We start from the raw sequence: 115,343 nt of genomic DNA, 5'->3' as shown, positions 1-115,343 counted from the left end.
TCTGTTTCAATGCCATGTTTCATTTCCTCCTTACTTAAACTGTCCTTCGCCTACGGCGATTTCCCATTCACGGTTGCCCTGTGCCTTACCCCTCGCCCATGATGCAGGCTTTGTAACCCACGCAACTGAGCCTGTGAACTTCTCGTTTCCGAGCAGGTCGGCAATGTTCACACTGAATGTGCCTGTGCCGTCTTTCTTGTCCTTGTCGTACATCTTCTGCAGATACTTGTTTGTAGCAGATGCCTGTAACAGTGCCAGCTTAATCGTGTAGACATTGGAAGGGTCGATGCTTCGAGCAATCTCCCCATCTGCACCCACAACATAGGAAGTACCATCGCCCGCAGGCTCGATGCTGATGAATGAGTCATCCGCAAAGCCGGAAACGATGTGTCTGCCTAATGCACAGGTAACTTTCTTAGGATTGTAAGTAGTAACTTTACTCATTGTCATTTATCCTCCTTCCTTAGAATGTCAAGTTGCCGCTGATTTCTACTGCGTGGATTGCTCCTGCGAGTCGGGCAGACCACTTGCATCCTGTGAGTTTTCTTGACTTTCTTTCTGCCTCCGTGAGGTCGGATGCCTTTGGAACCGTGACTGTGTATCCATAGATAGGATTATCGTCATCGTCATACTCCGTAGGAGCGATGCCTCCGATGTCCTGTCCGTCCTTGAGAGTGGAATCCATAACTCCCTCAATCAGACCAATACCTCCGTCAGTAAATGGAACCTTGCGGTTGGTCTTGAGAGCATTGAATGTTCTAATCTGCAACTCATTCTTGAGCCAGTCTCTGAAACGGATAACATCAATCCACTCTCCTGCAAGGGTCATGCCACCCATTGCACAGTTGCATCCTGCATAGCGGAGGAATGTGTTGATATTCTCTGCTCCCAGTGCTTTCTTCTGCTCTGTTGACAACTTCGTAGGAACGATTGTTGCCAGTTCCTTGAGGTTCCATGTCTCAGTTCCCGGGTCGTATCCGAAACACTTAGCCATCCAAGCCAGTGCTGCATACTGGTTTTCAGCAGGCTGTTTTTCTGCTGCATAACCGTCTGCGAGTCCGGAGAAAATACCGAATGTACGGTAGAAACTGAAATTCTTTACCGGACAAGAGTCGATGTCTGTGTACTCAAATGCGTACAACTTCTCATTCGCCTCCGCCCAAGTCTTTGCAGCCTCAATATCCGTGCTGTCTCTGAACTCCGTGAGGTGGATGCCGTAGAATGATGCCTCGCTATTTGCTCTCGCAAGCGTAGTAGCGACATCTTCATAAGTGCTTTTCTCAGCAGTCTTTTCACGAACAACGATATACAGTTCATCCGGAGATGGATTCTGAGAAAAAGCAACCGTTGCAGCGATGTACGCAGGACTGTCGGTCTTGTAACCATAGTCAAGTAATTCATCAGCCTTTCTGATTGCTGTCGTGCCGGAGATTGTTGCTGTGCCTTTTGCAGCGGGTCCGGCTACCACCAAGAGGATACTGTCGAAACTCACGTCACTTGAACCCGGACTTGAAATCTCGACATCGCACTTGATGATGTCATCTAATGGATTGTTCTTCATTATGCTTTACCTCCTTCATAGGTTTCTTCTGAAATTTCTACTTCCTCGATGACACCCGATGTTGCATCTGCCATCTCAGCAGAGCCGCCTCCGGATGCGTTTGGAGCATCCATGCCACCAATTCCGTAACGACCATTTGCTTCTTGAGAAAAAGAAACCGTTGCCTCAGCCATTGCTCGGTAACGGTACTTACTGTCATTCTGCAAATTTGTCAAATCCCTCACAGGCGGTTCGAGGGATATATCCATGCCTTGTGCCGCCAGTCTGTCCACAATCTCCTCAGAGTCGAGGTAATTGAAGAAATCCTGCAAATCGCTTGCGGCTGTGTTGGCATAGTTTCCGGTAACATTCTCTGCCACCGTAACCGCCTTGCCTTTGGTGTACAGGTTTATCTCGAGCAATGTGCTACACGGATAAAACCTGTTTCCGTCATCATCTACCACCGGAAAGCGAGTTCTGTTGATGTTTCCAGTCTTGAGTGTCACATACGGCAAATCCGGTTTCGTATTTACCTGCTCCGCCCAAATGACCGTAGCGCCGTGGAAGAACTCAGCCGTAACATCGTAGATGGCCGACTCTACGCTCTCCATATTCATCATTCGCCCTCCTGTTTTGGACCATCCTCAGCATCCAAACACTGAACGAATGTTGCTGTCCAGTGTCTCAGAGGAGTGTTCTCACTCAGCCTGCTTGACAGGCACTCAAACCACTTCCCTTGAAAGTAAACACGGTCTGCTTTCTGCTTTTTATGCTCATCCTCAGCCAAAATCTCGTAATCACAGAATACTTTCAACTTCTGAACTGATTTTCTGCCGTCCTCTTCGGTCTTTATGGTGTCCTCTAAGGTCTGTATGTCCATAGGCAGCGTTAAATCTTCATAGGGTATAGAAGAATAGCCTCGAACATATTTAGGCTCTGAATAACGCCTCAGCGTGTAATTCTTCTTTAAGAAATTCATCAGTCTCCACTTCCTTTCTGCTTGATTTCGTAATTGACCGACTGTCTCATTCGTCCAGTATCAATCAATGGTTTGGATGAGCCTTTCTTCTTGACAGTCGATGCCGCATTTGGTGCGAAACTGCCGTCCGTAATCTTCTCTTGGATGAGGTCTTTCTGAAAAATCCCTATCTCCTTGAGGACCTGTTCGGCAGAAATTCCTCTCACGAGGTCTTTTTTCTTCTCCTGCAAGAAACTTTTAATCTTTGATGCGTTATCATCTACGCTCATACGCAAAAACGGACGAGCCGGAATATGCACAGTTCCGAGTTCATTCCATGCTGCAATGTCGCAGATGTCCGTGCCGTCCTCCTCAGTGGCTTTGCCATGCTGAAATCCAACACGCACTTCCTTTTCCGCCAGTTCCTTGAGCATTTTCTGAAACTTTCTGCCATCCGCTGTCACGGTATCGGTAATTCTCACACTCATTGAGCCTCTCCCGCTGATACAATCGGGATGATTGCATTTCTCCGGAGCGTAAGAAACTCCAAGCCATATACGGTAAGTGCATATTCCGCATCGACTTGGAGGTTCGTTTGCTGTCCGGTCGTATAACTGATTGAGGTTTCGCCCTCTGAATATGAGCCAACTCTGAGCGAGTCTGCGATAGTTCCTGTTCCGGTATCTCCGTATCCATTCATCTTCAACTTATGGGCGGTCAGATACGCCAGTGCCTTTTGGTATGACGCTCCGAACCGCTTCTCGCTGATTTGGTCTGAATACAGTTCTATGAACGACTTGACACCGTGCTGAGTAACTTTGCCGTCATCGTTGACGACATCTTCATCCGGCAGGCTGTCAAATTCCTTTGCAACCATTCGGAATATTTCTAAGGCATTCATAGAGCCACCTCCCAACTTATTTGCTGAGAGCAGCCTTTACCTTTTTGCGTACATCTGCGAGGTCCTTGCACTCTGCCGGGTTGATACCGAGTTCCTGTGCAAGAGCGGCTACCTCTTCATCGGATGCGTCCTTGAGACCGTCTAACTTTGCTTTCTTCTCAGCCGCAGCCTTAGCCTCTGCTTCCGCCTTTGCCTTATCTTCCTCGGCTTTCTTCTCAGCCGCAGCCTTTGTTGCGGCGGTAGACTTACCGGACAGGGATACTAACCCCATATTCTTGTACACTTCCAAGATAGGACTTGTCTCAAAAGCAATCGGCACTTCCTTGGTTTCCCCCGGAAGCACCGTTACCTCGCCAACTCCAATTACCTTTTCAGATAAGTTTGTCATCTTGATTGCCATTTCGCATTTCCTCCTTTTCTCAGACTACGCTCCGACTGCAATGAGTGCAGAGAGCGGATAATAGATGATGCAACCTGCGACACGCTCCTCGCAAGGAACGATTACCTCGAGGTTTCTGTTCTGTAACGGATACTGATAGAACGGCATCGGAATTTCGAGGCTGAACTTATCAGCAGAGTTCGTGTACAGGAACATAACGCCCTTGTTGTAAGGGTTGGTATCCTCTGCATCAGACTCTAACTCCGGTGCAGACGCAATATCCTTGAGGTACGGAGCATTCTCCTTGAGGAAGCGAAGCACTGTATATCCAGTGTTCGGAATCTGACGAGTGGAGATGTCGATGTAGACACTGTGCGGAAGCATAAGAGTGTCTGCGTGTTCTACACCCTTGGTAATCTTCGCCTGGTATGCAAACATACCATTGATGTCATCAAGGATTTGAGCCGCTGTCTTATGCTTAAAGTCTGTGTACTTCTGACCGCCAACTTCTACCTCGCTGAGGGTGTAAAGAGGAATATTGTTGTCGGTAGACAAAACTCCGACAAGGTTATTCTTCTTGTCTCCTGCAAATGCGATGATGTTGGTTGTGCGGTCTACTGCGTATCTTGCAGCCTCAGCACGGCGAGTATCAAGAGACTTGCCTGCCATACGGCTCGCTCTCATATCCTGTACGGAGTATCCGTAGGAAGCACCGAGAGACTTGACAAATGCAGTAGAAGGTGCGCCCTTAACATCTGCTCGAGGAAGGTCTGTTGCATAGTTGCTGATGATTGCAGCCATACCAGTTCTCTCGTATGAGTAGTATGTCATGGACTCGGCACCTTCCGGTACTTCGTGAGTGATAGGGAACTTATTCAGAGCAGTGAACTCCGGATAAATCTTGTCGTAGGACTTAGACTTGATGTAGTCCAACTCTCTCGCAAAGAAGATAGAAGCATCATCTGTGCTATCAAATCTGCAAAGTCTATCCTCCTTGAGTGCAGGCATCAGATTAGATGCCTTTAATGCCGCAAGGTCTGCGACATCGTAGCCAGTGGATGGCATTTCGGGATTGTAATTTTTGCTCATTCTTTCTTACCTCCTTAGATTAAAGTACGATGACAGCAATGCCGTCATCAGATGCGTTGCCGAATGTAGCACTGATGTCAAGGTACTCAACCTTGCCGCTATCACTCTTGCCGTTATCGGCTGCGTGCGTGAATGTTCCGGCTTCATCTCCCTCCGGAATGACATAAGCCTTTGCTCCATAGGTAGGAGTAGCCCCTGTGGCAAGTCTGCCCCAAATGTTGCCTTTCTTCATAACACTGAGGGATGCGTTCTTCTTGACAACAACCTTGCCTGCCATATCCTGCTCGGTGTTAGGCAGTGCGATTGTGATACCCTCAATCTGTGCGGCAGTTGTGCCAGTAACAGGAACCTTGATGCCATTACCTGCATCTGTTCCCACTGCCACGGCAAGACCGTACTTCATAACGCCATCTTCATTCTCATTCTTGCGGGTTACGACCTCATCGAATGCGATGTCGAACTTTCCGCCCGGTACACCCTTCGGGGTGCCATAATTGTAATTAAGCTGTGCTGCCATTACTCATTACCTCCTTCTCTTGCAATCATGTTCTTTCTTGAATTTGCTGCCATACTCTCGTTGGAGTCTGCTCTTCTCTTCGGGGTCTGTGCTGTCATCTGCTGTTTCTGATACGCAACTCCCTTGTGCTTGTTGGCTTCATTCACAGCAAGGTCATACATTGCATCAATGTAGGCATCTGACTTACCATCCATACGCATTGTAGGCAGGACCTTGGCGATAATCGCTTTCTTAGCCTGCTTGATGCTCATATCCTCGAGACCGTCCATGTTGAGTTTGTCTCCAACACGGCAGATGCTTAATCTCTGACGAACAATCTTGTCCGCAGAGTCTGCGTTCAAGGACTTGGACTCATCATCAGAACTGTCTTTGTTCTCTTCCTCGCCCTCTTCGTCACAGCCATCTTCCTTAGTCTCTTTCTCCTCGTCCTCACCATCGGCATTGCCTTTCATCTCAGCAAGAACTTTCTCGAGAGCAGCGAGGAGCATATCAATATCCTCATCCTGCTGTGCGATAACTCCCATAGCAGCGTTGGCATCTTCCGGGTCATCTTCGGCATCTCTTCTGTCTCTGCGGTCTTTAACCATCTGAGCGATGTCTGCCGGAGTGCTGCCCTTTTCCTCTTCTGCCGGAGTATCTTCTCCCTCGCCATCAGCAGCCTGTTCCTCCTCAGTTGCAGGAGCGGAGTTCTCTTCGGCTGCGTCTCCATCTGCCTCAGCGGCAGGTGTCTCTTTTTCCTCTTCGTCTGCGGATGCTCTCTGAGCCTTTCTCGCCTTGTAGGCTTCGATGGCTTTCTCGAGTTCTTCCGGAGACATTGCCCCACCGTCTGCACGGCGGGAATTTGTTGATTTTGCCATTGCTTTACCTCCTTTTAGTTCGGGTTCATCGGACCCATCAATGTTCAATCTTGCCTGTTCCCCTGCTCTCGCAGATGCAACAAGTGCAAGGTGGTTGATGACGATATTCGTCTGAATTGCGTCATACGGCTGACCGTTCCATACTCCCGGCTCCTCAACCAAATCAAGGTTGTATCCCAAGGACAACTCCTTGAGACCACACTTTTGCATAGAATCTGTATCGTGGATAATGATTTCCGCACGGACATCTTCTCCATCTTCGTAACCGTCTGAAAGTATGGTTCCTATCTGTTCCTTATCAACATTGTTCTTATCCACGACTCCTGCATCGTGAGTAATAATGATTGGCTTGCCACGATAGGTTTTCAATGAGTTCTCATCGAACACATACTTAGGTAATCGCAACTCCCTACGGATACTGCCATCGGGATTTGTATATTCAAATATTCCACAGGATGTCAGTATCGGGTGGTCTACCAAATACCCCTCATTCGTGAAATAAGTTGAATCGTTCTTATCGAGTCGGATGCTGTCTAATCTTCTGACTCTCCTCAGTTTTGGTGCATCTCTTGTTTCCATTGGTCTTATGTCCTCCTTTTCTCATGGCTTTCTCTTCTTTGGATACATGGGCGATAGCCATGTCTGCGGTTCTATCCGTGTATCCTTCCTTGTTACTCATCAGAGCCTCCGCTGTCTGCGGAGCCATCGGACATGAGTTCCGTAATGGCAAGAGTCAGACTCTGAATATGAGCAACTCCATCGAGTCTTATCATATCGAGAGTCTGAGCCGCTTTGTTGGAACCATCCGGCAGTGATGCCAATTTATCTGTGCATCCGATGACTGTATCTGCCTCGTCTTTCAGTGCAAGGCACAGGTTTCTGATTGCTTCATCCATGTTCTCTACCTCCAATCTACTTGATAGTGATATTCACGCTGTCATCCACCGGAAGGTTCAGCGTGTTCTTGTTGAATACAGGTCTGCCGATACATCGGCACTGGTAATCTTCTCCCGGGTGGCACGAGCGACCGTCTGAATTTGTAGGAGCAGAACTCCAACTGAACTTCTTGCCGTTCAAGGACCTGTGGCTTTCTCGGACACGCTCATCTCCACAGGTACACCATATATACTCCGTGATGCCTGCGTCCATTTGCTGATACCGTTGTATCTGTCCGTTGAGTTTGGCAGTTTGGTCTCGGGCAATCAGAGTGGCGTGTCGCTTGCTTATCCGGTACACTCTCTGAATATCCTTAACCATTCGGGTTGTGGTTCTGCCATTCGTGTAGCCGTCATAGACAATATCTTTCATCTTGTCGAGAGTATCTTCCGGAATAGTGGAGATGAGGTCTACATTCTGCTTAACCCATTCCAGTAACTGTTCCGAATAGAACTCCCCGAGGTAATAGTCCTCTCTGATGTCGATACCAAGAGTAGCTTTGATTGCTCGTTTCCACTCCTTGACGGTCAACTTCCTGTTGAGATGAGCCAATGACTCAAGCCTCCGCCTCAGACCAAATCCAACCGTCTTTTTCAACAGGTTTGATTTCATTCTCGTGAACAGTTCATTGACCTTTAACATTAAATCAGTGGCTGCATCCGCTCTCCGGTTGTCAGCCACCAATTCATCTCTGTTTGCTTTGTACGACTCCTTGAGTTCCGGAAGATTTTCTTCCAATTCTTCCTTGAGGAGCCGCATATATTCATTTGTCATTCGCATATACTCACGCTCTGCCGCTTCCGGTATCTGAGGCGTGTACTTGCTATACAGGCTGTCGTGTCCGTAGAACTTTCTTCCAACCTTTCGGATTGTCTGCTTTCTGATTACTTCCTCATCCACAAAATCGCCTCCTTACTGCCCGAGCAAATCCTCGAGCATCTTGAGTGACTCCTCGAATGGAGGAAACAGGAACTTGCCCTTCAACTCTTCCAATGACAACCATCTCTCATTCAACATTTCAACTCCGTCTGCTTCCGGAGTTCCTGTGAATTGGTCTGTGAAATATATCATAGAATCGCAATATGAGCCTGTTCTGCTTTTGTAAACTCCCAAAGGTAGAATGTTTAGGGGAACAATATTAAACTCCTCCTGTGCCTCTCTGAGTGCTGCCTCCTCGGGTGTCTCTCCGTCCTCGATATGACCTCCCGGTCCGCAGATACCTTCCGATGACCTGCGGCTTGCACATAGGATTTTGCCGTTCTTGATAACAAGGACTGCGGCTCCTCCATAATCTGTGCCATCTTCCGCTTCACTTTTGAACTGCAAATCGAAATCGTCATTCTCGGATGTTCCCGACATTTCTGTCGGGGAGAATGTATCTTCCGGCAGGTTGAGGTCATCTTCTGTGATGACTTCCTCGATGTCGAACTCTCCCTCAGTTGCAAGGGAGCTTCTAACCTCTGACGGGTCAAGCACACCGGAGTCGATGTAAACTTGTGCTGTCTGAGCCTTAGTCTGTTCGGTGGCTGCTTTCTTCTGAGCGATGTCTGCCTGTTCCGTGTCGGACAAGGACCACAGTGCAGCGAACTTCATCTTGTACTTAGGAATTTCTGGTATCTTTCCCTCAATCAATCCCTGTTTGAGGATGAGGTCGATTACTGTTCGGGCGTTGGCTTTCATGTTCTGCTTCTGAATATTCTCAACCATGTTGTAGTAGTTCTCGAGGTCGCTGTCTCCTGTGGCATTCATTCCTGCCGGGGAGCGACCGAACAATATGGTCTGTGGAATATTCGTTACTGCCGAAAGCATATTGCAGGTCGTATCAATGACATCCTTTACTCCCGACATCTGCAATGTCTTGAAGTCATAGTCCTCTCCCTCAGCGTCAATCGCCATTGAGTTGAGGATGCCTCGTGCCATATCAATAACCTGTAATCTTTGGAGAACTTTGTTTTCTCCATCTTCCGTACTGAGTAGGTTGGCAAGGTTCTTCATCTTGTAGATTGCCTGTACTGACCTTTCCAGTAACTTAGTGCCATTCGAGTGAGATGTGATGCACTCTCGCAACGCCCGCTTAATCTTGACATATTCCGGCATTCCCCAATATCTGTATATGGAATTGGTTGTCTGCTCCGGAAGTCTGCCGTTTCTGAATACCAAGCATCTTGAGTAATGCACCGTGAAATATCCATACATCGAATAGATGTGATAATACTCCGGCTGTCCGAATGGCTTGTCGCTGTGCATCGTGTCGAAAAAATGGAAGTTGTACATGGTCGTGTAATCTTCCTGTATGACCGCCCTTTCAAACACTCTCAGTTCTTCGATGGTCGTGACCTTATCCCAATTCAAGGGTTCCTCGAGTCCGCCTCCGTCATCGCATAACATAACAATGAGCGAACCTCCGTAGAGTCTCGCCCACTTCTCTGCCGTTGCAAATTTATCCTCGAAGTCCAAATCATCCAGTCGCTTATCGACATACTCGGTAATATCTTCATCTCCATAGTCGATGTCAAATCCATGCTTCACAGCCTCTTCGGATGGTCGGTCGATTATCTTAGTGAACAGACCGTTTCCCTCATACAATCGAATGAGTTCGAGGTCCGATACCACAGGTTCCTGCTCGTAGGTGTATGCAGTCGAGTTATCCTGTGCTGTGCCATACTTATTAAGCAGGTTCGTGTATCCGTCCTGCCGGAACTTGTCTTGAGTTCCTTCGATGATTGCCGCTCCTCGCCTCAACTTATTCATTTGGTCGAGTTTGGCTTTCTGCTGTTCATCCACTTGTCTGCTCTCCTTTCTGCAACAAAAAACAGCCTGTAAATTCAGACTGTGATTGTGCTTCATAATATCCTGTTTGGCTTTGTTGCCGCCCTGTGCTGCCTTTTTGCATCTTCCGATGGAGAATTTGTTATCCCTGCAAGCAGGCTTCGTTTCTGCCTTTATATGAGTGCCTCTCCTTACAGGAGTGCATCAATATCAAATGTGCTGTCGGTCAATTCATTGAAAGCATCTGAGGAAGCATCGACCATATCATCGTGCTTCGACTCCGGAAATGACTCCATCTGACTGAAATACTCTTCATTCCAAGGTGCTATCAGAACATCGACAAAACCATTCTGCCATTGTGCAGCGAATGGTGTGGCTCTCAGTTCCTTGCTTCCGGATACAGGCTGTGCCTTAACATCGAAGCCGGACAGACTGTTGAGATACTGCTTCGCAACAATCTTTCCTGCCGCTCCCGGGTCTTGAGGTATTCTGACCTTGTAGTTGTATCCGTATTTCTTTCGGTCGGACATGGAAGTCATCATAATGAGACTTTCCACATCCCCCGCCTTAATCTGACGGTTGATGACATCTGCAACAATGAACCTGCCGTTCTTCCTGCGTCCAATGAGAACTCCTGCGGTGTAGTCGGCATCGCCATTCTCATCTTCATCTGTGGCAGCTAAATCCCAAGCACGGCACCAATAAACCACATCGTCCGGTATCCTTTCGAGATAGCCGTCAATAGGAATTTGTGTCCTCTTGAAATATCTTCCTGCCTGTGCCTTAATCTTCCAGTTACCATAGAGCAGTCGTTCCATATCAACCTCTGTCATGGCTTTCAAGTTTGACAGGTACGATGGGTCGGACTGCATGAGGATTTTGTTATCTTCCAGTCGGCTCGCAATGAATGTGACTGACTTACATTCCTCCGGCTTGATTCCGTGTTTCTCCGCCAAGTCCTGCGGCGAGTCTCCCCAATAGATGACATCATTGAGGACGCACATATACCGGATGACTCCGCTTCGTTCTCGAATAGGGTATCCGGTATCTTGGTCTATCCACCATGATATGAAATCTGCCACCCAACTATCTGAGTCGGGGTTACAGGTGGCTCGCACATACGGCTTGATGCCGCAGGTGCTTCGGTTTCGGGATAGCATATACAGGAACTGATGCTTTGTGAAATGCGTCAACTCATCAAATGCAAGGTACGCAATTTCTGTACCCTGCCACGCCTGTAAATCTTCCTCTCTATCCAAATGAGCAAAGGTCAACTTCGCTCCTGCATTGAACTTCCAATGCAACTTCGGTGTCTTTCTCTGCTGTGCATCCGGCACTTGGGAGAATATCTTCGCACTTGCATCCCACAGACCACCCTCGGCGGTAATCTGTGTGAAATTCTTTCGGAAGATAACAGCACCAAAGTTCTTGACATCCTTGTGCCTTAGAGCCTCGAGTAACAATGCGTATGTCTTACCACCACCCGCCGCTCCACCGTAGATAACGATGTCTGCTGAGGATGCCATGAACATCGTCTGAGGACCTGCCTGCGGTCCGAGTACATTCTCTTTCGGTGCATCCCTGCCATTCTCCGGTATGAGTATGGTCGGGTACTGCATTTCAATGACATCAGGGTCATCCACTTCAACATAGCCAAACCTATTGAGTTCTCCTGTCAATTCCCCTAACACACGAATAGCCGAGGTATCTCCCTCGACCATCGCTTTCTGTATGAGTCTGACAACAACTGCGGCTTGGTATGTCATGTCATTTTCTTCCAAACCCATGCGAGCGAGCGTTTCTCTGACATTACCCATCTGCTCCGAAACTGTCGTTTCCATGATGCCTTTCGCCATCTCTCGCATCGTCTTTTTCTGCCTGCGAACCTCCGCAGATTTCAGACCGCCTTTTCTACCACGCTCCCTTGCTTCCTCTTTGGTTCGCACCGGAACTAAATTCTCAGTGCCGGGATGTTCAGATGCCACCTTTTCAGTAGATTTTTCTGCCTTTTTCTTAGCCACAACTCGCTCACCACCTTTCCTGCATACCAAAATGGAGCCGATATAGGAACTCGCTTCGCTCCTATTCGACTCCTTGGTACTTTCTTTGGCTATTCAGTTTGGGCGGCTCACGCCCCATACAGGCGACTTACTACCTCCTTACCTTCGGCTATCGCCTTGGGGATGTCTGTTCCTATCTGTCTGTAAAACTCCGGATGAACAATACACTCATACGCTCTGCTCATCTTGTCTCTCTCTTCCACTGTGATGTTTATTCTGAACCCTTTGGCAATTCTGAGTGCTTTCTTGAAGTCTCCCTCTCGAACTGCATCTCTGACTATATCTGATTTCTTTACCATAACAACCACCTCGTATTTGTTTTATTTGACGGTCGTACGATAACATAGCCTCCTGCCAAGTCAATAGATAAATCAGTATTTATCTTGAATTTTATCAACAGGGTTTCCTCTTCGGGTTTTACTGTATTCGAGCATCTCTTGATACTCTCCCTCGGTACACAAATTATGCAGGTGCTTATATTCGTATCGAGGTTGCCAACTTCCCTCATCGAAGAATGATACCTGTAATGGAGATAAAGCCTCCTGCTCCACTAAGTTCATTCCCCAATCGGTCTTTCCTGCTCTCTTCCCTTTAATGGTGTGAACATCGTAAACCCATTCCGGTACGATGTCATCGGGAAGTTCACAGGTTCTGATGTCGATGTACTCGTGGTCATCCCATCTTACAAGGAACTCTGCATCCATAATGTCATTTCCAATGGTGCTGCCGAATTTGCCGCATATCTGATACATGAGTACCATGATACCTTTGCAGATGTAAATTTCATCTCGCTTATCCAGTCCTTTGTTTTTATTCACATACCCATCGGACTGTTTCAATGAAACAATCTCCCTTGTAGGAATGCCTTTACATTCGTTTCGGGAGATTACATACAATGTTTTCCATGCGTAGGACAAATCTGTCTGCCTCAAATTATGGATGGCGTATCCTGCCAGTTCCATATCAAGTGTGCGTATTCCCTTTCTGAGGTATGCCGCCCACATCTCGCACTTGGTTTTCTTGTCATCGTCCGGATTGATAGCAAGTCCTTCATCGTGCGGAGTAGAAGTCATATCGAATATAGACATCTGTTCTCCCTCGAATGAGGACTCGGGAACTTCCCATTCCCCTACCTCTCCGCTGATGTTCTTAATCTCAAGAGCATCATCTGCTACGCTCTCGATTTCTTTCTTTGTCTGCCCTACAAACTCCTTTGGCAGTCTGCCCGGGTCCGTGACATAGGTTTGGAGGACGAAGTTGCAGGCGTAATAGCAAGCATCCCTGCTCTTCTTAGCATCACATAAGAGTGTAATCGCTTCCGATACATACTGAGTGTCTTTCTCATATCCTTTACGGTTACGATTTCTGACATCATCAGTATATCTCAGAGCAACAATCTCTTTTGCCAAGATGCCCCAACAGTCCTCACATGATACAGTCATTATTCTGTTCCACAGCATTGAGTGGTAGGAACCAAACAACTCCATCGCTGCATATCCTGCCCTCTCCTTATCTCCCCTGCGGATTGCTTTCTGTAAGAGAGATGCCATAGTGAACATATTGTGACCGCTTCTTGTTTCTAAATTGTAAGCCATAATAGACCTCCTTTTCCTTTAACTTTGGCGTATCGTAGCACAACCTCCTGTAAAGTCAAGGAAATATCAGTAAAAATAAGAGGTAGTTCCGTTTATTTACGGATGCTACCTCCTAACCCTTACATATATCTTATTGGTCTTTAACTGATAGTCGAAATACTTGCCCCACTTGTGCTTCATTAACTCAAAACTGGCTATTTGGTCGTTTCGGGTCTTTTGAGAATTTCCTCCGGAATTTACATCCGTTGCTCCGTGGGAACACAGGTACTTTGGCTTGAGGATAATTCTGTTCTTGAGTAGTTCCTGTAACACCGCATCTGTATCGCAGCAATATCCAATCTTTTCATCGAACCTTGCCTTGTACACTTTCTTATTGAACCATCTCAATCCTCCGGATGTACCTGCGAATGTGAACTCCTGTGCATAGTTCCACGGTGCAATGGATGCGTCCACCGCTCCGTATCCTATATCGAGGTCCACCATTAACTGAGCAATCCTCTCGAGTTCCGATGTGATGACCTCCGGGTCTGTAATCTTCTCATTGAAGTCGAGCCTGTATATGAGGTCGTTCATATCGTCATCTATCATGGCGATTGCATCTTCCTCCGAGTTATCTACAATCCAGTTGACTACCTTGACGATATTGTTTATCTCCTCGTCCGGTACTGCAATCAGATTTTCTTTCGGGATAACCTTGAGGTACTCGGTTTCTTCGGATTTTCTGACAACCACCTTGTAGTATTCCAACAACTTATGCGTGGAAATCGTGGCTGCTCTCTTGTAACTCGGTATGTAGATACCAAACTTTCTTTTACTCATCGCCACACCTCCGGTATCCTGTATCCCTCATTGAAAATGTAATCAATGACACTCATATTCGGCAGGAATGGTTCATATTTCTGATGATAAACAACAGGTTCATAATCAGAATAGACGAGATTGATGCCTTTTTCCCGGTATCTCTCCTCGTCATGGTACGCTTTCGCCCCTGTGCCGCTATAATAAGTGTCGGCTCCCATTCTCTCACACATAATGAGTATCCTGTCATCCTTATGGCCTGTAAGCCGCAGGTCTCTTGTTGCCACCGCAACATCTCTCACAATACCCATGTGGTCGAGAATGTGTTTGATAATGACAATGTTCAGTTCCGTGAGTCCGGTTCCATCCACCGCCATGTCTCTGATAATGTCGAGTATTTCCTGCCCCTCCTCGAAATGCTTCGTCTTGGCGTAGGTTTCTTCAAGGGTCCTTACAATCTTCGGAAGCGTATTTCGAGGCTCCGAAATCATAACATCGCACAACTTCGTGTCGTGATGAGCATTTACAGGAATGGTAATCTTTTGACTACCATTCTTTGTTCTGATGACATTCCAGTTGTGCATCCCTTTTTTGGAGTAACATACATCATCTGACAGCACAATCGCATCACTCTTGTATGCCTTGTAAATCACTCCCATATATGGCAAGAAGTTCGGCTGATGTGATGTAAGTATCATACAGCCACCTCCCTTATCAGCATAAACGCTTCCGCATACTTGACTCCCACAGTAACTCCCCTGTGGACTGCCAATGCTTTAATTCCCTCGAGTGACCTTGCCGCAGGATACTCTCGTAACTGTGACTTGTATCCCTCCATCGCCATGAGTTTGAAGTTAATCTGCTTCGTGATGTCCTCATAGACATTCGGGATAAAGGCGTTCTGAGTATTCGGGATGTTCCAATCCGTCTCAGACAGAACTTCGTATGCAAGGACTCTCTTTACCTTGTGGCTTCTGTTCGGTCTCAAGGCTACCATTGCTGCATCTGCAACAATCTGATGGTCTCGGTGCATATCTCCTCGATGAGGAATGAACACTTCATCCGGCTGAACCGTATCCACAATATCTGTTAAGATGCCGTTCAATTTGTACTGAGGAATTGTATCGAGCCTTGCTGTCGGAAGTGCAACTCTGATAAAATGACCCACGCCCACATTGCTGTGAGCAATCTGCATTTCTCTAAATTCCTCCTTGATGAACTCTTTGGAGTACATCGGGCGTTTTCCCTCAGACATGATGCAAACCCATACATCATCTCCTGCCTCTGCCCTCTTTGCTATAACACCACCACATCCAAGGATTTCATCATCCGGATGCGGTGCTATAACCAATGCTGTCATCTGTCTGCCCTCCTTTTGATTACCTTTGCCGGAACACCTACTGCTGTGCAGTGTGGCTCTATGTCTCCAAGAACCACGGCTCCTGCTCCAATAATCGAAAACTCTCCAAGCCTCTGTTGCCCGATGCAGCAAGCCATACTGCCGAGGTACGCACCATCCTCCACGACCACATCTCCATTCATCACGGTTGCTGTCGCTATCCGTGTGTGGTTCATAATTGTGCAGTGATGCTCAATCAGAGATTTGGAGTTTACCATGTTGTTGTCTCCTATGACGGTTCCAATATTGATAACCGCCATCTTCCCAATGAAATTGCCCGTGCCTATCTTTACTGAGTCGGAAATAAGTGCTGTCTTGTCGATGATGTTGATAGTCTCAAGTCCTAATCTCTTGACAGCCTCGAACTGCCTCTTCCTTGGTTCCGTATCTCCTATTGAAATGAAATAGGCATAGTCTCTAAAATTGAAAACCTCCTCGATTGCGGCTGCTAAAATAGGTTTTCCCATGTGGTATCCCTTTTTATATTCATCCACGAAACCGATGAGGTCGTATTCTTCCTTTGCCATAGAGTCATATACCGACTCCGCATATTCCCCGGCACCAACGAATATTACTCTCTTCATTCTTTGGCACCGTCCTTAGCCTGTAAATCTTCTCCGGAGCAGATTTGGTCTTTAATCTTATCATACCATATCGCCCTCGCATTTATCTTTCTCTTCGAGATTGCAACCTTTGCTCCCTCGATGCCGAGTTTTCTGATGAGGTCGTTATAGTCCAGTTCATTCTTGCAGACAATCATCACATAATCGTATTTCTCATAATGGATGAGTTCCATCTCCGGTATGCTTCGCTCTTCCATCTCTTTCTTGGTTGCTTTTTCAAGTCCAAGGTCAACGGTAAGGTCTGCTGTCCAGTCTGCCAGTAAGTCCATATCCCAATCTCCGGAATGGGTATTGTCCTTAATGTTAATTGCTCGGAGTTCTGTCTCCGAATATCCAATAAGACGCTTACACAGGATAATCGTGTCCGGGTCCATCTCTTTGATGACGCTCAGTCTCATATTCCCGCCGATGATATTATCATTCTCATCTATGATAAATGAACCGAAGTCTCCGAAAGTCTCAATACTATTTCGGAGTTCGTCTTTCTTCTTTTTGGTAATCTTTCTCGGATTTCCAAAACCTGTCTTAACATCGCCCGCTCTCATTTCAACGGTTTCAATTCTTTTCTCTGCCATAATGTCATATCCTTTCTGTAAAAATGCTGAATTTCGTGATACAATGATGACATCCGTTCTTGAGAGGAGGTGTCATCATGTATAACGGAGACGAAAAGTTAATCAGTGACGGCGTGTATCTGCCATACACAATGCTCAACTTTTGGCAATGGTCTCTCTCGAATATCCAGTTCGGGATGACAAGAGGAACATTTGCCGATTTCATTGTGAGATGCTCGCTTGACAGCGGCGGTATCATTACACGCCCCGACATCGGTACAGGTTTTGAGCCTTACGACCTTGAAGGACCTGTGATACCATCCACCGGAAAAGTATCTCGTATTGAGGTCAAATCATCTGCATATCTCAACTCTGAGACCTGCAAATATTCGGAGAGGGCATCTTTCAGCATCGCTCCGGCAAGAGTTCCTGTCGATGGCGATTACAAAAAAGACTCGCCTCAGCAGCGGAACAACGACCTCTATGTTTTCTGTCTCTACACCGCAACAGACAATCGAAGAAACATTCTCGACCTGTCTTGGTGGGAGTTTTTCGTTCTGCCTACATACCGGATTGAAGAAAACGAGAGTCTGTGCAAGCAGAAAACCATTTCCATAAAGCGTGTCAAGGAACTATGTCCTACGCTTTCATTCAATATGCTGTGCAATGCAATCGTGGAGTCGTGCAACTCCATTCCTGCAAATAATCAAATAGGTTCTACCCCCCCCCGAACATCCGTTCAGTTTTGAGGTGTAGACTTGAGCCGCTTTTCTCTCTTGAGATGGCGGCTTTTGCATAAAAAATAGACTGCCTCCGGGAATTGAGACAGTCTTGCTCGCTAACGCCAAATACAGAAATATCCCGAACGATTTCTCGCCGGGATACTCATGTCGTCTTTGGGAAGAAGAACTACATGGCTCTGCATTTGGATGACATTATGGGGTCTGTTGGCTACTACCATACTATCATTGGAATATTCCAATTTCAACCTTACATTTTTCTCACATTCCAATTCAGTATGTATTGTGCGTTTCGTATAGCCGCAGGGAGCGTTTATTTCCTACATTCCGAGCAAATATACCGCCAATATCTTGCAGGCTATTCCTATGTCTCTGTAAACGATTTTCTCACTGATGTTTTCCATCTCAGCAATTTCTTTCACATCGTGTGCCTCGTCATCAATATACATTGCGTGCAGTTCTCTGTATCTTCTCTTCGCCTCCTCGCTTGAGGAATTGTCAGCCTCTTTCTTATACAGTGCCATAGCCTTGTCGATAGACTGTATCTCGAATGAGTCTTTTTTTCTTTTGTTCTCAACAGACCTTATCCTGTTGTCTGCTTTCTCAACAACATCAAGTCCGCTTCCCATCAAATCTCTCACAAACGCCCATCTCAGTTCAATCTTCTCATCCTCTGTGAACTCTTCGGTCTCTGCCAGTGATGCTTTCACCCTGCGGTAGGATTGGAGTTTCTTCTTTGTGATGCGAACATTCTCATTATCTTTTCGCTTCTGAGTTTTCTGTTCTTCGGAACGATATGCCTCAACCGCTCTATCGGCTGCAATGGCTGCTAAGTCGTTGAGTTGTTCCTGTGTTAATGAATATCTTGCCTCTTTCATCAGCCGCCTCCTTGACTTTCTATGCCTTATAGCATATAATTTTTCTTACCAGTATTGAGTCGCTAAGTGAGGCGGCTCTTTTTCTTTGTCATCTTCTATGGTTTCTCGCATTCGGGCAAGTAGCAAAGTGAGAAACATATCCAAATCCAGTTGCTTCATCTGCATTGATGCCAGTGACGCAGGCGACTACATCGCCGCCCGGTGTCACAATTCTTTCCTTGCCATGAGGGTCAGTCTTGTAATTGACAATCTTCTCATTCACAGGCATGGACTTTCCCGACTTCATCTTTACAAATCGGATTTTGGCTCCGCAACTCCTGCATCTTCCTTCGTTTCCGTACATCCTTCCGCCTTTCTGCTCGCATCCGCTGCTGCTGCACATACCGCCATAGCATCTTCGAGTCTGATTGCAAGCATGATATTTGTCTGCACATCTCTAATGGAGAACGTACCAGTCTCTACGCTCGCAGACACATTTGCTTTTGTCTGTGACTGCTTGAATGGATAGCCAGTTTTCTGTCTCTTCTGCGTGAACTTGGTTCTTACGCAGTCAGTCCTTAACTGAACACCATCAAGCGGACCATTCTTCGGATTGTCATTCTGATAAATCTTATTCTCTTCCATTACCTTCTCCCTCCGAAACGCTTTTTCTTAGTAGGGTTCATCCTGCGTGATGCAGGATGTCCTTTCTCTCTCCAAATCTTGTCAAAGAAGTAATGGAACATATCTGTTGTTCCGCTTCTCTTATAACTCTGATTTCTTGCTACTTCTCTTGCTAACTTTCTCATCGTGTTGTCTCCTTATCTTCGCTCGCTGATAGTTCATCCATGCCTTAATCAATTTTACAGTTACCCTTAACATCAATACTCCTCCGGGTCATCGTATCCGTAGTCATCCCCAAATTCGTCTGACATATCTTCCTCGTCCTGCGGACCGTCCTCCGGACTTCCATCGGACGCATCATCTTCCGGCTCATTCATAGGGAGTGCAGGTATCTTTCTTCCCTCGAGAACCTCTCCCTCAACAACTTCCGCATCGGTCGCAGGCTCCTGTGCGTTCTGAACCTCCATGTCAAAGATACTCATTTGGTCTCTTCCGGTAATAGGTCTGAGTACATACTCGCCTTTCTCATTATCCCAAATCATCTCCATGCCATCGCAGTTCATATCGCCTTTCTGCTCATTCTTGATTTGCAGAACTGAGCCGACCTTATGCTGAAACTTTGGAGTATGTACAACTCTCATATCTCCCTCGATGTTCGGGTCTCTGTTCTGAACCGTTTCCTCTGTGAATGACACATCAATCGTGATTGTCATTTTGCCCTCGAGACTGCCCTTTTCCGCCATGTTGGCGAGCAGTTTCTGTAACACTTGGTCTGCATCCGTTCTTAACTTCTTGAATGTGTCATCCTCGAAATGCAGTGTCGTTTCCTCGATGAAACTTCCCATACTATTTTTCCACCTTTCCAAATTGAATATTGTTCTTTATCATAAACTCCTTTACAGACAGTATCTGAGCCTTTGTTCCTCTAATTGTGAACGATGCCTTATAAATCTTGGTGTCAGTATCCTTGTCTGCAAATGGGTCTACAACCTGTGCATCCTTTGACTGTTCCGGTACGCTTTCCGGCTGTCTTGGTACATTTTCCGCAGGAATTGATACGCTTTCTGCTGCTTTTGGTACGCTTTCTTCCTGTTCCTGCACATTTTCCGGTTCGGTTGGAGGATTGATAGCCTCTGCCGCTTTGGCTGCTTCCTGCTCTATCCTGCGTTCCTCAGCCTCTTCTCGAGCCGTTTTTTCCTCCTCTGCCTTGCGGTCAATTTCTTTCATTCTGCCAACTTCGCTGAGAACCGATGTCATATTTCTATCCTTACGGAAGTAGTAGTCCTTAGCATACGCCCTGTACTTCTCTTCAATCATAGTCTCGATTGCTCTGAGGTCTGTATCTGTTCTGCTGATTTCCTTAGAAATCTCCTCCTTGCAGGACTTGAGAGATGCCGTCTTATTAAGCCACTTCGGATTGAAAATCATATCGAAGGTCAGAACATCTTCCAACTCTCCGATATTCTCCTTGAAATACGAAATTAACTCCTGCTTCTTATCTTCCTTGACCTTTTCCTCGTACGCCAACAACTGCTCGTCAATCATCACTATCGGCTCATCTATCATAGCCACAACTTCCTTGACCTCAGCCTCAAACGCTTCGTACGGAGCCATCAACGCTTTCTTGACTTGTATTCTCCTGTCGGAAATATCCTTTCTCATAGCATTGAGGGTTGCCCTGTCTTTCTTGGCATCCTGCATCTGCTCCTCTGTGTAGGTCAATCCAGTGTACTGCTTCGTGATTTCCGCAACAGCGTTCATAATCTGTTCTTTGTTCCAACCGATTTTTTGAAGGAATTTTCCCTCATCCGGTTGACTGATTACCAGTGATAATTCTTCCATAAATGTCATCCTTTCTGTATTTGTTTTATGACGACCTCAACTCTCGGCTGCTCTGAGTAAAACTTTCTCACTTGAGCATCTACCACCGCTGAGTCATCGTGATATGCCACCAAGTTCAGACTGTCGCAAATTATCTTCCCAATATTATCGAAGTCCGGTTTCTTGGTCGGGCGAATATCCTGTGCCAACATTGCAGCCTTTTTCTTCTTGCTTGCCGATTTCGGGACCTCATAAAATGCAAATATCCTTACATCGAGCATTGCATCGTCGGGAAACATATAGCCATGTGCCGTTTGAGAATAATACAGTTTCACGAGATTTTCGTATTCAACCGTTTCTTTCGGCGTATATGCTGTGCTAAACTTCCCTCGGTTTACCACTCTCGGTCGCTGCTTGCCGAATGGCTTGCCGGGAATGGTAAATCTTATCTCATTCATCGCTTCCATCCTCTCTGTACACCTTGAGGAAGTAGTCGATAGTCTTTCCGGTTTCGGTTTTCTTTCTCTTGCCCGGACCAACTGTATAGCCGTTCTCGTGGAGAATTGCTGTTACTGTTTTTCTATCCTCGAGTTTGGCAATACTGATTTCTGCAATCATTTTCAGCATCTTCATCCCTCCAATATCTGTTTGGTTGCTGCATATCGAGATGCCGCCTCCCTTTTTCTCCAAGAGAGACCGCTTACCTTGACCGGATAGCACATCTCGAATATCCTGTCGTAAATTCTGTTGTATCGAATGTCCTCGCAGTTCTTCATCTGCTCCATCGTGAGGTTCGTTGTCAGTATGATTGGCTTGTTGCTTCGGTATCGGCTGTCTATGATGTCATACACCCTTTCAAGGGAGTAATCCGTTCCTCTTTCTGCCCCGAGGTCATCTATGATAAGTAGCTTGGACTGGTTCATTTTCTCAATCTTGCCGTTGTCATCATCGAATGTTCCAACCTCCTTGAGTATCTTGATGAACGATGTCATTACAACCGATGTCCTGCGGTCGAGCAGTTCATTTGCAATCACTGCCGCAGCATAACTCTTTCCGGTTCCCACCGGACCCCACAGCAACAATCCTTGATTATTCTCATACATCTTTTCAAAATTCACGATGTAATTCCGAACTATTTTGAGGAGCCTTGTATTATCGTCTGTCTCTGTGAACGACTCTAATCTCGCCTGCGACAGCTTGTCATCCATGAGACTGAGTTTTCTCAATCCCTCTACGACTCTCATTTCTTCCTGTCGCTTCTGTTCCCTGTCGTAGGCATCCCGCTCTTTCTTCTCGCAGGAACACATGATGTGTACTTTCATATCACGAGTTCCTTCCGAACCGTCCATGAGTGGGAACGGTAAAATCTTCTGTGTCGGCTCTCCGCATACAGAACAATGCAGGAGACCATCTTTTCCCATATTTTCTTGTCTTTCCATGTTATCCCTCCCAGTCTGCATACGGATTGTCGTCATTGTTTCCAGTTGCTGTTACGGTCGGCGTGCCTGTTTTGATAAAATCAGCAAACGGTGTGGTGTCTGATAAAAAGGTCTTTGGATGCTTAATGAATTTCTGCTCCGTTCTCTCATTCAGAACTTTGGTCCTATAATTCTGTGCTGCTTCCAACAATTCAGCAGGAGACCAACCATCTTTTATCCTTGTCTTGTATTTCTTGTAGGCATCGCCTTTTCCAATTTTACGAGGATACACGCTCCACCACTCCTCGAAATCTTTCGTATATCCCTCAGCCTTGCTTTTAACTTCCGGCTGTTGAGGAATTGTAGGTTCCGATGTGCTGATAGCAGGCTCCTCCTTTCTTACAGGCGGTGCTTTCTGCCGAGATGCTAATTTCTTAGCGGCTCTCTCCTTGCGTTTTCGCTCCTTATCCTTTTCTCTTGCTGTCATAGCCTTATACCACTGTTCCTGCCATTCTCCCCAATCATGGAGATACAAGTCTGTGTCAAGGTCTATCCAACCTGTCGTAATGAGTGCATCAACTGCCTTGAGCGGGTCGATTTCCTCATTCAGTCCAACATAAAGAACCTTTGCAATGTCTGCTCTTGTCGCTCCGATTATCCTGCCCTCGCTGTCCGCATTGTTAATGCCCCACAGCCACAGCGTAACCAACATTCCAAGAGCCTCATTCTGACTGCAATTCAACTCTTTGGCGAGAGTTCTCAGTTTTCCACCTACCACCTGTTCGTGAACGCTTATCCACGCCATTGATAGATACCTCCTAAATTCCGGATGTAAGGTCGATAATGGAAATCGGTGCTTTCAGAACCCTGTTGTGCCTGCAACAGTCGCACAATTCGCATTTGTCCGGCTCCCTGTCTCCATTCTTAACCATCAACACTCTGTTGATATTTGCAGATACTACGCTCAGAGCCTCATCGAGATAGTTCTGAGTAATCTGAATGATACGGATGTCCGGTTCATTCTCCTTTGTTACCGCAGCGATAAAGAACGGCAATTTCTTTCCGGTGTTGAGTTCAACAATCTTCTGATAGATTGCTCCTTGGATGTCGTATCCCCAATACCTTACAAAATCGAGGTATCCGATATCCTTGACCCATTTCAAATCAGTAATGGATGCCATCACTTTCAAATCTACAATGGCAACTCCCGGAATGTATGAGTCCATCTTGATTTTCCAGTCGCACCCAAACAGATTGCCTGTCATAATTCGCTGCTTCTCTCCCGAGAGATACTTCATAAAGTACGCATCCCTCTCAATGCGGGCGATGATTTCCTCTGCTTTCTTATACGGTGCTTTCAATTCACCTTTCTGAGTGAAAATTTCCGGATTTCTTTTCTTGAAGTCATCCAGTGTTCCCTCGATATACGAGTCCACATAGCTTCCGACTAACAACGCTGTCGATGGCTCCGGGTTCCACCTCTCCTCTAACTTTTCCATTGCTTCAAACTCACACGCCATCTTCCCATAGGTGCCGTTGAAGTCTTTGAACTGGCTTACGGACATATACGCCTTATTGGCTTCCTTTCCGTAATAATTCTCTGCTGTCAACTCCATAATGTCTCCTTTCTGCTACTGAGTGATGTCGAGTTCTTCCGGCTCGTCATCCTGTTCGCCGCTCTTATCTTCAATCTGAGCGAATGGGTCCTCAGCCTCGATAACATCCGGCTGATTGTCTCCATATTCCTCATTGCCATCCTCATCAAATGTCTTTTGGTCGTCTGCAATCGCTCTCTGCATCTCAACAGACAGGATGCCCCACTTGCTGAGGAGTAACTTAATAACGGTTTTCTTTGCCATTGCATCGAAGTCCGTAGACCACTTGCTGCTTGTCTTGTTGTCATTCAAATCGTATCTGTACGACTGTGAATACTTCTTTGCGTGGTTCGTTACCTCATTCTTACTCATATACAGTTCTTTGGTAAAACCGGATACGAGGCGGAACCATGCGTAATAACCGACAATCTTGTCAGTCTCTCCATTCTCTCGCTGATGCGTCTGTGAGAAATCGGTCACAAACTCGCATTCTCCTGTAATCGGGTTATATGAGCGAAGTTCATCCTCGTAAACCTCCGAACAATTCATCTTCTCGTACTGTCCGGTTCTGATTGCCAACTGGACAAAGCCTTTGTACATCATTTGGAACTGCGCAAGGTCCTTTTTGACCCACTGACCTGTTTCTTTATCCTTGAAACTCTTCTTATACGGAACCAATGCCGCAAATCCGAGATTGCTGTCGATTGGCAAGTCGAATGATGCTGCTACAAATGATGCTGCCATGATACTGTTCGCTTCACACTGCTTCAACTGTGGTGATGCTGACACCACGTTTACAATGGATGCCATGAACTGCGGTGCTTTCTTTCCAAGAACATCTGTAAATCTTTTCTTGACAGTATCCTCATTCAGCAGTAATTTTACCTGCTGAACCGGACCAATCTTTCTTTCCGGCTGTTCTACTAACTGCGTGTTTTCTGTCATCTTCTTACCTCCTTTATGACGCTGCCACGGAGTAACTTTCTCCGAACAGGTCGAATAATTCATTTGCCGTCATATCTTCTATGCACTCTTTGCATATCCCGCCACTCCCGGTGTCGTAATACTCATCGCCCTCGTAAATTCCCTCTCCACATTCCTTACATCTCATAAGCGGTACAGGTTCCGGAGCGTTAGGACATCTCGGGTGGCATGGAAACTGTCTACACAGGCTGCACATTCGCAACCGCCTCCTTTTTTCTTTACAAGTTCCATCGTCCTTTTGTTTATCCAACTTCTGAAACAAGCGTTTTTCAATTCATCCGGTAGCAAAAGCAAGATATATTCAGCAGGTGCGTCTATCAGTTCCATTTTTCTGAAACAATGTCTGACAACACTGTCGGCAACCTCATCCGGCATACCTGTCTGTCTTTGAAACTCGTCTACGATTTCTACCATCTTCTCTGCGATTTCTTGGTCTGACATCTTTGCCCTCCTCTCCGAATACTCCGAGTACATCTCTCACGATATTCGGTATGAGATATACAGCCATCAGAATGACCGGAAGAATAAAGAACTCGCCTCCGACTTGGAATGAACCTCTCTGTCGATAGCAATATTCCATTGCCTTCCTTGTGAGGACGAGTCCTAAGACTATCCAAAACCAATTTTTGATGATATATCTCCTAATCTTTCTCATCGTCTCACTCCTTTTCTGTGTAAAAATAATGGTCTTGATGCTTGAACAGGAATTTCAGATTATCTTCATGCCATGTGGAGGAACTCTTACTTTCAAAGTACAATGCACCTTCGCTTTCATCCCATCCTTGCATAACCATCTCGAGAGCATCCCAACAATCTTTGTTCGGAATGGTCTGTTCAAACTTTCCCTCAAGCACCGGACTGAACTGTCCGTCATCGTAAATCACATCTTCCACGGTGTCCGGAAATTCATTGTCGCCCCATGCTCTATTCAGAACCACAAGCATTACAAGTGCTTTCCCTTCCGTGTCTTGATTTCCTGCCTCAGCCATCGCTATTTTGGCAAGCAGATAACTGTCATAAGCATCGACCGTATCGTATGTGTATGTGATTATTCTTTCCTCCTGCACGGTCGCTTTTGGTGTCTCTTGTGGTATGGATACAGGCTGCTGTGTCGGGGTTGCTGACGCTTCAATGCTCGAATTGTCTTTTCCAAAACTTGTGACACCAACTGCAAGATATATTGCTGCTCCTATGACGGCTCCCATTCTCGCTTTACGCCGCAGGGAATTTATTTGCTTTCTTGTCATCATCCGCTCCTCCTTTCAGCGGCTGAGTAAACATTCCAATGTCTATTCCTGTGGATGCGTTCACTGCCGCCTCAAACTCTTCATCATTCATAATTCCAAATTCCTCTCTGAGGAAAGTTCTCAATTCAGCAGCACCCACTTAAACCACCTATCCTTTCAGAGCCTTTTCTCCTGCGAGTTTCAACTCACTGATTGCTACCGACATCTCGTCGAGTTTGCTGATAATTTTCTCAAGCGTAGGTTTTTCATCCTCTGAAATAACGCCATCCGCTGCTATATCTACCAAATCTTTCTCAATGTTCTTAATTTCATTGGAGTCGAACTCTCGAATAAGCCTTAATGCAATGCCCTCTATTCCACTCACTGATGTTGCCAGTGGAATATGCTTCCCGATAGGACATTCATATTTGCAATATCCGGTTCTCAACTCCGGGCAGTTATACAAATCTGCCATCAAGACAACTTTATCGACCGGAACAAACTTCGTTATTCCCAATTCGTAATCTGCCAAGGTCGATGGGGATATTCCGAGCATCTCTGCTGCTCCCTCACGGCTTGATAGCTTTTCGTTGTACAATGCTGCCTGCTTTCTTGCACGAAAGTACACATTTTGGTTCTCTTTCGTACCGCCATTCCCCATGTTGTACTGCCTCCTTTCGGCTTATAATAATCTTAATTTAGCGAGCAGGCTGTTTCTGCGATATTGAGTACATCGCTGATTGCTTTTATCGCCGGTTCGGAAAATGCTCTTCCGTTCACGATAGCCGATGTGTACTCCCTTGTGAGTCCAACTTTTGATGCCAACTCAGCAACGGTCATATCCAGTTCAATCAATCTGATTTTTGCCTGCTTGCACCACGGCGATAACACTCTTGCCATTCGATTTGCCCTCCTTCCTATCACGCTTTGTAATTTACATTTCGATAGTCGTGTGGTAAAATCGAATTGTATATTGCCATTTCTTAATGAATTGCGTGATGTAATTGCTTTACTGAATGTATTAGTGTTTTGTAATTTACGACTACATTCTAATTGGAACTTTCCAAAAAGTCAATAGATTTTCTTGGAATTTTCAAATTATTTTTTGGAGGTGTCCTAAATGACGATTGTAGACAGACTCGTTGCTCTTATGGATGAGCGTAACTTAAAACCTGCTCAAATCACGAGAGAACTCGGTATCTCCGGGTCATCTTTCACTGACTGGAAAAAAGGCAAAGGCAGTCCTTCCCTTGATGTCGTTGTGAAATTTGCAGATTACTTCAATGTATCTCTCGATTACATTGTGCGTGGTGTGGATTTCAAAGACCCGAATGTGGATAACTCATTGGAAATTTCCAACGCTCGTGAACAAAAGTGCTTAAAGAAGTTCAGAAAACTGACTCCCGACCTACAAGACCGCCTGCTCATCTATGCGGATGGCATGATTGCTGCTATGCCCGATGATGAGTACGGAGAAAAAAGATTGTCAGTATAAAAGACTATATCGAAAGAAGGAAGGCTCATGGTATTCAACGGAAGCGAACATTTCATAGCAAACGGAGAAGAAATCTCCGTGACGATGAGTGATTTTTGGAAGTGGTCTTATCCGGATTTTCTTGATAACAGCCGCCGGAACACTCTTTCAAAATTTATTGTGGCTTCGTCCATAGGACAGTCCGGGCATTTTCTGCCGGACGGCTCTGCTCAGTGGACTCCATACGATATGCTTACAGGCGATGGATACAGATTGCAAATCGAGGCTGCATCATATCTGCAATCGCAGGATGAGGAGCATCCCGATTTCATATCCTATCCGATAAATGGGATGCCGGATGCTTATGTATTCAGTCTTTATAAGGCTACTTCCCCATCCCAAAATCCTCTTAATCTTGACCTGTGGGATTTTTTCGTAATCTCCCGCAAGACTCTGATTGAGGATAACTCATCAAGAAAAACTATCACGCTGCCAAGATTGCAGGAACTCGGCGTTTGGCAGAGTGATTACTTCGGCATATCCGAAGCAATATTAAAAGCATTGGATGTCTGATACCTCGGACATCCTTTTTAGATTGGAGATGATATTACATGATGCAGAATAGAACTGCTCCTGCCTCTACCAACAGGGTTGCCATCTATATCAGAGTCTCTACGACTCATCAGATTGATAAAGACTCGCTCCCTATGCAGCGACAGGATTTGATTGCGTACGCAAAACTGATGCTTAATACAGACGATTATGTTATATTCGAGGATGCAGGATATTCCGGAAAGAATACTGACAGACCAAAATTTCAAGAAATGATGTCCCAGATACGGCAAGGGGCATTTTCCCACCTGCTCGTGTGGAAGATAGACCGTATCTCCCGAAACCTGCTCGACTTTGCAACGATGTACAAGGAACTCAAGGACCTCGGCGTGGTGTTCGTATCCAAAAACGAGCAGTTCGATACTTCTACTGCTATGGGCGAGGCTATGCTGAAAATTATCCTTGTCTTTGCTGAGTTGGAGCGAAACATGACTTCCGAGCGTGTTACTGCGACTATGATTTCTCGAGCGTCAAACGGTCAATGGAACGGCGGCAGGGTTCCGTACGGATACAACTACGACTACGAGACAAAGGATTTTTCAACCAATCCTATCGAGGCTGAGATTGTTCATCTCATACATGACAAATACGAGGAGATGCGTTCTTTAGTCCGTGAGTCACGCTATCTGAACGAAAAGGGATTGAGGACTCGTGCCGGGAACCTGTGGAACCCTGTATCGCTGCACATCATCCTGCATAACATATTCTACTGTGGAGATTACCGATACAATGTCTTGAAAGAGGGCGACAGGCAAAAGGTCAAGGACGAGTCCGAATGGATAACCGTTGAGGACCATCACGATTCAATTATCTCCCGAGAGCAAAAAGAGCGTGTCATTGCAATGTTGGATGCAAACAAACGACTCGACCGAAAGCGTAACACCTACCAGTCAGAAAAGTATGTCCATGTATTTGCAGGACTCCTGTACTGCGGAAACTGCGGAAAGCCGATGGGAGCCACGCCTGCGGCAGCAAAAAAAGACTGGCAGTATTCCAAATACACCTGTCCTACCCGCAGGAAACTCGCCTCTGCCTGCAATGGCAAATTTACATCAGACCCTATCGTTGGAGAGTTCGTATTCAACTATGTTCTAAATATGCTGAATGTTCAAAAGAATTTTGCAGGCATCCATTCTCCCGAGGAGTTGCAGGCTGCATTGCTGATTGGAAATACATTCTCCTATATCGACCATATAGATGAGGACGGTCTGAACGACCTTTTCAATATGCTTTCTTCCGGAAAAATCAAAGGAACTGTTTTCGGCAAGTCTGCCAAACTAAAGAAGAAAAAGGTTGTCTCCGAATTATCGAAACTACGAAATGAAAAACAGAAAATCGAGCGAGCCTTAGACCGACTCACAAAATTGTATCTATATGCCGAGGATGCAATGCCGGAGTCGGAATTTATCATTCAGAAATCAAAACTGACTGAGGCTTTGGATGAGGTCAACGAGCAGATAGGTTTTTCAAATACGGACGAATGGAACCAATCTGTATCTGACGAAGAATTTGTCCGCAGGGCATCAGAGTTCATCATTGCTCAGAAACTTACAGACAGAAATTATGTGTCTTACAAGCGGCTTGCCACTTCTGTCGATACCTCTGTCATCAAAACATTCGTGCAGAGTATCATCGACAGCATCATCATGGATGCCGGGCAAGTAAAACAAATCATATTCAAAAATGGTCTGTCACACACTTTCATATTCAAATAAAATAAGCCGGGGCAATTACTGCTCCGGCTTTCGTTCTGTATTCACTATGCTGATACCTGTACTCCGTTTTCAAAAATCGCTGCCACCCAGTATCCGTATTTCTCATGGCGAGCCTTATTTGAGTCTGTCTTGATGACTGCTGTTCTTTTCCCATTGCTCATCACATATACTGGAGCGTTCTTCTGCTCACTGAACTTCTTTGCGGCTTCGAGATTTGCCATTGCCTCAACCTCGTCAACATCTTCCTTCGGCTCTTCGTCTGTCACTTCAACGACCTCAGAACTCATAACTCTGTAATATGCTCCGTACTGGTTCTTTCTCTCTGAGAGAACTGCTTTGTAGGTTTCATCTCCTGCGGCTGCTGTCACGATGATGTTCTTCCCATCCTGCTCTGCTGTCTTGATTTCAACTTCCTTACCTACTGCCTTTGCGATTGCCATTGCCATTTTATCGTTCATCATATCAATTACCTCCTGTTGGGTGTTTATGTTTTGTTTTATCTTGACTTTACGATAGCATGACCTACCGCCATTGCAAGTGTTTTCCGCATTTTTACAGATTTTTCACGCCAAACAAAATGCCGACACCCCGCAGAGCATCGGCAATTTAATCATTTCTACCCCAAATGATGTAATTGAAAACTTTGATGACGAAATTGATTACTTCACAAATGTAAGATTTTGTGTCAAATAATCAGCATAGCATCGCCAAATGAGAAGAATCTGTACTTCTCCTCAACCGCCACCTTGTACGCCTCAAGTATATGTTCCCTGTCGTAGAGCGCAGAAACAAGCATAAGAAGCGTTGACTCAGGCAGATGGAAATTTGTGATGAGCGCGTCAATAACCTTGAACTTGTATCCAGGATAAATGAAAATATCCGTCCATTTGCTGCCTGCATGAACTGTTCCATCGTCGTCCGACATAGACTCAAGAGTTCTGGTACTTGTCGTTCCAACGGACACAACTCTTCCGCCTGCAGCCTTTGTCTCGTTGATCATATCAGCAGCATCCTGCTCTATGATACAGAACTCAGAATGCATGTGGTGATCTAGTATGTTCTCTTCCTTCACTGGTCTGAACGTTCCAAGTCCGACGTGAAGTGTTACATGCGCGATTTTTATTCCCTTCGCTTTGATCTGGTCAAGCAGCTCTGTTGTAAAATGCAGTCCGGCGGTAGGTGCTGCCGCAGAACCGTCATGCTCTGCATAAACTGTCTGATATCTGTTCTTGTCCTCAAGCTTATGTGTGATATATGGAGGGAGTGGCATCTGTCCCAGCTCGTCAAGGATCTCCTCGAATATTCCATCGAACTCAAATCTGATGAGTCTGTTGCCCTCCTCAACTATATCGACGACCTCACCCACAAGTTTGCCCTTTATAAGTCCTGTCTCAGGGTCAGGTTCATTTGACTCTGAACCAAATACTATACGAGCACCCACCTTACACTTTTTGCCCGGTTTTACCAGAGTCTCCCATGTACAGTCGTCCTTTCTCTTCAGAAGAAGAACCTCTATGGATGCTCCCGTATCCTCCTTGACGCCCATAAGTCTCGCCGGAAGAACCCTTGTATCGTTGATGACCAGACAGTCTCCCGGATTCAGGTAGTCTATCACATCATAAAAGTGCTTGTGCTCTATCGTATTATCTTTTCTGTCCAGGACCATGAGACGTGACTCACTTCTCTTGAGGAGTGGGTCCTGTGCTATAAGTTCCTGTGGCAGATCATAGTAAAAGTCTGTTAATTTCATCATATCGTAATTCCTCACATATTTATTCACACAAAAATAACTGTCTGACGCTGGATATATACAATATCTCCGCGCCAAACAGTTACATATTATACTACTATCACAAATATTTCAAGGATAGCGCCTATTACGCTCTGATCTCGATTCCGAGCTTTCCAAGCTCCTTGAGGATCTTGGAAATGATTCCATCGACCTCTGACGTCTCAAGTGTTCTATCCTTAGCACGGAATGTCATTGTGTAAGCCACTGACTTCTTGCCCTTTGCGATCTGCTCACCCTCGTATACATCAAAAAGTTTGTAGCTCTCAAGCAGCTTGCCGCCACATTTCTTTATGACTTCCTCTATCTGTCCGACAAATATTTCCTTGTCCACAACAAGACTCAGATCTCTTGTACTTCCAGGGAACTTTGCGATTCCCTCGTACTTGGTATCGAAGTTTGAAAGCATAACCAGTGTAGGCATATCTATAACTGCAACATATACCTCCCCCTTAAGGTTGTAGTTGTCACATACCTCAGGATGTACCTGTCCGATAAATCCAATTGTCAGGTTGCCCTTCTTGAGCTTTGCCTGACGGCCCGGATGTAGGAATGTGTACTCTGACTCAGGCTCGTATGTCACCTGTCCCTTGAGACCAACCTTGTCTGTAAGCTCCTCGAGAACTCCCTTGAGATCAAAGAAATCTCCCTGACCATACATACCGATAGTCAGCTTCATTCTCTCCTCTGGAAGCTCTGTGAGTGGAAGTGACTTTGGAAGGTATACATTTCCGAACTCATAAAGTCTTGCGATCTTGTTCTTTCTATTATAATTTGTTGCCAGTGATGTGAGAACACCGTTCAGTGATACAGTTCTCATGATACTGAAGTCCTCACCGAGAGGATTTGCTATTGTAACGGTCTTTCTAAACTCGCTGTCAGCAGGCAGAAGCAGCTTGTCAAATACCTTAGGGCTCTCGAATGAGTAGCACATGCCGCCAGAGAAACCATTTGCCTCAAGGACATCCCTTGCGATGGCATTGATCATCTGGTCGTATGGGAGCTTACCAACTGTTGCCTCACCTCTTGGAAGTGATACAGGAATGTTGTCGTATCCGTAGAATCTTGCAACCTCCTCTGCCAGATCTGCCATGCAGTTCAGATCCTGTCTGAAGCTTGGCACATCCAGTGTGTTAGTATCTGCATCATATGTGAGTCCAAGTCTGCCGAAGTAGTACAGCATCTTCTCAGGCTCAACATCTGTTCCGAGAAGCGCATTCATCTTGTCAGGCTCAAATGGAAGCTTCTTGTCCTGTACAGGATTTGGATACACGTCAACAGCTCCGCCGACTACCTCACCTGCGCCCATCTCCTCAATGAGCTGACATGCTCTGTCTATTGCCTCCATAGCAAGATTTGGATCAAGACCCTTTGTGAACTTGGCTGCCGCATCAGTTGCAAGTCCGATTCTTCTCGATGAAAGTCTGATATTTGTTCCATCGAAGCATGCTGCCTCAAAGAGCAGTGTCTCGATGCTGTCTGTTACCATGGAGTTCTCTCCACCCATGATTCCGGCGATACCGATCTCCTTCTCGCCGTCACAGATCATCAGAACATCATGGTCGAGCTTTCTCTCCTGTCCATCAAGTGTTACAAATGTATCTCCGTCATTTGCACGGCGGACAACGATCTTGTTTCCAGCTATGGTGCTGAGATCATATGCGTGCATTGGCTGTCCGTACTCTTCCATAACGTAGTTTGTTATATCGACAAGGTTGTTGATCGAACGGATTCCCTGTGAAGCAAGTCTCTGCTGCATCCACTTTGGTGAAGGTCCGATCTTCAGGTTCTTGACAACCCTTGCTGTGTATCTAGGGCAGAGGTCAGGATCCTTTACCTCTACTGATATATAGTCATTGACGTCCTCGTCATTTCCTGTCTTTGTTACCACTGGTGGGTAAAATGACTTGTCAAATGTAGCTGCTGCCTCTCTTGCCATACCGATCATTGAGAAACAATCAACTCTGTTGGATGTGATCTCGTATTCGACAACAACATCGTCAAGTCCAAGTGCCTTCACAGCGTCATCGCCCGGCTTCACACCTGACTCCACCGGGAATACATACACGCCATCCTCCGGTGCTTCCGGATAGAAGTCTCTTGATGAACCAAGCTCCTCTATACCGCACATCATACCATTTGACTCAACTCCTCTGAGCTTACCCTTCTTGATCTTGATTCCGTCAGGGTATTCATTGTTATCGCCGTGTGCTGCCGCAACCTTACCACCGTCAAGTACAAGTGGGATGAGATCATTGACCTTTACATTCTTTGCTCCGGTCACGATCTGAAGAGGCTCCGCCTGTCCAACATCTACCTGACATACTACAAGCTTGTCCGCATCCGGATGCTTCTCCATAGTGAGAATCTTGCCGACAACGATCTTGTCAAGATTCTTATCCTTCTGTTCGTAACCCTCTACATGTGATCCTGAGAGAGTCATGGCGTCTACAAACTCCTGAGCTGTCACGTCCAGATCAGGAACATATGCCTTTATCCATGAAATTGGTGTATTCATCTATTTGTCCTCCTATTTATCATTGAACTCCAGCCATGCAAAATTTGCCTTCGGCAAATGGCTGGAGCTGCATGTCAAGTTTTCACAGAAAACTTGACACATACTTAAAACTGGTCTAAGAATCTCATGTCGTTCTCGTAGAGAAGTCTCATGTCATCTATCTCATACTTGAGAAGTGTTACTCTCTCAAGTCCGATTCCAAATGCAAATCCTGAATATACCTCAGGATCTATTCCACAGTCGCGGAGAACCTTTGGATGAACCATACCACAGCCAAGGATCTCTATCCAGCCGCTGCCCTTACATACTCGGCATCCCTTGCCGCCGCACTTGAAGCATGTGATATCACACTCTGCTGAAGGCTCTGTGAATGGGAAGTGGTGAGGTCTGAACTTGACCTTTGTGTTCTCACCGAAGAACTCCTTTGCCCACTGCGCCAGTGTTCCCTTGAGGTCTGCCATGGTGATTCCCTTGTCTATCACAAGTCCCTCTACCTGATGGAATGATGGTGAATGTGTTGCATCTACCTCATCAGCTCTGAATACTCGTCCAGGTGAGAGGATTCTTATAGGAAGATTGCCCTTCTCCATGATTCTTGCCTGAACAGGTGATGTCTGTGTACGAAGGAGGATATCCTTTGTAACATAGAATGTATCCTGCTCATCCTTTGCAGGGTGATTTGCAGGGATGTTCAGCAGCTCGAAGTTGTACTTGTCGTACTCTACCTCTGGTCCCTCAACTATCTCGTAACCCATACCGATGAATACTCTCTCCAGATCTTCAAGTGCTATCTGGTTTGGATGTCTGTGTCCTGTAAGCTTCTTCACTCCTGGAAGAGTTACATCTATGGTCTCTCTCTTCATCTTCTCTGCACGGAGTGCCCTGTTGATGGACTTTGTCTTCTCATCAAGGGCTGTCTCGATGGCCTGACGCGCCTCATTTACCATCTGGCCTACCTTTGGTCTGTCCTCCGGTGCTACATCCTTCATGCTTTTGAGAACCTGTGTGAGTTCTCCCTTCTTACCGAGTATCGCCACCTTCACATCGTTAAGTGTCGATACAACCTCTGCGCTCTCGATCTTGGCAAGAGCCTCTGCCTTGATGGCTTCCAACTTGTCTCTCATCGTATTTCTCCTTTTTCTATTTATAGGGATTTCAATGTGGATCCTATATTAATTACTTCCATATATAAGTCACGGAATTGCCCGACTACGGCTTCCGCAATTCCTACAGTAATTCGCGCTCCGCCCTATCGGGCTATGCGCTCATTCCTCTTTTTGGCGTTTACCGGGATTGCTCCGCGCTGCGCGCTCTCTCAATCCCTACACGGCATTCACACTCCGCCCTCCCGGGCTCCGTGTTTCATGTCGCGCGCGGGTGACAAATGTCTGCTGATGCATGCGAGCAAGCTCGCGCATCGCAGCCGCTTGTCACCCTGTAAACGCAAAAGTCCCTAGCATGTTATACATACTAGGGACGAATTATATCCGCGTTACCACCCTGATTCCAGACACTCTATGTATCTTGTCCATGTCTGACTCTCATTAGACGTTTGTCGCACGTCACACGCCACACCCTACACAGACCAACATCTGTCATCTGATAAAACAGATATCTTCAATCCTTCAGCCGTGGTGGCTCTGATGTGAAATTAAATACGCACTCTTACCTGACCTGGCTTTCAGCCGCTGACCCGGTCTCTCTGATGGCGACATACGTATCTTTTGCATCGTCACTGCCTGTAGAGATAATATACCTACATGTGGGTGTTAGTCAACATCTTTTTTGTCATACTGTCATGATCAACAACAATTCAATTTTCAGAAATATTATATAACTTGATTGTGAAAATAAACCTTACGAGTACCATACTCCTATTTAATCATCTTCCCGTTTCTTTTTCTTTATTTGTAAAGCAATTGATGCCAAAAGTAATATCCAGCCTATCAATAAGATTATATAAAACATCACCTTACCAAAATCTCCTTTTAAGATAAAATCGCTTTATATCTTTCACTCTTTATTTTCTTTGTATCTGCAAGTCTTCCTTTACTATTATACGTAAGTAAATAAATATCAAATCCATCTTTACTGCTATTTGTTACATATTTAAATCTATATCCCCAGTTTTCAATACCAGGAGACCTAATATCAGTACTTCCATAGTTACTTATTATATCTGAAAGAAGCGTAGACAATGTATACCCTGTTGCTAGACTTGCTGTGACTGCCCCCTTAGTTACCAAAATATCAATTGCCACCCTACCAGAATAGGAGGCTTTTATTTTATAATATGCACTGTAATATCTTACATTTATAGAAATTGTTTTCTTTACCCGCTTACTACTTGTATTTTTATATGAGCCACTATGCGTCTCAATCGCAGTATTCTTTAACTTGAATACACTCTACTTTTATTTCATTTATCTACTTCTACATCAACTTCTTCGTCCATCTTTAAATGTCGATTTTTTCGCATCCGCCTCTTCTCCGCACGCTTTTTCTTCCTCTCAAGTCGTCTCTTCTTACGCCCGGCCTTGTGCGCACGCCTTCTTATTCCCCGGATTCCATTATCCATGAATTTGTTGATCTCCGCGCCTATCAGCATGACGTACATACACATGTAAAGCCACAGCGCAAGCAATATCACACTTGCAAGGCTTCCATACATATATGTGTTGATTCCCACTATATTGATATAGCTCGATACGCCAAATGACAAAAGCATCCAGAGTATGGTCGTAAATGCAGCTCCCGGCACAGCGGTCTTGATCCTCACCCGCTCAACCGGCAATGCCCAGTATGCCACGATCATAACCCCAAACAAAACCGTAGGGGCAAATGCTATCTTGACGATCGACAGGATATTCGCAACGGTATCCACCAGTTGGAATCTCTCCACCGAATCCAGCCGCACCAGCATTTTTGACACAACTACATCGCCGAGGATATATATGACCATAACCGCCACCAGCATCACACAGAATATCAATGTATACAGAGTGTGTATCGCTCTTCTGAGGAAATAATTGACGCTGTCCTCCTTGCCTGCCATGAAAGTGAGTCCGCGGCCTATAGCCATTGTTCCCTTTGACGCCGACCACACTGTGAGCAATATGGTTGCTGTGGTGGCAAGCAGTGAGCTCTTGCTGTTGAAAATCTCTGCAAACATGAATTCAAAATTGGAATTGATCTCCTCCGGGAACAGTTCCTTTATTATCTCCAACACCTGTGTCTCTGTGAATGGCAGATATTTGACAAATGTAAGCAGCGTCATCGCCAGTGGAAACAGTGACAGCAGCAGGAAAAAAGCAGACTGTGCCGCAAATGCCGCCACCTGATCCTTATTCATCTCTGCCATAAACAATCTGACTTTATGGTATATGAGCACTATGCGCTTCTTTAACTTCATAATTAGTGATTCTCTCCGTTACTTTTCAACCGAACTGAGAACTGCTCCGTTGTAATAATGGCTTATTATCTGCGCTGCAGTATATCCCAGCTTTGCCAGTTCATTTGCACCATTCTGACTCATTCCGACTCCATGTCCGTATCCGCCGCCCTTAAGTGTGTAGAGTCCTGTGTCATTATCCTTCTTTACATAGTAGAAATTACTTGGAACGCCTGTCCAGCCCGTGAGCTCTGATCCATCCTGCTCTGTTATAGCCTTGCCATCCGTGGCGAACAGAACTCGAATATTGCTCTGGCCGCTGACTACCACGCTTCCCTTGTCGCCTGTTATCGTAACTTCCTTCACAAGTCCACTGTCATCTCTTCCCGTCACCATTATTGACTTGATCTTGCCAACCGATGTCGCAGACACATCCGAGCATCTTGAAAGGCCGGTCTCAACCGCATTTCTCATCTCATCTTCTGTGTATGTAACCGTCCACCTGTACATAGGAAGATTTCTCTCAACCACATCTGTGTCCGTCTTGCCATCCATGAAATCCCTGAATGCCGCTTCATCGCTGAAATATGGGATGTCCAGCGCCGTATTCTGAATACGTGTACAGGTATATGGCATGCTTCCGCCCCACACCTGGTCACTCGTGGTAGTCGTTCCGCACGATGTTGAGAAATATACAGCATTTATGATCTCTCCGTTATATGTAGGTACAATTCCGGATGTGGACTGGACTGCATCTATGGAATTTCCCGTCTCAGGGAAGTTATTGTAGACCTGGCACGATGTTGTGTCATCAAGGTCTGCATTGTATCCCCTGTAGTTACTTCCAAGCTTTCTATATGTAAATCCTCTGGCGCAGATTGCCATAGCCTTGAGCGCCTCCGGGCTGTAGTTCGATGAAACCTCACTTGACACTACCCCATACAGATACTGTTCTATATCTACCTGATTGATGATCATGTATCCCGACGAATCCTTTGTTATCTCAAGGGCTCCGTGATACCTCGGGGTGCCGCTTGATTTGCTGAGACTCGATACTGTTATCATTCCATCCGAACTCTCAGGCTCAACTATGATGGATGAGGCCTTGTTGTCGCTGCCAAGTGATACAAATTCATCCGCCTTGTAGGTTTTCTTCTTGCCATCGCTCGTCACGTTAAATCCTGTACTGCAGGTAAATTCCACATAGCTCTGATAATAATCTCCGCCATTTGTCAGGATGACTCTGACACTGTTCTCCATACCGGATATAACTACTGACGATCCGCCATAGCCGCTGCCCCCGCTGGTTCTGTCGGTGCCGGACGAGCTGCTGCCTTTATCCTCTTTCTTCTTTGAAGCCACAGTTCCTGCTCCCTGAATTGTGTAGTCATACTCCGCGATCTCTGTACTGTCCGTGTCGGCTTCAACATATTGCTTCAAATCTCCCACCGGATCATCCGGAGCTTCTATAACTATGGTCTCCACTGAATTGCCATCGTTGTTATCATCAGTCTCTTCGCCTACTCTGTTTTTACCTGTTATCATCATATATCCGACAACACATACCAGAATTATAGTTATGAAACTCACTATCTTAAAATTCTTATTGTATTTGATCTTCTGATACCATTTCTTCCTCTGATCTATTCGCATTCCCCTGTCTCCATTTCTCCGCAAATATATCCACATACAGAGAAAAAGCAGCATATACATGCTGCTTCTTCATCTTGTGTAATAAACTGAAATGCGCCCTTGCTTTTGAGTCCTAGCAGCGCTAGGTGGGCAACCGCAATTGTATATCTGCCTTCCACTAGAACTTATATAACGAGGCTTGACTTCAATAACAATGATATAGGAATCCCGTTTATTCAAATGTAGGTTCAAAATCACAAGAGACTTAATACATCTCAGCTATGAGCACATTATACCTTACCTTTACATCTCTTGCAAGAATTTTTCACGTGAACTTTAACCACTATAATTGACATTATATGCCTTCTTGAAATACCAATCTTACCTGTGTTAGAATGTAGATACTTATGGGAATTTATAATTATTTCCAAACATGAAAGGCAGGTGTTCACCAAATGGATAAAACCAGCTTACAAATGTTATTCGGCGTATTGCTCGGAGTATTTCTGCTTGCACTCATAGTCATGACTGTGGTGTATGTCAGAAGAAAGCTTGCCGATAAGCGCGAGGAGGCACTGAGAGATCTCGATCTCATGCAGGAAGAGGCTATCAGGGAGGAACAGAGCCAGAGCAAGGGGTACTGGATAAACCGTGATGACATCGAGGACGAGAATCAGGCTCATCTGCTCCGTTACTACCACTATTTCGATAATATCGATGAATGTATCCACGATCTCATAGTTGAGATGTATGACTGTGGATTTGTCAGGACAGAAGAGATATTTGTCGCAGCATACGGTGAGGAAGCACTCACACCTGATTCATTCATTTACATGACAGATGCTGACTGCGATCTGGAAAAGGCAAAGGCTGCACTTCCGCCTGTCAGTGAGAAGAACCAGAAGATCATCTATGACCTCTGGTGCTCATATGTCGAAAAGCTTCTGGACACTGTTGAGATACACACAACCGATGCCAACAAAGATATAATCAAGGACGCACTTATGGTTTATGGCCGCAAAAAGATAACCATACTCCTGCGCAGTCCAGAATAAAATAAAACCTTTCAAAGGAGATTTACAAAATGAAAGATAACTGTATAGTAGCTCAGTCAGGAGGTCCTACCGTAGCGATAAATGCTTCGCTGGCAGGTGTCATAGACGGAGTTAAGAAAAGCAACAAATTCACCAGAGTTTACGGTGCAATTCACGGGATCCAGGGAGTGCTGGACAATAATTTCATAGATCTGTCCCTCATGGCCCTCTCAAAATTTCCTCTGGTAAATACTCTGGAGCTCTCCCCTGCAATGTACCTTGGCTCATGCAGATACAAGCTTCCTGATTTTGAGGTTGACTCAAAACCTTATGAGATAATATTTGACAGATTTGAGGAATATCAGGTTGCCGCATTCTTCTATATCGGCGGAAACGACTCTATGGATACAGTGGATAAACTCAGCAAATATGCAAAGAAGATCGGATCGGATGTGAAGATCGTCGGCATCCCTAAGACCATTGACAATGACCTGTGCCATACCGACCACACTCCGGGATTTGGCTCTGCAGCCAAGTATGTTGCATCCACCATGCTGGAGATTGCCCACGACACTTACATCTACCAGATACCAAGTGTTGTCATCGTGGAGATCATGGGCCGTGATGCAGGCTGGCTCACCGCTGCATCCTGTCTGGCAAGAAATGACTACAGTCCTGCTCCTCATCTCATATATCTTCCTGAGGTAGACTTCGATGAGGATCAGTTTATAGAGGACATCAAAAATGTATTAAAGACTTCAAGATGTGTCATCGTGGCCGTATCTGAGGGTATACATGATAAGGATGGCAACTACATCAGCGCAACTTCTGCTGTGGCAGACAAGTTCGGACATGCCCAGCTCAGCGGAACCGGCAAGGCTCTCGAGAGTCTTGTTAAGGACAGAATGGATATAAAGGTTCGTTCCATCGAGCTCAATGTTCTCCAGAGATGTGCAGCGCATATTTCCTCAAGGACAGATATCAACGAGTCATTTGCACTTGGCCAGGCTGCTGTAAAATACGCCGCCGAGGGAATGACTGCTGTTATGTCCACGATCAAGCGAGTTTCTAACGATCCATACCAGTGGATCATTGAACCTGAGAATGTATCTCTCATCGCCAACCAGGCTAAGACAATTCCGCTTGAGTGGATCACACCTGAGAAGAATGACGTCACACCTGAGATGGAAGCATATCTCAGACCTCTTATAATCGGCGAGGTTTCCCTTCAGTACAAGGATGGACTTCCTATGTACCTGCCGGTAAACCACCTGCTTTAAAGAATAAAATATCCCTAACACCTCAATATCTGTGGTGTTAGGGATATTTTTTTTATTTTGTATATCCTACTGCAAATTAGTGTATCCGAGCAGCAGCTCTTCTACTGCCATGGCGGCCTCGCGGCCTTCGCGTATGGCCCATACGACCAGTGACTGGCCTCTGTGCATATCTCCGGCTACGAATACCTTTGGAACATTTGTTGTATATGAGTTTGGACATGGAGTCTTGACATTTGTTCTCTCGTTGAGTTCCACGCCAAAGCTCTCTGCCACATATGTCTGACATCCGAGGAATCCGGCTGCGATGAGTACCACATCACAGTCAACGATATACTCGCTTCCCTCTATCTCTGTCATAGTCATTCTTCCTGTCTCAGAATTCTTCTTCCAATCGAGCTTCACACACTTGGCTGCCTTGACATTTCCGTCCTTGTCCTTAACGAATTCCTTGACTGTAGTCTCATATATTCTAGGATCATGTCCGTATACTGCTATTGCCTCCTGCTGACCGTAGTCTGTCTTGCAGATCTTCGGCCATTCTGGCCATGGATTGTCTGGTGTTCTTGTATCAGGTGCCTTTGGCATCATCTCAAGCTGTGTAACGCTGACAGCGCCCTCACGGACTGCTGTTCCCACACAGTCATTTCCTGTATCACCACCACCGATGACGAGAACATTCTTGCCTTTACAGTTCACGAACTGCTTGTCAGCAAAGCCCGAATTTACAAGGCTCATTGTCGTAGTCTTGAGGAAATCAACAGCGAAGTAGATTCCCTTTGCATCCCTTCCAGGTGCTTTTATATCTCTTGGATTGGCTGCACCACAGGCAAGCACAACTGCGTCGTATTCCTTGAGCAAATCCCCAGCCTTCACATACTTGAGGTTCTTGTTCTTAAGATAACCTGTCATCTGATCATCCTTCGGACACACAGCCTTCGCAGATGCCTTTCCGGTTGCAACCTCTGTGTTCAGTACGAACTTTATTCCTCTCTTCTTCATGACATCTATTCTTCTGTCTATGATCTGCTTCTCAAGCTTCATGTTTGGGATACCATACATGAGAAGTCCGCCCGGTCTGTCACTTCTCTCATACACAGTCACGTCGTGGCCTCTGCCGATCAGCTGGTCTGCCACGGCCAGTCCCGAAGGACCTGAACCTATGACTGCCACCTTCTTGCCTGAGTGAACCTTTGGCTGTTTATCATTTACAAGGTCATTTGCAAATGCATACTCTATGATGGCTCTCTCGTTCTCGCGGACCGACACTGGATCACCGTTTAAGTTACAGGTACATGCCTTCTCACAGAGAGCCGGGCACACACGGCTTGTAAACTCAGGGAAACAGTTGGTCTTGCTGAGTCTTGCAAATGCCTGCTCAAGATTGTCGTTATAGAGCATATCATTCCACTCTGGGATCAGGTTGTTCAGCGGACAGCCCGATGTCATTCCGCATATGTTCATACCTGCCTGGCAGAATGGAACGCCACAGTCCATACATCTTGCAGCCTGCTTTCTCTGCTCATCACGGCTAAGCGGAGTGTGGAATTCATTGAAATTCTTGATTCTGTCCTTAGGAGCAAGCTCTGCGCTTGTCTTTCTCTCATATTCTAAAAATCCAGTTGGTTTTCCCATTCCTACTTACCTCCGTTCTTAACCTTGTAGAATGCTTCGATAGCTGCCTTCTCGCGGCTCAGGCCCTTCTCCTCAAATGCAACTATCATATTCATCATCTTCTTGTAATCCTTTGGTATGATCTTCTTGAACTTTGGAAGATATCCCTCAAAGTTCTCAAGAATCCTCTTGCCTATCTCTGAATTTGTATAATTTACATGATCCATGATGAGATGCTTCAGCTCGCTCACCTCGTACTTGTCTGTCACAGCCTCTATGGATATCATCTCTTTGTTAAGTCTCTTGTACAGATCGTTGCCCATATCAAGTACATATGCAATACCACCGCTCATTCCGGCTGCAAAGTTCTTGCCTGTTGTTCCAAGAACTACTACTTTACCACCTGTCATGTACTCACATCCGTGATCGCCAACACCCTCAACGACCGCCGTGGCACCAGAGTTACGAACTGCAAATCTCTCGCCGGCAACACCGTTGATGAATGCCTTACCACTTGTGGCACCGTACAGTGCAACGTTTCCTATGATGATGTTATCCTCATGCTTGTACTTAACTGAACGAGGCGGATAAACTATCAGCTTACCACCTGACAGACCCTTGCCGAAGTAATCGTTGCTGTCGCCCACCAGCTCAAGTGTAAGTCCCTTTGGAATAAATGCTCCAAAGCTCTGTCCGCCGGCGCCGTTGCATTTGACGATGTATGTGTCCTCATCAAGTGACTCGCCGTACTTCTTTGTGATCTCTGAACCGAATATCGTTCCAACAGATCTGTCTGTGTTGACCACATCAAGCTCAACGCTCTTCTTCTGTCCCTTCTCAAGTGCAGGTCCAAGCTTCTTCATGAGAATTCTCATATCTACTGTCTTCTCAAGCTGGAAGTCATAGACATTCTTCTCGTGATACTTTACCTTGTTCTGTGGCATATCTATATAAGGATTGTTAATTATCTTATCAAGGATGACATTTCTCTCATCTGCTCTGTCGCTGCTCATGAGGAGATCTGAACGTCCAACCAGCTCATCGACTGTTCTGACGCCGAGCTTGCTCATGTACTCTCGAAGCTCCTCTGCTATGAACAGCATGAAGTTCTTCACGTACTCAGGCTTACCTCTGAATCTCTTTCTGAGTTCTGGGTTCTGAGTTGCTATTCCGACAGGACATGTGTCAAGGTTACATACCCTCATCATGACACAACCCATTGTTACAAGCGGTGCTGTTGCAAATCCAAATTCCTCAGCTCCGAGCATTGCAGCTATCGCAACGTCACGGCCTGTCATCAGCTTACCGTCTGCCTCAAGGATGACCTTATTTCTGAGATCATTCATGATAAGTGTCTGATGTGTCTCTGCAAGTCCAAGCTCCCAAGGGAGTCCTGCGTAATGGATGGAGTTGTTAGGTGCTGCTCCTGTTCCTCCGTCATAACCTGAGATCAGGATGACCTGTGCTCCGGCCTTTGCAACACCGGCCGCTACTGTACCTACACCAGCCTCAGACACAAGCTTTACTGATATTCTCGCATCACGGTTTGCATTCTTGCAGTCGTAGATGAGCTGTGCAAGATCCTCTATCGAATATATATCGTGATGTGGTGGTGGAGAGATAAGGCTTACTCCCGGTGTCGAAAGTCTTGTCTTTGCGATCCATGGATATACCTTTCCGCCAGGGAGATGTCCGCCCTCTCCAGGCTTTGCTCCCTGTGCCATCTTGATCTGTATCTCCTTGGCACTCACAAGGTATCTCGATGTAACGCCAAATCTTCCTGATGCTACCTGCTTGATGGCTGAGCATCTATTCTTGCCATCCTTGCCGATCGTAAGTCTCTCTATCGACTCACCGCCCTCTCCTGAATTGGACTTACCGCCCAGCTCGTTCATGGCGATGGCCATACACTCATGTGCCTCCTGTGATATACTTCCGTAACTCATGGCACCAGTCTTGAATCTCTTCACAATCTCGCTTGCAGGCTCGACCTCATCGAGTGGAACCGGCTTGTCAGCGAACTTGAAGTCCATGAGACCTCTCAGGTGGAATGGCTTCTGCTCATCGTGGAGCGCTGCTGTGTACTGCTTGAACAGCTTGTAATCGCCGCGCCTTGTAGACTCCTGAAGAAGATGTATAGTAACAGGATTGTACAGGTGCTCCTCCTTGCCGCTTCTGAACTTGTGTGCACCGATGCTTGTAAGGGCAAGGTTTGTGTTAAGTCCAAGCGGATCAAATGCTGATGAGTGAAGATCATCAACTGTCTTCTCAAGCTCCTTTATACCAGAACCGCCAACACGGCTTACTGTATTTGTAAAGTATCTGTCCACAACGTCCTTTGAAAGACCGATACACTCAAATATCTGTGATCCCATGTATGACTGGATCGTTGATACACCCATCTTGGATGCGATCTTTACTATTCCGTGGCATATTGCACTGTTGTAATCATCGACAGCCGCATTGAAATCCTTGTTCAGCAGATGCGAATCTACCATCTGCTTGATCGTCTCTATTGCCAGATATGGATTGACTGCACATGCACCATATCCGAGAAGTGTTGCAAAGTGGTGTACATTTCTTGGATCAGCACTCTCAAGGATGATCGCAACCGCTGTTCTCTTCTTGGTTCTTACCAGGTGCTTCTGCATAGCTGATACTGCAAGGAGTGATGGTATTGCAACATGGTTCTCATCCACACCTCTGTCTGAGAGGATGAGGATATTTACACCGTCCCTGTAGAGCTTGTCGGCCTCGATAAACAGTCTGTCGAGAGCCTTCTCCATGGATGTGTTCTTATAATAAAGAATCGGAAGTGTCGCAACCTTAAGTCCCGGTACATTCATATTCTTGATCTTCAAAAGATCCGTATTTGTCAGTATTGGATGGTTGATCTTCAGCACATGACAGTTCTCCGGCTTCTCCTCGAGGATGTTTCCGTCCTTTCCGAGATATACCGATGTGGATGTAACAACTTCCTCTCTGATCGCATCGATAGGTGGGTTTGTAACCTGTGCAAATAACTGCTTGAAGAAGTTGAACAGTGGCTTGTGGCTGTTCGAGAGAACTGCAAGTGGTGTATCAGTCCCCATGGCACTGATTGCCTCTGCACCTTTCTCTGCCATAGGATATATGGTATTCTTGAAATCCTCGTAGGTATATCCAAATGCCTTCTGAAGTCTTGCTCTCTCCTCGTCTGTATACTCCTGAACTCTGATATTTGGAATCTTCAGATCAGCGAGATGTACAAGATTGCTGTCTACCCACTCTCCGTAAGGCTTTGCCAGCGCGTATTTCTCCTTGATCTCCTCATCAGATATAAGACGTCCATTCACTGTGTCGACAAGAAGCATCTTGCCAGGTCTGAGTCGGTCTTTCTTTACGATCTTGGATGGATCTACGTCCAGAACTCCGACCTCTGATGAAAGTACAAGGTAATCATCATCTGTGATATAGTATCTCGATGGTCTCAGTCCGTTTCTATCAAGAACTGCTCCCATGAGCTCACCGTCTGTGAATAATATAGAAGCAGGACCATCCCAAGGCTCCATCATGGTTGCATAATACTGGTAGAAATCCTTCTTCTCCTGACTCATGGCTCTATCGTTCTCCCATGGCTCAGGGATCGTGATCATGACTGCCATAGGAAGTGGTATTCCATTCAGTACAAGGAACTCAAGACAGTTGTCAAGTCTTGCTGAATCCGATCCATCCGGATCAAGAACAGGCATAACCTTGTACATCTCATCCTGCATGATGGTGGACTCCATGGTCTCCTCACGGGCGATCATCTTGTCCTCATTTCCTCTTATTGTATTGATCTCGCCGTTGTGGCACAGGTATCTGTACGGATGAGCTCTGAGCCATGATGGCGTTGTATTCGTTGAGAATCTTGAATGAACAAGTCCTATGGCTGACTCATAGTCAGGATCCTGAAGGTCGTTGTAGAACATTCTGAGCTCACCGACGAGGAACATTCCTTTATATACTATAGTCTTGCTGGAAAGTGATGGAACATACGTGTCATCATTGCTCTCCTCAAATATTCGTCTGACGAAGTAGAGCTTTCTGTCGAAGTCCATACCGGCCTTCACTGTCTCAGGTCTTCTGATGAATGCCTGCATGATGCATGGCATGACATCTATTGCCTTCTTGCCAAGGATTCCAGGTGTTGTAGGAACCTCTCTCCAGCAAATGAACTCCAGTCCTTCCTTCTCCACTATGACCTCAAACATTTTCATAGCCTGCTTGCGCGCCAGCTCCTTCTGTGGAAAGAAGAACATTCCTATTCCATAATCGCCTTCCTTTCCAAGGTCATATCCAAGCTCTGCTAAAGCCTTGGTGAAGAACTTATGTGATATCTGAAGGAGTATACCTACACCGTCTCCGGTCTTGCCCTCTGCGTCCTTTCCTGCTCTGTGCTCAAGATTCTCAACAATCTTGAGTGCATTGTTCACTGTGTCATGTGTCTTTATACCCTTGATATTGACAACGGCACCGATACCACAGTTATCGTGCTCAAAGCTTGGGTCGTATAATCCGGTATTCTCCGCTCTCTTATTCTCAATCATGTCCTGTTCCGTCCTTTCCATGTTTTTGTCATTCACAATGATATTTTGATTTTAACTTTTGTTTCTCAAGTAAATATTGTTATTTTTGTATTTTTCTCAAGTCATTTATCGTTTTTGATATATTACTACCATTTACACTGTTTGTAAACAACTTTTTTCAATAAATTATCTGACAGTTTTCGATTAAAAAACAATGCTCTGTAATGTATATACAATTCTTTATATTGTAGCCTTTCTTTAAGCATTGGATGTCTCATATCTCAATGTCTCCGATGCATAAAAAAAGGAAGCCCCATATCTGAAGCTTCCTTGCTTAATTATTATGTTTAGTTTTTTATTCCTCGACGATCATTCCCTTTGGAGGAGTTGTTATCGTCCTAAGATCTCCATCCTCGTCGCTTCCATCTGATATTCCATCACCCGGAGCCTCCGTCGTCACCTTGACCTTCTGTGACTTAACACCTGATATGCTCTCTATATTGCTGCTTATCTGCTTTACTGTGCCTGATATGACGTATTTGTCAGCACCATACAGATATTCATGTAATGCCTCCACATTGGATGCCATATCAGCAGCCACAAGGCAGTTACCCTTGTCCGAGAGTTCCTTTGCCTCATATGCAAATGGGAATCCTGCGGTATCTACAACCTTATATCCAGCCACATTCTTGACAAGAGCATGTATATCGTCCTTGTTAAGACTTGTTGATATACATTTAAATGAAACATCAACAAATGAATCAAGTGAACCTGTGTCTGCGCTGAGCAGCTTGTCTATAACCTTCATGAGAACTATTCTCTGTCTCTCGGTTCTTGTTATATCTCCCTGGCCAGTGGATCGTATTCTTGAATATGCAACTGCCTGCTGTCCATCAAGAGTATACTCTCCTGCCTCAGTTATTCCTGATGAATATTTGCCTGACAGGCTTATCTGCTCTGCAAGGTTCTTATTGAAGTTGTTCACCTCTTCATCAATGACCTTGACATCAACGCCTCCAACAGCATCGATTATACTTGCCATTGCACTGAAATCAACTGCCACATAATCTGTGATATTCAGGTCGAGATTGGTATTCAGTGTGTTGATGGCTGTAACCGCACCGCCGAGCTGGTATGCGTAATTCACCTTCTGTGTGGTATCCATAGAACCGCTTGCTATCTCCATCAGAGTATCTCTGTATACAGATACAAGCTTGATCTCCTTGGTGCTCTCATTGATGCTCACTATCATTATACTGTCACTGTTAGTTCCTGAATTCATATTCGAATCTCTGGAATCCACTCCGTAGAGTGCAATGGCACGATATCCCTTGGTCGCATCCTTGACACCGTCATTGACAAGTATCTGATCTGCACTTATCTCATTGATATCCATCTCATTGTACTTCATTCTGGCATAATTCTTGACATATATTATACATATGAGTATAAACAGTGCAAGCAGGACAAAGAACGCTATCGCCCACACTCTTGTACTGATGTTAAGCTTCTTTCTCTCCGGATTGACAACCTTTGGATCAGCCTCATCGAGAAGGTTCTCCCTGAAGAACTTTTCGCTGTCTGACTCCTCGTCCTCCTCAGGCTCTTCCTCATCATCCTCAAGCTCCACTTCATCGAAGCCCAATGCTTTGCCTATGTCTCCAAGTCCCAGATCAGCCGTATCTGATTCCGAATAACTGAGCTTATCCTCATCAATATCCTTCTCCATACGCTCAAGCTCATCCATGTCCAGCATGTCATCTGTTCTTCGGGATGATACTGTCGAAGCCTCTTCCACAGGCTCTGCCTCTGCAGCTTCCTCGACCTCATCGTCAAGGACAGACTCCGTATTCTTCTCCAGAATATCTGCCGGCTCAGTCTTCTGTTCATGCTCTTCTACTGGCTGTGTGGCAGTTTCTACAACTTCCGCATCACTCTCCTGCGGCTCAGTGATCTTGTTATCTTCCTCAACAGGCTCTTCCTTTTTCTCAGCTTCTTTCATCTGCTGGCGGCGCTCAAGCTCCTGCTGAACCTTAAGCTTTCTTGCCTCTTCGCGGGCATTCTGCTCTCTCTCGAGCTCCAGCCTCTCAACCTCAGCCTTTGCCTTTGCAACATTTCTCTGGGTGCGTTCCCACGCCTCACGTCTAAGCTCCTCATGTCTTGTCTGCACATCTGTCTCAATATTGTCAACTTCTCTGAGCAGATTGTCCACAGATGAGCTTCCTGTGCTCTGTATACTCCTGCGTGGTCTCTGGGCAGCTTTTGAAGGTCTCTGCACGGTACTCTGATTGCTCTGTGTCCTCGGTACAGTGCCCTGTGTCCTCTTCACCGGACCTCTGTCCACAGCTCTGTCTGCTACAGGCTGTCCGGTCTGTCTCTGCTTTGCCCGGGCCTCACTCTTCACTCTTCTTGCCCTGCTGTCCTCGTGATAATACTCGTCATAATTCTCTTCCGGCTTCACAGGTCTGGAAATATTCTTCTGAGTCTTCTTCTCCGGCTTCTTTTCCGGTCTCTTATCAGCCTTTCTCTCCGGCTCAGGATCACGCCTTTTTTCTTTCTTCTTTTTATCCCCGAACAACAATGATCCTATCAACCCACCATCATCAAGATAATCATCATCGTCATCCAGCCAATCCATGTCCTCATCGTACCTGGATCTCATTCCATTTTTCTTCTTATTATCCATTGGAACTCCTTTTTCAAATATCTAAAAATGTCGTTACCTCGATTTATAATACATTATATTTTTTCCTTTTACAACATGTATTATATCTTAATTAGTATAAACACCTTCATATTAACACTATTTTATTTGACACATGATGTATAAAAAAGTATACTCATATTAATAATGTCTAAATATCAATGCTTATTTTTTAAGGAGCAGGAAATGGATACTAACAATATTACTTTGTCGGTGGTTATGCCCGCCTACAATGAAGAACAGCACATCAAAGATAATCTTCTTGAGACTAGCCGAATACTCAGCCGTTTTCTTCATCATTATGAGATAATCGCTGTGAATGATGGTAGCAAGGACTCCACAGGCAAACTTATTGCCGAGGCAGCCGAAATGGATTCTCATATTGTAGATACAGGATATGATGTCAATCAGGGAAAGGGACATGCTATCACAACCGGAATTGCCAAAGCTTCCGGCAAATATATAGCATTCCTTGATTCAGACCTTGAACTGAGTCCATCTCTTCTCAAGCCATTTATGAAGCAGATGAGGGACACCGGTTCTGACATAGTCATAGGATCAAAGCTTCACCCTGAATCCAAGCTTGATTATCCTCCTATTAGAAGAGTCATGAGCTACAGCTATTATATTATGCTCAAAATGCTGTTTCATCTTGGTATCCATGACACCCAGACCGGTATAAAGCTTTTTAAAGCAGAAGTCATAAAGCCGATTGCCGAGAACCTTTCCATATCGGGCTATGCTTTTGATATTGAAATCCTTGTGGCTGCACACAGACAGGGATATTCGATATCCGAAGCTCCTATCGTCCTGAATTACAGCAGGGACGATGCAGCAGATGGAAGAAGGATCAAGATCAAGGACATTTGGAAGGTATTCACAGACACTATTGAGATCAAGAAGAAATATCATTAATTTAGGGATTATACACGGATAGAGAAAATAAATACAAACTACACATTTATTAAGGAGATTTTTATGAATTACGAAAACGCTTACAAGCTTCTCGAAGAAAAAGGACAGCTACACTTATTAAAGTATTATGATACTCTCAGCGAGGCTGAACAGGCAGCACTCCTGAACCAGATCAGTGAAATTGATTTCTCACTTATCGATATGATCGGACACAATTCATCAGGAAGTGATTCTGATATCGCTCCCGTTGCAGCTCTCCAGATGGACAGCATTGCAGAAAAATATGATATATACAAGAACGCAGGCCTTGAAGCCATCAAAGCTGGCGATCTGGCACTGGTCCTCCTGGCAGGTGGTCAGGGCACCCGTCTTGGATTCTCCGGTCCTAAGGGAACCTTCAACGTCGGTGTCACCAAGGATATGTTTATATTCCAGCTTCTCATCGAGCACACCCTCGATATTGTGAAGATGGCAGATACCTGGATCCATTTCTTCATCATGACCAATGAGAAGAACCACGATGACACAACATCATTCTTCAAAGAGCATGACTACTTCGGTTACAATCCTGAATATGTTCATTTCTTTAAACAGGAAATGGTTCCTTCAGTGGACTTCAACGGCAAGATATATCTCGAGGAGAAGGGAAAGGTTGCCATGTCTCCTAACGGCAACGGTGGATGGTTCTCATCCCTCTGCAAGGCCGGCCACCTCGACAAGCTCACAAAATACGGAATCAAGTATATAAATGTATTCTCAGTTGACAATGTACTTCAGAGAATTGCAGACCCAGTATTCCTCGGAGCAGTTCTCACAGAGGGCTTCCTCTCCGGCGGAAAGGTTGTCAAAAAAGCATACCCTGACGAGAAGGTTGGCGTCCTGTGTACTAACCACGGAAAGCCATATATCGTCGAGTATTATGAACTCACAGATGCCATGCGTGATGAGCGCGATGCCAACGGCGATTACGCTTACAACTATGGAGTTACATTAAACTATATCTTCCCGGTTGACAGACTGATGAAGATCATGAATGAAAGTATGCCTCTCCACATCGTCAAGAAGGCTATCCCTTATGTCGGTGAGGATGGAGAGATCGTCAAGCCATCAGAGCCAAACGGCTACAAATTTGAGACACTGGCTCTCGATATGATCGCTTATATGGGAACATGTCTTCCATTTGAGGTCGACAGAGAGAAGGAATTTGCTCCTATAAAGAATGCTACAGGAAATGATTCTATAGACTCAGCCAGAGAGCTCCTCAAAAAGAACGGCTACACACTTTAATCCATGAATATATAACAAAATAACAGGTCGATGGTATATGCCATCGACCTGTTATTTTTATTCTGCCTCATTCTTCTGCTGTTTTTCTTTTTCTCTTCGGAATATCTCATCTATCGCTTCCCTGACAAGCTCTGACATAGATACCTGTCGCACCGCCGCACATTCACTGAGCTTCCGATGAGTATCTGTATCTATCCTAAGTCTCAGGATCGTATCTTTTCTCTTTTCCGTCGGCCTTCCCGGGCCTCTCTTCTTATTGTCATCCGTCATTTCTTTTCTCCGCCATATAATTTATTCCTATCAGAACAGATATTTTACAACACCATTTACCGCATAACACATGAAGTAAAAGCAGCTTCTTATAACTCCATATCCAACTTTTCTGTATACGGCAAATGTCTTTTTTGCAGACGACAGTTTTGAACCAGACTTACTGTTTCTCATCTGCCTGTATAATAGCAACGGCTCATTTATCGCAACCGAGCTTCCGTATTCCTTCAGTATCTGCAACCAGCAAATATAATCCTCATGGATATCGTCGTTGCCCATCGGATATCTGAGTGCAACCTGTCTGTCCATCACAACCGATGAACAATTGATCACATTTCCTCTGAGTAGCATCTTATAGGTTACCTTTTCAGGAACTCCGATCACTTTTCCCGTTCTGGATCCGTCTTCGTTCACAAGCTCCCTGGCCGTAGAACACAGAACCGCACCTGTCTGCTCCATAAGCTTCAACTGTTTAGCCAGTTTATCAGGCTGCCACTGATCATCCGAATCTATAAATGCAACGTATCTGCAAGTTGCAGCCGCAACCCCGCGGTTACGCGAAGCTGCAACTCCCATATTTTTTTCATTTCTGATGATATTCACACGGTCATCTTCCGCGTATCCATCAAGTGCTCCTGTCAGATCATCCGTCGAACAGTCATCAACTATTATGACCTCCACAGGAATCCCCTGCTTCATAACTGAATCCACCGCAGAATAAATGGTTCTGCTGCTGTTATACGCCGGAATTATCACCGATACTTTTTCTCCAGTCATCATACACACCTACATCGATATATATCGCTTATTATTTATCTGTTTTCTGCACAGTCTTTCCGAGGTCATAGAATGCATCCTCAGACTCATCAAGCCCTTCCGGCTTCACATTTACAGGTGAAGGTATCTGTACCTTCTCGCCATCCCTGAGTGCCGTGGTCATATTTGATGCGATTCCCTCTGATGTCTCCTTCTGGAACATGATCTTTACCGTCAGGAGCATCAGCTTGAGATCAAGCCATATTGAATACTGCTCATAATAGGTAAGATCCAGCTTAACCTTATCTCTAGGGGTTGTGTTGTATTTGCCGTAAACCTGTGCATATCCCGTAAGTCCGGCCTTCATCTTGAGTCTGTAGTCAAACTCAGGGAATGTCTTCTTATAAAGCTCGGCGATCTCCGGTCTCTCAGGTCTCGGTCCGACAAGTGACATATCACCCTTGAGTACGTTGAAAAGCTGTGGCAGTTCATCAAGATGCAGCTTTCTGAGCCATTTTCCCACAGGGGTTATTCTGTCATCATCCTTCTTTGCAAGCTGTGCTCCACCTGCCTCGGAGTCCATCTTCATACTTCTGAACTTGATGATCTTGAACACCTTGCCATTCAGTGTCAGTCTGTCCTGCTTGTAGAATACCGGTCCTCTGTCATACAGCCATATCGCAAGTGCTGATATGAGCATAAATGGTGAAGCTATGACAAGCAGTATAAATCCACATATAACATCCATGATCCTCTTAATGATCATATCGTCACCGGTAAGTCCCTGATTTCGTGATAAGAGGATAGGCGTATCGAACAAATGAATAGGCTCAGCTCCTAATATGATTATGTCGGAAAGCTTTGGCACAACATACGATCTGATGGAGTGTTCAAAACAATACTTCACAAGCTCATTTCTTATATAAGCCTTTGTCTCGCAAATGATTACTCCATCGTACTGGAGTATCTTCTCCTTGATCGCCTGCTCGCCCTCGCTGACATGTATTCTGTCTTCTATTACATACTTGTCCTTACGGGCATTGATCTTGTCTATGAACTCTATCGGAGTCTTATATCCATATACCAGCAGCAGATGCCTTGGCGGATACATCTTCGCATACAAAAATCTACACGCAAATATCCAAATCAATATCACTATCGTTTCAAGCCCGGTTACCTTTAACAATGGTACCGGATTTACATAGTCACGACAGATTATACAGAGCTGCAGGTAACCAACTACATTGGCACACACGAGAGCCAGCAGCTGTGAGTAAACTATATCAAGCAGTCTGAAGAATCCGACTCTGTAACCACCATAAAGCTTGGTGAAAAGTATGATGATTATTCCATACATTCCGATAACTGCCCAGTTTCCTCTTCTCCAGAACGGAAGCGTAAGCGTTACCTCATAGTCCCGGTACCACATGAGTCCAAACAGCACCAGCTCCACAGCGATGAGTACACAGGCCTCACCCACTGTTATGAGACGTTTGTATCTGTCCCTCTTTCTAACTCTTCTGTTTTCTTCCATATTTATAGCATCTCCCTAAGCATCTTGTTGACAGATCCAGGATCTGCTTTACCCTTCATAGCTTTCATAACCTGTCCGACAAGTGCTCCGAGAGCCTTCTCCTTGCCGCCTCTGTAATCATCAACAGCCTTTGGATTGTTATCTATGGCTACCTGACATGCCTCCTTAAGTGCATTGTCATCCTGAACAGTTGCAAGTCCGTTATCCTTGACATACTTCTCAGGATCTATATTATCTGCAAATATCTTTTCGAACACTTCCTTTGCAACACCGCCATTGATAACCCTGTCATCAACAAGTTTGATGAGCTTCGCAAGATTCTCCGCTGAAAACTTCAGGTCTTCCGCATCAACACTGTTCTCCTTCATCAGTCTCATGGTCTCTCCCATGATCCAGTTGGAAACCTTCTTTGCAGGTGCTCCCAGTGCAATCGCGTCCTCAAACAGATCTGCCAGCTTCTTGGAGGCCGTGATGATGTCTATATCATAGTCAGGAATCGCATATTCCTCTTTGTATCTTATCTTCTTCTCGTCTCTGAACTCAGGCTGTGCATCCCTTACCTGCTGGAGCCACTCATCGCTGATGTGGATAGGTACAAGGTCAGGATCAGGGAAATATCTGTAATCCTGTGCATCCTCCTTGGATCTCATAGGATATGAATACTCCTTAGTATCATCCCATCTTCTTGTCTCCTGGACAACATTTTCACCAGACTCGATGAGATCGATCTGTCTCTCTCTCTCATTCTCTATGGCTCTGGCAATGGCCTTGAATGAGTTCAGGTTCTTGGTCTCTGTACGTGTGCCAAACTCCTCTGAGCCAACCTCTCTGATCGAAAGATTGACATCAGCACGCATGGATCCCTCATTCAGCTTACAGTCTGAAGCTCCGAGATACTGTATCGTCTCTCTGAGCTTTTCAAGATATGCTATTACATCCTCCGCAGATCTCATGTCAGGCTCAGATACTATCTCTATAAGAGGCACACCTGAACGGTTGAAATCCACAAGTGAGCTGTCTGTATATGGATCATGGACAAGCTTACCTGCATCCTCCTCCATATGTATCTCATGGATCCTCACATATTTCTTAACTCCGTCAACCTCTATCTCAACCTTACCGTCCCTGCATATTGGATAGTAGAGCTGTGATATCTGGTAGTTCTGTGGGTTGTCAGGATAGAAATAGTTCTTTCTGTCAAACTTACAGTTCTGTGTGATCGTACAGTTTGTTGCAAGACCGACCGCAATCGCTTTATTTACAACCTCTTTGTTAAGTACCGGAAGTGAGCCCGGCATTCCTGTACATACAGGACATGTATGTGTATTAGGAGCTCCTCCAAATGCTGTGCTGCAGCCGCAGAATATCTTTGTCTTGGTCGCAAGCTCTACATGGACCTCAAGTCCGATGACTGTCTCATATGTCTTTGCCATCTCTTACAGCCCCCTTTCTGAAACCTGTGCAGGTCTCTTGTACTCTCTAGTCTGCTCAAATGCATACGCTGCCCTAATAATGGTCTTTTCGTCAAATGCATCTCCAACCATCTGCACACCTATAGGCATTCCATCCTTATCAGTTCCACATGGAAGTGATATTCCCGGAAGTCCTGCAAGATTTACAGGGACTGTGTACACATCTCCCAGATACATCTTGATAGGATCTGAGAGTGACTCTCCCATCTTCAGTGCTGTTGTAGGTGCAACAGGTCCGAGAATGATATCATACTTCTCAAACGCCTTGTCATACGCCTGTTTGATGAGCGCCTTTGCCTTGAGGGCCTTTACATAATATGCATCGTAATAGCCTGAACTCAGCACAAATGAACCGAGCATGATTCTTCTCTTGACCTCAGGGCCAAATCCTTCTGAACGGCTCTTCTTGTACATGTTGTGAAGATCTGTGTACTCTGGTGTTCTGTAACCATATTTTACACCGTCGAATCTCTCAAGGTTAGAACTTGCCTCCGCCGATGCAATGATATAGTAAGCAGGAATAGCATACTCAACCATTCCAAGATCAAACTCCTCAACAATAGCTCCCTTTGCCTTCAAAGCCTCAGCTACTCCATACACGGCTTCCTTTATCTCAGGCTCAAGTCCCTCTGTGAAATAGTCTCTTGGAAGACCGATCTTAAGGCCTTTCACATCATCCACAAGTGCGCTTGTAAAATCATTGTCATCTCTGTTAACTGATGTTGAATCCTTCTTGTCATACTGTGATATGATCTCAAGGATCGTCGCACAGTCCTCTACATTCTTCGCAAGTGGTCCGATCTGGTCAAGTGATGAACCGTATGCTATAAGTCCGTATCTTGACACTCTTCCATAGGTTGGCTTGATTCCGGTAACACCGCAGAATGAAGCCGGCTGTCTGATAGATCCACCGGTATCTGAACCGAGGGCACATGGCACCTCCTCACCGGCAACTGCTGCCGCTGATCCACCTGATGAACCACCTGGAACTCTATTTGTATCCCATGGATTTCTTGTCTCACCAAAATATGATGTCTCGGTTGTACTTCCCATGGCAAACTCATCCATGTTGGTATGTCCTACTATAACCGCTCCTGCTTCCTTGAGCTTCACAACGGCCTCAGCTGTATATGTCGGAACAAAATTTGACAGAATCTTGGATGAACAGCTTGTCTGCACACCCTCCTGGCACATATTGTCCTTTATTGCTATCGGAACTCCTGCAAGAGGACCATTGAGCTCTCCCGCATCTATCTTCTTCTGCACTTCCTCCGCCTGGGCAAGTGCTCCTTCACGATCAACCGTGACAAAACTATTATAATCTTTCTCGCACGCCTCGATGCTGTCAAGACAGGCCTGTGTCGCTTCAACTACGCTCACCTGTCCATCTTTAATAGCTTTTCCCAGCTCTACAGCCGTCATACCCATTAAATTCACTTCAGCCTACCTCCTAGTCAAATGTCTTTGGCACCTTGTAGCAGCCATCCTTCTGCTCTGGCGCATTCTTCAGCATGTTCTCTCTGTCGTCTCCATTTACAACAACGTCCTCACGGAACACATTGTTGTATGGGAATGTATGGCTCATAGCCTCCACACCGTCTGTATTAAGTTCATTCAGTTTGCTGACATAATCAAGCATGTCTGACATATCCTTCTTTGCCTGCTCCTTCTCCTCCGGGGAGAGCTCAAGCTTTGCAAGGATTCCAACATAATCAATTGTTTCATCAGTTATCGTCATGTTCTTGTTCTCCTATCTTTAATGAGCAAAAATAAAGAATGTGCCTTCTTATTATTCTGTGTCAAATAATGTAAACACATTCTCCCGCCATGGTATTTTGTACCACAAAATTCCCCTAAAATATATCACATCCTGGGATATTATGCAAGACTATGGGCATTTTTACCTGTATTACGCAAAACACCGCCATGTAAAACGCTGCATACATGGCGGTGCTGTAACTCTATTTAAATTATATACAGTACTAACTGTATTTTACTAATGTCTCCCTGGCCTGACTATCTCCTGAACACGACCAAGCTGTAGCCCAGCTCTATGTCCTATTTCAATAGAATATGTCTACTTTCTTATTTTTTTATATATTAATATCCCCGCACTTCCCATAAGCGCCAGAATGACCACACCTGCCACTTCTTTCACGGGCAGCCTGTCACCAGTATCTGGATGTCTCACCGGCGGAGTGCTGCGCGTAGTTGTCATGGTTATTGTCGTTCCTGTTGTGCTCCATGTAGTACGTTCCGTGGTCGACTCTGTAGTTGTACCCGTCGTAGTTTCTGTTGAGGTATCCTCTGTTGTTGTTCCTGTTGTTGATTCTGTTGTCGTGTCTTCCGTTGTGGTATCTTCTGTTGTGGTATCTTCTGTTGTGGTATCTTCTGTTGTCGTGTCCTCTGTCGTCGTGTCTTCTGTTGTGGTATCTTCCGTTGTCGTATCCTTTGTCGTTGTGTCTTCCGTGGTTGTGTCTTCGGTTGTCGTGTCCTCCGTTGTCGTATCTTCGGTTGTCGTATCTTCGGTCGTCGTACCCTCTGTCGTTGGCTCTTCATCCAGGAAATCATTTCCCGGTACTCTGTGGAACTCTCCTCCGTTTGAGAATACTTCACTCACCACACAACCATCCCAGTTGTGTCCGAGATTTACCGCTGCCTCTGGAGCTATCACTGTTCCAAATCCCCTGCCCGCAAATGTTATGCTTCCGCCAAATTGTCCATCTGCTGCCGAGCTGTCATAGAAGTTAAAATACATTCTGTTGTAGGCATTATAAAAATTACCATTATCGTTTGCCTTTGCATCGCTCTTGCTTCCAAGTATCAGATCGCCCAGAACAGCATTCTGGATACCTGCCAGATCAATATTCATGAGCAGCACCGTATCATCACCATAATCCGGGAACTCAAAATATATCGGATTTGTGCCCGCGGCGAGCTGACTGTAATCCATGGATACCACATGCAGTCCGCTACCATTTACTGACACACTTCTATCGTTCATATCACCTGTTATATCAACATCCACAGTACCCTCTGTGTCTGCATAAGTCCTAAGTTTCTGACTATAGTCAATAAACTTTCTCTGTATATCAGCCATATCTGCATATTTAGAATATTCACCATCATCTTCAATTTCTGCATCGGTTCTGACATTTGCCGGACTGTCAAGCTTTGTCTGGGTACCATCATTCATGCGGATATATATTTCACCGCCATCTGCTCTCCTGACTTTCGCTCCTGTATAAAGCATATCAGTTCCTGCATCCGACACACAGCCACACATCCGTTCAGCATTTTCAAAGTAGAATTCCTCATATACTCCATACGAATTTCTGAGTCCCGAGTTTGAATTTGCACTGAGTGTCCTTGTGATAAAGTTACTGTGAAGATGTGTCTGTGCATACAGTGTGTCAAAACATATCACACCAAAGTCCCCCATTAGCTCCGTTGCAGAGCTGCTTTGCAGCATATAACTGCCATCATCCGCCTTTGCAAGTGCTCCTATAGTCCCCGCCGTCACGCAAAGCACAAAAACCATCGCCACTGCAACTGCTATGAGCTGCATAGTCTGAAAGCACATCCCATTATCATGGTTACCTCTCATTCAATGTCCGCCTTAACTATTTCGTCTCAAATACATAGTATTCAACAGACTTCCCGCATATTCGTTATAATAAAAAAATCCCCGAACAGATTCGACATAATTTTCACTATGTCTTATCCATCCGGGGATGAGCCAGGCAGGTCAGAATGGTCTCTCAGGATCAACAATATGCCTTATATTCCTATCCACATATATCGATGTCTCCACGGACCTGTCATACGCCGGTCTGTCATGAAATGGTCCCACATAAGCATATCCCGCAATCTGTCCTGACAGCTCAACCACCAGATACGGATATCTCTCAATATCTGAATTTTTATCCTTACCAGGCTTTGACTGCTTTGTCACTTTTGCCCGCCTCCATGTTCTTAAGTATTTACTCTATGATACTCACTATCTCCTCAGAGTCAGCCTTGACTTTATATGTCTCACCTATGTCAAGTTTGTCATATATAGACTTTTCAACTTTATATGTCTTTTCCTTATCCTTCACTTCACATGTGACTTCATATTCAACTGATTTTTTCCTTAGCCTCTCCTTGTCTGTGAGCTGGGGATCTGGGTATTCCGGTGTCTTTCCACCGCCCTCGGCGGTCTCCGTCCTGTCGTACTTCCACCGCCATATTGTATAATAATACTTCGTCCTGTATATAGGCTTATCTCTATACACCGGAACAGACCTCGTTCTCGTCACATATCCATAATCGTCCACATCATTTGCAACTTCAGAGAAGGTTCCATCTCCATTGTCCTCATAGCTGTACTCCACATGGGAACCTATCACCTCATATGAATCATAGGTCTCCTCACGCTCACCAACATATTCCTGTTCAGTATGGTGCACCTCTTGTTTCGTGGTCTTTAGCGTGGCACCCTCGGGGAGTTCCCAGTCGTCTTCATCACACAGAATATATTTCTCCACATCAACACTGGTCTTCCATGTCATATCCCTGACTGTGACTGTCCTCTTCTTTGGCATGGCTATGATCGCCGTAAGTCCGATTATAGCCGCTATCACAAGCATGCCGATCAGCACTATCTTCCATGCTCCAAATGAATGTCCTCTTTTCCGATTGCCCTGCCCGCCTTTTTGTCCGTCGGCAGCCGTTCCTGTACCTGATGCATTCCTGGCATTCCTTGCGTCCTGCTCTTTCCTGACGTCAAAATACCCCTTATCCTTCGCACCTCGTTCAGCACCGCAGCTGCTGCACCGTGTGTTAAGAGCTGAATTGTAATTGCCACAATGATCACATAACCAGTCGGCACCTTTTCCCTTTGTCTGACTCTCCTCCGCGGACAAATACCGCACTCCATCCATATAGAACTTAACTTCCTGTCCCCTCGGCTTTCCGCAGGACGGACACTCACGCTTCGTTCCTTCTATATGTTTCGTACTACAATATGGGCAGTCTCAATACCCCATTACAAGTTTTCCCATACGCAATATCCTCCCCATATATACTACAGATAACTTACCTGCGCAGCAACATCGTAATCATGTGGTGTCTTGTTGTCAGTCTTGTGTCCAACGGCAAGAGCTATCTGGAATGAATATCCCTTCGGTATTGCAAGTGCCTTGTCAAAATATGCTTTCTTCTCCCCGTGAAGTGCATCATACACGCAACCGATTATCAGATTTCCGAGCCCCATGCTCTCTGCCGCTATAGCCATATTCTGAACTGCAATTCCTGAATCCACCTTGCTCCACTTGAAGTCATCCTCAGCGCTTAAGAATATGAGCACCGGAGCCTCATAATAGAAATTGTGAGGCTGCTTATCCTGTCCGCGAAGTGCACGCTTCTCTGCATCAAGCTCTTCCAGAATTGGAGCATCACCCTTAACAACTGTAAAATGTATCTCTTTCTTATTCATACCTGTAGGTCCCTGAAGCCCAGCCTCGATGACCTTCTCAAGCTGCTCCTTCATAACCTCTTCATCACTGTATGCTCTCGCTGAGCTTCTCTTTTTTATTACCTCTAATACCTGATTATCCATTGTCTTTTACCTCCTATTCTGTCATTCCTATACCGTTATCTCTATCTGATTATCCTCTATGCAGACCACACAGCTCTCATAGTATCCATCGCCTGTCGTCCGCGGTCCACTTGTCACCTCATAGCCATCCTCCGCAAGCTGTCTGGTAAGCTCATCAACTTTTTCTTTGCTTCCCACACTGAATGCTATATGTATCAATCCGGTTCTGTTAAGTGTCTTTTCAGGATCATCCATTCCCTGCCTGTTCATTATCTCAAGCCTTGCGCCATCATCAAATGTGAGAAAATATGAACGGAAGTCCGTCGTTTTATTATGATATCCCTCATTTGCTGATGCTCCCAGATATTTCTCAAAAAAATTCTTCGCAGCTTTAAGATCATTCACATACATCGCAACATGCTCAATTCTCATAAATGCAACTCCTCATTATCTTATACGCTACACTCAGATAGACAAACTACTATATGCATGCTGCTATAGGCATGCTATATAAGCTATTTTAACCCAATGCCACATTTTACACAATGGCATAAAAATATCACCTTTATCCATTTGTATGAATAAAGGTGATATCCCGTTAAAAGCAACGTCTGTAATCAGCCCGTTACACAATTTCATTCTTAGAGCATACCCTCAAGTGTCTCTCTGATAGCCTTGATAAAGTTCTCACTGTTGAGGACTGTTGGGTTCTCGAGAGTTGTGATGAGAGCCAGATCCTTTGTCATCTTGCCATCTTCTATAGTCTTGATGGTTGCAGCCTCGAGCTTGTCTGCAAAATCCTGAAGTGCCTGGATTCCATCAAGCTCTCCACGCTTTCTGAGTGCTCCTGACCATGCGAAGATAGTTGCAACTGAGTTGGTTGATGTCTCCTCACCGGCAAGGTGCTTGTAGTAATGTCTCATAACTGTTCCGTGTGCTGCCTCGTACTCATACTTTCCATCAGGGGATACGAGAACTGATGTCATCATGGCAAGTGAACCAAATGCTGATGAGATCATATCACTCATTACATCTCCATCATAATTCTTACATGCCCAGATGTAACCGCCTTCACTCTTCATAACACGGGCAACCGCATCATCTATAAGTGTGTAGAAGTACTCAATACCTGCTGCATCGAACTGCTCCTTATACTCTGCATCGAATATCTCCTGGAAGATATCCTTGAATGTATGGTCATACTTCTTTGATATGGTATCCTTTGTGGCAAACCACAATGTCTGCTTGGTATCAAGCGCATACTTGAAACAGCTTCTTGCAAAGCTCTCAATAGACTTGTCCACGTTGTGCTGTCCCTGAAGAACACCAGGACCATCAAACTTATGTATAGTCTCCTTTATAACCTGTCCGTCATCGCCTGTGAATACAAGCTCTGCAGTTCCAGGACCTGGAACATCGATCTCTACGCTCTTGTATACATCACCATATGCATGTCTTGCGATGGTGATAGGCTTCTTCCAGTTCTTAACACATGGCTCGATTCCCTTTACTACGATAGGTGCTCTGAACACTGTACCATCAAGGATCGCTCTGATGGTTCCGTTAGGGCTCTTCCACATCTCCTTGAGATTGTACTCCTTAACTCTTGCCGCATTAGGTGTGATAGTAGCACACTTTACAGCTACGCCATACTTCTGTGTTGCGTATGCTGAGTCAAATGTTACCTTGTCATCTGTCTCATTTCTATGTACAAGTCCAAGGTCATAGTACTCTGACTTGAGATCGATAAATGGATAATAAGCTCATCCTTGATATACTGCCAGAGAATTCTGGTCATCTCATCTCCATCCATCTCTACAAGTGGTGTGGTCATCTGAATCTTTTCCATGTTTTATGTCCTCCATCTTTGTGTTTTCTAAGTTTTGTTATATACTCACTGCCGATTATAAACTATAAGGGGCTATATTTCTAGTTTTTTTGAATTATACATACCAATTATTAATTTTCTTAAGCCCTATAACCATATTCTTGATCAGCTATTTTTTTCAGCCTTACACATATCCATATATTCCTCTCACGGATACTTCCCCGGATATTATATCGTGAACCTCGCCATCGGCATCCCTCACCAGAAGTCCGCCATCCTTTGAAAGTCCAAGCGCCGTGTACTCTGTCTTTTTATCCCCCTCTATTACATACACCTGCTTATCCCTGTTCACAAGATAACTGTTGTACTCATCAACAAGGAATCCCAGGTCCTTATTCTTTATAAATTCGTCATATAGCTTTTCAAATTCATTTGACACCTGTGCAATGAACCATGATCTGTCACAGCCCTTGCCATTTTCCAGCAGTATTGATGTGGCCTTGTCTGCTATGTCCTCAGGGAAGCTTCGGTTATACACGTTTATGCCTATTCCCACAACAACATAGCTTATGTCAGTTCCCTCGGAACTCATCTCTGTGAGGATTCCGACCAGTTTTTTCCCATCAGACAACACATCATTCGGCCATTTAATCTGAGGCTTTACTCCATCCACCTTGCTGAACGCTCTGGCAAGTGCCACCGCCGACACCAGAGTTATCCTTGACACACAGGAAATATCTATGTCCGGCTTGAGCAGATACGACATGGATATTGTCGTGCCCTTATCAGAATTCCAACTATGGCCTCTTCGTCCCTTTCCTGCAGTCTGCTCATTTGCCACGAACAGAGCTCCGTGAACACAGTCAGTTTCCCCGACTATCTTGGCACGGGTGTTCGTTGAATCCGTCTCATCATAATAGTAAAGCTTTCTGGCAAATGTTCTGGTCTCAAGATACTTTGAGATCTTCTCCTCAGACATTACATCAGGCTCACTCACCAATCTGTATCCCTTGTTGTTCACGCCCTCGATCACATAACCTTCATTCTTGAGTGCCTGTATGTTCTTCCACACCGCTGTTCTGGATACCCCCAACAGCTCACAGAGCTCCTGTCCTGACACATATCCATCACTGTTCTGCAGCTTTTCAAGTATTTTATTCTTCATCAGTTCTTACCTTCTCTCTCAGGATATCGTATACCGCCTCACATTTGCCTTTTGCTCCGGCAAATGGAACTATGTAACTCTCCCTGCCTCTGTCAAACTTAATTATATAATACTTCAATTCAGGATCAGGCTCTATCATGATATACCCTGTAATAGTCTCATACGGTATCACCTTACTGCCTCTCTTCTGAATGATCGTTACAACATCCTGACCAAACAGATATGTCATATCATATGCAGACTTTCTAAATGAAGCCTTGATCACATAAAATCCATATGCCATGGCCGCAATCGCAATCGCAGCCTTTATCATTCTGTAGTGACCTCCCATAGCCCACCACACAAGTGCTATACCTGCCAGTACAAATATTATGCCAACCACCCTGTACGCTATCCTGGTGCTCTTTCTCTTGACTACCTTCTGTCTGATGATTCCATCTGCCTGAGTCTCCTGTTCTTCACGCCTTGCGCGCTCCAGCTCGTCCACGAGCTTTCCAGCCTGTCTGACAAGCACCTTCTGCCTGTAGGCTCTCGAAGTACCATTCTCTATGCTGCTTATATTTCTAATCTCTTCTCTGTGTTTTTTATTGTTCTTTTTTTTATCACTATCTCTACTCATTCCATATCCCCTGCCAGGTCATGATCACTACTGATATCATCCCGGTTCGTATCCATGCGCTTTATGCACAATTATTTTCTCTTTTTTCATCACTTTTACGACTATACTTATATTAGTTCAGAGACTAATATATATCAAGTTTCCAGCATTACAAAAGTGTTTACATTTTACCACGTTTAATCACCTTTTTTCCATATATAAAATCATTAAAAGGTGATTAACTAGCAAACACACGATATCGTGAAAACAACCTGTAAATAACAATTTTGGAGAGGTGAATCACATGAAGAGTTTTATTGCGCGCATCAGTGGCACAAAAGACCTCACTGAAGGAAAGCCTTCAAAGCTTATATTGAACTTTGGTCTGCCCCTTCTCTTTGGTCTGATATTTCAGCAGTTTTATAATATGGTAGATTCTGTCATAGTCGGGCAGAAGCTTGGAACTGACGCGCTGGCGGCGGTGGGTTCCACCGGAAGCATCAACTTCATGATACTCGGTTTCTGTATAGGAATCTGCAACGGATTTGCAATCCCTGTTGCACAGGCTTACGGTGCGAAGGATTTCAAGGCTCTTAAGGCTTATATAATCAACAGTATATGGTCATCCGTTGCACTGGCTGCTGTTATAACAGTGGCAGTAAGTATCTTTACCATGCAGATACTCAAGGCTCTCAGAACACCTTCGAATATCATCGATGATGCATATATATACATATTTATAATATTCCTGGGCATTCCGGCAACCTTCCTCTACAACCTGACCGCCGGGATACTGAGATCACTCGGAGACAGTATCACACCTGTCATATTCCTTGTGGGTTCATCAATTGTCAACATAATACTTGATCTTATACTTGTTGTTCCTATGGGCGTCGCCGGAGCTGCAGTTGCCACAGTAGCTTCACAGGCAGTGTCAGGAATCATATGTACGATATACATGACAAAGAAACTGAAGTATCTTGAATTCAGTAAAGAGGATTGGACATTCAGCATGCGTCACTGCCTTAAGCTCTGCGGTATGGGTCTACCTATGGGACTGCAGTACAGCATAACAGCCATAGGCAGTGTCATTCTTCAGACCGCAGTCAATGATATGGGTTCAACATATGTTGCAGCCGTATCAGCCGGATCCAAGATTTCCATGTTCATGTGCTGTCCTTTCGATGCAATGGGCTCCACCATGGCCACATACGGAGGTCAGAATGTTGGTGCCAGACGTCTTGACCGTGTTGATCAGGGACTTAAAGCCTGTATCAAGATGGGAATCATATATGCCCTCGTGGCTCTGGCTTTCTCCATCGTGTTCGGAAAGCAGCTTGCACTCCTCTTTGTAAAGAAGGAACAGATTGAGCTTATCGGCTACATATATGAATTCGTGGTTATCAACGCCGCATTCTACATATTCCTGGCACTTGTGAATATCGTAAGATTCATGATACAGGGGCTTGGCTACTCGACTTTTGCCATACTTGCTGGCATATGTGAGATGATCGCCCGTTCTGTTGCCGGTTTCGTGCTGGTGCCTCATTTCGGTTTCATCTGCGTATCACTGGGAAGTCCGCTTGCATGGGTATGTGCTGATATATTCCTTATACCTGCGTACCTGTGGGTTATGAAACAGCTGAGACGAAAGTTCGGGGGAAATAAAATTAGCCGTGCAAAATCCGCAACGGCAACAATATAATCGGTTTATGAACAGACTCACTGGTGTCTCGATCACATGTGAGTCTGTTTCATTTGCACCCTATTGGTATACTAAAGTCTGTTCTGCATTCTTTCCTGTTTCGGAGTGATTCCCCTCCACTTTTTATATACCCGGATAAAATAACTGCTGTCCGAAAAGCCATTTTCCTGCGCGATATATTCCATGGAATAATCCGAATACAGCAGCATGTTCTGCGCCTTATTGAGCCTTATATACAATATGTATTCCTTACACGATCTTCCATAACGAGCCTTAAATGATCTGGCAAAGTGTGAATAACTCATACTGCACATTTCTGCCAGATCCTGAACCTCTATCTGTTCTGACGAATGCGCATCTATATATTCCAGTATGTGATTGAAATACACATCACCATCCGACCTCTTATGCTTAAAATCTCCATTTGTTTTCATTTGTCTTGCCATGATGATGAGCAGCTTATATATCCCAGACTGAACCGCAAGCATATACATTTCACGCTTTTCCGTATACTCCTCAAATATATCCTGAACAATATCTGCTATACTTTCTTTTAGTTTTTCAGACCTTATAACCGTACAGAAATCTGTAGTCTCCGTCTTGTATACAAAACAATCATACATTTTCCTTATATAAGTCTGGGGAATGCCCAGTGTATACATATTAAACTTTATGACCGCATACTTCACCGATTCCGTACAGGTCTTATCCGCCTTTATGCTGTGAAGCTGCAGCGGATATAGGTAGCACATATCCCCTTTTCTGAGAACCGTCTCTCCATCATTGCAGATCACCCGGATAGATCCGCTGACTATATAAAGTATCTCACTGTAATAGTGCCAGTGCAATTCAGAATGCACCCAATCTGTGTAAAATATATCATATGGCTGTTTCATCTCATCAATGTACTCAAACATTTCCATAGCAGTCTCCCCCTACGATCCAAGTTGTATCATGATAGGTTTATACAATTTTTTGCTCTTTATATAATACAATTATTACATTTATTTGTATATGATAAAAGCATATCAAACACATGCTAATGAAGGAGAAAATAAGATGCAGAAAGCAGCAAACAAGCACATATCGCATTCAGCACAGAATCTACTAGATTATTTATCGGAGATTGCCGGTAATAAGATAATAACAGGTCAGCACACACAAACCAATCCTATGGAGGAGATTGACTATATATACGAACAGACAGGCAAATGTCCGGCACTCAGAGGTTTCGAGCTGCTTGGATACTCGCCAAACATAAACTATAATGATGCATCCGCAGAATGTCTCACAGAGGTATATGAAAATCAGGATACCCTTGACACCGCTCTCGAATGGGCAAAGAAAACAAATGGCATTGTCACTTTCACATTTCACTGGTTCTCTCCGATTGGAGGTCGTGACAAGAGTTTCTACACAGAGCACACTGACTTCGACGCTGAAAAGGTGCTCATTCCAGGCACAAGAGAACGTGATGCTTTCTACCACGATATGGACATCATCGCAAAGGAACTCCGAAGATTCCAGCTTGAAGATATCCCGGTTCTGTGGAGACCTTTCCACGAGTCCGAGGGCACCTGGTTCTGGTGGGGTGCCAAAGGTCCTGCTGTTGCGGCAAAGCTCTACAGACTCATGTTCGACTACTATACAAATGTACTGAACATCAACAACCTTATATGGGTATGGAACTGTCCTACAAAAGGCGTATACCCTGGAGATGACTTCGTTGATATTGTCTCCATGGACATATATCTGCCGGAATACACAGCAACCGATTACAGTGAAGAATACACAAAGCTTGTGGAAGCTACCTCTCCGAACAAGGTTGCCGCCCTTACCGAAGTTGGATATATACCGGATATACATCTTCTGGAGAAGTCACACACTCCATGGGCATACTACATGACATGGTCTGAAGAATTCTGCATAGGAGAAAAATTCAATTCCAACGAAAATCTTAAGGCTATGTATGACAGCCAATATGCTGTTACCGGAAAGTAAGTGGGTAAGTCTGTTATATGTAACGGCTGTAATGCTCACTTTATAAAACGACTTCAAAAATCGTTCCTCCAGACGGATTAGACTTAACTGCAATATTACCATCATGCACTATCACGATCTCGCGGACAAGAGCAAGTCCCAGTCCTACGCCGCCAAGCTCACGGCTTCTGGATTTATCCACGCGAAAGAAAGGTTCAAACACGCGATCCTTCAATTCTTCCGGGATACCATTTCCGGTATCCTCTACTGACAGGTAAACGTGTTTTTCCTTCTGACGCGCTGTCACTGTAACCCGTCCTCCTGTGCGGTTATATTTTATAGCATTCTCAACAAGATTGTATAACATCCTGTAAATAAGGATGTCACTTCCTATCATCGTTACATCCGTACATTCTCCAATAAGTTCTATATCCTTTTCCTGTGCAAGAGGTTCCAGATCCGCCAATACCTCATCAACAAGCGCGTCGACCATTATTTTATCATCCCGGCTCACAGTTTGAAGCTCACTCATATCAAGAAGTGTCTTTACCATTTTGCTGAGTCTCTCATTCTGTTCAGTTACCATCTTTATCGTCTGCAGAGTGACTTCATCATCTCCCGGATGCCGGGAAGAATTATATGAATCAAGCTGTATCTGCATTAAAGACAGTGGAGTTCTGAGCTCATGTGCTGCATTTGCAGTAAACTGTCTCTGTATCTCAAATGCATCCGAGAGGCGTTCAAGCATCTTGTTATATGAAACGCTGAGCTGGTTCAGTTCTTTAACATTGTTTTCTTCTATTCGTGAATCTGCCAGATTCTGTGCCTGTACCTCTTCAATTTTATCAGAAAACTCACTGATAGGCTTTAGTGCATGCCCACTTATAAAATATGTAGCTACTCCGCCAAGCAGGGCCAGCAAGGCAGAAATTATCAGGCTGTTTTTCTTGTAATCTGCCTTATTATTGTACACCTTAACAGAAAAATCATTTGCAAATTCATCCCATTTATCCTCCGGAATACTGATATATATTTCATCAGTACCGCTCCCATTATCATCTCCCTGGGCATCAACGGTTTCTTGCAGAGAATCAATATAATACACGCCATTTTTATAGACAAGCAAAGTAAGGCATCCACATATAAGCGCAATATATAATGTGATTATACAGGTAAGCCTCCACTGCAGCGACATTCTTTTCATCTGTCGGACTCCTCTCGTATTTTATAGCCTTCTCCCACCTTGTTCAAAATCGGATCATATCCAAGCACTGCCTTAAGCTTTCTTCTCAGCGAAGACATATGTACTCTGATCGCTCCACTGAAGCTGTCAACCGAAGCATCCCAGACATGCTCCATCAATTCCTCCTGGCTTACCGGTCTGCCCAGATTAAGAAGCAGATATTCCAGGATTCCATTTTCTTTTCTTGTAAGGGGAACCTTTTCTCCTTTTGCGTATGCCTCACGTTTTATCGTGTCAAACTTTATCCCGCCACTTTCCAGACATACATCCTTCTGTACAAATTTTCTTCTTGTAAGACTTCTGATACGCGCCTCAAGCTCCTGCAAATGAAATGGTTTTTCCATATAATCATTTGCACCCGCATCCAGCCCTTCAACCTTATCCGCAATTTGTCCCCTCGCAGATAATATGATAACCTTTGTCTCCTCATTTTTCTGTCTGAGTTCCTTTAAAATCTCCATTCCATCCATACCCGGCAGATTCAGATCCAGAACGATCAGGTCATATTCCTCTGACAGAATGCATTCAAGAGCCTCTTCTCCGTCATAACAGGTATCCACCTCATACCCGGCATCATACAGGCTTTTCGCAACCATATCACATATCTGCTTCTCATCTTCAACTATCAATAATCTCAAAACTGTCACCTGTTTCTTAACAAAAATCCTTCTTAACAAAAATTTTACAACAGCTATTGTATAATATCCAAGTCAGCTGGTCAACAAACACAATCATGAAAGGAGCTGCAATAACTTGAAGTACAGGAAAATATCTCAGATCATTTTACTCATCACGGGTATGGCAATGATCAGCTATGGTGCAGTCAGAGGTGAAGCGGCTGCCGTGCTCAGCAAAGCAATAAAATTATGTCTGGAGTGTGTAGGAATTGGATAAGAACAAATCACTGTCAAAAAAAACAGCCAGAATACGCGGATGGATACAGGCAGCAGCCACGCTGCTTACCAATATTCACATCCCCAATTTATTCAAAGGCAAGATCTATCAGGGCAATGCAAAAACAGTATGCGTACCAGGACTAAACTGTTACTCCTGTCCTGCTGCAACAGGAGCGTGTCCCATTGGTGCATTTCAGGCGGTCGTCGGATCATCCAAATTTAAATTTTCTTACTACATAACCGGTTTTTTCATTTTAATCGGTGTGATCCTCGGAAGATTTATATGTGGGTTTTTGTGTCCATTTGGATGGTTTCAGGATCTGCTTCACAAAATCCCCGGGAAAAAGTTTTCCACAGCCAGGCTGAAACCACTAAGATACCTGAAATATATAATCCTTATTGTTTTCGTTATACTTCTGCCGATGCTTGTAACGAACTCCATAGGAATGGGAGACCCGTTCTTCTGTAAGTATATTTGTCCACAAGGTGTTCTGGAAGGTGCTATACCACTTTCACTCGGAAATGCAGCTATACGCTCTGCTCTTGGAAAGCTGTTTTCATTTAAATGCCTTATTTTAATTACAGTTGTCGTTCTGAGTATTCTGTTCTACAGACCCTTCTGTAAATGGATTTGTCCTCTCGGCGCAATCTACTCATTATTCAACAAGGTCAGCCTTATGAGTATCAAGGTTGAAAGCAGCAAATGTGTCGGATGCGGTAAGTGTTCAAAGGCATGCAAAATGGATGTAGATGTATGCAAAACACCAAATCATCCGGAATGCATACGATGCGGAGCATGTATGAAGGCATGTCCAAAAGATGCGATCCACTATCAGTTTATGGGAAAGCCATGTTCCCAAAAAGGACATAAGCAATCTTCCAAAACCAACATGTAACAATCAACCACACTAATATTATTTAAATTATTATTTAAAGGAGCAATTATTTATGAAGACAAAAAGAACATTAATATCTATTATCACTCTCTGTGCAGCATTATCTCTCACAGCATGTAACGGATCAGGATCTGCCACCACTGAGAATTCACAAAAAACCCAGACAGAATCCACCACTGAAGCTGTGGACAATTCCAACACAAAGCTGGATGATCTATATCAGCAGGAGAACCAGATCTTTGCAGATCACCAGGATGTATGGAACAAGGTATTTGGCATGATGAATAAAAGCAGCGCTGATCCAAACGGAGATTATGCCGATTATCTGGCCAGCGCCGTTGAATCAAACAAGGAATCCTTTACAGATGATGAACTGAAAACACTTAACGATGATATTGAAACCATCAGACAGATTGAAAAGCAGATATCCGAAATCGAAAATAATAATACAGGATCAGAGAGCACCGACCAGAACGACAGTTCCGAAGAAATCACACCTTTCAAGAGTTTCTCCGGCAAGGATTTGGATGGTAATTCTGTTGACGAAAGCCTGTTTTCCAATAATGCAGTAACTGTCGTTAATTTCTGGTTTACCGGCTGCAAGCCTTGTGTCGCAGAATTATCCAAGCTTAATGAATTAAACGACGCCATCAAATCGATGGGAGGCGAGGTAGTAGGTATCAACACAGAGACATTTGACGGAAACGAAGATGCTATCAAGGAAGCCGCAGCCATTCTTGACAACCAGGGTGCAAAATACCGCAATATCTCCATTGACTCTGATTCAAGTATAGGCAAATATGCCTCCGACATCATGGCATTTCCTACAACCATACTAGTCGATAGAAATGGCAATATTGTCGGAGAACCTATGCTTGGAGGAATCGACAATCAGGACAACTATGACTCTCTTATGAAACAGATCCAGTCAGTGATCGACGCTGATAACAAGGATAAATAATTATAGTTGACTTTAAATTGAATATACTAATGAAAGGACAAGAAGCCATTCTGCTTTTCAAAAAAAGGTCATCTGGTTTTCAAGAAACCAGATGACCTTTTCCCGTGCAATAAAATTTCATATGCTTACTCCCTTCTTTTTGCCCCCCGTCTTTTACACTTCAATTCCCATCGCACGTATTGCATTTATATTTTTTTCTGCGCGCTCTGCCTTTAATTGTGAAACTTCTTTTTGGGTTGCTTCATCTTCAAAAAGTTTCCCATATCTTTCAATATTGTCACGAAACCGCCTTTCATACCAAGTCAATTCCCGCTCTCCTTCTTCTTCCGTAATTTTATTATCTAGAATGTCTTGCTTTAATTCCATTTTTATCTCTTGATAATCACTTTGCACTTTCACTCTATAGGATTCTTTATTCGGATACTTTGCCGGCAAAATAAATACATCCTCATTACATTCAGTTTTTCTGCTGATATACAAATTACTAAAATCATATAACTCTAAATAATCCACGCATGTCTTTAAATCCACCACCTTGTCAAACGCCGGAATTATATAATGCTCTATTCCAGTCATGGCAAACGCAATCTGTTCCCTAAGAGATGCTTCATCTCCCTTTTTGATGATATAATCAACCCCCGGCTGTTCATTCTCATACACCGTTATTTCATTGCATTTTGCCTTCATGTACATATGAGGCATCGTAGTATGTATCCAGTCCATACTGGCATACACAGACCGGTTCAGATTAATCTCCGGGCGGTATATACTGCCGACCGCACAGTATACTTCAAACCGTTTTTCTTCCAACTGCGGCGACAGAGCCTGCTCCAGCCGATAGTTGATGACTTGAATAATCTCAGGAGTTGCCATCCTCACAAAGTGCGGATACCTCCCCTTTACTTTCTTGAAGCCATGCGGCTCCAGCGTTTCCTTAAACGCCGCTTTAAGACTCTTGTCCACTTCCAATGTTCCCATTTCTCTTGCTCGCACATATCAGATGTACGATACCCCCTTTTCGTTAAATTTAATTAAAAAACGGAGTAAATACTGATGCACTCAGTGTTTACTTGATTTGTTTTTGCGAAAGCTACGCTGCAGTTCGTCGGTAACACTGTCAATAACATTGATATTGACAGCACTACAGCAATAATCCTTCTCGTTATTTGTTTTAATTTCCTCTTCTTGCTTCCCTTCTTTTTCCTCATTTTCTACACTTTGATTCCCATCGCACGTATTGCATTTATATTTTTTTCTGCTCGCTCTGCCTTTAATCGTTCAAGTTCTTTTTTAGTTGTTTCATCTTCAAAAAATTTCCCATATCTTTCAATATTGTCACAAAACCGCCTTTCATACCAAAGCAGTTCCTGTTTACCTTCTTCTTCTGTCATTTTTCCTTCTGAAACACGTTGCATCACTATTCTTTTTTCCTCATGGAAATCATTTTGCACTTTCACTCTATAGGATTCTTTATTCGGATACTTTGCCGGCAAAATAAATACATCCCCATTACATTCAGTTTTTCTGCTGATATACAAATTACTAAAAGCATATAACTCTAAATAATCCACGCATGTCTTTAAATCCACCACCTTGTCAAATGCCGGAATTACATAATGCTCAATTCCTGTCATGGCAAACGCAATCTGTTCTCTGAGAGAAGCTTCATCTCCCTTTTTGATGATATAATCAACTCCCGGCTGTTCATTCTCGTAAACCGGTATTCCATTTCGCTTTGCCGTAAAATACATATCTAGCTGTGTTGTATTTATCCAATCCATGCTGGCATACACAGACCGGTTCAGATTGATCTCCGGGCGGTATATACTGCCAACCGCACAGTATACTTCAAACCGTTTTTCCTCCAACTGTGGCGACAGCGCCTGCTCCAGCCGATAGTTGATGACTTGAATAATCTCGGGCGTTGCCATCCTCACAAAGTGCGGATACCTCCCCTTTACTTTCTTGAAGCCATGCGGCTCCAGCGTTTCCTTAAACGCCGCTTTAAGACTCTTGTCCACTTCCAATGTTCCCATTTCTCTTTTTTCGCACATATCAGATGTACGATACCCCCTTTTCGTTAAATTTAATTAAAAAACGGAGTAAATACTGATGCACTCAGTGTTTACTTGACAAGCTCCAAACGGTCAGAAGCTGTATCTCTGACAAATGATTCCTGATATCATGGCGCATGCCGAGAACATTACATATAAGATTAATCAATTATATATTAAGACAGATAAACAACGCGCTGTTTATCGCATAAAAATCAATATCCAAGAATAATAAATCAATCGCATTCCCATCAGTCCCTATAGTTAAACAAAGCATTTACATTTTAGATTGTATCACCCATACCATCTTAAATCCAATGCTTTGTAGTAGGCTGCTAATCAGAACCGCCGCCATCATCTCCACTTTCAGATAAGCTCCGAGTATCACACCCGGAAGATGTATTCCTCAATGATTGCCGGTACTATTGCAAAACAGACATTTCTTTGCACCAAACCGATCATTCGCCAATTGCTTTATCAACCGGCCACGACTTTCTGAGAGCCATATAAGAGATCAGGAAGTTTGCAAGCCAGCCCGCCGGCACCGCAAGCCAGACAAATTCGATACCAAAACGGGGCGCACAAATCAGGGCAACTGCCAGACGAATCGCGAGGTTGACCATATTTGCAATGAGAAATGGGCGCATGATCCCAAGTCCTCGAAGGACCCCGTCGGTTGCCATCTTGATTCCCATGAAGATGAAAAAGTAGCCAATCCATCTCATATAGCCCCCAGACACCTGATATGCCAAAGCGGTTCCATCTTTGCCAAGGAATAAAGATGAAATCTGAGTATGCAGTGTTTCAATTACTATAAATGCGATGATCGCAAAGCACACATCCAACACCAACGCAGCCCGATATCCTTTTTTGATACGTTTGATTTTCTTTGCGCCAAGATTCTGAGAAACATACGGTGAAACTGCATTTCCAATGGATACAAATATCAGTGAAAAAACATTCTCTACCCTCATCGTTGCTGAGTAACCTGCAAGTGCCTGTGTACCGAATGGATTTACAACTGCCTGAACGATCATCATACCAATCGACACTGTGGACTGCTGAAGAACCGATGGTACGGCAATTCTAAGCATGAAATGTAACTCGTGCCTGTCAAACCAATCAAAACGGCCTTTATATTGGCGCATACGCCAAAGAAAAATCAGCAGTGAAAACACTGCGGATATTCCCTGGGCAATAAGAGTTGCAAGAGCTGCACCGAAAACGCCCAGGCCGAGGCCTGCCACCATCCAAAGATCCATAACAATATTCAAGACAGAAGAAAATATCAAAAGGCCCAACGGTATCTTTGATTCACCGATTGAATTGAACATTGTTGAAAGAATATTATACATAAACAAAAATGGAAATCCAGCAAAATAAACACGAAGATACAGCACCGCTTCATCCAGTATGTCAGCAGGTGTCTGAAGCAGCGTCATCATCGAACGTGAAAAGATAAGTCCAAATACACCCAAAAGTATGCTTAGGATCATAAAACTTATCAGCGATGTTGATACTATTGTTTTCATTTTACTATAATCCCTGGCTCCAAAATAGCGGCTCACAAGCACGCCCGCACCTATGCCGGCACCGAGTGCCACACAAATGAATACATTTGTAAGAGCGGCACATGCGCCAACAGCCGCAAGTGCAGATGATCCGACATACTGGCCAACTATTATTGAATCAGCCATATTATACACTTGTTGAAAAAAGCTGCCCAAGATCATAGGCATTGCAAAAACAGTCAGCGCTTTAAGCGGTGCATCTGTGATCAAATACTCATCTTTTGACATTATGTTATTCCTCCAAATTGAATATTAATCCACTTGTCCTTATTTACAACAAATACCATTTTTTAAATTCACAGCCAACAAATTCTGCGTCCTCTATTGTTTCATTTTCCAGTATCACATTTTCAAACATCTACAAGTGGAATCTATAAAATTCAAAACGATGAATCAGATTCCGCCTTATTAAACAATACCCTTTCTTAATTCAAAAAGTCTTGCCATAACAGGCTTTTTAAAATGCACCGTTAATACATTTCCTTTGAATTCAAAATCAACCGGTTCCTTCTTAGGATAAATGCAGGATACTTGCATATCGTCTCTGATAAATGGAATACTGTCCAATGGTATGGACAAACTATCATCTGTGCAGTTTATGCCGGCTTTCATGTACCTGTCATTATTTTTTCCTTCCATTTGCCGCTTCCATACTGCAAGATATGCTTTGTTTTCAAGCTGAAGGCCTCCGCATACCCACATATCCTCATTGTCAGCAATATCAATCGGCCAATAAGGTATCGCATATTTGATATCCTGACGAATCGTCTTATAACAGGCAATTCCCTCTTTCACTAATGCAAGACGTTCCGGCGGAAGTTGTGCCAAATGACCACTCTGATGAATACGAAGCAGCATGGCATTTATCATATTATAAATTACTTCTTCCTTGTCTCCCTGGCGCATCGGATACGACCAGACTGCCGCCTGTTCCGGAGTAACTCCTGCCACAGCATTTGCTGCTATCGTCGCATAATTCCGGTAATCTTCCTGATCCGATGTAGACTGAATACTATATCTGGAGAGCAACGCATAATCAATGCGAAGGCCTCCGCTGGAACAGTTTTCAATTACCAGATCCGGATAACGTGCAAATACATCATCAAGCCAGTTTAGATATGCTTTTTCATGTTCAAGCAGTCCCTGCCCCACACTTTCCGCGCCAAGTTCAGTACCTATGCCCGGTTCAATGTTATAATCCATCTTGATATATCCCACTCCGTAATCTTTGACTACCCGATCGATCACTTCATTGACATGTTCGATGACTTCCGGATTTCTAAAATCGAGCTGATATCTGCTACGGTCATATACACGCTTTCCATGACGGATAAAGAACCAGTCATCCGGAGCATTCTTTGCTTTCTCACAATTGATTCCCATCACTTCAAGTTCCAGCCAGACGCCCGGTATCATTCCCTTTTGACGAATGTAATCTGTTACTTCTTTAATTCCATTCGGAAAACGCTCCCTGCTTTCCTGCCATTCGCCGACACTGTCCCACCATTCTCCGGGAGCATACCAACCGGCATCTATCACATAGTATTCACAACCGCATTCCGCAGCCGCATCAATCAGCGGAAGTTCTTTCTCCGTTGTCGGATCACCAAACAGGCAATTCATATAATCGTTGAAAATAACCGGTAAATTCTCATCATCTTTATTCGGTCTTCGAATCATACGGCGATATTTTGTCAGCTCACCCATTGCTTTTTCAAAGCTGTCATCTGCCACACCCACAGCAACCGGTACCGATTCAAATGATTCGCCCGGCGCGAGATTTTTGAACCAGTGAGACTGTACTTCGGTCGGTCCGCTGACACAGACATAAAAATGCGTATTCTGATCACTGATCTCATAATGCCAGGAACCGTTATGTTCAATCTGCCAGAATAAGCTTGTATGTGCCTCTGTATTTTCTACATACCCTAATGGTAAATACTTCTTCGTAGACCAGTTTCCGGTATTCGATACTTCAAGCACCTGTGAAGTACGCTGGTATACCCCGGGTTGTGTTTGCGCCAGTCCTACATCTCCGAACTTATATTCTTTGATACTCATCTCTTTCTGCCATCCATTATAAGGAATGCGCACTCTCATTTTCGCATCGGAATTGCTTTTTCCCTCTTTTTCAATTCCTGTATAGCAAAATGAAGATAGATATTCCAGACACTGTGTACTATCGCCTTCATTGATTACTTTATTGACCATACGAACGATAGAAGTGCCCTTATAAAACTGCATTCTTGTTTCTACGCGGACATGTGTCTCTTCCTTATCTTCCTGATAAATGGTTATCTTACGTCCAATCTCATTCCAACTGTCTTCCATCCCCGCATAGGTCAATAAATATCCCGGTGCTGTACAAATATGTTTATTTCCATGCTTTTCATATGGGCGATTATATCCGGCAAGGTTTACCTGTACAAGTTGAAAAGCCTCATCGATAAATTGCTCTTTTCTTACCAGATCTTCTGCCTTACATTCCTTTCCAAATTTGCAAATATCATTTTCATCAAATTCTGCTTTTGAAAAATGCAGCAATTTGATCTGATTTTTATCTGTAATTCCAAATACAATATGAATTCCGTTTTCATTGATTTTGATGTATTTCATTTTTCTCCTCCATGCAATAAATTTGCAATATGCTTTTTTTGCACATCGCCCTATCCACTAGAACTTTTATCGGAAAGCCGATAAAATAATCATAACAAATATAATCTTATTCTACAATCTCCTTACACCACAAATAGAAATCCATTTCCAACAACAAAAGAGACACTCCCTAATAATCTCTTACTGGAAAGTGTCCCTGTTATTTTTCTGTTATTTGATTTCCCTGTGAATCAGGTCAAATTACTTTGCGTTTCTGTAGATGATATCGTTTCTTCCCGGACCGTTTGAGATCATGGTGATTGGGAATCCGATATGCTCTTCAACGAACTCGATGTACTTTCTGCAGTTCTCTGGAAGATCCTCGTACTTCTTGATTCCTCTGATATCTGTCTTCCAGCCTGGAAGTGTCTCATATACAGGCTTTGCTTTCTTGAGTTTTGATGTTGTTGGGAAGTCTGTTGTAACCTCACCGTCGATATCGTAGCCTACACATACCGGGATCTCATCGAGATATCCAAGTACATCAAGTACTGTAAATGCAACGTCTGTTGTTCCCTGGATACGGCAGCCATACTTTGATGCCACACAGTCGAACCAACCCATTCTTCTAGGTCTTCCTGTTGTTGCACCAAACTCACCGCCATCACCGCCGCGGCGTCTGAGCTCATCTGCCTCGTCGCCAAATATCTCACTTACAAACTCGCCTGCTCCTACTGCGCTTGAGTATGCCTTACATACAGTGATGATCTGCTTGATCTCGTATGGAGGTATACCTGCACCGATGGCACCGTAAGCTGCCAGAGTTGATGATGATGTAACCATAGGGTAGATTCCGTGATCCGGATCCTTCAGTGAACCAAGCTGACCCTCAAGAAGGATGTTCTTGCCCTCCTTGATCGCCTCATAGAGGTATGCTGATACATCACATACATAAGGAGCAACCATCTCCTTATACTCCATGAGTGTGTTGAATATATCATCAACCTTTAAGAGTGGCTTGTGATACAGGTTCTCAAGAAGAACGTTCTTCTGTACTATAACTCTCTCGATCTTCTCCTTCAGTGCTTCCTCATCAAAGAGCTCGCTTACCTGGAAACCGATCTTTGCATATTTATCTGAATAGAATGGAGCGATTCCTGACTTTGTTGATCCGAATGACTTACCTGCAAGTCTCTCCTCCTCGTATTCGTCGAAGAGAATGTGGTATGGCATAACCATCTGTGCTCTGTCAGATACAAGGATCTTAGGCATTGGTACATTTCTGTCTGTGATGGACTTTATCTCCTTGAAAAGAAGAGGGATGTTAAGTGCAACACCATTTCCAATGATACTTGTTGTGTGACTGTAGAACACTCCTGATGGAAGTGTATGTAAAGCAAATTTACCATAGTCATTGACAATTGTGTGACCTGCGTTGGCACCACCCTGGAATCTTACGATTATGTCTGACTCCTGGCCTAACATGTCTGTGATCTTACCTTTTCCTTCGTCGCCCCAATTGGCTCCTACAACCGCTCTTACCATAATACTTTTCCTCGCTTTCGCAGCATTTTGAAATATTTTCTGATATCCGTATTGTGGCTGTTCAAATGCTTCTGTTTTGCAAATTACTCACAAGCCGGATAACCACAATACTTTTTTATTATAGCACTATTATGTCATAAGTAAAATCAATATTATTTATATTTATTATAAGCATACCTTATATTTATCTTTACATTTTGTAGAAACCAACATAAACTGTAAATATAATGGATTTTGTCCACCTCAAACACCATTTTACTTATATTATATATGCATAATTTTTTAAGCAAAATTATTTCAATCGTACCATTATAGAACGGTAAAAAGTCCTGAATTATTTTGCAATAAAACATATTGTTGACACACACATATTAAATGATCTCTATTGAATCTGGAGGAAATTATAAATGAACATAAATTTCGAATATTACAAAATCTTCTACCATGTTGCCAAAGCATCCAGCATATCCGCCGCTGCCAGGGAACTGTGTATATCCCAGCCAGCCGTAAGTCAGGCGATCAAAGCTCTGGAACAGGCGATCGGCATAGAACTGTTCATCCGAACCAAGAAGGGCGTCTCACTGACAAATGCCGGAGAACTCCTCTACTCCCACGTTGCAGCGGGATACGAATCCATCTCCCTGGGTGAACAGCAGCTCTCACAGCTCCTCCACATGGAGACCGGTGAGATAAGGATAGGTGCAAGCGATATGACACTACAGTTCTATCTCCTGCCATATCTGGAGCATTTCCACCAGCTATATCCGGGGATCAAGGTTCATGTCACAAATGCTCCGACTCCCAGCACGATAAATCATCTGCTATCAGGCAACATAGACTTCGGTATCGTCACCAGTCCTCTTCCCGCCGATCCTCACATGGAGATCAAGCAGGCAAGGGAGATTGAGGACATCTTCATCGCCGGACCAAGGTTTTCATATCTTCAGGGCAAAACTCTGGATTACCACGAGCTTGACGAGCTTCCGATCATTTGTCTGGAGCATGACACAAGCACACGCGCATATGTCGACACATTTCTGAGCCATGAGGGCGTGACTCTGCAGCCCGAATTCGAGCTTTCTACCAGCGATATGATTGCCCAGTTCGTCATGAGAAATCTCGGCATCGGCTCCATCATGGCAGACTTCGCCCAGAGCTATATAGACCGCGGCGACCTGTTCCGCCTGCAATTTAAAAAGCCCATACCAAAGCGTCACATGTGTATCATCAGTGACAGGCGCCGTGGTATGAGCGTTGCTGCAAATAAACTTATGGAGTTGTTGTAAGAATCATCCCCACACCCATATACCATAGTAAAATAGAGCATGTTCGTCCATTTGAACACGCCCTATTCTTATCACATATTTCTATAATCTGGAATCAGTTCATCGCACAGCCCTGTCTTCTCAAGCAGTTCTCTTGATGAGTCACCATAGATTCCCACTATATATCCGGCTCCGGCTGCCGCCGCTGCCCGGATTCCCGACGGTCCATCCTCTATGACCATGGTTTCTTCCGGCACTGCTCCGATGCGCTCCATGGCCCGGATGTACATATCAGGAGCCGGCTTAGCATTCATGGTTCCATCGTCGTATGCGCACAGCGTTATGTCAAACCATCTTCCGAGATCAAACTCTTTAAAATAGAATGCGAGATTTGTCATATTTGACCCTGTGGCTATGTTCATATTTATCCCCTGTTCCTTAAGTTTATCAAGGTATGCCACCAGGCCGTCCACCAGCTTGAAGTTTGCAGTATCTTCCATGTACATCTCTCTGTACATAGCCTCTTTCTCCTCGGTAAGTTCAAGTATCCTCTCCTCGGTGAGCGTACCCTTTCCCATGAGGTATTCCAGAATATCCTTGTTCGTGTGCCCCAGCACATGATGCTGAAACTCCTCCGTGCTCATCTGTCTGCCAGCAAGCTTCTCCGCATAATCCTTCCAGGCTATCTCATGATACTTTCCGTCAAATATCATTGTGCCGTTCATGTCAAATATAATGTTCTTTATCTTACTGTTCAATCTATTCATACTTGTCTCCTATATCTACCGAACGCAAAACATCACTTATCCTCACTAAGCAAATGCTTGTACGTTCCGTCTATTCCTATCGCTCCAAGTGGCGCAGTCACCACGATCGCCAGCACGGCAACCGACAATACTATATTACCACATGCCAGCCCTGCCGCAAGCGGAACTGATCCGATGGCTGCCTGAACTGTAGCCTTCGGAAGATACGCGATGACACAGAACAGCCTTTCCTTCCATGTGAGTGATGTATGTGCCACGCAGATCAGAACACCAACCGTTCTAAATGCCAGTGCGACAAATATCATAAGTAGTGCCGGAAATCCTGCTGTAAGGGTGTATCTGATATCCACAGCCGCACCCACAAGCACGAACAATATGACCTCCGCCGCAAGCCACAGCTTTCCAAATTTCTGTGAGAGTCTTCCCGACACCGACTCTGGACATTTGAGTTTCAGGACACATGCCATAGCCACCACCGCAAGGAGTCCCGACACCGACACCTTTCCCTCAAGCCATCCCTCTATCGCTATAAGCAGGAACGAAAATCCCAGCACAATGATGACCTTCATGCTGTTTCTCACGCAGTGTTTCCTTGCATAGGAAGTCTCAAAGAACAGATAAAGTCCATATCCAACGTCCACGCCAAGCAGTACTCCAAGCACGATGGATATTGGGATATTCACGAAATCCATGACATGAGCACTTCCGCCCTGCGCCATGCTGAGAAATGTGGTAAAAAGCACTATGACAAATATATCGTCGCAGGACGCCCCCGCAAGTATCATCTGCGGAATCGCCTTGTCAGTTCCGTACTTTTTCTCTATGAGATTCACCATTCTCGGAACAACGACCGCCGGTGATACCGCGCCTAGCACCGCGCCCATGACAGCTGCCTCTGTGCGGTTTATTCCAAGTATAACAGGTGCGCACAGTATGTATCCGATGATCTCGAATGACGCCGGGACAAATGAGAGCAGCACCGCCGAGCGTCCCGACTTCTTCAGATCCTTAAGGTCAAGGGACAGTCCTGCCTTGATAAGTATGATGATAAGCGCTATCTTTCTGAGATCCGCAGATATGGACAATATGGACGGATCAAGTAAATCCAGCACATACGAGCCAAGAACGATTCCCGTCGCCAGCATTCCTATGATGCGCGGCAGCTTAAGCCTCTGACAGATGGCGCCCATCGCCAGTCCGACTATGAAAATGAGTGCAAGTGATGTCAACATGATAGACAATACCTCCTTAATTTAGCAGATGTATCAAAGCATTTTCTTCTTATGGAAACAAAAAAGCTGACACTTCTGCGACAAAAATAATCGTAGAAGTCATCAGCTATATTAGCAGTTTAGGTTGCCCATTCAGGTTTTCCAGGGGAGAACCTCATTCCCTTTTATAATAATTCTACATCTTTATCCAGCCAAGTGCATTTGCAACAGAGCTGAGCAGGATAATGATGGCAAATACAGGGCAGAGATATTTGATCATGACTACAAATACCTTCTTTCTCCTGAAGGCACTCTCGCCGTGAATTATCTCCGCCTCTATCTTATCTATTCCAACTACCCTTGACACAAACAGGCTTGTGAGGAGTGCCGCTATAGGCATCATCACCGAATTGGTGAGGAAGTCGAACAGGTCAAGGAACTGCATACCTATGATCTTGATTCCTGCCAGCGGGCCATATCCCAGGGATGACAGACTTCCAAGCGCAAGCATGATAACTCCCACAAGCACCGTTGCCTTCTTTCTTCCCCATCCAAGCTCATCCTCAAATGTTGACACTGCACTCTCAGTAAGTGCTATGGAGCTTGTGACAGCAGCAAATAGTACGAGCAGGAAGAACACAATTCCTATGACAGTTCCAAATCCCATGTTCTGGAATACTTTTGGAATAGTAATAAACATCAGTGATGGTCCGGCCTGAAGGGTATCCGGATCTCCCCCAGAGAATGCAAATACCGCCGGGATTATCATAAGTCCCGCCATGATCGCTATACCAGTGTCGAATATCTCTACATTTCTGGTCGAATCCTCTATCGCAGTATCTTTCTTCATGTAAGAGCCAAATGTTATGAGTATTCCCATGGCAATGGAAAGCGAGTAGAACATCTGCCCCATGGCAGAAACCACTGTCATCCACGAGAAGTTCTTCACATTTGGCACAAGGAAGTATTTTACTCCCGCAAGTGCGCCTGGTCTTGTCACGGAATATACCGCAATTATGACAGACAAAACGATCAGTATAGGCATCATGATCTTGGATACCCTCTCTATTCCATTCTGCACACCGGCAAATATAATGATAAGTGTAAATGCGCAGAACGCCACGAAACACAGCTCCGTTGACACACCATTCGATATGAAATCGGTGAAATATCCATCCTCAGCCAGCAGCTTTGCATTTCCTCTGAAATACTCCACCAGATATTTGATGACCCAGCCGCCGATAACCGAATAGTACGGCACTATAAGCACAGGTATAACGGCATTTATCCAGCCGCCAAACGACAGCCATTTCTTCTTTCCAAATGATTTGAATGCTCCAACCGGACTCTTTCTCGTCATTCGTCCGATCGCCGTCTCCGCAACTATCATAGTATAGCCAAATGTAAGTGCAAGCACGATGTATATTATGAGGAAAATTCCCCCTCCGTACTTTGCCGCAAGATAAGGGAATCTCCATATATTTCCAAGGCCCACCGATGCACCTGCCGCCGCCAGCACGTACCCCAGCTTGCCCGAAAATGAACTTCGCTTACCATTCTTCATATCTTCCATATACCTTCACCATAGTTTACCTGGAACTAATCCCCGTAATCTTTCCTTCCACATTTATTTGCATATACATGTGATTCTAACATGCCCCGAGAGGAAAAGCCACTATATATTTGAACATCATCCAGACTGCTGGCATCTCGCCCTCAACACTCCATTTATTTTTGCCGCATCGCGATAAAATACTTCCTTTGAGACCGCCTTGGGGTTATCTCCAAAGGCCCTTATCCCCTGTACTACTCCATCAAGATATAAACCATCTTCCTGAAAAATATGTGTCATAGGGAGATCCCCCAGCATATCCATCAGCACAGCTACTTCTGATTCAGCAACCTTCTTTACCCCGATCATAAATTGTCCTTGTTTTCCGGGATGCTTTTCTGCTTTTTTGCACAGAGCAAACGGATACATTTTTATTGGATTTTTCTTTATCCACGCTATTCTCAGTCTCCATTCTACAAATACCCTTTTATCAAACGTGCATACTTATTCTCCGAATCCTCCACAACCTTTATCTTGCCCTGCCTTATGAAATGTTCTATCCTCGCCGCATACCACCAGTCACCGACTCCGATCGTAACCTGTCCCAGAATGTCACCGATCAGCCGGCACTCCTTAACCGGCTTGTCCGTCAGCTTGTTCCAAATGATAAAATCATAGAAATCATCTGACACACTGAGCACTGTTCCATTTACCACAGCCCTGAGCGGTGCATTTTCAAGGACAAGCTCACCCCACATCTCCGCATACATTCTTATCTCATCTGATGTGAGTTTCCTCTCATTTCCGAGGAGCCCAGCAAATTCCTCCGCCGCCACCTCGCTCCAGCTATGATACGACACTATTACGTTTTTCTTTACAACATGTTCTGGCTGCGTGACAACTGACACTTCATTTGGATAGTTCTTCAGGATGCTGCATACATGATAAAATCCACACCTTGAATATGGAGCGTCACTGTACCATATTCTTACCGGCTCACCACCCTCAAGAAATCTTATAAGCCTTGCAAGTTCACCGGCGTACACATTGCCAAGTTTCTTAAGTTCATTTTCATATTCCTCGTCCTGCTCCCACTGGTTCTGAGCATACATTGAGTAGATAAAATCCTTGCGGTACTGACTGTCAACTACCTCGCCGATGTAGCCCATGTCCAGCATGAAACCAAGGCAGATCACCTCGTCAGAAGAACCCTGTATCCACAGTGGCTGACTATTCTTATATTTCACATTCTCGCATTTTGCCGCTTTCATGGAACCTGCCGAACTTTCTCCAAATAGTATCTCTACCATAATCTGCTCCTTATCTTTCCCCAATACCACCTATCAGCCTGTCAATCTCCTGATATGCCGTTTCTGTCCGTGCTGAATATGTGCCATTCGGAGAATCTCCCTGCATAACAAACAAGATTTCTTCATCAGTTTTCGTGTATAAATCGATTCTGTCAGAATACCAGTTATAAACATGATACGGATATTTATTTAATATCCCATCTATCTTTTCAACATCACCATCATCATACCAGATAATATCCTCTGCGCAAAACTCAAAACAGGATATTGCCGCCTCATATATCAACATTCCCATCATAAATGCAGACAAACTATTTTCAGCCTGGCCGATCTCGTTGACCGTGCCATCGTCATCCGTTTCCACGACATACACAGGTGGATCATCCTCAGCCATATCAGCCCTTCTGATCGCGACCTGATATACACCTTGATTCTCATTCAATATATAAAAATATCCTTTTGTCTTCCTTGTCCATTTATACCTGCGCTGAAAATCAAGAGTAACCCAGGGATCATTGCTATGATTGAACAACTCGCTTGTTTTACCACATTTCTTCCATATCTCATATAGCGTATGTGGGATGCTCTCAAATCCCGCTCTCAGCTCTTTTATCTCCTCATCTGTATATCCTACAAATGACTTGATATTGTATATTTTTTGTAATAAGGCATAGTCCATTTGTTATTCCTCCAACTATAAGTCAAACTTTACAACTCTAACACTATCTGAATATGTGATATATCATCTTCCAGAAATTCTTCCGACGATTGTCTGAAACCATTCTTCTCATATAAAGACCGGGCAGATACCTATGCTTCAATAGTAAGCTTATCTGCATGAAATTCTATTTTAGCTACATTGATAACCTCTTCATCGATTCTGCTACCCAGCTCTCATCCGCATCTGCCCTAAGTTCTATGCTAACCGATAGCGAATTCTTGAATTTGCTAAACACTGTTTCGCCAATTTGGACTAAAAAATAAACCTTATAAGATTGTCGAGTTTTTTAGATTTCCAACAGAAAATCCTTTCCTAAAATTCTGCATAAAATAATCAGATACCTCTTCAATAGTTATCCATTATTTTTTCTTTCTAAAAATTTTTGAACGTGGCTCATATCTATCGAACATACAGGGCGTTTTTTCTCATTATCATATTCAATACTTATTTCAAAATATTGTTCATAACTATTTGAATAAATATCATCATAATAAAATGAGAGTACATACCTCCCCAAGTTTTCACTATTTTCTGAACAATTCTCTGAAAACAAATGAAACATCATCGGCGTATTAGGTTTTAATGATAAAACTGGTAAATATTTTCTATCATGTTCAATAGTCTCTTTACGATTTAAGCCATATCGCATCCGTATTGCAGCACCATTTCCAACATTTTCAAATTCAAACGGCACACAAATGTCGTCCACTACTTGCAATCTCCCGCCATTTTCAGAATAAACCCATCTCGTTCCCCCGTTATCCAGCAACTCCTGCTGAGTTTTTGTCAGTCCAGTGCTGTATCTAATTACACCATTTTCTAGGATACAGTAATAATCTGTAAGCTTATATTCATAATATCCTTCTACTTGCTTTGCACAAATTTTTGTATCTTTTGATTTAAACAGATTAGTTCTCGATCTTGTTTTCAACATATCTATAACAATAAATGGCATTGTCCTGTCTCGAACATCATCCTTGTAGCTCTTTTGACTATACCGTATTGTGATAAAAATACCATAAATAGCAATTACAGCTGCAATTATTGTTCCATAATAAGAAAGCATTGCTGAAGCGTCCCATTCTGCCACAAAAAATTCTCTTGATGGATGCAATTTAAAAAGGCAATTTATAATTATTGGTCCTATAATAACAAATGCCAATACTACTAAGATCATTTTATAATTATTTTTTATCCAGCCCCTCAAATATAATCTAGCTCCTTCCTAAATTTATTTAATTCAATCTTCATTTTCACTGAAATTATCTATCAACTCTCAATCCACAATTTCATACCCTGCTGCCGCCAGAACTTCAAGTGCATCTTGAAAATTCTCCTTCTTCACCATAACATAATCCGTATTGTATGTGGATACTGCAAATATCGAAATTCCGTTATCCGCCAGAACAGATGCGATTTTTGCCAGAATCCCGATCAAAGAAAAGTCCAATACGCCCTGAATGCGGAAGGCCATCCAGCCGTCATCACGCTTTATAACATTTGCCGGCACTTCACTCACCGGGCATACCAGAGACTTTTCCTCATCAGTTTTTCCTAGAAAACAATAATCAGAATCGAGATTCGCATATGTATAAGCTTCCACCTGACACACTGAAAATTCTTCATCAATCTTTTTTATCTCCATGACCTCTCCTTAAATCTATTTTGTAAGCACCTTTTTGCAATATCTATGTGCACCACAATGAGGACAAACTAATTTACGCTTTGTTAATGTATGTGCTCCCATTACATATGACTTCATATCCGGAACAAACCTTGTGTTGCAATCAGGGCATTCAAATGCTCCTGCCTCTCTATCAAGAATACACGCAATCACTATTCCGCCACATACCACTACTAACCCTATTGCGATAAGCAGAACCCTCAGCCAATTCTCCATCTCCAGAATTCCTGACAATAAAAACAATGGAAATGCCGCAACTATCGTAAGTGTCGCGACCATTGCAGACAAAATAATTTTCTTTTTGCTTTCCTGTGCCTCTCTAACTAAATTCACCATATTAACCTCTGCTTTCTTTCGATAATCCTCTTCAGATACTCTTTCGCCAGATAGTAATTCATTCACTGTTATCTCTAATTCATCACATAACGGCAACAGTAATGAAACTTCCGGAAAACCATTTCCCGTCTCCCTTAATTAAAGATATTGTTGGGTAAAAAAGAAAGGTCAGTCGATTTTGCCGATGAAGCGGTAGTAGATTTCTACTTCCTGCTCACGGCTTCCGTCCTCGCCCTTGACAGCTTCGTGGACGGTTATTTTTTCAATTAGAGTGTTCAGAAGTTCGGCGGTCAGCTCCACGGGGTTGACATACTGTTTCATCAGGGCAATCCACTTTTCAGCATCCGCTGCGGTCTGTACGGCGGCTTCCATCGTTTCGTGAAGCTGTCTTATTTTTGTTTCAAGCTCCTTTTGCTCGTTCTGGTACTTCTCGGACAGCATATTGAAGTTATACTCGGTTATGCGTCCGGCAGACCAGTCCTCATACATTTTAGCAAACAGCCCGTCAACCTCGGCTTTACGCTTCTCTGCCTTTTTCAGCTCCGCAGCCTGCTTTTTCTTCGCAGAGTTTCTTTCCCTGTCGCTGGCATTGAGCAGGCGTTTCAGCAGCTTGTCCTCGTCTTTCTGTGCCAGCATAGACCAGTATTGCAGTCTTGCAAGCACATAGGCATACAGTACATCATAGCGGATATAGTGCATGGAACACTGGCGTAATCCCTGCCCGTTCTTGCTGCAATGGTAGTACCCGTATGGGTTCTTATTCTGCTTGTTTTCCCCATAGGCTAAAGACCATCCGCAGTCTGCACATTTTATCAATCCTGCGAAAATCTGTGTCGTACCGTTTCTGCGTTTCCTGCGTCTGCTTGCAATCAGCTCCTGAACTTTTTGGAACACTTCTTCAGAAATGATGGCTTCGTGGGTATTTTCCACACGATACCATTCTTCCTGCGGCTTCCGCACCTTTTTCTTGTTCTTGAATGAAATGTTGCTCTGCTTGTTGTGAATGCTGTGACCGATGTAGGTTTCCTCTTTCAAAATGCTCTTGACCTGTGCTATCGTCCACGCATAGGCTTTTTCTGCGGGCGCACCGGCGTAGATATTGGCGAAAGTCCCGTATCTTTCATAGTTCAGCCAGCCGGGGGTAGGTACTTTTTCCTCCACCAGAATCCGTGTAATGCTGGCGGCTCCACGCCCGTGTACAGCAAGGTCAAAAATCTTCTCTACAATCCAGCGTGTTTCCGGGTCGATCAGAAGATGACCTTTTTTGTCCGGGTCTTTTACATAGCCCAGCGGTGCATAGGCTCCATAGTGTGCGCCATTGGCAAATCTTGTGTGCATGGCAGCCTTGACCTTTTTGCTGGTCTGTCGGGCGTGCATTTCATTCAGGATGTTTAAGAACGGTGCAAGCTCGCTTTCTCCGTTGATGGTGTCCACATTGTCATTGATGGCAATGTAGCGTACTCCCTTGCTGGGGAAATAGATTTCCGTGTACTGACCGGTCAGGATATAGTTTCTTCCCAGACGGGATAAGTCCTTTGTGACAACGCAGTTGATTTTCCCGTCTTCGATGTCATCAATCATCCTTTGGAAACTTGGACGCTCGAAATTTGTCCCACTCCATCCGTCGTCAATGTACTCGTCTACAACGGTCAGCCCATGCTCTGCGGCATACTGTCTAAGCATCATGCGCTGGGTCTGGATACTGCCGCTTTCCCCCTGTAATTCATCGTCACGGCTCAATCTCAAATATAGTGCAGTGTTATAAATCGTTGTATTGTATGGTTGTTTCACGGTTAAAAATCCTCCTTCTAAAAGAAACAACCCACGCTTATACAATACTCGCTGGTACAAGTATATCATAAGCGTGGGCTGATTGACAGTCGTTATTCCGTATTTTTTCAGGAAGCGGCGGCAGCGTGCTGGATCACATCTTCCAGCAGGCTGTCAAGCGGCTTCCCATCCTGTGCGAAATGCTCCGATACCTTGATACGGACTTTCCCCATGACAAAATACTGGGTGCCGTCTTTTTCGGTAAGCAGGGTGCCGCTGTTTTTGTTATTGCTCTCGTTTTTGCTTTTTGCCATAGGCAGTTACCTCCATAAATGAAATATGCCCGACAAGGGAATGTCAGACAGGTGTACAGCCGCAGACTGTCTCCGTGTCAACCAAACCGTGTCAACCGGCAGAAAAGACTTTGAAAACAATCCATAGGCGCTCTATTATTACTTTTTACTTTTTCTTTGATTTCTTGGTTGACATGGTTGACAAAGGAGAGAAATGCCCCAAATATCAGGCTTTTCCCCGTCAACCGGCTGTCAACCAAAGCGTCAACCAAACTGTCAACCGGTGGCTTTTCAGAATGGAAGTTCCATTTGCCGGGCTTCTTCTTCCGTGATTTCCTGAAAACCGTCCCCCTCCGGCGGAGCTTGGTTGACACGCTCCCAGCCTTTTTGAGAACCGTATTTCTTATACCGCTTCGGGCTTTTGTAGGCTACCCAGCCCTGTATGATGCCGCCCGCAATGCCGGTATTCATAATCTCGCAGATTGCCCGTGTCTCCCAGTCTGCCGGGGAATTTAAGTTCCCCAGCGCTTCCTCATAAAGCTGCTTGGAACATACCCTGTCGCCGGTGTAGTCCTCCAAATAGGCGTAGATCATGCCGGCCTGTGTGTCTTCCTGCATAAAGTCCTGCTGGTGGGCGTTCAGGTATCGGTTCATTTCCATGCTGAATGACAGCTTATACTTCCCACTGCGATAAACCGTCATGGCTTCCGCCCACATCTGTTCGATATACGCCCTCGCCGCCGCTTCATCGTCCAGTATGTGAACCTCCGCCCGTTCCGGGTACACCGTCACGGGGAGAAAGCGCCGGTTGCCGGTGCGATCACGGGGCAAAAAGTCCTGCCGGTTGGTCGTCCCTCCAAATACACATTGCCGCAGCCGGTCTGCCGGATGTGTCTCATACGGCACTTTGTAGGTTTCTTTCTGGCGGCTTAAGAATGACTTGATTTCCTCAATACTCTTGGCGTTGGCTGTGGCAATCATCTCCGACATCTCGATAATCCAATGCCCTTGCAGCTTGCGGTACACATTTTCATCGTCCAGCTTTTTCAAATCGTCTGAAAACCATTCGTCCCTGCCTGCCAGCAGCCGGAAAAAGGTAGATTTCCCGGCTCCCTGACCACCAACCAGACAGAGCATGACCTCAAACTTGCTCCCCGGTCTGAATACCCGCCGGATGGCTCCCATCAGGAACAGTTTCAAGGCTTCATAGGTGTATTCGTCCGTATCGGCTCCCAGAAAGTGATGCAGGGCGTAACGGATGCGCTCTGTGCCGTCCCATTGCAGGCTGTTCAGGTAATCCCTGACTGGATGGTAGCGGTTTTCATTGGCAACAATCTTGATAGCGCTCTGCACCTTTTTCTCGCTGGTAAGCCCGTAATTTTCTTCCAGATACAAAAGCAGGTAGTTCATGTCCATGTCGGTCAGCGTGGTACTGGTGCGCTCCCAGCCCAGCGGCTTCACAATGTCAATCTGCTCCGTCAAAAGGTTCAGGCGCAGCGCCCCGCGAAACAGAGGGTCACGCTGGAACACCGTCAGGCAGTTTCGGATGCTGTTCTTCACGCCGCCTTTCTGCGTCCCCTCTAATGTTTCCCGGATTTCTGCCGGTGTCTGCGCCGGTTCCATTGTGTCCATCGTCCTTTTGACCGCTTCCTGCGTTTCCGGCGGCAAGCTCTGAAATTCGCTGCTCAAGCCGCAGCACCTCCTTTCCCTGTGCGGCGATCAATGCCGCTTTTTCTTCTATTTCTCCGTATAACAAAATATCTAAAAGGTATTCTGTGTAGCTTATCCTCTGCAACGCTTCCACAAAAAGAGGATGCCAGATGGCATCCTGCGGCTGTGGGGCGTATGCTGTTTTCCAATGCTCCAGCAGGCGCAGATAATCGCATAGCACCCGGAAACAATACCGTTCCGTTTCCTGAAATCTCTGCTCCGCTGATTTTTGTCGGGGCTGTGACCTGTTGTGACGCTTCCTATCTGGCGGCGCATTGCCGGATTTCTCATAGGAAACGCCGAAGTCCTCCGCAAGCCTGACCGCAGCTTCCCGTTTCCCCAATCCATGCAGCAAAGCGGCAAAGTCGATCACATCCCCGGAAGCCCCGCAGCCGAAGCAGTAAAAGCGGCTGTCCACTTTCATGCTGGGCGTGCGGTCATTGTGGAATGGACAGCAGACCATGCCGTTTCTCCCCACCCGGATTCCATAGAATGAAGCAGCCTGCCGGGTGGTAACAGACTGTTTCACCGCTTCAAATACATTCAAATGCTCCCTCCATAAAAATACTGGTAGCGGTAAAGCTGCCGGTTATATCATAGCTCCATCTCATGTTTCTTTCTCTGTACTGCCTGTGGCTGCTCCCTCCGGCGCAGTGCGGTATCTACGGCGTTCTGCACCTGCCGTAGCCGTATGACTTCCTCCCGGAGTGGCTTGTGCTGCGGAGACAGTTCGGCATACTCTGTTTTTAACTGTGCGTATTCCTGTTTCCATGCTTTCAGGGCAATGGGTTTTCCGTCCAGTTTTTCTTTCAAAATACGGCGGGCGGCATAAAACAGCCGTAACTCCGCATCGTGGGATGTTTCAAATTTCTCCCTCTGTTTCTTAAACTTGATATTGTTCAATTCCGTATGAACAGGTTTTAGCCGCTGGTAATTCTCGCCCTCCCGTATCAATTCCTGCAATTCCTTTATCCGGGCAGATTTCTTTTTCATGGAGTCGCTTAACGCTTCAAATTCATCGTTGACAGAGGAAAGACGCTCCTGCAAATCCTCTAATGTGAGCAGCTTGTTTTCCGTCAGATAATTGACGGCTTCGGCAAACTGCTTTAAGTTTCCGGTTCTGGCTTTATTGCTCCATGCCCCTGCGTTGCGCTGGTTGTAATAAGCGATCAACAGGTCGGCAAGGCTCGGTGTCTGCGGTTTGGAAAGTTCTTCTTTTACCTCTGCCATCCAGACAAACAGGGCTTTGATCTTCTTCCTCACATCCTGCATGAGCCGGTTGGTGGCTTTAATCCAGCGGTTCAGTTCCCCTTTCTCGGTGCGGATGCCCTTTGCTTCCATCTGCCGGACATTAGCTCCCTCGTGGACAGTAGGTATCAGGTCAAGCCCCTGCCGCACATAGGAACGGTGGTCGATACGCACATCCAGCCCTTTTTCCTCAAATTTTGTATTAACGGCAGCCGCCCACTGCTCCCGCCAGTGTTCCAGCGTTTCCGGCTCATGCCAGTCTGTTGTATGGACAGCGTTAAACATATAATCGCCGTTTTTATCCCGGATTCGGTTTCCATCTTCATCAAGAAGATATTCCCGACGCTGTTTTTGTCCCCATGTGCCATCCGGGTTCAAAGGGCGCATGGTTGTCATCACATGAAAATGCGGGTTAGGGATGCCGCCGTCCTCTTTCTCCGGGCTGTGAAAAGCAAGGTCGGCAATCATGCCTTTTGTCACAAACTGCTCCTGTACGAACTTCCTCGCCAGCTCCATGTTTTCTTCCAGCGTCAATTCATTCTGCATGGCAATATCAAAGGAATAGGCAAGCTGTGCTTTTGGATGTTTCTCGCAGTTCTCCACAGCATTCCAGAGGGTCGCCCGGTCAAGATATATTTCCGGCGCATGGGGCGGCAGCATGATTTCCGAAGCGATCACGCCGCCCTTTTTGGTGTAGTCGCTGACTTCTCCATAGTAGCTGCTGTAAAGACGCTCCCCGGCTCGATAGGCTGCGCTGGCAATGGCGCTCTGACCGGCGCTGCGCTTGATCTGTGCGATTGAAAAATGATAAAGTGCTATCCTTAGTCACCGCCTTTCTCCTGCCCGGAAATACGGGCGTGGTTCTCTGTGGCAGACCGGATGAAATGCTCCGCCTGCGGCAGATTCAAAATGCTTTCCATGAGGGAATAAAATTCCGCTTCGGATAGCTCCTTTGTCTGTGGTGCAATGCTCTCAATAGCTGCCCCACGGGTAATCAGCCGGTGCGTCCTCTGTTTCCGGGAACCGCTTTCCAGATACGCCTGCCGGTTTTTCAAACGCTGCATTTTCCGTTTTTCCTGTTCCAGCAGGACAGTGGTTTTTTCATATTCCTGCTTCAACTGTTCCAAAGATTTTTCCATGTTCTCACATCCTTTGCTGATAAGATAAAGAAAGACCATCCGCAGACAGTCCGTGTGTCAGTGCTTCTATAAAACCCGATGAAAAGGGAAAACCGCAGAGCGGATTTCTCTTTGCGGCGGGTACACAGGGGATAGCCGCTTTAGCGGCGCAAGGGGGTGTAGCCACCTTGTCGGAGCGAAGCGAACGCAGACCTCGGATTGCTGATTTTATCAGCGGCAGAGGTAAGCTCCGCAGGACGCACGATACATGGTCTTTAGACTATGTATAGAAGTGCGCCCTTAGTTCCTAAGGGATTTTGCCGTTTCCGGCAGTCTTGTCCTTTTTCTTGGAACGCTTGGAAAGATACTTCGGGCAGTCAACCACAACCGCCCGGAAGCTCTGTTTACATTCGTGCTGGCATTTCCGGCACAGTTCGTTGTAAGTGATACGGCTGCGGTCATTTAAGAAGAAAGACCATTCCAACCGCCGCTTGTTACTCATTCTTGCCATAACCGGCTCCTTTCTCCGTTTCTATCTGATGTACGCAGATAGGCTGTTTTGATGTAGCGTCTCGGTATCATTTTTAAGTTTTTTTCCCTCTGTATGCCCCTTTGGAAAGTGCGGCAGTATTGCAAGTCAGGGAATGATACCTCACGCTTATTTGTCGCTTCCCGGTACGGTTTCGGAGCCTTTTGCCATCCATTCAAAGAAAGCAATTTTGCTGACCTTGATAAGTCTGCCCCTGCGGAACGCTGGAAAGCCGGGTGTGTGTACCAGCTCATAGGCGCTCGCTCTTGAAATTCCCATAATCCGCTGAATGTCCGCCACATCCAGAACCAGCGGTAAATCCTCGTAGCTGTTCAATCTCTTTTTATCGTTCATTCTGTTCCTCCCATAAATCAAATAGGTTAAAATGCTTCCTGTTGCCGTTCTCCCCAAAAGCCGTTTTCCTGCCCCATTCCTGCGGTGTTTCCCTGCATTGGTGCGCCGAATGCGTCACTTCTCCTGCCGGTCATATCCCTTTTGGACGGTCATTCACTTGTCAAGGTACTGTGCGGTACGAAATTACCAACCGCAATCATCATAGCGTACTATCCTTGACAAAACAATGATTCTGCGATACCATGAGTGTAACGGATATAACTGAATTATATAATTACCATAAACAAAGGCAGGGGATAGGGATGGAGAATCAGTTTATACGGCATGAGCCATGTTTTGAGAGGATTTTGTTTGTCCTGACGCTGGACAGGAAGAAAATGAAAGAGCGGATTTTGATTGGGGAAGAACAGCAGATCCGCTTCCGTCTGAACGGGAGCCAAAACGCAGAGGTGCTTTGTGATATGACACGCCCACTGGGAACTTTTTTGATAAACTTTGAGCGTGACACGGACAGAGACTGGAACTTATACGGGCTTTCTCCGCTGCGGCAAGCTCTCCACTCCAACCGATGGAAACAGCCGGAGCTGGAGCAGGCGGCAAGCGAATTTCTTTGGGAGAAATATCTTAGCAACGACCCTCTGAAAATGTATGTGGCGTTCCGTATCTGGAACAGCTATCTGCTTGCCAGAGAACCCCGTGACCGTAACGCTGCCTGTGACCGCTTCATGGATAAAATGAGCAGACTGACCGGGGTATTCCAAAACGAAACCATGAGCTTTGACAGGGAGACAGGAAAACCGAAACAATTTCAAGCTGGCAGCCTTTATTTCAAAGGCGCACCGTCAGAAGATACCCGGCTTGACCTCTGGTTCCCGGACAACCGGCGCACAGAAGAATGTGTGTCTGCCTATGCGTCCCTCTACCCGTTGATTACCTATTATCTGAACAGGCTGAATGACTGGGGGCTTTGCTTCCGGCGGTGCAAGGTCTGTGGAAAATATTTTCTGGCAAAGAGCCAGCGGTATGAGCTGTGCAGCGACAAGTGCCGAAAAGCACAGGCGCTTCAAAACAAGCGGGAATTTGACGAGAGGTCAAGAGAAAATAACTATGACCTGCTTTATAAAAATGAATGCCAGAACTGGCGCAACAAAATAAACCGGGTAAAAAATACCGCAGGCTTTCCGGCTGACCGTCTGGAAAAAATACAGGCTTCCTTTTCCGACTTTAAGAAAGAAGCCTTACAGAGAAAAAAGGCTGTAAAAACAGGAACGGCCAGCCCGAAAGAATTTACGGACTGGCTGTATCAGCAGAGTAATGTAATTGTTGAGCTGACCGAGATATGAAAAACTTTCTATCGTCAATTTCGCATTATTGCAATAACAGATTGCTTCTTCCATGAATGGTAATATTATCATCAAACTTTTGGAAGAACTATAAATGTCCGAGGTGCCTTTGATTTCGACAAAAAAACAGGCCGAATTGTTACAAAGCTCGGACATTTCAAAAATTTTTTGAGAAATGGCGAAAAAAGCGGGGCAGCACACGCCGCCCCGCCGATCCCATACGGTTATTCCATCGTCCGCATTTGTTCAATCAGGGATTGTTTTTTCTGTCTGCGGACTGTCCATACAGACAAAATCAGCTCCATTCCGAATAATACCAGAATGAACAGGCCCATTTCCAAAACCGGGAATTTGTAAGGCACTACCTTTCCGGCAAAAATGGCAATGCTCATTTTTCTGCAAGCAAAGATGGAAGCCGGAAGCCCAACGATCAGCGTCGCCAATGTTGCAAAGAGCGCATAGCACAGGCCCTCGCAGATGTTCATTTTACATAGCTGTTTTTGTGTTAGACCGATGGAACGCAAAACACTGTTTTCCTGCTTTCTGGACATCTGGTTAGAGAGTGTCGTATTGATAAGATTGATAACACCAAAAAGGAATACCAGCCATGAAAGCACCTCCATACTCCCGAATGCCACCTGATCTTTCGACTTCATATATTCAATCCGTATATTTATTTCATCTAAAGCAAGGTTACTATGGCTGGCAACAATATTTTTTAAGCCAGCTTTTACGATTTCCGCTTTTTTCGGATCGCTTGCAATACTCCACGAATAGTCAAATGAAGTAATTTCCGGGTGTAGTTCACAGAACAAATCCTGTGGTGCAAATGCAACAGCCCCATCAATAAGTAATTTACCATGCCCGGTATATGTGCCTGGGCCAAATAGCCCTGATATAGTAACAGGAACGGATGACTGCCCCTCTCCGAAAGATATTTCGACCGTTGAACCAACTCCCATATCTTCATAAGAATCTACAATCGAGCGTGAAATTACGATACTATGAGAATCTGTTGGCATCGTTCCCTCCGTCAATGCAGCCTCAACCTTAGCATAATTCTGATCGGTCAGCATATCACAGTTTCCAGTGTTCTGATTGATGTCCCCCTTAAAAGTTGTATGAAGCGTTTGTCTGTTTGCAATTACATCTGTGACACCATCAATAGATAAAATTTCCTGCTTTAATTCCTCGTTCAGTGGATTTCCTGCTGCCATAAGTTCTTCTTCTGGCACTTCTGATTGTAGATAAATTTTATAATCGCCATCTGGAAAATAAAGTCTTGCCCGTGCTTCCGGGGAGCGCGTTAATACAATGGAAGATACCACAAGTAGGATAATTCCGCCCAAACTCAATGAGGCTACAATAGCAACGGTCTTTTTTCCGTCACGCTTAAAATTCGCAATTCCCATTGAAACAGGATTGAGCTTGATAGTCTTTTTCCGGCTGCGGATGTCCTTTTGCGCCGGGGTAAAACGGACGGCTTCAATGGGGGAAATCCCTGCCGCAATTTTCACCGGCTTACGGATGGAAACAGATACCATGATCCAACTGCTTATAAGCGTTAAAATAACCGTTGCCACATAGGAAACAGCGTTAAAACCCTTGGAAAACAGGAGGAAACCGCCGCATACGCCCAGCACTGTGCCAATCAGAATCCCGATACTGCCGAGTTTGCGTCCCTCGTTCTTTACAATCCGCTTGATTTGCTTTGGTGTCGCACCAATCGTCCGAAGCTGCCCGTAGCTCTTGATTTTGTCATTGATGGAAATACGGAAGATACTCTGGATCACAATATAGCCGCCGATCAGAACAATGGCAATCACGCTAGCCATCAGTGGTGCAAAATCAAAGGATTTAGAGGCATAAGCAAAATACTTGTTGTTCATTTTGGGTATAGGAAGCTGATATTCCTCCGCAATCTCCCTACAATAAGAGGTCATCAGTTCTTCGTCCAACTGGTCGCTGTTTTTGAAATGGGCATAGGCACGATACCCAGCGGGGTTAAACCCATCCCATTCTTTCAAGGCAGCTTTGGAAAGAATGATAGCGCAGGTATTCGCTTCTTTTTCGTTTACGCTGTCCATAATGCCGGTAACAACATAATTACCATGAAAGCTCTCGGTGTCTAAGGTCACAGTGTCCCCAATTTTGGCATTGTTTCCATAGGTGGAAAGAAAGTATTCGCTTACGACAACTTCATTTGCTTTTTCAGGAACCCGGCCCTCTAACAACTCCATCTGCGCCTTGGTAATCTCCATCATTTGCGCGTCGCAATACACATAGGACGCATGATAGCCTTGTTCTGAAAGTTCCTCACCCAGCATATAGTAGCCGCCTACGCGCTCAAACTCCGGCAGTCCTTTCAGGGTTTCAATGTCGTTTTCCTCTACGCCCATCCAGACCGCCTCATAAGTATCAACAACCTGATTGCGCTGCATTTGTGTCAGGGAAGTAGATACAATTCCCGTAAAGCAGATCAGAAACGCCGCCAGCGCAACAGCGATCACTACCATCAGATTCCGGCGCTTCTCGCTTTGCAAACTTTTCTTTGCCAGCTTCTTTGTAATGGCGCTGGTATCATTTTCAAAAGGCCATGTCATAGCCTGCCACCTCCTTATTCCACAATCTTGCCATCCTCAATGCGGACAATCCGATCTGCAAGACGGGCAATGTCGTTGTTGTGGGTAATCATCACGACAGTTTGCCGGAACTCCGCACTGGTGCGCTTGATAAGCCCCAGCACCTCGGCACTGGTCTTACTGTCAAGGTTGCCGGTCGGCTCGTCGGCCAGCACAATAGCCGGTTTGGTAATCAGGGCGCGGGCAATCGCCACACGCTGTTGCTGTCCGCCGGAAAGATTGTTCGGCATATTTTTCAGTTTATCTTCCAGCCCCAGCAGGTGAACGATCTCGTCCAAAAACTTCTGATCCACCGTGTCCCCGTCCAGCTCCACCGGCAGGACAATGTTCTCATACACATTCAGGATGGGAACAAGGTTATAGTTCTGGAAGATAAAGCCGATGTTGCGGCGGCGGAAGATGGTGAGCTGTTCGTCATTCATTTTCGACAGCTCTTTGTCCCGGACAATCACATTGCCGGAAGTAGGGGTGTCCAGTCCGCCCATCATGTGAAGCAGGGTAGACTTGCCGCTGCCGGAGGTTCCCACAACGGCCACAAACTCGCCGTCATTTACGGAGAAGTTCACGCCGTCAAGGGCGCGGGTGATATTCGGCTCTGTGCCGTAATACTTTTTCAGGTCGATAGTCTGTAAAATGCTCATAAAATTCAATCCTTTCTTTGTTTGTTGTAAATGCGGAACGCTGCTGCGCCGGTGGCCGCCAACTGTACCAGAATCAGCACAGCAAACAGGCCGAAGCTCTCATAGTAGAACAGTTCATCCCAAAACAGGAGAACATCACAGAGAGCAGTCAAGGCAACCGTCCAGCGGATGTGCCGGGCCAGCCATTGCCGGAATACCAGCACAAGGGCAACGGGCTGGACGATCAGCAGCGCCAGATTCAAAATCAAGGTCGGGGTCAGTTCCATTGCGTCGCCTCCTCACTTTTGTTGATAAGGTCATTGTAAAACCCAAATGTCCGCGAAATGTTACAGCGGCCAAAAAATTTCATTGAAAATCGGGGTGAAATGTTACAACACTCGGACATTTCAAAATCAGTCTGCCATTTTGATCCGTTCCACCAACGAATTTCTGCATTGAATTTTTAGACAGATAGCAGAAATTATAATAGGTGTTATTATTAAGCAGACACCGTAAATCAGTAATGGAATAAAAGGAAAAGCATATTGAAAATAAGTTAATCCATTCGCAGACAATATCCGTACTAACAAATACCCTATCAAGGTTCCTACCACAACCGTAATAATCAAGCATGGAATAATCAGTAAGACACTTTCATGCAGCAGCATTTTCTTTAGCTGCTTTTTTGTCATACCGATAGATTCCAATATTCCAAATTCTTTTCTCCTTGTACTGATACGACTAATCAAGGTGTTTGTCAGATTAAAAATGCTAAACATAATGACAAAGGCAGATACTCCATAAACTTGTACGCTGGTATTATGAATCGTATTTGCCGAAGATGCTTTTACCTCTTGTAAGGTTTCCATTACCAAATCAGGGTGTCGGGACAGTATATTATTTAATTTGCTTTCTACTGATTTACCCACTTTTTCATATTCAGGTACGGACAAAGTTAAGGAAGCTGTTAAATCCATATCGCCCCACAACTTTTCTATGGTTTCTTTGGGGAGATAAAAGCCCTCATTCATACTTTTTTCGGAAGTACCGGCAATCAAAATATCTATGCTGTGTTCAGCCCCATCAAACCATCGTAATGTCACTTTTTCTCCTATTGACGGGCAAGCATGATAGACTTCTTTCTGTACACTTGTTCCTAATATAACCATAGCGTCTTGTTTCACCAATGTTTCGTATGTCCAATCAACAGGAAGCGTTTTCAAAATTTCTTCCTGATTATCAGGCGTAATCGGAATAATGGGAATTTCTAATTGTTCATTGTGATACTCAATAATGGCTGCGGTTCTCTCCGTAGCATAAATCTCTTTAACTTCCGGGATTTGTTGCAATTCTTCCATGAGTTCCTGTGAAAAAGGCGTATCAACTTGATACTCCGAAATACCATACGGTTTCGGATTGACTAATGTATTGTGGTTAATCGTAATATAATATTCTCCATCTTCCAAATTCCCCATTCTTGCAAAGGAATCTGGATTCCATGATGATATAAAAGTGGCTCCAACCATAAATAAAATCCCGCCGATTGCAAGCGAGGCAATCGTCAGATTGTGTTTTTTTCGATTCTGCTTTTCGCTCAATACGGCTAAAGAATACGGTGAGAGACGAATATGATTTTTCCTGTTCCGCACTCTACTTTCTTTTAGTTCTGGATTGTTTCCAACATATTTTGTTGCTTCAATAGGGGAAATATTTGAAGCTATTTGTGCGGGCTTGTATACGGAAATTTGTACGATGATAATGCCTAATATTATTGCGAAAATACTTGTGGCTATGGCATTGATAATCGTTATTCCATTCGGCTCTAACAAATATGCAAATATGATACCTACTGTAATACCGGCAGGTATTCCGAACAGGCAGAAACGATACCCCTCTTTACGAATCATCCGCTTAATTTGTTTTTCTGTCATGCCAATAGTTTTGAGCTGTCCAATCTGCGACACTTGATTTGATACCGAAAGGTAGAACACACTGTATATGACAATTCCGCTTGAAAATGCAATAAAAAGAGTAGCTAAAAGAACACCTCCCATTCCTGATCCACTGATAAGTGAGGAACAGAATTTGCTATTAAAATAAAGCTGGTTCCTGCTTATGTCTTGGGATAAAGCCAGACGATATACTGTATTCTCAAAATCAATAAGTCCCATTTCCGTGGCACCATTTACACGAATCAAGGCACTATATGGAATATCAGATAATAACACACCCTGTTCTGCATACGCTGGGGAGACATAAAAGTAAAATGTTCCTGTTTCCACATTATCAGTAAAACCAGTAATGATGAAATCCTCTGTTTTACTCCCTGCCGTTGGTAAAGTGATGGTATCTCCTATATTTAGCTGATACCCCAGTTCTAATTGCACATTTTTATCAATTACAATTTCATTGTACTGTTCTGGACAGGTTCCACTGACTAATTCATAGGATTTTATAATTCCAAAACCAGTCGGCATATAAACCGCTTCAAATTTGATCCCATCCATCAGAAAACTATCACTATGCTTATAGGGTACAATATCTTCAAGATCAGGTTCTTTTTTCAGAACTTCTATCTGTTCTGCTGTAAGCCCCCCGATGGTAGCTTGCTGCATTTGATTCAAAATCTTTTGTTCACTAATTTTGCTGCCTTGTTGGAATAAGGAGATTCCCACAATCAAACTAATTGCCAGCGCAATGGTCAAAACATTAAAAAAGCAAAAAATACGATTTGAAGATACATTGCGTTTTGCTAATTTCTTTACAATGGCGCTGGTATCGTTCTCAAAAGGCCATGTCATAGTTGTATCACCTCCATATTTGATAAGGGTATTGTAAACCCCAAATGTCCGCGAAATGTTACAGCGGCCAAAAAATTTCATTGAAAATCGGGGTGAAATGTTACAACGCTCGGACATTTCAAAAAAATTTACGGCGGGCAGCCGGAAATGGCCGTCCGCCGCGTTCTATTTTGTAGGCAGCATAATGGAAAATTCCGAACCCTTGCCCGGCTCCGAAACCACTTTGATATAGCCGCCCTGCCGCGTTACGATCTCGCGGGCCAGATACAGGCCAATGCCAACGCCCTGCTGTTCGTGTACTTCTTCCTCACGATAAAAGCGCCGGAAGATAGCGGCCTGATTGCTTTCGGAAATGCCCTTGCCGGTGTCGGTTACTTTAATCTCCACATACATTTCCCATAGCACCACCGACACAGCGATTTTTCCGCCCGCCGGGGTGTATTTCACCGCATTGTCCAGCAGGTTAAAGAGGGCTTCGGATGTCCACTTGCTGTCATGGGAAACGGTCAAATCCTCCGGGCAGTCCACGGACACAGCGATTTCCTTTTTCTCCGCTGCATACACGATCCCACTCATGGCCTGCGCCACAGTATCAAAGAGGCGGCCCGGTTTCTTATCCAACTGGATCACGCCTGTTTCCAGACGGGAGGTTTTCACAAGGGCCTGAAAGAGAAAGTCCAGCTTATCCGTCTGGCTGCGGATTCCCCGGATAAAGTCGGTGCGCTCTGCCTCGGCCATAGGCTTTTCCAGCAGGGTGTCCGTCGCCATTTTCAGATTGCTTACCGGCGTTTTCACCTGATGGGAAATATCCGATACAAGGGTCTGTAACTCCTGCCGTTCCTCGTCCACCCGGCGGCGGTTCTCCTGCATGATCTGGTAGAGCCTTGCCAGACGGTGCCCAATTCTGGCAAGCTGGGTTTCGCTGTCCTCTGGGCGCTGGGGCGCTTCATTCCCGGCGATCATGTGGTCTAAGGTCTGGCACAGGTCAGCGGTAAACTGCGACAGCCGCTTTCCAAACGCCTGCGTCAGTACGAAAATCCCCACAAGGGCACACAGCAGCAGCGCCCCGCCTGTCAGCAGCACCGCCGTCTGTTTTGTCACAAAAAACAGGACTATGGTGATCCCGGACATGGAGAGGACAAGCCCTATTGCCACCCGGCCAAACAGCCGCTTTACCGAGAGGTTTTGAACCTTCATTTTGCCTCGCCTCCCGTCCATTGATAGCCCATGCCGTAAACAGTCTTGATGTAGGGTGCGCCGCCGTCGGATTCGATCTTGCTGCGAATCCGGCTGATGGAGGTTGTCAGGGTGTGTTCGTCTACAAACCTCTCGTCTATATCCCACAGCTTTTCCAAAAGCTGCCCACGGGTCAGCACTTGCCGGGGATTTTTACGAAACAGGTTCAGCATTTTGTACTCCATCGGGGATAGGGTCAGGGGCTTGCCGTTTAGGGAAGCCGTCTGCTCCGAGAAGTCCAGAAACAGCCGTCCGTCATCGTAAATGTCCTTAGCCGGTTTGTGGTGTTCCAGCATGGCGAACATGGCTTTGATCTTCCGCTGCAAGGCCCCGATTACAAAGGGCTTTGTGATGTAGTCCACCGCGCCCACCTCATAGCCCCGTATCTGGTCGCTCTCCTGATCGTTGGCGGTCAGGAATATTACGATGGTGTCCGGGTGCTGGGGCTTTATCAGCTTGCACAGTTCAAAACCGTTCCCGTCCGGCAGGTTGATGTCCAGCAGCACTAAATCAAATTCCCGCTGGCGGATGGCTTCGGCTGCGGTTCTGGCATTTAGGGCAGAAGTCACGCCGTAGCCGTCTGCGGTCAGGTTATAGTCTAACATCTTATTCAAAAAACTGTCGTCCTCGACAATTAAAATCTGCTCCATATTCTCACTTCCTTTGCTTTTTGCAGATAGTATAACAGGCAAATGTCCGAGAATTGTTACAAGGACAAATATATTTATCATTTTACAGCTTTTTTATGTGTACTGCAATTTTATAAAAGAAAGGACAGCAGTATCATCAAATTGCTGTCCTTGCGGTTTATTATAGCTGGTAGTGTATAAGCGTGGGTTCATCATATTTGGTGTGGTATCTTTAACTATGGGAAACTCCTCGTTCCCATTTTGAAATTGTTTTATCGCTGATTCCAAGTTTTTCAGAAAGCTGTTTTTGAGTATATCCCTTTCTCTTTCTCTCATCAGCGATGAATCGTCCAATTTTAATCTGGTCCATATGTTTTCCTCCTTTCTGGCTCAATTATCTCCCCATTTTATTGCCAATCACACCCACGAGGCGTAGAATATGGTGAATCTATGCGGGTTCTACGCTTCGTAGACTAATCTATTTATCTGTTATCACCTATTTCTTACCAAAGCTACTTATATCTTCTAAATCACTTACCATCTACGACAGCCTGCAAATCATTATATATTCCTCATCATTCTCGTCCACGATCTGGAATCCAACGCTCCACTATCTCCAGCTCATCCCGTGTAACCCGGCATATGAGATTTAACACCTCCACACCGGCAGCCTTCGCCTCATAGAAAGTCTCCGCGAACTCCCTGTGTATTTCCGCATTTGGCCTGACATCAGTTATCCCTGTCATCGGAATGACAAATGCCACATAGCATTTATATCCCTCGGAGACCGCCTTCATCAACTCCCGCAAATGCCTGACTCCCCTGTCGGTGGGTGCATCCGGAAAATATCCTATCCCATCGATCTCCTGCGTACAGCCCTTGACCTCCATGAGATACTTTGTGCCATCCTTTTCCATATAGAAATCAATCCTTGAATCCCCGTATACATACTCTGGCTTTATAAAGTCATAATCCTTAGTTTTAAGCCATTCCAAAACCACCTTATTCGGCACCTGACTATCCACGTTCACCCAGCCAAGCTTTGGATCCTCCACCGCTATGAGATCGTATTTCGTCTTGCGGTTTGGATTTGCAGACTTCTCAAGGCTGACCGTGTTCCCCGGTATCAGCAAACTGCTAAGCCTCCCTGTGTTCTTTACGTGCACGGTCTCTGTAACTCCGTCTATCTCCACATGGGCTGTGAACCTGTTTGGCCTTTCTACGAACTTGCCTGAGATAACATTTGTATATTTCACCTTGCCTTACATCTCCCATCTATTCCACAACAGAGCGGTTCATCATGTAGAATGAGAACCTTGCCTTGTCCACAAGCTGTCCCTTGTCATCGTAAATATTTGCCTCGTACAGTGACACCTTCTTGCCCTGGCGGATCTCGATCCCCTCACAAATGAGATACTCCGTGTTCATAGCCGGAGCTATATATGTCATGGTTCCATCTATAGTTGAAGAAAACTTTCCGTAGGTACATGCTGCGATCCCGCTCACTATATCCGCAAGTGAGTACAGGCATCCACCATGCACAGAACCATATGGATTCAGGACATCCTCTGTGACCATCATCTTGCCCTTCACATATCCAAGGCTCATATCGACCAAATCTATTTTCAGGTTCTGGACATAGATGTTGTCCTTGTTAAACCTTATCAGCGCCTGTTTCACATCCTCGGACATAGCTTTTTTGTTGTCGTTTATCTCATTCATGCTTAGTTTTACCTTTCAACTCTATTTTCATGTTCATACATCCTGCGCACATATCAAAAGCACTTGTCCAGAATATCCGGATCAAGTCCTTTTCTTCCCGTTACAAATCCAATTCCAAAGTACAGCACCGCACCTACCATCAGTCCCCACACGACCGCATTTATCCCAGCGATCTTGATAAAATACGTTGCAAATATATATGTTGCGATCGCGCCTACGCTGCTGCACACCGCCGCCTGCTTAGTTCCCTTCTTCCAGAACAGGCCTCCCACAAGGGGCCAGAAGAATGTGCATTCAAGTCCGCCAAATGCAAACATGTTGAGCATGAAAATTATATCCGGCGGATTGATCGTGAGAACCATCACCACCACGCCGAGCAACATCGTAAGTATCGTGCTCACCAGCTTGACATTCTTGTCGTATTTCTCATTTTTCACTGGATCATCACCCACCACGTAATTCTTCCACAGATCCTTCACTATAGCTGCTGTGGCAAGTATGAGGAGCGAATCCGCTGTCGACATGACTGCTGCCATCGGCGCTGCGAGGAATATCGCTGCTATTCCAGGCGGCATGATCTTCTGTACTATATATGGTATAAAATAATCCGAAGTCGGAAGATTGTCCGTATCGACAAGTGCGCCAGCCCATGTTCCTGCAAGATGCATTCCCACGATCACAAAGCTGCATGTGAGAACTCCGATCCACATCGCTCTGTGCATGCTCTTCGTATCCTTAAATCCCATGGCGCGCACAGCAGTTTGGGGAAGTCCCAGCGTTCCAAATCCCACAAGCACCCAATAGCTGAGCAGCCCTCCTGGCGTGTATTTCGAGAAAATGTCATCGTACACCTCCGGCAGATTTGTCTGAAGACCGGCATCTATCGCGGCAAGACCGCCCCCGCTCCTTAAGACAAAGAATATAAACAGGAATGTTCCGATACACATTACTATTCCCTGAATCGTGTCAGTTATGACAACCGCACTGAATCCGCCAATAGCTGTGTACAATATCACGACTGTGCCAAATATCAAAAGTGAACTCACATGATCCATTCCCGTTATGGATGCTATAAGTGTGGCTCCTCCCGTAAACTGGCTTATCATCTGTGCTATGAAGAAAACTATAAGTCCAAGGCTCGTTATAACCACCAGCGCATCGCTCTTGTATCTCGCCTTGAAGTAGCCCACCACTGTCACAGCGCCCGTTCGTCTGGACACTATCGCCAGCTTATTTCCAAGCACACCGAGCACCAAAAATGTGACCGGGACCTGGATAGCAGCTATCCACGCCTGTGCATATCCATATGTAAGCCCCGCTGCACCCGGCCCTGATATAAATGAACTAGCGGAGGTATATGTTGCCATGATCGTCATGGCTAGGACGATTCCGTTCATATTTCTTCCGCCTATGAAATACTTCTTCTCGGACGTTGTGTGCAGACTTTTCTCCGCCCTTCTGCTGTAGACAAAGCTCACCACAACATTGAATAACAGATATCCGAGAAAAACCGATAAGATCAATATCTGATTACTGTTCATTTTCACCCTCACTCTCATCCTCTTCATATTGGAAATCTACAAACACAAACTTAAGCAGCCAGAATACACCGATTACCGCAAGCACCACTGTTCCAAGCACCGAGACCACAAACCACGCCGGCATATGGAACACCGTCCACCCGGTGCCATTTAGCAGAAACGCGGTTAGCACATGCCATAAAAAACATACAAATACCACAAGCAGCGTCGCTTTGATCTCTTTTATGCACTGCCTGTGCTGTTCTTCCTTTGTCAGTTTCATCATAATAATATATCCCCTTATATTTCATAAATACAACGAACAATGCTCATTATATCACGCTGATCATTTTTTTCATAGTTACCCCGCCAGCCACCAAAATCCTGTGCATATACAAACTCTGTATTGTTGTCTGCACAAAAAAACTGGCGCACAGACGTTTCGTCCATACACCAGCTATTTATAGTTTACTGTATACCGATTTATGTTACGCTATTTTCTCTTTAACATTTTCCAATTCATATAACGTATCCGGATCAATATCCAGACATTTTGATGTATCCCTCGTTCCTGTCACATCCCATGCCAAAGTTCCATTCAAAATTGTACATGAATTCAAAAAGAAATCTTTGTCTCTAAGCGGTTCAAACACTTTCTTATCCAGTAGTGGTTTTGCATCATAACATACAATTTTGCCATCCTCAAAATACACATATACTGTATAATCTTCAAATGGAACTACCTGTACTATATCATATATCATGCCAATTCCCCCTCTCTGTATAGTATATAAATTTTTAAATCAATGGATTTATTCTGTTTAATGGCAAACCATCCTTCGATAATTCCCAATTCTGCATTAACTCATCTTGATGAATTACGCACCATGCAAGTATGAGCTTTAACTGCCTTGAAGGCAATGCACCTTTTATAACCCGTGCTTCATTTATATCTATTATAGCTTTATTTCCGTTATATTCTGCATGAAAATGTGGCGGATTATGATCATCATAATACATAGTTATTCTGATTCCATAAAACAGTGATATTTCTGGCATACTATCAACCTCCAATTATTATTGATAATATTATACTATATCATTCCAAGGCTATTCAATAACTATCATTACTATATCAAAAGATAACTTAAGTAAATTTAGTCTTCTCTAGTTATTTTTTCCTAACCATATTGGCACAATCACTTATAAATTTGAATACAAAAAGCGCCAGCACATAAACCTTGGGATATATCCAATATTAAGCGGACATACCACCAGCGTAAATGCGCCAGCGTCTTATTTACTCTATATACATTTTAATTCAGATCTTTATACATTGATCTCCGCAGTAACACCGAGGATATCCTTGTTCTCATCGAGGATAGGCTGAATGACCTCTGAAAGGAACTCTCTTGTCTGTTCAGGAGCACGACCTACGAAGTTCTTTGGCTCAAGGATAGATACGATCTCCTCCTTTGTCATACCAAAATCAGGGTCTGCTGCGATACGGTCAACGAGATCATTCTCTCTTCCGTACTTCTTGACCTGCTCACCAGCAAGCATTGAGTACTCTCTGATCTTCTCATGAAGCTCCTGACGGTTGCCGCCACGCTTAACAGCATCCATCATGATATTCTCTGTTGCCATGAATGGAATCTCCTTCATGAAGCACTGATAGATAACCTTGTCATATACCACAAGACCATCAACAACGTTCAGGTACAGATCAAGGATTCCATCAACTGCGAGGAATGCCTCTGGAACTGAGATACGCTTATTTGCTGAGTCATCCAGTGTTCTCTCAAACCACTGTGTTGCGGCTGTGATAGCAGGATTGAGCGCGTCGCACATTACATAATTGGCAAGTGATGCGATTCTCTCACTTCTCATTGGATTCCTCTTGTATGCCATAGCTGATGAACCAATCTGGTTCTTCTCAAATGGCTCCTCTATCTGCTTTAAGTGCTGGAGAAGTCTGATATCATTTGAGAACTTGTGTGCACTCTGTGCGATGCCTGAGAGCACATTAAGAACTCTTGAGTCGACCTTTCTTGAATATGTCTGGCCTGATACAGGATAGCACTCAGCAAATCCCATCTTCTCAGCGATCTTTCCATCTATCTTTCTCACTGTCTCGTGATCTCCTCCGAAGAGCTCAAGGAAACTTGCCTGTGTTCCAGTTGTTCCCTTTGATCCGAGAAGCTTCTGCTGGCTGATCATGTACTCTATATCAGAGAGGTCAAGGAGCAGCTCCTGCATCCAGAGTGTTGCACGCTTGCCGACTGTCGTTGGCTGTGCAGGCTGGAAATGTGTAAATGCAAGAGTTGGAAGATCCTTATACTGATCTGCGAACTTTGCCAGCTCATTTATAACATTGATGAGTTTCTTTCTGACAAGCTTTAATGCCTCTGTCATAACGATAACGTCTGTGTTATCGCCTACATAGCAGCTTGTTGCTCCAAGGTGGATTATTCCTGCTGCCTTAGGGCACTGAACACCGTATGCATATACGTGGCTCATTACGTCGTGACGAACCAGCTTTTCTCTCTCTCTGGCAACATCATAGTTGATGTCATCAGCGTGAGCCTTGAGCTCCTCGATCTGCTCATCTGTGATTCTTGGATTGCCGTTCTCGTCCTTGAGACCAAGCTCCTTCTCTGTCTCAGCAAGAGCTATCCACAGCTTTCTCCATGTCTTAAACTTCATATCAGGTGAGAAAATATACTGCATTTCCTTACTAGCGTATCTTTCACACAGTGGGCTTTCGTACTTGTCCTTACTCATGTCTTTACCTCTTTCTTCCTGTAGTCTCCCGCATCTGCCAGCTGACAAATGCTTTTATATCTTATCACACAACTATTATACATGGGTTTCAGATTATTTCCATGCTTTTTTTGCATAAACCAGAAATTCGGAATCAATATCTGCTTTTCCGCTGATATGATTCCGAATTTTTACTTTATTGTCTTCCGACAAGTGCGCACTTTCGTGCGCTATCACCAGGACTCCTCCCGCTTACGCGGGCCCCTCCTCATATCTTGTCTTCCGACAAGTGCGCACTTTCGTGCGCTATCACCAGGACTCCTCCCGCTTATGCGGGCCCCTCCTCATATCTTGTCTTGCGACAAGTGCGCACTTTCGTGCGCTATCACCAGGACTCCTCCCGCTTACGCGGGCCCCTCCTCATGATATAATATGAGACTCCGAGCCTCTCTTGAAGTCTTCGTGGTCGCCTCTGATGTCCTCTGTAGGCGGTTTCATAGGATATTGGCCGCTGAAGCATCCATGGCAGTACTGTCTTCCGCCTGAGAGCTCCGGAAGTCTCTCCATCTTCAGGTACGCCAGAGAGTCGGCGCCTATGATCTTGCATATATCATCTACAGACCTGTTGTATGCTATGAGCTGTTCTCTGTCCGGAATGTCAGTTCCAAAGTAGCATGGATACAGGAATGGAGGTGAACTGATCCTTACATGGACCTCTGTCGCTCCTGCCTCCCTGAGCATGCCAACTATTCTGTCACTCGTAGTTCCACGAACTATAGAGTCATCTATCATTATGACACGCTTGCCATTTACAGCCTCCTTAAGGACGTTCAGCTTAACACGCACGCTGGACTCTCTCTGGCTCTGCTGTGGCTTTATGAATGTTCTTCCCACATATCCATTCTTGACAAATGCCGTTCCATATGGAATACCCGATTCAAGTGAATAGCCCATGGCCGCTGCATTTCCCGATTCAGGAACGCCAACTACCACATCAGCGTCAACCGGGCTGTCCTTTGCAAGGCATCTTCCGGCTGTGATACGCGAATCGTACACAGACATTCCATCTATGACTGAATCAAGTCTCGCAAAGTATATATACTCAAATATACATCTTGCATGCTGCTCCTGGCACATGTTCTTGTACGACTGGATTCCATACTCAGGTGATATGGTTACAACCTCTCCAGGCTCCACATCCCTGACAAATTCGGCACCTATTGTATCGAGCGCACAGCTCTCAGATGCCAGTATGTATGCGTTATCACGCTTTCCTATACAAAGCGGTCTGAAACCAAATGGATCTCTGGCTCCAATAAGCTTTCTAGGACTCATGATGACAAGTGAATATGATCCCCTTACTTTCTTGAGAGCTCTAGTGACAGCCTCCTCAACGGAACCGCACTTAACTCTCTCCCTGGCTATATGGTAAGCTATTACCTCAGAATCAATTGTAGTCTGGAATATAGCGCCTGTGAGTTCCAGCTCACGTCTAAGCTCAGGAGCATTTACCAGATTGCCGTTGTGTGCAAGTCCCAGAGTTCCCTTTACATAATTGAGAACCAGTGGCTGTGCATTCTCTATAGTGCTGGCACCGGCTGTTGAATATCTCACATGACCCACGCCGATATTTCCCTTTAGCTTGCTCAGTGAATCAGGTGTGTACACCTCATTCACAAGACCCATGCCCTTTAAGGAGCTGACCTTGCCCTTAGGACCAGCAGTGTCTGACACCGCTATACCGCAGCTCTCCTGCCCACGGTGCTGCAATGCAAACAGACCATAATAGATCGTGTTCGCCACATCATTTCCATCGAAATCATAGATACCGAAGACTCCGCACTCCTCGTGCATCTCGTGCATCTCGTCCTCGTCATAATAATGGGATCTTAAACATTCGTTCATAAATATATGCCTCTCATGTTATATTATTGTAACTGTCACGGCCACATAATTCTCATCGTATGTCTGGTAACAGTCATATCTTTCACCACATAAAACTTTATCTGTTTTACCACAACATGTCAACAGATAAATTCTATCATTTTTAGGATTATACCCCCCTTTTTTCATGCATTTTCACCAACAGCAGTATGTTTCGCAAGTATTTATCTATTTAAACTTGAGAAAATCCACATCTCTCTGTCACAACCTCGCCTCACCGGTCGCGCTGTGCTTCTCTCCTGACGCGGCAGGTTACCACATAGTCCTTCCGGCTTCCACCTGGAATTGAAAAAAGCCCAAAAGATACAAATTTTACGTACTTTGTATCTTTTGAGCTTTTATACCACTCTCTACTCCACTGCGTATCCCTTTGCCTTTATGAGATCCACCATCTTGTATACATACTTCTCACACAGCTCATCTGTGGCTGCCTCGACCATAACTCTGATGACTGGCTCTGTACCGCTCTGTCTGAGAAGAAGTCTTCCGTCGTCTCCAAGCTCTGCTGCTATCTCATCGTTCAATTTCAGCACATCAGCATCGTTCATGACTGCATCCTTGCTTGAAACTTTGACATTCACAAGGAGCTGTGGATATATCGTCAGGCTGTGGAACAGCTCTGAGAGCTTGACCTTACGTCCAAGTATAGTCTCCATGATCATCAGTGAGGTGAGGACACCGTCACCGGTTGTTGCATACTTGGAGAAGATGATATGTCCTGACTGCTCGCCGCCGATGGAATGTCCGTGCTCCATCATATTTTCGAACACGTACTTGTCACCGACTGCCGTCTTCTCATAGTTGATACCCTTCTTGTCAAGTGCTTTGTAAAGTCCAAGGTTGGACATGATAG

General features: G+C 44.9%; 120 protein-coding genes, 1 pseudogene and 1 riboswitch (2 of these 122 cut by a window edge). Of the genes and pseudogenes, 15 read left to right on the top strand and 106 right to left on the bottom strand.

Annotation, left to right across the window (positions count from 1 at the left end; genetic code table 11):
• From GT575_RS04870 to GT575_RS04760, 23 genes are all read right to left on the bottom strand, one after another.
• Nucleotides 1-16: the start of a phage tail assembly chaperone gene (locus GT575_RS04870; RefSeq protein ID WP_161171613.1), read on the bottom strand. Its footprint begins 470 nt before the window's first position; 16 of the gene's 486 nt are visible here — the first part of the coding sequence; it begins with the start codon at nucleotides 14-16; its stop codon lies off the left edge, out of view.
• Between the two features lie 14 nt (nucleotides 17-30).
• The gene (locus GT575_RS04865; RefSeq protein WP_117553214.1) at nucleotides 31-444 is read right to left on the bottom strand and encodes a phage structural protein; all 414 of its coding nucleotides are present in this window, start codon (nucleotides 442-444) and stop codon (nucleotides 31-33) included.
• Between the two features lie 19 nt (nucleotides 445-463).
• Nucleotides 464-1,561, bottom strand: a complete 1,098-nt coding sequence (locus GT575_RS04860; protein ID WP_161171612.1) for a DUF3383 family protein — start codon at nucleotides 1,559-1,561, stop codon at nucleotides 464-466.
• The gene (locus GT575_RS04855) at nucleotides 1,561-2,160 is read right to left on the bottom strand and encodes a phage neck terminator protein (protein ID WP_161171611.1); all 600 of its coding nucleotides are present in this window, start codon (nucleotides 2,158-2,160) and stop codon (nucleotides 1,561-1,563) included. The genes GT575_RS04860 and GT575_RS04855 overlap by 1 nt, the downstream gene beginning before the upstream one ends.
• Nucleotides 2,157-2,519: a hypothetical protein gene (locus GT575_RS04850; protein WP_161171610.1), complete on the bottom strand. Its 363-nt coding sequence runs from the start codon at nucleotides 2,517-2,519 to the stop codon at nucleotides 2,157-2,159. The genes GT575_RS04855 and GT575_RS04850 overlap by 4 nt, the downstream gene beginning before the upstream one ends.
• Nucleotides 2,519-2,986: a hypothetical protein gene (locus GT575_RS04845; RefSeq protein WP_161171609.1), complete on the bottom strand. Its 468-nt coding sequence runs from the start codon at nucleotides 2,984-2,986 to the stop codon at nucleotides 2,519-2,521. Before GT575_RS04845 ends, GT575_RS04850 begins: the two co-directional genes overlap by 1 nt.
• Nucleotides 2,983-3,399 carry a DUF4054 domain-containing protein gene (locus GT575_RS04840; RefSeq protein WP_161171608.1) on the bottom strand — a complete coding sequence of 139 codons (417 nt, stop codon included), beginning with the start codon at nucleotides 3,397-3,399 and terminating at the stop codon, nucleotides 2,983-2,985. Before GT575_RS04840 ends, GT575_RS04845 begins: the two co-directional genes overlap by 4 nt.
• A 16-nt stretch (nucleotides 3,400-3,415) precedes the next feature.
• Nucleotides 3,416-3,799: a hypothetical protein gene (locus GT575_RS14895; protein WP_192934957.1), complete on the bottom strand. Its 384-nt coding sequence runs from the start codon at nucleotides 3,797-3,799 to the stop codon at nucleotides 3,416-3,418.
• Nucleotides 3,800-3,823: 24 nt separating this feature from the next.
• Nucleotides 3,824-4,867: a DUF2184 domain-containing protein gene (locus tag GT575_RS04830; protein ID WP_243147841.1), complete on the bottom strand. Its 1,044-nt coding sequence runs from the start codon at nucleotides 4,865-4,867 to the stop codon at nucleotides 3,824-3,826.
• A gap of 19 nt (nucleotides 4,868-4,886) precedes the next feature.
• Nucleotides 4,887-5,384, bottom strand: coding sequence for a structural cement protein Gp24 (locus tag GT575_RS04825; RefSeq protein ID WP_161171607.1), 498 nt, complete (start codon nucleotides 5,382-5,384; stop codon nucleotides 4,887-4,889).
• Nucleotides 5,384-6,820: a DUF2213 domain-containing protein gene (locus tag GT575_RS04820; protein WP_161171606.1), complete on the bottom strand. Its 1,437-nt coding sequence runs from the start codon at nucleotides 6,818-6,820 to the stop codon at nucleotides 5,384-5,386. The genes GT575_RS04825 and GT575_RS04820 overlap by 1 nt, the downstream gene beginning before the upstream one ends.
• Nucleotides 6,756-6,920, bottom strand: a complete 165-nt coding sequence (locus GT575_RS04815; RefSeq protein WP_161171605.1) for a hypothetical protein — start codon at nucleotides 6,918-6,920, stop codon at nucleotides 6,756-6,758. Before GT575_RS04815 ends, GT575_RS04820 begins: the two co-directional genes overlap by 65 nt.
• The gene (locus GT575_RS04810) at nucleotides 6,913-7,137 is read right to left on the bottom strand and encodes a hypothetical protein (RefSeq protein WP_161171604.1); all 225 of its coding nucleotides are present in this window, start codon (nucleotides 7,135-7,137) and stop codon (nucleotides 6,913-6,915) included. Before GT575_RS04810 ends, GT575_RS04815 begins: the two co-directional genes overlap by 8 nt.
• 16 nt (nucleotides 7,138-7,153) lie before the next feature.
• Nucleotides 7,154-8,077 carry a phage head morphogenesis protein gene (locus GT575_RS15400; protein ID WP_161171603.1) on the bottom strand — a complete coding sequence of 308 codons (924 nt, stop codon included), beginning with the start codon at nucleotides 8,075-8,077 and terminating at the stop codon, nucleotides 7,154-7,156.
• A gap of 12 nt (nucleotides 8,078-8,089) precedes the next feature.
• Nucleotides 8,090-9,961, bottom strand: coding sequence for an anti-CBASS protein Acb1 family protein (locus tag GT575_RS04800; RefSeq protein ID WP_161171602.1), 1,872 nt, complete (start codon nucleotides 9,959-9,961; stop codon nucleotides 8,090-8,092).
• 176 nt (nucleotides 9,962-10,137) lie between these two features.
• The gene (gene terL / locus GT575_RS04795; protein ID WP_330577017.1) at nucleotides 10,138-11,967 is read right to left on the bottom strand and encodes a phage terminase large subunit; all 1,830 of its coding nucleotides are present in this window, start codon (nucleotides 11,965-11,967) and stop codon (nucleotides 10,138-10,140) included.
• A 107-nt stretch (nucleotides 11,968-12,074) separates the two neighbouring features.
• Nucleotides 12,075-12,305 carry a hypothetical protein gene (locus GT575_RS04790; protein WP_161171601.1) on the bottom strand — a complete coding sequence of 77 codons (231 nt, stop codon included), beginning with the start codon at nucleotides 12,303-12,305 and terminating at the stop codon, nucleotides 12,075-12,077.
• Nucleotides 12,306-12,377: 72 nt separating this feature from the next.
• Entirely contained in the window at nucleotides 12,378-13,601 is a 1,224-nt protein-coding gene (locus GT575_RS04785; protein ID WP_161171600.1) for a hypothetical protein, read from the bottom strand.
• Between the two features lie 105 nt (nucleotides 13,602-13,706).
• Nucleotides 13,707-14,420, bottom strand: a complete 714-nt coding sequence (locus GT575_RS04780) for a hypothetical protein (RefSeq protein WP_161171599.1) — start codon at nucleotides 14,418-14,420, stop codon at nucleotides 13,707-13,709.
• A complete protein-coding gene (locus GT575_RS04775) occupies nucleotides 14,417-15,097 on the bottom strand; it encodes a WbqC family protein (protein WP_161171598.1) in 681 nt (226 codons plus the stop codon). The genes GT575_RS04780 and GT575_RS04775 overlap by 4 nt, the downstream gene beginning before the upstream one ends.
• Nucleotides 15,094-15,759 carry a PIG-L deacetylase family protein gene (locus GT575_RS04770; RefSeq protein WP_161171597.1) on the bottom strand — a complete coding sequence of 222 codons (666 nt, stop codon included), beginning with the start codon at nucleotides 15,757-15,759 and terminating at the stop codon, nucleotides 15,094-15,096. Before GT575_RS04770 ends, GT575_RS04775 begins: the two co-directional genes overlap by 4 nt.
• Nucleotides 15,756-16,382: an acetyltransferase gene (locus GT575_RS04765; RefSeq protein ID WP_161171596.1), complete on the bottom strand. Its 627-nt coding sequence runs from the start codon at nucleotides 16,380-16,382 to the stop codon at nucleotides 15,756-15,758. Before GT575_RS04765 ends, GT575_RS04770 begins: the two co-directional genes overlap by 4 nt.
• On the bottom strand, nucleotides 16,379-16,996 hold the full coding sequence (locus tag GT575_RS04760) for a hypothetical protein (RefSeq protein WP_161171595.1): 618 nt from the start codon (nucleotides 16,994-16,996) through the stop codon (nucleotides 16,379-16,381). Before GT575_RS04760 ends, GT575_RS04765 begins: the two co-directional genes overlap by 4 nt.
• A gap of 77 nt (nucleotides 16,997-17,073) precedes the next feature.
• Between GT575_RS04760 and GT575_RS04755 the strand changes: the two genes are divergently transcribed.
• Nucleotides 17,074-17,724, top strand: a complete 651-nt coding sequence (locus tag GT575_RS04755) for a hypothetical protein (protein ID WP_161171594.1) — start codon at nucleotides 17,074-17,076, stop codon at nucleotides 17,722-17,724.
• A 311-nt stretch (nucleotides 17,725-18,035) separates the two neighbouring features.
• On the opposite strand, the gene GT575_RS04750 is transcribed toward GT575_RS04755, so the two are convergent.
• The 18 genes from GT575_RS04750 to GT575_RS04670 form a co-directional block, all read right to left on the bottom strand.
• Nucleotides 18,036-18,593: a MerR family transcriptional regulator gene (locus GT575_RS04750; RefSeq protein WP_161171593.1), complete on the bottom strand. Its 558-nt coding sequence runs from the start codon at nucleotides 18,591-18,593 to the stop codon at nucleotides 18,036-18,038.
• 88 nt (nucleotides 18,594-18,681) lie between these two features.
• Nucleotides 18,682-18,879 carry a hypothetical protein gene (locus tag GT575_RS04745; protein ID WP_243147840.1) on the bottom strand — a complete coding sequence of 66 codons (198 nt, stop codon included), beginning with the start codon at nucleotides 18,877-18,879 and terminating at the stop codon, nucleotides 18,682-18,684.
• 2 nt (nucleotides 18,880-18,881) lie between these two features.
• Entirely contained in the window at nucleotides 18,882-19,217 is a 336-nt protein-coding gene (locus tag GT575_RS04740) for a hypothetical protein (RefSeq protein ID WP_117552158.1), read from the bottom strand.
• Complete coding sequence (locus GT575_RS04735) at nucleotides 19,217-19,381, bottom strand: hypothetical protein (RefSeq protein ID WP_161171591.1); 165 nt, start codon at nucleotides 19,379-19,381, stop codon at nucleotides 19,217-19,219. The genes GT575_RS04740 and GT575_RS04735 overlap by 1 nt, the downstream gene beginning before the upstream one ends.
• A 72-nt stretch (nucleotides 19,382-19,453) precedes the next feature.
• Entirely contained in the window at nucleotides 19,454-20,041 is a 588-nt protein-coding gene (locus GT575_RS04730) for a hypothetical protein (RefSeq protein WP_161171590.1), read from the bottom strand.
• Between the two features lies 1 nt (nucleotide 20,042).
• Nucleotides 20,043-21,038: a DUF1351 domain-containing protein gene (locus GT575_RS04725; protein WP_161171589.1), complete on the bottom strand. Its 996-nt coding sequence runs from the start codon at nucleotides 21,036-21,038 to the stop codon at nucleotides 20,043-20,045.
• A gap of 5 nt (nucleotides 21,039-21,043) precedes the next feature.
• Entirely contained in the window at nucleotides 21,044-21,475 is a 432-nt protein-coding gene (locus tag GT575_RS04720) for a RusA family crossover junction endodeoxyribonuclease (RefSeq protein ID WP_117552161.1), read from the bottom strand.
• The gene (locus GT575_RS04715) at nucleotides 21,468-21,644 is read right to left on the bottom strand and encodes a hypothetical protein (protein WP_161171588.1); all 177 of its coding nucleotides are present in this window, start codon (nucleotides 21,642-21,644) and stop codon (nucleotides 21,468-21,470) included. The genes GT575_RS04720 and GT575_RS04715 overlap by 8 nt, the downstream gene beginning before the upstream one ends.
• A gap of 2 nt (nucleotides 21,645-21,646) precedes the next feature.
• Nucleotides 21,647-22,456, bottom strand: coding sequence for an ATP-binding protein (locus GT575_RS04710; protein ID WP_161171587.1), 810 nt, complete (start codon nucleotides 22,454-22,456; stop codon nucleotides 21,647-21,649).
• 1 nt (nucleotide 22,457) lies between these two features.
• Nucleotides 22,458-23,240: a hypothetical protein gene (locus tag GT575_RS04705; RefSeq protein WP_161171586.1), complete on the bottom strand. Its 783-nt coding sequence runs from the start codon at nucleotides 23,238-23,240 to the stop codon at nucleotides 22,458-22,460.
• A 13-nt stretch (nucleotides 23,241-23,253) separates the two neighbouring features.
• Nucleotides 23,254-24,051, bottom strand: a complete 798-nt coding sequence (locus tag GT575_RS04700; RefSeq protein WP_161171585.1) for a PD-(D/E)XK nuclease-like domain-containing protein — start codon at nucleotides 24,049-24,051, stop codon at nucleotides 23,254-23,256.
• A gap of 15 nt (nucleotides 24,052-24,066) precedes the next feature.
• Nucleotides 24,067-24,975, bottom strand: a complete 909-nt coding sequence (locus tag GT575_RS04695; RefSeq protein WP_161171584.1) for a recombinase RecT — start codon at nucleotides 24,973-24,975, stop codon at nucleotides 24,067-24,069.
• 13 nt (nucleotides 24,976-24,988) lie between these two features.
• Complete coding sequence (locus GT575_RS04690; protein WP_161171583.1) at nucleotides 24,989-25,210, bottom strand: hypothetical protein; 222 nt, start codon at nucleotides 25,208-25,210, stop codon at nucleotides 24,989-24,991.
• 168 nt (nucleotides 25,211-25,378) lie between these two features.
• Nucleotides 25,379-25,669 carry a hypothetical protein gene (locus GT575_RS04685; RefSeq protein WP_161171582.1) on the bottom strand — a complete coding sequence of 97 codons (291 nt, stop codon included), beginning with the start codon at nucleotides 25,667-25,669 and terminating at the stop codon, nucleotides 25,379-25,381.
• 4 nt (nucleotides 25,670-25,673) lie between these two features.
• Nucleotides 25,674-26,261 (bottom strand): cell wall hydrolase, encoded by a 588-nt coding sequence (locus tag GT575_RS04680; protein ID WP_243147839.1) that lies wholly within the window; start codon nucleotides 26,259-26,261, stop codon nucleotides 25,674-25,676.
• A complete protein-coding gene (locus tag GT575_RS15285) occupies nucleotides 26,227-26,352 on the bottom strand; it encodes a hypothetical protein (protein WP_264294162.1) in 126 nt (41 codons plus the stop codon). Before GT575_RS15285 ends, GT575_RS04680 begins: the two co-directional genes overlap by 35 nt.
• A gap of 57 nt (nucleotides 26,353-26,409) precedes the next feature.
• Nucleotides 26,410-26,901 (bottom strand): helix-turn-helix domain-containing protein, encoded by a 492-nt coding sequence (locus GT575_RS04675; RefSeq protein WP_161171580.1) that lies wholly within the window; start codon nucleotides 26,899-26,901, stop codon nucleotides 26,410-26,412.
• Nucleotides 26,902-26,933: 32 nt separating this feature from the next.
• Nucleotides 26,934-27,140, bottom strand: coding sequence for a helix-turn-helix domain-containing protein (locus tag GT575_RS04670; RefSeq protein ID WP_117552171.1), 207 nt, complete (start codon nucleotides 27,138-27,140; stop codon nucleotides 26,934-26,936).
• 220 nt (nucleotides 27,141-27,360) lie between these two features.
• Here GT575_RS04670 and GT575_RS04665 point away from each other — a divergent pair, with 220 nt between their 5' ends.
• The 3 genes from GT575_RS04665 to GT575_RS04655 are packed head-to-tail and all read left to right on the top strand — an operon-like array spanning nucleotide 27,361 to nucleotide 30,041.
• Nucleotides 27,361-27,735 (top strand): helix-turn-helix domain-containing protein, encoded by a 375-nt coding sequence (locus GT575_RS04665; RefSeq protein ID WP_161171579.1) that lies wholly within the window; start codon nucleotides 27,361-27,363, stop codon nucleotides 27,733-27,735.
• 27 nt (nucleotides 27,736-27,762) lie between these two features.
• Nucleotides 27,763-28,287, top strand: coding sequence for a hypothetical protein (locus GT575_RS04660; RefSeq protein WP_161171578.1), 525 nt, complete (start codon nucleotides 27,763-27,765; stop codon nucleotides 28,285-28,287).
• A gap of 38 nt (nucleotides 28,288-28,325) precedes the next feature.
• Nucleotides 28,326-30,041 carry a recombinase family protein gene (locus tag GT575_RS04655; protein ID WP_161171577.1) on the top strand — a complete coding sequence of 572 codons (1,716 nt, stop codon included), beginning with the start codon at nucleotides 28,326-28,328 and terminating at the stop codon, nucleotides 30,039-30,041.
• Nucleotides 30,042-30,085: 44 nt separating this feature from the next.
• Here the strand turns inward: GT575_RS04655 and GT575_RS04650 are convergent, their stop codons facing one another.
• The 7 genes from GT575_RS04650 to GT575_RS04620 all read right to left on the bottom strand — a co-directional run bounded on the left by GT575_RS04650 (nucleotide 30,086) and on the right by GT575_RS04620 (nucleotide 39,392).
• Entirely contained in the window at nucleotides 30,086-30,502 is a 417-nt protein-coding gene (locus tag GT575_RS04650) for a hypothetical protein (protein ID WP_161171576.1), read from the bottom strand.
• A 224-nt stretch (nucleotides 30,503-30,726) separates the two neighbouring features.
• Nucleotides 30,727-31,791 (bottom strand): tRNA preQ1(34) S-adenosylmethionine ribosyltransferase-isomerase QueA, encoded by a 1,065-nt coding sequence (gene queA / locus GT575_RS04645; RefSeq protein WP_161171775.1) that lies wholly within the window; start codon nucleotides 31,789-31,791, stop codon nucleotides 30,727-30,729.
• Between the two features lie 127 nt (nucleotides 31,792-31,918).
• Nucleotides 31,919-34,348 (bottom strand): phenylalanine--tRNA ligase subunit beta, encoded by a 2,430-nt coding sequence (gene pheT, locus GT575_RS04640; protein WP_161171575.1) that lies wholly within the window; start codon nucleotides 34,346-34,348, stop codon nucleotides 31,919-31,921.
• A gap of 104 nt (nucleotides 34,349-34,452) precedes the next feature.
• The gene (gene pheS / locus GT575_RS04635) at nucleotides 34,453-35,472 is read right to left on the bottom strand and encodes a phenylalanine--tRNA ligase subunit alpha (protein WP_015533215.1); all 1,020 of its coding nucleotides are present in this window, start codon (nucleotides 35,470-35,472) and stop codon (nucleotides 34,453-34,455) included.
• A gap of 864 nt (nucleotides 35,473-36,336) precedes the next feature.
• Nucleotides 36,337-36,594, bottom strand: a complete 258-nt coding sequence (locus GT575_RS04630; RefSeq protein ID WP_161171574.1) for a hypothetical protein — start codon at nucleotides 36,592-36,594, stop codon at nucleotides 36,337-36,339.
• A gap of 173 nt (nucleotides 36,595-36,767) precedes the next feature.
• The gene (locus GT575_RS04625) at nucleotides 36,768-37,760 is read right to left on the bottom strand and encodes a YihY/virulence factor BrkB family protein (protein WP_120122858.1); all 993 of its coding nucleotides are present in this window, start codon (nucleotides 37,758-37,760) and stop codon (nucleotides 36,768-36,770) included.
• A gap of 18 nt (nucleotides 37,761-37,778) precedes the next feature.
• Nucleotides 37,779-39,392, bottom strand: a complete 1,614-nt coding sequence (locus GT575_RS04620) for a SpoIID/LytB domain-containing protein (RefSeq protein ID WP_243147838.1) — start codon at nucleotides 39,390-39,392, stop codon at nucleotides 37,779-37,781.
• Nucleotides 39,393-39,826: 434 nt separating this feature from the next.
• Between GT575_RS04620 and GT575_RS04615 the strand changes: the two genes are divergently transcribed.
• Nucleotides 39,827-40,426, top strand: a complete 600-nt coding sequence (locus GT575_RS04615; RefSeq protein WP_133300860.1) for a hypothetical protein — start codon at nucleotides 39,827-39,829, stop codon at nucleotides 40,424-40,426.
• Nucleotides 40,427-40,455: 29 nt separating this feature from the next.
• On the top strand, nucleotides 40,456-41,685 hold the full coding sequence (locus GT575_RS04610) for a 6-phosphofructokinase (RefSeq protein ID WP_055223744.1): 1,230 nt from the start codon (nucleotides 40,456-40,458) through the stop codon (nucleotides 41,683-41,685).
• A 66-nt stretch (nucleotides 41,686-41,751) separates the two neighbouring features.
• Here GT575_RS04610 and GT575_RS04605 read toward each other — a convergent pair whose 3' ends face one another.
• The 3 genes from GT575_RS04605 to GT575_RS04595 all read right to left on the bottom strand — a co-directional run bounded on the left by GT575_RS04605 (nucleotide 41,752) and on the right by GT575_RS04595 (nucleotide 50,532).
• A complete protein-coding gene (locus GT575_RS04605; RefSeq protein ID WP_161171572.1) occupies nucleotides 41,752-43,317 on the bottom strand; it encodes a glutamate synthase subunit beta in 1,566 nt (521 codons plus the stop codon).
• Nucleotides 43,318-43,319: 2 nt separating this feature from the next.
• Nucleotides 43,320-47,867 carry a glutamate synthase large subunit gene (gene gltB, locus GT575_RS04600; RefSeq protein ID WP_161171571.1) on the bottom strand — a complete coding sequence of 1,516 codons (4,548 nt, stop codon included), beginning with the start codon at nucleotides 47,865-47,867 and terminating at the stop codon, nucleotides 43,320-43,322.
• Nucleotides 47,868-48,201: 334 nt separating this feature from the next.
• Entirely contained in the window at nucleotides 48,202-50,532 is a 2,331-nt protein-coding gene (locus GT575_RS04595) for an LCP family protein (RefSeq protein ID WP_161171570.1), read from the bottom strand.
• Nucleotides 50,533-50,736: 204 nt separating this feature from the next.
• Here GT575_RS04595 and GT575_RS04590 point away from each other — a divergent pair, with 204 nt between their 5' ends.
• Nucleotides 50,737-51,465 carry a glycosyltransferase gene (locus GT575_RS04590; RefSeq protein ID WP_022217153.1) on the top strand — a complete coding sequence of 243 codons (729 nt, stop codon included), beginning with the start codon at nucleotides 50,737-50,739 and terminating at the stop codon, nucleotides 51,463-51,465.
• A gap of 63 nt (nucleotides 51,466-51,528) precedes the next feature.
• Nucleotides 51,529-52,752: a UDPGP type 1 family protein gene (locus GT575_RS04585; protein ID WP_015533225.1), complete on the top strand. Its 1,224-nt coding sequence runs from the start codon at nucleotides 51,529-51,531 to the stop codon at nucleotides 52,750-52,752.
• 57 nt (nucleotides 52,753-52,809) lie between these two features.
• Here the strand turns inward: GT575_RS04585 and GT575_RS04580 are convergent, their stop codons facing one another.
• The 14 genes and pseudogenes from GT575_RS04580 to GT575_RS04515 form a co-directional block, all read right to left on the bottom strand.
• Nucleotides 52,810-53,022, bottom strand: a complete 213-nt coding sequence (locus tag GT575_RS04580) for a toxin-antitoxin system HicB family antitoxin (RefSeq protein ID WP_055273599.1) — start codon at nucleotides 53,020-53,022, stop codon at nucleotides 52,810-52,812.
• A 30-nt stretch (nucleotides 53,023-53,052) separates the two neighbouring features.
• Nucleotides 53,053-53,799 carry a glycosyltransferase family 2 protein gene (locus GT575_RS04575; RefSeq protein ID WP_022217156.1) on the bottom strand — a complete coding sequence of 249 codons (747 nt, stop codon included), beginning with the start codon at nucleotides 53,797-53,799 and terminating at the stop codon, nucleotides 53,053-53,055.
• 31 nt (nucleotides 53,800-53,830) lie between these two features.
• On the bottom strand, nucleotides 53,831-55,312 hold the full coding sequence (locus GT575_RS04570) for a sugar transferase (protein WP_055223734.1): 1,482 nt from the start codon (nucleotides 55,310-55,312) through the stop codon (nucleotides 53,831-53,833).
• Nucleotides 55,313-55,314: 2 nt separating this feature from the next.
• Nucleotides 55,315-56,745, bottom strand: a complete 1,431-nt coding sequence (gene gatB / locus GT575_RS04565; RefSeq protein WP_022217158.1) for an Asp-tRNA(Asn)/Glu-tRNA(Gln) amidotransferase subunit GatB — start codon at nucleotides 56,743-56,745, stop codon at nucleotides 55,315-55,317.
• A gap of 3 nt (nucleotides 56,746-56,748) precedes the next feature.
• A complete protein-coding gene (gene gatA / locus GT575_RS04560) occupies nucleotides 56,749-58,212 on the bottom strand; it encodes an Asp-tRNA(Asn)/Glu-tRNA(Gln) amidotransferase subunit GatA (RefSeq protein WP_172676629.1) in 1,464 nt (487 codons plus the stop codon).
• Between the two features lie 22 nt (nucleotides 58,213-58,234).
• Nucleotides 58,235-58,522 (bottom strand): Asp-tRNA(Asn)/Glu-tRNA(Gln) amidotransferase subunit GatC, encoded by a 288-nt coding sequence (gatC, locus tag GT575_RS04555; protein ID WP_015533226.1) that lies wholly within the window; start codon nucleotides 58,520-58,522, stop codon nucleotides 58,235-58,237.
• 339 nt (nucleotides 58,523-58,861) lie between these two features.
• Nucleotides 58,862-60,391, bottom strand: coding sequence for a hypothetical protein (locus GT575_RS04550; RefSeq protein WP_055143907.1), 1,530 nt, complete (start codon nucleotides 60,389-60,391; stop codon nucleotides 58,862-58,864).
• A gap of 141 nt (nucleotides 60,392-60,532) precedes the next feature.
• Nucleotides 60,533-60,739, bottom strand: a complete 207-nt coding sequence (locus GT575_RS15395; protein WP_161171569.1) for a GNAT family N-acetyltransferase — start codon at nucleotides 60,737-60,739, stop codon at nucleotides 60,533-60,535.
• 28 nt (nucleotides 60,740-60,767) lie between these two features.
• A complete protein-coding gene (locus tag GT575_RS04540) occupies nucleotides 60,768-61,709 on the bottom strand; it encodes a zinc finger Ran-binding domain-containing protein (protein WP_242857252.1) in 942 nt (313 codons plus the stop codon).
• A 143-nt stretch (nucleotides 61,710-61,852) separates the two neighbouring features.
• Entirely contained in the window at nucleotides 61,853-62,386 is a 534-nt protein-coding gene (locus GT575_RS04535) for a nitroreductase family protein (protein ID WP_015533229.1), read from the bottom strand.
• Nucleotides 62,387-62,413: 27 nt separating this feature from the next.
• Entirely contained in the window at nucleotides 62,414-62,797 is a 384-nt protein-coding gene (locus GT575_RS04530; protein WP_117875505.1) for a VOC family protein, read from the bottom strand.
• Nucleotides 62,798-63,006: 209 nt separating this feature from the next.
• Nucleotides 63,007-64,214, bottom strand: a pseudogene (locus GT575_RS04525) (NADP-dependent isocitrate dehydrogenase).
• Nucleotides 64,215-64,377: 163 nt separating this feature from the next.
• Nucleotides 64,378-65,358 (bottom strand): biotin--[acetyl-CoA-carboxylase] ligase, encoded by a 981-nt coding sequence (locus GT575_RS04520; protein ID WP_055143905.1) that lies wholly within the window; start codon nucleotides 65,356-65,358, stop codon nucleotides 64,378-64,380.
• Nucleotides 65,348-65,977 carry a hypothetical protein gene (locus GT575_RS04515; RefSeq protein ID WP_161171568.1) on the bottom strand — a complete coding sequence of 210 codons (630 nt, stop codon included), beginning with the start codon at nucleotides 65,975-65,977 and terminating at the stop codon, nucleotides 65,348-65,350. The genes GT575_RS04520 and GT575_RS04515 overlap by 11 nt, the downstream gene beginning before the upstream one ends.
• A 283-nt stretch (nucleotides 65,978-66,260) precedes the next feature.
• On the opposite strand from GT575_RS04515, the gene GT575_RS04510 reads away from it, so the two are divergent.
• Nucleotides 66,261-67,661 (top strand): MATE family efflux transporter, encoded by a 1,401-nt coding sequence (locus tag GT575_RS04510; RefSeq protein ID WP_161171567.1) that lies wholly within the window; start codon nucleotides 66,261-66,263, stop codon nucleotides 67,659-67,661.
• A 71-nt stretch (nucleotides 67,662-67,732) separates the two neighbouring features.
• Here GT575_RS04510 and GT575_RS04505 read toward each other — a convergent pair whose 3' ends face one another.
• Nucleotides 67,733-68,584 carry an AraC family transcriptional regulator gene (locus tag GT575_RS04505; protein ID WP_161171566.1) on the bottom strand — a complete coding sequence of 284 codons (852 nt, stop codon included), beginning with the start codon at nucleotides 68,582-68,584 and terminating at the stop codon, nucleotides 67,733-67,735.
• 136 nt (nucleotides 68,585-68,720) lie between these two features.
• Between GT575_RS04505 and GT575_RS04500 the strand changes: the two genes are divergently transcribed.
• The gene (locus GT575_RS04500) at nucleotides 68,721-69,662 is read left to right on the top strand and encodes a glycosyl hydrolase (protein ID WP_117875507.1); all 942 of its coding nucleotides are present in this window, start codon (nucleotides 68,721-68,723) and stop codon (nucleotides 69,660-69,662) included.
• A gap of 40 nt (nucleotides 69,663-69,702) precedes the next feature.
• Here GT575_RS04500 and GT575_RS04495 read toward each other — a convergent pair whose 3' ends face one another.
• Both GT575_RS04495 and GT575_RS04490 read right to left on the bottom strand, forming a co-directional pair.
• Entirely contained in the window at nucleotides 69,703-70,845 is a 1,143-nt protein-coding gene (locus GT575_RS04495) for a HAMP domain-containing sensor histidine kinase (protein WP_015533238.1), read from the bottom strand.
• The gene (locus GT575_RS04490; RefSeq protein WP_238050552.1) at nucleotides 70,842-71,480 is read right to left on the bottom strand and encodes a response regulator transcription factor; all 639 of its coding nucleotides are present in this window, start codon (nucleotides 71,478-71,480) and stop codon (nucleotides 70,842-70,844) included. The genes GT575_RS04495 and GT575_RS04490 overlap by 4 nt, the downstream gene beginning before the upstream one ends.
• A gap of 157 nt (nucleotides 71,481-71,637) precedes the next feature.
• Between GT575_RS04490 and GT575_RS04485 the strand changes: the two genes are divergently transcribed.
• From GT575_RS04485 to GT575_RS04475, 3 genes are read left to right on the top strand one after another with little or no spacing between them, the layout of a single operon-like run.
• Nucleotides 71,638-71,778: a CD1871A family CXXC motif-containing protein gene (locus GT575_RS04485; protein WP_243003495.1), complete on the top strand. Its 141-nt coding sequence runs from the start codon at nucleotides 71,638-71,640 to the stop codon at nucleotides 71,776-71,778.
• The gene (locus GT575_RS04480; protein ID WP_118016748.1) at nucleotides 71,771-72,676 is read left to right on the top strand and encodes a 4Fe-4S binding protein; all 906 of its coding nucleotides are present in this window, start codon (nucleotides 71,771-71,773) and stop codon (nucleotides 72,674-72,676) included. The genes GT575_RS04485 and GT575_RS04480 overlap by 8 nt, the downstream gene beginning before the upstream one ends.
• A gap of 52 nt (nucleotides 72,677-72,728) precedes the next feature.
• Complete coding sequence (locus GT575_RS04475; RefSeq protein WP_161171565.1) at nucleotides 72,729-73,637, top strand: TlpA disulfide reductase family protein; 909 nt, start codon at nucleotides 72,729-72,731, stop codon at nucleotides 73,635-73,637.
• 153 nt (nucleotides 73,638-73,790) lie between these two features.
• Here the strand turns inward: GT575_RS04475 and GT575_RS04470 are convergent, their stop codons facing one another.
• The 5 genes from GT575_RS04470 to GT575_RS04450 form a co-directional block, all read right to left on the bottom strand.
• Nucleotides 73,791-74,615 (bottom strand): hypothetical protein, encoded by an 825-nt coding sequence (locus GT575_RS04470; protein ID WP_161171564.1) that lies wholly within the window; start codon nucleotides 74,613-74,615, stop codon nucleotides 73,791-73,793.
• A gap of 233 nt (nucleotides 74,616-74,848) precedes the next feature.
• Nucleotides 74,849-75,673: a hypothetical protein gene (locus tag GT575_RS04465; protein ID WP_161171563.1), complete on the bottom strand. Its 825-nt coding sequence runs from the start codon at nucleotides 75,671-75,673 to the stop codon at nucleotides 74,849-74,851.
• A gap of 476 nt (nucleotides 75,674-76,149) precedes the next feature.
• On the bottom strand, nucleotides 76,150-77,490 hold the full coding sequence (locus tag GT575_RS04460) for an MATE family efflux transporter (protein ID WP_118016753.1): 1,341 nt from the start codon (nucleotides 77,488-77,490) through the stop codon (nucleotides 76,150-76,152).
• 180 nt (nucleotides 77,491-77,670) lie between these two features.
• On the bottom strand, nucleotides 77,671-79,878 hold the full coding sequence (locus GT575_RS04455) for a glycoside hydrolase family 36 protein (RefSeq protein ID WP_055143885.1): 2,208 nt from the start codon (nucleotides 79,876-79,878) through the stop codon (nucleotides 77,671-77,673).
• A 240-nt stretch (nucleotides 79,879-80,118) separates the two neighbouring features.
• Nucleotides 80,119-81,402: an adenylosuccinate synthase gene (locus GT575_RS04450; protein ID WP_004849677.1), complete on the bottom strand. Its 1,284-nt coding sequence runs from the start codon at nucleotides 81,400-81,402 to the stop codon at nucleotides 80,119-80,121.
• 407 nt (nucleotides 81,403-81,809) lie between these two features.
• Between GT575_RS04450 and GT575_RS04445 the strand changes: the two genes are divergently transcribed.
• Nucleotides 81,810-82,688 carry a LysR family transcriptional regulator gene (locus GT575_RS04445; RefSeq protein ID WP_055223716.1) on the top strand — a complete coding sequence of 293 codons (879 nt, stop codon included), beginning with the start codon at nucleotides 81,810-81,812 and terminating at the stop codon, nucleotides 82,686-82,688.
• Between the two features lie 71 nt (nucleotides 82,689-82,759).
• Here GT575_RS04445 and GT575_RS04440 read toward each other — a convergent pair whose 3' ends face one another.
• From GT575_RS04440 to GT575_RS04360, 17 genes are all read right to left on the bottom strand, one after another.
• Nucleotides 82,760-83,434 (bottom strand): HAD family hydrolase, encoded by a 675-nt coding sequence (locus GT575_RS04440; RefSeq protein ID WP_161171562.1) that lies wholly within the window; start codon nucleotides 83,432-83,434, stop codon nucleotides 82,760-82,762.
• A gap of 32 nt (nucleotides 83,435-83,466) precedes the next feature.
• The gene (locus GT575_RS04435) at nucleotides 83,467-84,666 is read right to left on the bottom strand and encodes a cation:proton antiporter (RefSeq protein ID WP_161171561.1); all 1,200 of its coding nucleotides are present in this window, start codon (nucleotides 84,664-84,666) and stop codon (nucleotides 83,467-83,469) included.
• An 86-nt stretch (nucleotides 84,667-84,752) separates the two neighbouring features.
• A riboswitch (Fluoride riboswitch) is annotated at nucleotides 84,753-84,837 on the bottom strand.
• Between the two features lie 4 nt (nucleotides 84,838-84,841).
• Nucleotides 84,842-86,218 carry a sodium-dependent transporter gene (locus GT575_RS04430; protein WP_055273631.1) on the bottom strand — a complete coding sequence of 459 codons (1,377 nt, stop codon included), beginning with the start codon at nucleotides 86,216-86,218 and terminating at the stop codon, nucleotides 84,842-84,844.
• 117 nt (nucleotides 86,219-86,335) lie between these two features.
• Nucleotides 86,336-86,566 carry a hypothetical protein gene (locus GT575_RS04425; protein ID WP_156332959.1) on the bottom strand — a complete coding sequence of 77 codons (231 nt, stop codon included), beginning with the start codon at nucleotides 86,564-86,566 and terminating at the stop codon, nucleotides 86,336-86,338.
• 104 nt (nucleotides 86,567-86,670) lie between these two features.
• Complete coding sequence (locus GT575_RS04420; RefSeq protein ID WP_243147837.1) at nucleotides 86,671-87,507, bottom strand: DUF3658 domain-containing protein; 837 nt, start codon at nucleotides 87,505-87,507, stop codon at nucleotides 86,671-86,673.
• A 10-nt stretch (nucleotides 87,508-87,517) separates the two neighbouring features.
• Nucleotides 87,518-88,186, bottom strand: a complete 669-nt coding sequence (locus GT575_RS04415) for a hypothetical protein (protein ID WP_161171559.1) — start codon at nucleotides 88,184-88,186, stop codon at nucleotides 87,518-87,520.
• 394 nt (nucleotides 88,187-88,580) lie between these two features.
• Entirely contained in the window at nucleotides 88,581-89,318 is a 738-nt protein-coding gene (locus tag GT575_RS04410; RefSeq protein ID WP_147341862.1) for a hypothetical protein, read from the bottom strand.
• 186 nt (nucleotides 89,319-89,504) lie between these two features.
• Nucleotides 89,505-89,873, bottom strand: coding sequence for an ACT domain-containing protein (locus GT575_RS04405; protein ID WP_055143867.1), 369 nt, complete (start codon nucleotides 89,871-89,873; stop codon nucleotides 89,505-89,507).
• 15 nt (nucleotides 89,874-89,888) lie between these two features.
• Complete coding sequence (locus tag GT575_RS04400) at nucleotides 89,889-90,314, bottom strand: transcriptional regulator (RefSeq protein ID WP_243147836.1); 426 nt, start codon at nucleotides 90,312-90,314, stop codon at nucleotides 89,889-89,891.
• 102 nt (nucleotides 90,315-90,416) lie between these two features.
• The gene (locus GT575_RS04395) at nucleotides 90,417-92,039 is read right to left on the bottom strand and encodes a recombinase family protein (protein ID WP_008791695.1); all 1,623 of its coding nucleotides are present in this window, start codon (nucleotides 92,037-92,039) and stop codon (nucleotides 90,417-90,419) included.
• A gap of 107 nt (nucleotides 92,040-92,146) precedes the next feature.
• Entirely contained in the window at nucleotides 92,147-92,332 is a 186-nt protein-coding gene (locus GT575_RS04390; RefSeq protein ID WP_004849804.1) for a hypothetical protein, read from the bottom strand.
• A 270-nt stretch (nucleotides 92,333-92,602) separates the two neighbouring features.
• Nucleotides 92,603-93,943: a virulence-associated E family protein gene (locus GT575_RS04385; protein WP_009321442.1), complete on the bottom strand. Its 1,341-nt coding sequence runs from the start codon at nucleotides 93,941-93,943 to the stop codon at nucleotides 92,603-92,605.
• On the bottom strand, nucleotides 93,828-94,568 hold the full coding sequence (locus GT575_RS04380; RefSeq protein WP_118344066.1) for a CHC2 zinc finger domain-containing protein: 741 nt from the start codon (nucleotides 94,566-94,568) through the stop codon (nucleotides 93,828-93,830). Before GT575_RS04380 ends, GT575_RS04385 begins: the two co-directional genes overlap by 116 nt.
• Before the next feature lie 47 nt (nucleotides 94,569-94,615).
• On the bottom strand, nucleotides 94,616-96,088 hold the full coding sequence (mobQ, locus tag GT575_RS04375; RefSeq protein ID WP_173016068.1) for a MobQ family relaxase: 1,473 nt from the start codon (nucleotides 96,086-96,088) through the stop codon (nucleotides 94,616-94,618).
• Between the two features lie 2 nt (nucleotides 96,089-96,090).
• Nucleotides 96,091-96,408 carry a DUF3847 domain-containing protein gene (locus tag GT575_RS04370; RefSeq protein WP_008816380.1) on the bottom strand — a complete coding sequence of 106 codons (318 nt, stop codon included), beginning with the start codon at nucleotides 96,406-96,408 and terminating at the stop codon, nucleotides 96,091-96,093.
• Between the two features lie 286 nt (nucleotides 96,409-96,694).
• Nucleotides 96,695-96,898, bottom strand: coding sequence for a hypothetical protein (locus GT575_RS04365; protein WP_004614949.1), 204 nt, complete (start codon nucleotides 96,896-96,898; stop codon nucleotides 96,695-96,697).
• A gap of 147 nt (nucleotides 96,899-97,045) precedes the next feature.
• On the bottom strand, nucleotides 97,046-97,270 hold the full coding sequence (locus GT575_RS04360; protein ID WP_005362423.1) for a helix-turn-helix domain-containing protein: 225 nt from the start codon (nucleotides 97,268-97,270) through the stop codon (nucleotides 97,046-97,048).
• Nucleotides 97,271-97,572: 302 nt separating this feature from the next.
• On the opposite strand from GT575_RS04360, the gene GT575_RS04355 reads away from it, so the two are divergent.
• Nucleotides 97,573-98,613, top strand: a complete 1,041-nt coding sequence (locus tag GT575_RS04355) for a DUF6076 domain-containing protein (RefSeq protein WP_008816376.1) — start codon at nucleotides 97,573-97,575, stop codon at nucleotides 98,611-98,613.
• Nucleotides 98,614-98,837: 224 nt separating this feature from the next.
• Here the strand turns inward: GT575_RS04355 and GT575_RS04350 are convergent, their stop codons facing one another.
• The 16 genes from GT575_RS04350 to glmM all read right to left on the bottom strand — a co-directional run.
• Nucleotides 98,838-101,216, bottom strand: coding sequence for an ABC transporter permease (locus GT575_RS04350; RefSeq protein WP_154265035.1), 2,379 nt, complete (start codon nucleotides 101,214-101,216; stop codon nucleotides 98,838-98,840).
• 14 nt (nucleotides 101,217-101,230) lie between these two features.
• Complete coding sequence (locus GT575_RS04345) at nucleotides 101,231-101,896, bottom strand: ABC transporter ATP-binding protein (protein WP_071422048.1); 666 nt, start codon at nucleotides 101,894-101,896, stop codon at nucleotides 101,231-101,233.
• Nucleotides 101,897-101,901: 5 nt separating this feature from the next.
• Nucleotides 101,902-102,162, bottom strand: coding sequence for a hypothetical protein (locus GT575_RS04340; RefSeq protein WP_129900489.1), 261 nt, complete (start codon nucleotides 102,160-102,162; stop codon nucleotides 101,902-101,904).
• Nucleotides 102,163-102,288: 126 nt separating this feature from the next.
• Complete coding sequence (locus tag GT575_RS04335) at nucleotides 102,289-104,676, bottom strand: ABC transporter permease (RefSeq protein WP_035300449.1); 2,388 nt, start codon at nucleotides 104,674-104,676, stop codon at nucleotides 102,289-102,291.
• Between the two features lie 165 nt (nucleotides 104,677-104,841).
• Nucleotides 104,842-105,873 (bottom strand): sensor histidine kinase, encoded by a 1,032-nt coding sequence (locus GT575_RS04330; RefSeq protein WP_129976260.1) that lies wholly within the window; start codon nucleotides 105,871-105,873, stop codon nucleotides 104,842-104,844.
• Nucleotides 105,870-106,562, bottom strand: a complete 693-nt coding sequence (locus GT575_RS04325; RefSeq protein WP_035394423.1) for a response regulator transcription factor — start codon at nucleotides 106,560-106,562, stop codon at nucleotides 105,870-105,872. Before GT575_RS04325 ends, GT575_RS04330 begins: the two co-directional genes overlap by 4 nt.
• 211 nt (nucleotides 106,563-106,773) lie before the next feature.
• Nucleotides 106,774-106,911 carry a helix-turn-helix domain-containing protein gene (locus tag GT575_RS04320; RefSeq protein WP_015533259.1) on the bottom strand — a complete coding sequence of 46 codons (138 nt, stop codon included), beginning with the start codon at nucleotides 106,909-106,911 and terminating at the stop codon, nucleotides 106,774-106,776.
• 205 nt (nucleotides 106,912-107,116) lie between these two features.
• Entirely contained in the window at nucleotides 107,117-107,797 is a 681-nt protein-coding gene (gene sfsA, locus GT575_RS04315; RefSeq protein ID WP_161171558.1) for a DNA/RNA nuclease SfsA, read from the bottom strand.
• Nucleotides 107,798-107,816: 19 nt separating this feature from the next.
• The gene (locus GT575_RS04310) at nucleotides 107,817-108,263 is read right to left on the bottom strand and encodes a PaaI family thioesterase (protein ID WP_161171557.1); all 447 of its coding nucleotides are present in this window, start codon (nucleotides 108,261-108,263) and stop codon (nucleotides 107,817-107,819) included.
• A 53-nt stretch (nucleotides 108,264-108,316) separates the two neighbouring features.
• Nucleotides 108,317-109,804, bottom strand: coding sequence for a sodium/pantothenate symporter (panF, locus tag GT575_RS04305; RefSeq protein WP_118649308.1), 1,488 nt, complete (start codon nucleotides 109,802-109,804; stop codon nucleotides 108,317-108,319).
• Nucleotides 109,794-110,069 (bottom strand): YhdT family protein, encoded by a 276-nt coding sequence (locus GT575_RS04300; RefSeq protein ID WP_161171556.1) that lies wholly within the window; start codon nucleotides 110,067-110,069, stop codon nucleotides 109,794-109,796. Before GT575_RS04300 ends, panF begins: the two co-directional genes overlap by 11 nt.
• Before the next feature lie 202 nt (nucleotides 110,070-110,271).
• On the bottom strand, nucleotides 110,272-110,547 hold the full coding sequence (locus tag GT575_RS04295) for a DUF2442 domain-containing protein (protein WP_022059619.1): 276 nt from the start codon (nucleotides 110,545-110,547) through the stop codon (nucleotides 110,272-110,274).
• Nucleotides 110,548-110,581: 34 nt separating this feature from the next.
• The gene (locus GT575_RS04290; protein WP_015533263.1) at nucleotides 110,582-110,842 is read right to left on the bottom strand and encodes a DUF4160 domain-containing protein; all 261 of its coding nucleotides are present in this window, start codon (nucleotides 110,840-110,842) and stop codon (nucleotides 110,582-110,584) included.
• Between the two features lie 270 nt (nucleotides 110,843-111,112).
• Complete coding sequence (gene purB / locus GT575_RS04285) at nucleotides 111,113-112,567, bottom strand: adenylosuccinate lyase (RefSeq protein ID WP_055279814.1); 1,455 nt, start codon at nucleotides 112,565-112,567, stop codon at nucleotides 111,113-111,115.
• 399 nt (nucleotides 112,568-112,966) lie between these two features.
• Complete coding sequence (gene purF / locus GT575_RS04280) at nucleotides 112,967-114,451, bottom strand: amidophosphoribosyltransferase (protein WP_055143859.1); 1,485 nt, start codon at nucleotides 114,449-114,451, stop codon at nucleotides 112,967-112,969.
• A gap of 389 nt (nucleotides 114,452-114,840) precedes the next feature.
• A protein-coding gene (gene glmM / locus GT575_RS04275; protein ID WP_055223692.1) for a phosphoglucosamine mutase crosses the window boundary here: on the bottom strand, nucleotides 114,841-115,343 show its 3' portion. 853 nt of this gene lie beyond the right edge of the window; 503 of the gene's 1,356 nt are visible here — the last part of the coding sequence; its start codon lies beyond the right edge, outside the window; it ends in the stop codon at nucleotides 114,841-114,843.

Source organism: Coprococcus sp. BIOML-A2, assembly GCF_009875795.1.
GTDB classification, from domain to species: domain Bacteria; phylum Bacillota; class Clostridia; order Lachnospirales; family Lachnospiraceae; genus Coprococcus; species Coprococcus aceti.
The sequence above is the reverse complement of the archived record's forward strand: the minus strand, read 5'-3'. Positions and strand labels throughout refer to the sequence as shown.

Bases quoted from the DNA above. Each gene is read 5' to 3' on its own strand.
- GT575_RS04865 (WP_117553214.1), bottom strand. From the start codon at position 444: ATGAGTAAAGTTACTACTTACAATCCTAAGAAAGTTACCTGTGCATTA.
- GT575_RS04860 (WP_161171612.1), bottom strand. From the start codon at position 1,561: ATGAAGAACAATCCATTAGATGACATCATCAAGTGCGATGTCGAGATT.
- GT575_RS04855 (WP_161171611.1), bottom strand. From the start codon at position 2,160: ATGATGAATATGGAGAGCGTAGAGTCGGCCATCTACGATGTTACGGCT.
- GT575_RS04850 (WP_161171610.1), bottom strand. From the start codon at position 2,519: ATGAATTTCTTAAAGAAGAATTACACGCTGAGGCGTTATTCAGAGCCT.
- GT575_RS04845 (WP_161171609.1), bottom strand. From the start codon at position 2,986: ATGAGTGTGAGAATTACCGATACCGTGACAGCGGATGGCAGAAAGTTT.
- GT575_RS04840 (WP_161171608.1), bottom strand. From the start codon at position 3,399: ATGAATGCCTTAGAAATATTCCGAATGGTTGCAAAGGAATTTGACAGC.
- GT575_RS14895 (WP_192934957.1), bottom strand. From the start codon at position 3,799: ATGGCAATCAAGATGACAAACTTATCTGAAAAGGTAATTGGAGTTGGC.
- GT575_RS04830 (WP_243147841.1), bottom strand. From the start codon at position 4,867: ATGAGCAAAAATTACAATCCCGAAATGCCATCCACTGGCTACGATGTC.
- GT575_RS04825 (WP_161171607.1), bottom strand. From the start codon at position 5,384: ATGGCAGCACAGCTTAATTACAATTATGGCACCCCGAAGGGTGTACCG.
- GT575_RS04820 (WP_161171606.1), bottom strand. From the start codon at position 6,820: ATGGAAACAAGAGATGCACCAAAACTGAGGAGAGTCAGAAGATTAGAC.
- GT575_RS04815 (WP_161171605.1), bottom strand. From the start codon at position 6,920: ATGAGTAACAAGGAAGGATACACGGATAGAACCGCAGACATGGCTATC.
- GT575_RS04810 (WP_161171604.1), bottom strand. From the start codon at position 7,137: ATGGATGAAGCAATCAGAAACCTGTGCCTTGCACTGAAAGACGAGGCA.
- GT575_RS04790 (WP_161171601.1), bottom strand. From the start codon at position 12,305: ATGGTAAAGAAATCAGATATAGTCAGAGATGCAGTTCGAGAGGGAGAC.
- GT575_RS04785 (WP_161171600.1), bottom strand. From the start codon at position 13,601: ATGGCTTACAATTTAGAAACAAGAAGCGGTCACAATATGTTCACTATG.
- GT575_RS04780 (WP_161171599.1), bottom strand. From the start codon at position 14,420: ATGAGTAAAAGAAAGTTTGGTATCTACATACCGAGTTACAAGAGAGCA.
- GT575_RS04775 (WP_161171598.1), bottom strand. From the start codon at position 15,097: ATGATACTTACATCACATCAGCCGAACTTCTTGCCATATATGGGAGTG.
- GT575_RS04770 (WP_161171597.1), bottom strand. From the start codon at position 15,759: ATGACAGCATTGGTTATAGCACCGCATCCGGATGATGAAATCCTTGGA.
- GT575_RS04765 (WP_161171596.1), bottom strand. From the start codon at position 16,382: ATGAAGAGAGTAATATTCGTTGGTGCCGGGGAATATGCGGAGTCGGTA.
- GT575_RS04760 (WP_161171595.1), bottom strand. From the start codon at position 16,996: ATGGCAGAGAAAAGAATTGAAACCGTTGAAATGAGAGCGGGCGATGTT.
- GT575_RS04755 (WP_161171594.1), top strand. From the start codon at position 17,074: ATGTATAACGGAGACGAAAAGTTAATCAGTGACGGCGTGTATCTGCCA.
- GT575_RS04750 (WP_161171593.1), bottom strand. From the start codon at position 18,593: ATGAAAGAGGCAAGATATTCATTAACACAGGAACAACTCAACGACTTA.
- GT575_RS04745 (WP_243147840.1), bottom strand. From the start codon at position 18,879: ATGAAGTCGGGAAAGTCCATGCCTGTGAATGAGAAGATTGTCAATTAC.
- GT575_RS04740 (WP_117552158.1), bottom strand. From the start codon at position 19,217: ATGGAAGAGAATAAGATTTATCAGAATGACAATCCGAAGAATGGTCCG.
- GT575_RS04735 (WP_161171591.1), bottom strand. From the start codon at position 19,381: ATGAGAAAGTTAGCAAGAGAAGTAGCAAGAAATCAGAGTTATAAGAGA.
- GT575_RS04730 (WP_161171590.1), bottom strand. From the start codon at position 20,041: ATGGGAAGTTTCATCGAGGAAACGACACTGCATTTCGAGGATGACACA.
- GT575_RS04725 (WP_161171589.1), bottom strand. From the start codon at position 21,038: ATGGAAGAATTATCACTGGTAATCAGTCAACCGGATGAGGGAAAATTC.
- GT575_RS04720 (WP_117552161.1), bottom strand. From the start codon at position 21,475: ATGAATGAGATAAGATTTACCATTCCCGGCAAGCCATTCGGCAAGCAG.
- GT575_RS04715 (WP_161171588.1), bottom strand. From the start codon at position 21,644: ATGCTGAAAATGATTGCAGAAATCAGTATTGCCAAACTCGAGGATAGA.
- GT575_RS04710 (WP_161171587.1), bottom strand. From the start codon at position 22,456: ATGGAAAGACAAGAAAATATGGGAAAAGATGGTCTCCTGCATTGTTCT.
- GT575_RS04705 (WP_161171586.1), bottom strand. From the start codon at position 23,240: ATGGCGTGGATAAGCGTTCACGAACAGGTGGTAGGTGGAAAACTGAGA.
- GT575_RS04700 (WP_161171585.1), bottom strand. From the start codon at position 24,051: ATGGAGTTGACAGCAGAGAATTATTACGGAAAGGAAGCCAATAAGGCG.
- GT575_RS04695 (WP_161171584.1), bottom strand. From the start codon at position 24,975: ATGACAGAAAACACGCAGTTAGTAGAACAGCCGGAAAGAAAGATTGGT.
- GT575_RS04690 (WP_161171583.1), bottom strand. From the start codon at position 25,210: ATGTGCAGCCTGTGTAGACAGTTTCCATGCCACCCGAGATGTCCTAAC.
- GT575_RS04685 (WP_161171582.1), bottom strand. From the start codon at position 25,669: ATGAGAAAGATTAGGAGATATATCATCAAAAATTGGTTTTGGATAGTC.
- GT575_RS04680 (WP_243147839.1), bottom strand. From the start codon at position 26,261: ATGACAAGAAAGCAAATAAATTCCCTGCGGCGTAAAGCGAGAATGGGA.
- GT575_RS15285 (WP_264294162.1), bottom strand. From the start codon at position 26,352: ATGAATGATGAAGAGTTTGAGGCGGCAGTGAACGCATCCACAGGAATA.
- GT575_RS04675 (WP_161171580.1), bottom strand. From the start codon at position 26,901: ATGGGGAATGGCGGTACGAAAGAGAACCAAAATGTGTACTTTCGTGCA.
- GT575_RS04670 (WP_117552171.1), bottom strand. From the start codon at position 27,140: ATGGCAAGAGTGTTATCGCCGTGGTGCAAGCAGGCAAAAATCAGATTG.
- GT575_RS04665 (WP_161171579.1), top strand. From the start codon at position 27,361: ATGACGATTGTAGACAGACTCGTTGCTCTTATGGATGAGCGTAACTTA.
- GT575_RS04660 (WP_161171578.1), top strand. From the start codon at position 27,763: ATGGTATTCAACGGAAGCGAACATTTCATAGCAAACGGAGAAGAAATC.
- GT575_RS04655 (WP_161171577.1), top strand. From the start codon at position 28,326: ATGATGCAGAATAGAACTGCTCCTGCCTCTACCAACAGGGTTGCCATC.
- GT575_RS04650 (WP_161171576.1), bottom strand. From the start codon at position 30,502: ATGATGAACGATAAAATGGCAATGGCAATCGCAAAGGCAGTAGGTAAG.
- queA (WP_161171775.1), bottom strand. From the start codon at position 31,791: ATGAAATTAACAGACTTTTACTATGATCTGCCACAGGAACTTATAGCA.
- pheT (WP_161171575.1), bottom strand. From the start codon at position 34,348: ATGAATACACCAATTTCATGGATAAAGGCATATGTTCCTGATCTGGAC.
- pheS (WP_015533215.1), bottom strand. From the start codon at position 35,472: ATGAGAGACAAGTTGGAAGCCATCAAGGCAGAGGCTCTTGCCAAGATC.
- GT575_RS04625 (WP_120122858.1), bottom strand. From the start codon at position 37,760: ATGAAGTTAAAGAAGCGCATAGTGCTCATATACCATAAAGTCAGATTG.
- GT575_RS04620 (WP_243147838.1), bottom strand. From the start codon at position 39,392: ATGCGAATAGATCAGAGGAAGAAATGGTATCAGAAGATCAAATACAAT.
- GT575_RS04615 (WP_133300860.1), top strand. From the start codon at position 39,827: ATGGATAAAACCAGCTTACAAATGTTATTCGGCGTATTGCTCGGAGTA.
- GT575_RS04610 (WP_055223744.1), top strand. From the start codon at position 40,456: ATGAAAGATAACTGTATAGTAGCTCAGTCAGGAGGTCCTACCGTAGCG.
- GT575_RS04605 (WP_161171572.1), bottom strand. From the start codon at position 43,317: ATGGGAAAACCAACTGGATTTTTAGAATATGAGAGAAAGACAAGCGCA.
- gltB (WP_161171571.1), bottom strand. From the start codon at position 47,867: ATGATTGAGAATAAGAGAGCGGAGAATACCGGATTATACGACCCAAGC.
- GT575_RS04595 (WP_161171570.1), bottom strand. From the start codon at position 50,532: ATGGATAATAAGAAGAAAAATGGAATGAGATCCAGGTACGATGAGGAC.
- GT575_RS04590 (WP_022217153.1), top strand. From the start codon at position 50,737: ATGGATACTAACAATATTACTTTGTCGGTGGTTATGCCCGCCTACAAT.
- GT575_RS04585 (WP_015533225.1), top strand. From the start codon at position 51,529: ATGAATTACGAAAACGCTTACAAGCTTCTCGAAGAAAAAGGACAGCTA.
- GT575_RS04580 (WP_055273599.1), bottom strand. From the start codon at position 53,022: ATGACGGATGACAATAAGAAGAGAGGCCCGGGAAGGCCGACGGAAAAG.
- GT575_RS04575 (WP_022217156.1), bottom strand. From the start codon at position 53,799: ATGACTGGAGAAAAAGTATCGGTGATAATTCCGGCGTATAACAGCAGC.
- GT575_RS04570 (WP_055223734.1), bottom strand. From the start codon at position 55,312: ATGGAAGAAAACAGAAGAGTTAGAAAGAGGGACAGATACAAACGTCTC.
- gatB (WP_022217158.1), bottom strand. From the start codon at position 56,745: ATGGCAAAGACATATGAGACAGTCATCGGACTTGAGGTCCATGTAGAG.
- gatA (WP_172676629.1), bottom strand. From the start codon at position 58,212: ATGGGTATGACGGCTGTAGAGCTGGGAAAAGCTATTAAAGATGGACAG.
- gatC (WP_015533226.1), bottom strand. From the start codon at position 58,522: ATGACGATAACTGATGAAACAATTGATTATGTTGGAATCCTTGCAAAG.
- GT575_RS04550 (WP_055143907.1), bottom strand. From the start codon at position 60,391: ATGAGAGGTAACCATGATAATGGGATGTGCTTTCAGACTATGCAGCTC.
- GT575_RS04540 (WP_242857252.1), bottom strand. From the start codon at position 61,709: ATGGATGGAGTGCGGTATTTGTCCGCGGAGGAGAGTCAGACAAAGGGA.
- GT575_RS04535 (WP_015533229.1), bottom strand. From the start codon at position 62,386: ATGGATAATCAGGTATTAGAGGTAATAAAAAAGAGAAGCTCAGCGAGA.
- GT575_RS04530 (WP_117875505.1), bottom strand. From the start codon at position 62,797: ATGAGAATTGAGCATGTTGCGATGTATGTGAATGATCTTAAAGCTGCG.
- GT575_RS04520 (WP_055143905.1), bottom strand. From the start codon at position 65,358: ATGAAGAATAAAATACTTGAAAAGCTGCAGAACAGTGATGGATATGTG.
- GT575_RS04515 (WP_161171568.1), bottom strand. From the start codon at position 65,977: ATGAGTAGAGATAGTGATAAAAAAAAGAACAATAAAAAACACAGAGAA.
- GT575_RS04510 (WP_161171567.1), top strand. From the start codon at position 66,261: ATGAAGAGTTTTATTGCGCGCATCAGTGGCACAAAAGACCTCACTGAA.
- GT575_RS04505 (WP_161171566.1), bottom strand. From the start codon at position 68,584: ATGGAAATGTTTGAGTACATTGATGAGATGAAACAGCCATATGATATA.
- GT575_RS04500 (WP_117875507.1), top strand. From the start codon at position 68,721: ATGCAGAAAGCAGCAAACAAGCACATATCGCATTCAGCACAGAATCTA.
- GT575_RS04495 (WP_015533238.1), bottom strand. From the start codon at position 70,845: ATGAAAAGAATGTCGCTGCAGTGGAGGCTTACCTGTATAATCACATTA.
- GT575_RS04490 (WP_238050552.1), bottom strand. From the start codon at position 71,480: ATGGTTGCGAAAAGCCTGTATGATGCCGGGTATGAGGTGGATACCTGT.
- GT575_RS04475 (WP_161171565.1), top strand. From the start codon at position 72,729: ATGAAGACAAAAAGAACATTAATATCTATTATCACTCTCTGTGCAGCA.
- GT575_RS04470 (WP_161171564.1), bottom strand. From the start codon at position 74,615: ATGGGAACATTGGAAGTGGACAAGAGTCTTAAAGCGGCGTTTAAGGAA.
- GT575_RS04465 (WP_161171563.1), bottom strand. From the start codon at position 75,673: ATGGGAACATTGGAAGTGGACAAGAGTCTTAAAGCGGCGTTTAAGGAA.
- GT575_RS04460 (WP_118016753.1), bottom strand. From the start codon at position 77,490: ATGTCAAAAGATGAGTATTTGATCACAGATGCACCGCTTAAAGCGCTG.
- GT575_RS04455 (WP_055143885.1), bottom strand. From the start codon at position 79,878: ATGAAATACATCAAAATCAATGAAAACGGAATTCATATTGTATTTGGA.
- GT575_RS04450 (WP_004849677.1), bottom strand. From the start codon at position 81,402: ATGGTAAGAGCGGTTGTAGGAGCCAATTGGGGCGACGAAGGAAAAGGT.
- GT575_RS04445 (WP_055223716.1), top strand. From the start codon at position 81,810: ATGAACATAAATTTCGAATATTACAAAATCTTCTACCATGTTGCCAAA.
- GT575_RS04440 (WP_161171562.1), bottom strand. From the start codon at position 83,434: ATGAATAGATTGAACAGTAAGATAAAGAACATTATATTTGACATGAAC.
- GT575_RS04435 (WP_161171561.1), bottom strand. From the start codon at position 84,666: ATGTTGACATCACTTGCACTCATTTTCATAGTCGGACTGGCGATGGGC.
- GT575_RS04430 (WP_055273631.1), bottom strand. From the start codon at position 86,218: ATGGAAGATATGAAGAATGGTAAGCGAAGTTCATTTTCGGGCAAGCTG.
- GT575_RS04425 (WP_156332959.1), bottom strand. From the start codon at position 86,566: ATGATCGGGGTAAAGAAGGTTGCTGAATCAGAAGTAGCTGTGCTGATG.
- GT575_RS04420 (WP_243147837.1), bottom strand. From the start codon at position 87,507: ATGGTAGAGATACTATTTGGAGAAAGTTCGGCAGGTTCCATGAAAGCG.
- GT575_RS04415 (WP_161171559.1), bottom strand. From the start codon at position 88,186: ATGGACTATGCCTTATTACAAAAAATATACAATATCAAGTCATTTGTA.
- GT575_RS04405 (WP_055143867.1), bottom strand. From the start codon at position 89,873: ATGGAGATAAAAAAGATTGATGAAGAATTTTCAGTGTGTCAGGTGGAA.
- GT575_RS04390 (WP_004849804.1), bottom strand. From the start codon at position 92,332: ATGGCAAAAAGCAAAAACGAGAGCAATAACAAAAACAGCGGCACCCTG.
- GT575_RS04385 (WP_009321442.1), bottom strand. From the start codon at position 93,943: ATGGACACAATGGAACCGGCGCAGACACCGGCAGAAATCCGGGAAACA.
- GT575_RS04370 (WP_008816380.1), bottom strand. From the start codon at position 96,408: ATGGAAAAATCTTTGGAACAGTTGAAGCAGGAATATGAAAAAACCACT.
- GT575_RS04365 (WP_004614949.1), bottom strand. From the start codon at position 96,898: ATGGCAAGAATGAGTAACAAGCGGCGGTTGGAATGGTCTTTCTTCTTA.
- GT575_RS04360 (WP_005362423.1), bottom strand. From the start codon at position 97,270: ATGAACGATAAAAAGAGATTGAACAGCTACGAGGATTTACCGCTGGTT.
- GT575_RS04355 (WP_008816376.1), top strand. From the start codon at position 97,573: ATGGAGAATCAGTTTATACGGCATGAGCCATGTTTTGAGAGGATTTTG.
- GT575_RS04350 (WP_154265035.1), bottom strand. From the start codon at position 101,216: ATGACATGGCCTTTTGAAAATGATACCAGCGCCATTACAAAGAAGCTG.
- GT575_RS04345 (WP_071422048.1), bottom strand. From the start codon at position 101,896: ATGAGCATTTTACAGACTATCGACCTGAAAAAGTATTACGGCACAGAG.
- GT575_RS04340 (WP_129900489.1), bottom strand. From the start codon at position 102,162: ATGGAACTGACCCCGACCTTGATTTTGAATCTGGCGCTGCTGATCGTC.
- GT575_RS04335 (WP_035300449.1), bottom strand. From the start codon at position 104,676: ATGACATGGCCTTTTGAGAACGATACCAGCGCCATTGTAAAGAAATTA.
- GT575_RS04330 (WP_129976260.1), bottom strand. From the start codon at position 105,873: ATGAAGGTTCAAAACCTCTCGGTAAAGCGGCTGTTTGGCCGGGTGGCA.
- GT575_RS04325 (WP_035394423.1), bottom strand. From the start codon at position 106,562: ATGGAGCAGATTTTAATTGTCGAGGACGACAGTTTTTTGAATAAGATG.
- GT575_RS04320 (WP_015533259.1), bottom strand. From the start codon at position 106,911: ATGGACCAGATTAAAATTGGACGATTCATCGCTGATGAGAGAAAGAGA.
- GT575_RS04310 (WP_161171557.1), bottom strand. From the start codon at position 108,263: ATGAATGAGATAAACGACAACAAAAAAGCTATGTCCGAGGATGTGAAA.
- panF (WP_118649308.1), bottom strand. From the start codon at position 109,804: ATGAACAGTAATCAGATATTGATCTTATCGGTTTTTCTCGGATATCTG.
- GT575_RS04300 (WP_161171556.1), bottom strand. From the start codon at position 110,069: ATGATGAAACTGACAAAGGAAGAACAGCACAGGCAGTGCATAAAAGAG.
- GT575_RS04295 (WP_022059619.1), bottom strand. From the start codon at position 110,547: ATGATATATGATATAGTACAGGTAGTTCCATTTGAAGATTATACAGTA.
- GT575_RS04290 (WP_015533263.1), bottom strand. From the start codon at position 110,842: ATGCCAGAAATATCACTGTTTTATGGAATCAGAATAACTATGTATTAT.
- purB (WP_055279814.1), bottom strand. From the start codon at position 112,567: ATGAGTAAGGACAAGTACGAAAGCCCACTGTGTGAAAGATACGCTAGT.
- purF (WP_055143859.1), bottom strand. From the start codon at position 114,451: ATGAACGAATGTTTAAGATCCCATTATTATGACGAGGACGAGATGCAC.